This is a genomic window from Acinetobacter sp. V115_6 (assembly GCF_031799025.1).
In the GTDB taxonomy this organism is placed as follows: domain Bacteria; phylum Pseudomonadota; class Gammaproteobacteria; order Pseudomonadales; family Moraxellaceae; genus Acinetobacter; species Acinetobacter pittii.
Genome location: NZ_JAVQNO010000019.1, coordinates 1 through 115,343 on the forward strand (window position 1 = coordinate 1; position 115,343 = coordinate 115,343).

At 39.1% G+C, this 115,343-nt stretch carries 105 protein-coding genes, 3 tRNA genes and 3 pseudogenes; 68 read left to right on the forward strand and 43 right to left on the reverse strand.

The features are described 5' to 3' along the window. Position 1: 1 nt before the first annotated feature. The 7 genes from RMA94_RS06740 to RMA94_RS06770 form a co-directional block, all read right to left on the reverse strand. Positions 2 to 74, reverse strand: a tRNA-Glu gene (locus tag RMA94_RS06740). 121 nt (positions 75 to 195) lie between these two features. Continuing rightward, a complete protein-coding gene (locus tag RMA94_RS06745) occupies positions 196 to 1,095 on the reverse strand; it encodes a hypothetical protein (RefSeq protein WP_202724359.1) in 900 nt (299 codons plus the stop codon). Between the two features lie 120 nt (positions 1,096 to 1,215). Beyond that, on the reverse strand, positions 1,216 to 2,637 hold the full coding sequence (locus tag RMA94_RS06750; protein ID WP_086264786.1) for an amino acid permease: 1,422 nt from the start codon (positions 2,635 to 2,637) through the stop codon (positions 1,216 to 1,218). Positions 2,638 to 2,765: 128 nt separating this feature from the next. Then, positions 2,766 to 2,841: transfer RNA gene (locus RMA94_RS06755), tRNA-Glu, on the reverse strand. 25 nt (positions 2,842 to 2,866) lie between these two features. Continuing rightward, positions 2,867 to 2,942, reverse strand: a tRNA-Ala gene (locus tag RMA94_RS06760). 57 nt (positions 2,943 to 2,999) lie between these two features. After that, positions 3,000 to 4,508 (reverse strand): glutamate--tRNA ligase, encoded by a 1,509-nt coding sequence (gene gltX / locus RMA94_RS06765; protein WP_151302261.1) that lies wholly within the window; start codon positions 4,506 to 4,508, stop codon positions 3,000 to 3,002. A 116-nt stretch (positions 4,509 to 4,624) separates the two neighbouring features. After that, the gene (locus tag RMA94_RS06770) at positions 4,625 to 4,924 is read right to left on the reverse strand and encodes a hypothetical protein (protein ID WP_016142869.1); all 300 of its coding nucleotides are present in this window, start codon (positions 4,922 to 4,924) and stop codon (positions 4,625 to 4,627) included. Positions 4,925 to 5,323: 399 nt separating this feature from the next. Between RMA94_RS06770 and RMA94_RS06775 the strand changes: the two genes are divergently transcribed. Next, a complete protein-coding gene (locus RMA94_RS06775) occupies positions 5,324 to 6,325 on the forward strand; it encodes a sulfate ABC transporter substrate-binding protein (protein ID WP_202724358.1) in 1,002 nt (333 codons plus the stop codon). A gap of 81 nt (positions 6,326 to 6,406) precedes the next feature. On the opposite strand, the gene RMA94_RS06780 is transcribed toward RMA94_RS06775, so the two are convergent. Continuing rightward, a complete protein-coding gene (locus RMA94_RS06780) occupies positions 6,407 to 7,006 on the reverse strand; it encodes a TetR/AcrR family transcriptional regulator (protein WP_130173039.1) in 600 nt (199 codons plus the stop codon). 122 nt (positions 7,007 to 7,128) lie between these two features. Here RMA94_RS06780 and RMA94_RS06785 point away from each other — a divergent pair, with 122 nt between their 5' ends. The 9 genes from RMA94_RS06785 (at position 7,129) to RMA94_RS06825 (ending at position 16,341) form a co-directional block, all read left to right on the forward strand. After that, positions 7,129 to 7,734 (forward strand): NAD(P)H-dependent oxidoreductase, encoded by a 606-nt coding sequence (locus tag RMA94_RS06785; RefSeq protein WP_130173038.1) that lies wholly within the window; start codon positions 7,129 to 7,131, stop codon positions 7,732 to 7,734. 257 nt (positions 7,735 to 7,991) lie between these two features. Next, positions 7,992 to 8,915: a 16S rRNA (cytosine(1402)-N(4))-methyltransferase RsmH gene (rsmH, locus tag RMA94_RS06790; protein ID WP_033848923.1), complete on the forward strand. Its 924-nt coding sequence runs from the start codon at positions 7,992 to 7,994 to the stop codon at positions 8,913 to 8,915. Then, positions 8,915 to 9,247: a cell division protein FtsL gene (gene ftsL, locus RMA94_RS06795; RefSeq protein ID WP_002116847.1), complete on the forward strand. Its 333-nt coding sequence runs from the start codon at positions 8,915 to 8,917 to the stop codon at positions 9,245 to 9,247. The genes rsmH and ftsL overlap by 1 nt, the downstream gene beginning before the upstream one ends. An 11-nt stretch (positions 9,248 to 9,258) precedes the next feature. Beyond that, complete coding sequence (ftsI, locus tag RMA94_RS06800) at positions 9,259 to 11,091, forward strand: penicillin-binding protein PBP3 (RefSeq protein WP_002117016.1); 1,833 nt, start codon at positions 9,259 to 9,261, stop codon at positions 11,089 to 11,091. Between the two features lie 3 nt (positions 11,092 to 11,094). Further along, complete coding sequence (locus tag RMA94_RS06805; RefSeq protein ID WP_311082323.1) at positions 11,095 to 12,594, forward strand: UDP-N-acetylmuramoyl-L-alanyl-D-glutamate--2,6-diaminopimelate ligase; 1,500 nt, start codon at positions 11,095 to 11,097, stop codon at positions 12,592 to 12,594. 8 nt (positions 12,595 to 12,602) lie between these two features. Further along, positions 12,603 to 14,003: a UDP-N-acetylmuramoyl-tripeptide--D-alanyl-D-alanine ligase gene (gene murF, locus RMA94_RS06810; protein ID WP_311082325.1), complete on the forward strand. Its 1,401-nt coding sequence runs from the start codon at positions 12,603 to 12,605 to the stop codon at positions 14,001 to 14,003. Beyond that, entirely contained in the window at positions 14,004 to 15,122 is a 1,119-nt protein-coding gene (mraY, locus tag RMA94_RS06815; RefSeq protein ID WP_002116751.1) for a phospho-N-acetylmuramoyl-pentapeptide-transferase, read from the forward strand. Positions 15,123 to 15,181: 59 nt separating this feature from the next. Then, positions 15,182 to 15,514, forward strand: a complete 333-nt coding sequence (locus tag RMA94_RS06820) for a hypothetical protein (protein WP_002116981.1) — start codon at positions 15,182 to 15,184, stop codon at positions 15,512 to 15,514. A 2-nt stretch (positions 15,515 to 15,516) separates the two neighbouring features. Beyond that, positions 15,517 to 16,341, forward strand: a complete 825-nt coding sequence (locus RMA94_RS06825) for a putative RNA methyltransferase (RefSeq protein ID WP_311082327.1) — start codon at positions 15,517 to 15,519, stop codon at positions 16,339 to 16,341. Between the two features lie 54 nt (positions 16,342 to 16,395). On the opposite strand, the gene ponA is transcribed toward RMA94_RS06825, so the two are convergent. Beyond that, complete coding sequence (ponA, locus tag RMA94_RS06830) at positions 16,396 to 18,957, reverse strand: penicillin-binding protein PBP1a (protein WP_311082328.1); 2,562 nt, start codon at positions 18,955 to 18,957, stop codon at positions 16,396 to 16,398. A 161-nt stretch (positions 18,958 to 19,118) separates the two neighbouring features. Between ponA and RMA94_RS06835 the strand changes: the two genes are divergently transcribed. From RMA94_RS06835 to RMA94_RS06910, 16 genes are all read left to right on the forward strand, one after another. Further along, positions 19,119 to 20,177 (forward strand): pilus assembly protein PilM, encoded by a 1,059-nt coding sequence (locus tag RMA94_RS06835; RefSeq protein WP_199964076.1) that lies wholly within the window; start codon positions 19,119 to 19,121, stop codon positions 20,175 to 20,177. Further along, positions 20,177 to 20,818, forward strand: a complete 642-nt coding sequence (locus tag RMA94_RS06840) for a PilN domain-containing protein (RefSeq protein WP_199977017.1) — start codon at positions 20,177 to 20,179, stop codon at positions 20,816 to 20,818. The genes RMA94_RS06835 and RMA94_RS06840 overlap by 1 nt, the downstream gene beginning before the upstream one ends. Then, positions 20,815 to 21,567 carry a type 4a pilus biogenesis protein PilO gene (locus RMA94_RS06845; RefSeq protein ID WP_017387054.1) on the forward strand — a complete coding sequence of 251 codons (753 nt, stop codon included), beginning with the start codon at positions 20,815 to 20,817 and terminating at the stop codon, positions 21,565 to 21,567. Before RMA94_RS06840 ends, RMA94_RS06845 begins: the two co-directional genes overlap by 4 nt. Before the next feature lie 10 nt (positions 21,568 to 21,577). Continuing rightward, complete coding sequence (locus RMA94_RS06850; protein ID WP_068563956.1) at positions 21,578 to 22,105, forward strand: pilus assembly protein PilP; 528 nt, start codon at positions 21,578 to 21,580, stop codon at positions 22,103 to 22,105. A gap of 62 nt (positions 22,106 to 22,167) precedes the next feature. Next, a complete protein-coding gene (pilQ, locus tag RMA94_RS06855; RefSeq protein WP_304594769.1) occupies positions 22,168 to 24,318 on the forward strand; it encodes a type IV pilus secretin PilQ in 2,151 nt (716 codons plus the stop codon). Positions 24,319 to 24,329: 11 nt separating this feature from the next. Continuing rightward, on the forward strand, positions 24,330 to 24,899 hold the full coding sequence (aroK, locus tag RMA94_RS06860; RefSeq protein WP_002116987.1) for a shikimate kinase AroK: 570 nt from the start codon (positions 24,330 to 24,332) through the stop codon (positions 24,897 to 24,899). 28 nt (positions 24,900 to 24,927) lie between these two features. Continuing rightward, on the forward strand, positions 24,928 to 26,010 hold the full coding sequence (gene aroB, locus RMA94_RS06865; RefSeq protein WP_311082332.1) for a 3-dehydroquinate synthase: 1,083 nt from the start codon (positions 24,928 to 24,930) through the stop codon (positions 26,008 to 26,010). Between the two features lie 16 nt (positions 26,011 to 26,026). Then, complete coding sequence (locus tag RMA94_RS06870; protein ID WP_206218632.1) at positions 26,027 to 26,896, forward strand: hypothetical protein; 870 nt, start codon at positions 26,027 to 26,029, stop codon at positions 26,894 to 26,896. A gap of 461 nt (positions 26,897 to 27,357) precedes the next feature. Beyond that, the gene (gene gltB / locus RMA94_RS06875; RefSeq protein ID WP_213689808.1) at positions 27,358 to 31,833 is read left to right on the forward strand and encodes a glutamate synthase large subunit; all 4,476 of its coding nucleotides are present in this window, start codon (positions 27,358 to 27,360) and stop codon (positions 31,831 to 31,833) included. Positions 31,834 to 31,902: 69 nt separating this feature from the next. Continuing rightward, on the forward strand, positions 31,903 to 33,324 hold the full coding sequence (locus RMA94_RS06880; protein ID WP_002117101.1) for a glutamate synthase subunit beta: 1,422 nt from the start codon (positions 31,903 to 31,905) through the stop codon (positions 33,322 to 33,324). A gap of 172 nt (positions 33,325 to 33,496) precedes the next feature. Continuing rightward, entirely contained in the window at positions 33,497 to 34,384 is an 888-nt protein-coding gene (locus RMA94_RS06885; protein ID WP_311082334.1) for a metal-dependent hydrolase, read from the forward strand. A 131-nt stretch (positions 34,385 to 34,515) separates the two neighbouring features. Next, a complete protein-coding gene (locus RMA94_RS06890) occupies positions 34,516 to 35,106 on the forward strand; it encodes a LemA family protein (RefSeq protein WP_002117090.1) in 591 nt (196 codons plus the stop codon). Positions 35,107 to 35,132: 26 nt separating this feature from the next. Next, on the forward strand, positions 35,133 to 36,215 hold the full coding sequence (locus tag RMA94_RS06895) for a TPM domain-containing protein (protein ID WP_311082336.1): 1,083 nt from the start codon (positions 35,133 to 35,135) through the stop codon (positions 36,213 to 36,215). Continuing rightward, positions 36,209 to 36,769, forward strand: coding sequence for a TPM domain-containing protein (locus RMA94_RS06900; protein WP_130173027.1), 561 nt, complete (start codon positions 36,209 to 36,211; stop codon positions 36,767 to 36,769). The genes RMA94_RS06895 and RMA94_RS06900 overlap by 7 nt, the downstream gene beginning before the upstream one ends. A gap of 347 nt (positions 36,770 to 37,116) precedes the next feature. Continuing rightward, positions 37,117 to 37,626: a pilin gene (locus RMA94_RS06905; RefSeq protein ID WP_000993727.1), complete on the forward strand. Its 510-nt coding sequence runs from the start codon at positions 37,117 to 37,119 to the stop codon at positions 37,624 to 37,626. A 290-nt stretch (positions 37,627 to 37,916) separates the two neighbouring features. Next, a complete protein-coding gene (locus RMA94_RS06910) occupies positions 37,917 to 39,545 on the forward strand; it encodes a Wzy polymerase domain-containing protein (protein WP_311082340.1) in 1,629 nt (542 codons plus the stop codon). A gap of 42 nt (positions 39,546 to 39,587) precedes the next feature. Here RMA94_RS06910 and bfr read toward each other — a convergent pair whose 3' ends face one another. Both bfr and RMA94_RS06920 read right to left on the reverse strand, forming a co-directional pair. Next, positions 39,588 to 40,052 carry a bacterioferritin gene (bfr, locus tag RMA94_RS06915; RefSeq protein WP_130173025.1) on the reverse strand — a complete coding sequence of 155 codons (465 nt, stop codon included), beginning with the start codon at positions 40,050 to 40,052 and terminating at the stop codon, positions 39,588 to 39,590. A 243-nt stretch (positions 40,053 to 40,295) separates the two neighbouring features. Further along, the gene (locus tag RMA94_RS06920) at positions 40,296 to 40,490 is read right to left on the reverse strand and encodes a bacterioferritin-associated ferredoxin (RefSeq protein ID WP_000289091.1); all 195 of its coding nucleotides are present in this window, start codon (positions 40,488 to 40,490) and stop codon (positions 40,296 to 40,298) included. Between the two features lie 102 nt (positions 40,491 to 40,592). Here RMA94_RS06920 and RMA94_RS06925 point away from each other — a divergent pair. Beyond that, positions 40,593 to 40,670 (forward strand): annotated as a pseudogene (locus RMA94_RS06925) (hypothetical protein); the annotation flags it as partial. 39 nt (positions 40,671 to 40,709) lie between these two features. Here the strand turns inward: RMA94_RS06925 and RMA94_RS06930 are convergent. From RMA94_RS06930 to gmk, 5 genes are all read right to left on the reverse strand, one after another. Beyond that, a complete protein-coding gene (locus RMA94_RS06930) occupies positions 40,710 to 41,093 on the reverse strand; it encodes a RidA family protein (RefSeq protein ID WP_002116996.1) in 384 nt (127 codons plus the stop codon). A gap of 144 nt (positions 41,094 to 41,237) precedes the next feature. Beyond that, on the reverse strand, positions 41,238 to 43,343 hold the full coding sequence (locus tag RMA94_RS06935) for a bifunctional (p)ppGpp synthetase/guanosine-3',5'-bis(diphosphate) 3'-pyrophosphohydrolase (RefSeq protein WP_002116807.1): 2,106 nt from the start codon (positions 43,341 to 43,343) through the stop codon (positions 41,238 to 41,240). Between the two features lie 15 nt (positions 43,344 to 43,358). Further along, positions 43,359 to 43,514, reverse strand: coding sequence for a hypothetical protein (locus tag RMA94_RS06940; protein WP_014207816.1), 156 nt, complete (start codon positions 43,512 to 43,514; stop codon positions 43,359 to 43,361). Positions 43,515 to 43,552: 38 nt separating this feature from the next. Continuing rightward, a complete protein-coding gene (gene rpoZ, locus RMA94_RS06945) occupies positions 43,553 to 43,831 on the reverse strand; it encodes a DNA-directed RNA polymerase subunit omega (protein ID WP_002116990.1) in 279 nt (92 codons plus the stop codon). A gap of 72 nt (positions 43,832 to 43,903) precedes the next feature. Continuing rightward, positions 43,904 to 44,533, reverse strand: a complete 630-nt coding sequence (gmk, locus tag RMA94_RS06950) for a guanylate kinase (protein ID WP_002116973.1) — start codon at positions 44,531 to 44,533, stop codon at positions 43,904 to 43,906. A gap of 122 nt (positions 44,534 to 44,655) precedes the next feature. On the opposite strand from gmk, the gene ispH reads away from it, so the two are divergent. The 12 genes and pseudogenes from ispH (at position 44,656) to rplS (ending at position 56,038) form a co-directional block, all read left to right on the forward strand. Further along, entirely contained in the window at positions 44,656 to 45,606 is a 951-nt protein-coding gene (gene ispH / locus RMA94_RS06955) for a 4-hydroxy-3-methylbut-2-enyl diphosphate reductase (RefSeq protein ID WP_002116992.1), read from the forward strand. 169 nt (positions 45,607 to 45,775) lie between these two features. Continuing rightward, positions 45,776 to 46,249, forward strand: a complete 474-nt coding sequence (locus tag RMA94_RS06960; protein WP_069037140.1) for a Tfp pilus assembly protein FimT/FimU — start codon at positions 45,776 to 45,778, stop codon at positions 46,247 to 46,249. After that, the gene (pilV, locus tag RMA94_RS06965; protein ID WP_081313918.1) at positions 46,243 to 46,803 is read left to right on the forward strand and encodes a type IV pilus modification protein PilV; all 561 of its coding nucleotides are present in this window, start codon (positions 46,243 to 46,245) and stop codon (positions 46,801 to 46,803) included. Before RMA94_RS06960 ends, pilV begins: the two co-directional genes overlap by 7 nt. Next, complete coding sequence (locus tag RMA94_RS06970) at positions 46,803 to 47,804, forward strand: PilW family protein (RefSeq protein WP_161282715.1); 1,002 nt, start codon at positions 46,803 to 46,805, stop codon at positions 47,802 to 47,804. Before pilV ends, RMA94_RS06970 begins: the two co-directional genes overlap by 1 nt. Beyond that, positions 47,801 to 48,610, forward strand: coding sequence for a PilX N-terminal domain-containing pilus assembly protein (locus RMA94_RS06975; protein WP_068526925.1), 810 nt, complete (start codon positions 47,801 to 47,803; stop codon positions 48,608 to 48,610). Before RMA94_RS06970 ends, RMA94_RS06975 begins: the two co-directional genes overlap by 4 nt. 89 nt (positions 48,611 to 48,699) lie before the next feature. Next, a pseudogene (locus RMA94_RS06980) lies at positions 48,700 to 52,770 on the forward strand (PilC/PilY family type IV pilus protein); the annotation flags it as partial. A 10-nt stretch (positions 52,771 to 52,780) separates the two neighbouring features. After that, positions 52,781 to 53,263: a type IV pilin protein gene (locus RMA94_RS06985; protein WP_017387038.1), complete on the forward strand. Its 483-nt coding sequence runs from the start codon at positions 52,781 to 52,783 to the stop codon at positions 53,261 to 53,263. After that, positions 53,260 to 53,685: a type IV pilin protein gene (locus tag RMA94_RS06990; protein WP_014207809.1), complete on the forward strand. Its 426-nt coding sequence runs from the start codon at positions 53,260 to 53,262 to the stop codon at positions 53,683 to 53,685. Before RMA94_RS06985 ends, RMA94_RS06990 begins: the two co-directional genes overlap by 4 nt. A gap of 147 nt (positions 53,686 to 53,832) precedes the next feature. Beyond that, on the forward strand, positions 53,833 to 54,084 hold the full coding sequence (gene rpsP, locus RMA94_RS06995; RefSeq protein ID WP_000260334.1) for a 30S ribosomal protein S16: 252 nt from the start codon (positions 53,833 to 53,835) through the stop codon (positions 54,082 to 54,084). Positions 54,085 to 54,103: 19 nt separating this feature from the next. Further along, positions 54,104 to 54,652 (forward strand): ribosome maturation factor RimM, encoded by a 549-nt coding sequence (gene rimM / locus RMA94_RS07000; RefSeq protein ID WP_002116736.1) that lies wholly within the window; start codon positions 54,104 to 54,106, stop codon positions 54,650 to 54,652. Positions 54,653 to 54,694: 42 nt separating this feature from the next. Next, the gene (gene trmD / locus RMA94_RS07005; protein WP_086265002.1) at positions 54,695 to 55,450 is read left to right on the forward strand and encodes a tRNA (guanosine(37)-N1)-methyltransferase TrmD; all 756 of its coding nucleotides are present in this window, start codon (positions 54,695 to 54,697) and stop codon (positions 55,448 to 55,450) included. A gap of 219 nt (positions 55,451 to 55,669) precedes the next feature. Continuing rightward, positions 55,670 to 56,038, forward strand: a complete 369-nt coding sequence (gene rplS / locus RMA94_RS07010) for a 50S ribosomal protein L19 (protein WP_002116654.1) — start codon at positions 55,670 to 55,672, stop codon at positions 56,036 to 56,038. A gap of 52 nt (positions 56,039 to 56,090) precedes the next feature. Here rplS and RMA94_RS07015 read toward each other — a convergent pair whose 3' ends face one another. Both RMA94_RS07015 and RMA94_RS07020 read right to left on the reverse strand, forming a co-directional pair. After that, complete coding sequence (locus RMA94_RS07015; protein ID WP_080547739.1) at positions 56,091 to 57,032, reverse strand: triacylglycerol lipase; 942 nt, start codon at positions 57,030 to 57,032, stop codon at positions 56,091 to 56,093. 117 nt (positions 57,033 to 57,149) lie between these two features. Beyond that, a complete protein-coding gene (locus tag RMA94_RS07020; protein WP_311082348.1) occupies positions 57,150 to 58,181 on the reverse strand; it encodes a lipase secretion chaperone in 1,032 nt (343 codons plus the stop codon). Positions 58,182 to 58,334: 153 nt separating this feature from the next. Here RMA94_RS07020 and truB point away from each other — a divergent pair, with 153 nt between their 5' ends. From truB to RMA94_RS07035, 3 genes are all read left to right on the forward strand, one after another. Beyond that, positions 58,335 to 59,240, forward strand: coding sequence for a tRNA pseudouridine(55) synthase TruB (truB, locus tag RMA94_RS07025; protein ID WP_311082349.1), 906 nt, complete (start codon positions 58,335 to 58,337; stop codon positions 59,238 to 59,240). A gap of 19 nt (positions 59,241 to 59,259) precedes the next feature. Then, complete coding sequence (locus RMA94_RS07030) at positions 59,260 to 60,036, forward strand: TSUP family transporter (protein WP_000525218.1); 777 nt, start codon at positions 59,260 to 59,262, stop codon at positions 60,034 to 60,036. 211 nt (positions 60,037 to 60,247) lie between these two features. Continuing rightward, positions 60,248 to 60,691, forward strand: a complete 444-nt coding sequence (locus RMA94_RS07035) for a hemerythrin domain-containing protein (protein WP_001019905.1) — start codon at positions 60,248 to 60,250, stop codon at positions 60,689 to 60,691. Between the two features lie 7 nt (positions 60,692 to 60,698). On the opposite strand, the gene RMA94_RS07040 is transcribed toward RMA94_RS07035, so the two are convergent. The 3 genes from RMA94_RS07040 to serA all read right to left on the reverse strand — a co-directional run bounded on the left by RMA94_RS07040 (position 60,699) and on the right by serA (position 63,868). After that, complete coding sequence (locus RMA94_RS07040) at positions 60,699 to 61,562, reverse strand: DMT family transporter (protein WP_141314799.1); 864 nt, start codon at positions 61,560 to 61,562, stop codon at positions 60,699 to 60,701. Between the two features lie 90 nt (positions 61,563 to 61,652). After that, entirely contained in the window at positions 61,653 to 62,537 is an 885-nt protein-coding gene (locus RMA94_RS07045) for a DMT family transporter (protein ID WP_032036643.1), read from the reverse strand. 98 nt (positions 62,538 to 62,635) lie between these two features. Further along, positions 62,636 to 63,868: a phosphoglycerate dehydrogenase gene (serA, locus tag RMA94_RS07050; protein WP_002116919.1), complete on the reverse strand. Its 1,233-nt coding sequence runs from the start codon at positions 63,866 to 63,868 to the stop codon at positions 62,636 to 62,638. Positions 63,869 to 64,247: 379 nt separating this feature from the next. On the opposite strand from serA, the gene RMA94_RS07055 reads away from it, so the two are divergent. Beyond that, positions 64,248 to 65,657: an FAD-binding oxidoreductase gene (locus RMA94_RS07055; RefSeq protein WP_311082350.1), complete on the forward strand. Its 1,410-nt coding sequence runs from the start codon at positions 64,248 to 64,250 to the stop codon at positions 65,655 to 65,657. 94 nt (positions 65,658 to 65,751) lie between these two features. Further along, positions 65,752 to 66,120, forward strand: coding sequence for a hypothetical protein (locus RMA94_RS07060; RefSeq protein ID WP_032004861.1), 369 nt, complete (start codon positions 65,752 to 65,754; stop codon positions 66,118 to 66,120). A 46-nt stretch (positions 66,121 to 66,166) separates the two neighbouring features. On the opposite strand, the gene RMA94_RS07065 is transcribed toward RMA94_RS07060, so the two are convergent. Together RMA94_RS07065 and RMA94_RS07070 are read right to left on the reverse strand one after the other, a co-directional pair. Beyond that, positions 66,167 to 66,481, reverse strand: a complete 315-nt coding sequence (locus RMA94_RS07065; RefSeq protein WP_311082351.1) for a putative quinol monooxygenase — start codon at positions 66,479 to 66,481, stop codon at positions 66,167 to 66,169. Between the two features lie 13 nt (positions 66,482 to 66,494). Beyond that, positions 66,495 to 67,082 (reverse strand): NAD(P)H-dependent oxidoreductase, encoded by a 588-nt coding sequence (locus RMA94_RS07070; protein ID WP_014207799.1) that lies wholly within the window; start codon positions 67,080 to 67,082, stop codon positions 66,495 to 66,497. Between the two features lie 237 nt (positions 67,083 to 67,319). Here RMA94_RS07070 and RMA94_RS07075 point away from each other — a divergent pair, with 237 nt between their 5' ends. Both RMA94_RS07075 and RMA94_RS07080 read left to right on the forward strand, forming a co-directional pair. Next, on the forward strand, positions 67,320 to 67,688 hold the full coding sequence (locus tag RMA94_RS07075) for a hypothetical protein (protein WP_014207798.1): 369 nt from the start codon (positions 67,320 to 67,322) through the stop codon (positions 67,686 to 67,688). A gap of 368 nt (positions 67,689 to 68,056) precedes the next feature. Beyond that, a complete protein-coding gene (locus tag RMA94_RS07080) occupies positions 68,057 to 69,286 on the forward strand; it encodes an MFS transporter (RefSeq protein WP_311082352.1) in 1,230 nt (409 codons plus the stop codon). Positions 69,287 to 69,327: 41 nt separating this feature from the next. Here RMA94_RS07080 and yccS read toward each other — a convergent pair whose 3' ends face one another. The 4 genes from yccS to RMA94_RS07100 all read right to left on the reverse strand — a co-directional run bounded on the left by yccS (position 69,328) and on the right by RMA94_RS07100 (position 74,264). After that, a complete protein-coding gene (gene yccS / locus RMA94_RS07085; RefSeq protein ID WP_311082353.1) occupies positions 69,328 to 71,478 on the reverse strand; it encodes a YccS family putative transporter in 2,151 nt (716 codons plus the stop codon). Between the two features lie 203 nt (positions 71,479 to 71,681). Further along, positions 71,682 to 72,251, reverse strand: a complete 570-nt coding sequence (gene sodC, locus RMA94_RS07090; protein WP_075383285.1) for a superoxide dismutase family protein — start codon at positions 72,249 to 72,251, stop codon at positions 71,682 to 71,684. Between the two features lie 125 nt (positions 72,252 to 72,376). Beyond that, positions 72,377 to 73,495, reverse strand: a complete 1,119-nt coding sequence (locus RMA94_RS07095; RefSeq protein WP_005067168.1) for an AI-2E family transporter — start codon at positions 73,493 to 73,495, stop codon at positions 72,377 to 72,379. Between the two features lie 124 nt (positions 73,496 to 73,619). Further along, positions 73,620 to 74,264, reverse strand: coding sequence for a ParA family protein (locus RMA94_RS07100; RefSeq protein ID WP_005804567.1), 645 nt, complete (start codon positions 74,262 to 74,264; stop codon positions 73,620 to 73,622). Positions 74,265 to 74,422: 158 nt separating this feature from the next. Between RMA94_RS07100 and RMA94_RS07105 the strand changes: the two genes are divergently transcribed. Both RMA94_RS07105 and RMA94_RS07110 read left to right on the forward strand, forming a co-directional pair. Further along, positions 74,423 to 74,890, forward strand: a complete 468-nt coding sequence (locus tag RMA94_RS07105) for a Holliday junction resolvase-like protein (RefSeq protein WP_311082354.1) — start codon at positions 74,423 to 74,425, stop codon at positions 74,888 to 74,890. Between the two features lie 139 nt (positions 74,891 to 75,029). After that, positions 75,030 to 75,593, forward strand: a complete 564-nt coding sequence (locus tag RMA94_RS07110; RefSeq protein ID WP_032006330.1) for a hypothetical protein — start codon at positions 75,030 to 75,032, stop codon at positions 75,591 to 75,593. A 52-nt stretch (positions 75,594 to 75,645) separates the two neighbouring features. On the opposite strand, the gene RMA94_RS07115 is transcribed toward RMA94_RS07110, so the two are convergent. Both RMA94_RS07115 and RMA94_RS07120 read right to left on the reverse strand, forming a co-directional pair. Further along, complete coding sequence (locus RMA94_RS07115; protein ID WP_311082357.1) at positions 75,646 to 76,176, reverse strand: hypothetical protein; 531 nt, start codon at positions 76,174 to 76,176, stop codon at positions 75,646 to 75,648. A 26-nt stretch (positions 76,177 to 76,202) separates the two neighbouring features. Next, complete coding sequence (locus RMA94_RS07120; RefSeq protein WP_017481701.1) at positions 76,203 to 76,991, reverse strand: class I SAM-dependent methyltransferase; 789 nt, start codon at positions 76,989 to 76,991, stop codon at positions 76,203 to 76,205. 127 nt (positions 76,992 to 77,118) lie between these two features. Here RMA94_RS07120 and RMA94_RS07125 point away from each other — a divergent pair, with 127 nt between their 5' ends. The 8 genes from RMA94_RS07125 to astE all read left to right on the forward strand — a co-directional run bounded on the left by RMA94_RS07125 (position 77,119) and on the right by astE (position 88,768). Next, positions 77,119 to 78,396 carry a hypothetical protein gene (locus RMA94_RS07125; protein ID WP_262448450.1) on the forward strand — a complete coding sequence of 426 codons (1,278 nt, stop codon included), beginning with the start codon at positions 77,119 to 77,121 and terminating at the stop codon, positions 78,394 to 78,396. A gap of 413 nt (positions 78,397 to 78,809) precedes the next feature. Continuing rightward, entirely contained in the window at positions 78,810 to 80,243 is a 1,434-nt protein-coding gene (locus RMA94_RS07130) for an amino acid permease (RefSeq protein ID WP_017481699.1), read from the forward strand. A gap of 1,035 nt (positions 80,244 to 81,278) precedes the next feature. Further along, positions 81,279 to 82,550, forward strand: coding sequence for a Glu/Leu/Phe/Val dehydrogenase (locus RMA94_RS07135; RefSeq protein WP_017481698.1), 1,272 nt, complete (start codon positions 81,279 to 81,281; stop codon positions 82,548 to 82,550). Positions 82,551 to 82,685: 135 nt separating this feature from the next. Beyond that, entirely contained in the window at positions 82,686 to 83,900 is a 1,215-nt protein-coding gene (locus RMA94_RS07140; protein ID WP_311082361.1) for an aspartate aminotransferase family protein, read from the forward strand. Between the two features lie 18 nt (positions 83,901 to 83,918). Continuing rightward, positions 83,919 to 84,950, forward strand: coding sequence for an arginine N-succinyltransferase (gene astA / locus RMA94_RS07145; protein WP_311082363.1), 1,032 nt, complete (start codon positions 83,919 to 83,921; stop codon positions 84,948 to 84,950). Then, positions 84,950 to 86,419 (forward strand): succinylglutamate-semialdehyde dehydrogenase, encoded by a 1,470-nt coding sequence (astD, locus tag RMA94_RS07150; protein ID WP_086399341.1) that lies wholly within the window; start codon positions 84,950 to 84,952, stop codon positions 86,417 to 86,419. Before astA ends, astD begins: the two co-directional genes overlap by 1 nt. A gap of 18 nt (positions 86,420 to 86,437) precedes the next feature. Beyond that, complete coding sequence (gene astB / locus RMA94_RS07155; protein ID WP_002116805.1) at positions 86,438 to 87,781, forward strand: N-succinylarginine dihydrolase; 1,344 nt, start codon at positions 86,438 to 86,440, stop codon at positions 87,779 to 87,781. A 12-nt stretch (positions 87,782 to 87,793) separates the two neighbouring features. Beyond that, positions 87,794 to 88,768 (forward strand): succinylglutamate desuccinylase, encoded by a 975-nt coding sequence (gene astE, locus RMA94_RS07160; RefSeq protein WP_311082366.1) that lies wholly within the window; start codon positions 87,794 to 87,796, stop codon positions 88,766 to 88,768. Between the two features lie 59 nt (positions 88,769 to 88,827). Here the strand turns inward: astE and RMA94_RS07165 are convergent, their stop codons facing one another. After that, on the reverse strand, positions 88,828 to 89,628 hold the full coding sequence (locus RMA94_RS07165; protein ID WP_311082368.1) for a hypothetical protein: 801 nt from the start codon (positions 89,626 to 89,628) through the stop codon (positions 88,828 to 88,830). Between the two features lie 586 nt (positions 89,629 to 90,214). Between RMA94_RS07165 and RMA94_RS07170 the strand changes: the two genes are divergently transcribed. After that, positions 90,215 to 90,523, forward strand: a complete 309-nt coding sequence (locus RMA94_RS07170; RefSeq protein WP_017481693.1) for a hypothetical protein — start codon at positions 90,215 to 90,217, stop codon at positions 90,521 to 90,523. Between the two features lie 35 nt (positions 90,524 to 90,558). Continuing rightward, positions 90,559 to 91,914, forward strand: coding sequence for a S8 family serine peptidase (locus tag RMA94_RS07175; protein WP_311082370.1), 1,356 nt, complete (start codon positions 90,559 to 90,561; stop codon positions 91,912 to 91,914). A 100-nt stretch (positions 91,915 to 92,014) separates the two neighbouring features. Here RMA94_RS07175 and RMA94_RS07180 read toward each other — a convergent pair whose 3' ends face one another. The 3 genes from RMA94_RS07180 to RMA94_RS07190 form a co-directional block, all read right to left on the reverse strand. Next, positions 92,015 to 92,449, reverse strand: coding sequence for a hypothetical protein (locus tag RMA94_RS07180; protein ID WP_068530122.1), 435 nt, complete (start codon positions 92,447 to 92,449; stop codon positions 92,015 to 92,017). 95 nt (positions 92,450 to 92,544) lie between these two features. Then, entirely contained in the window at positions 92,545 to 92,964 is a 420-nt protein-coding gene (locus tag RMA94_RS07185) for a hypothetical protein (RefSeq protein ID WP_017481690.1), read from the reverse strand. Between the two features lie 147 nt (positions 92,965 to 93,111). After that, the gene (locus tag RMA94_RS07190) at positions 93,112 to 93,978 is read right to left on the reverse strand and encodes a LysR family transcriptional regulator (RefSeq protein WP_199978350.1); all 867 of its coding nucleotides are present in this window, start codon (positions 93,976 to 93,978) and stop codon (positions 93,112 to 93,114) included. 108 nt (positions 93,979 to 94,086) lie between these two features. On the opposite strand from RMA94_RS07190, the gene RMA94_RS07195 reads away from it, so the two are divergent. Both RMA94_RS07195 and RMA94_RS07200 read left to right on the forward strand, forming a co-directional pair. After that, positions 94,087 to 94,989 (forward strand): DMT family transporter, encoded by a 903-nt coding sequence (locus RMA94_RS07195; protein ID WP_311082371.1) that lies wholly within the window; start codon positions 94,087 to 94,089, stop codon positions 94,987 to 94,989. Positions 94,990 to 95,056: 67 nt separating this feature from the next. Then, positions 95,057 to 95,341: a YciI family protein gene (locus tag RMA94_RS07200; RefSeq protein ID WP_311082373.1), complete on the forward strand. Its 285-nt coding sequence runs from the start codon at positions 95,057 to 95,059 to the stop codon at positions 95,339 to 95,341. A 52-nt stretch (positions 95,342 to 95,393) separates the two neighbouring features. Here the strand turns inward: RMA94_RS07200 and RMA94_RS07205 are convergent. From RMA94_RS07205 to RMA94_RS07225, 5 genes and pseudogenes are all read right to left on the reverse strand, one after another. After that, positions 95,394 to 95,531, reverse strand: a pseudogene (locus tag RMA94_RS07205) (hypothetical protein); the annotation flags it as partial. 41 nt (positions 95,532 to 95,572) lie between these two features. Beyond that, entirely contained in the window at positions 95,573 to 96,046 is a 474-nt protein-coding gene (locus tag RMA94_RS07210; RefSeq protein WP_311082377.1) for a hypothetical protein, read from the reverse strand. Between the two features lie 85 nt (positions 96,047 to 96,131). Beyond that, positions 96,132 to 98,201, reverse strand: a complete 2,070-nt coding sequence (glyS, locus tag RMA94_RS07215; protein WP_311082379.1) for a glycine--tRNA ligase subunit beta — start codon at positions 98,199 to 98,201, stop codon at positions 96,132 to 96,134. After that, entirely contained in the window at positions 98,201 to 99,178 is a 978-nt protein-coding gene (gene glyQ / locus RMA94_RS07220) for a glycine--tRNA ligase subunit alpha (RefSeq protein WP_002044989.1), read from the reverse strand. Before glyQ ends, glyS begins: the two co-directional genes overlap by 1 nt. Before the next feature lie 89 nt (positions 99,179 to 99,267). Then, the gene (locus tag RMA94_RS07225) at positions 99,268 to 99,693 is read right to left on the reverse strand and encodes a hypothetical protein (RefSeq protein WP_057086353.1); all 426 of its coding nucleotides are present in this window, start codon (positions 99,691 to 99,693) and stop codon (positions 99,268 to 99,270) included. Between the two features lie 29 nt (positions 99,694 to 99,722). Here RMA94_RS07225 and RMA94_RS07230 point away from each other — a divergent pair, with 29 nt between their 5' ends. The 4 genes from RMA94_RS07230 (at position 99,723) to RMA94_RS07245 (ending at position 103,544) form a co-directional block, all read left to right on the forward strand. Then, positions 99,723 to 100,139, forward strand: a complete 417-nt coding sequence (locus RMA94_RS07230) for a lysozyme inhibitor LprI family protein (RefSeq protein WP_069122002.1) — start codon at positions 99,723 to 99,725, stop codon at positions 100,137 to 100,139. Positions 100,140 to 100,248: 109 nt separating this feature from the next. Beyond that, positions 100,249 to 101,511 (forward strand): putative DNA modification/repair radical SAM protein, encoded by a 1,263-nt coding sequence (locus tag RMA94_RS07235; protein ID WP_001283765.1) that lies wholly within the window; start codon positions 100,249 to 100,251, stop codon positions 101,509 to 101,511. 2 nt (positions 101,512 to 101,513) lie between these two features. Next, positions 101,514 to 102,311, forward strand: a complete 798-nt coding sequence (locus tag RMA94_RS07240; RefSeq protein WP_311082381.1) for a TIGR03915 family putative DNA repair protein — start codon at positions 101,514 to 101,516, stop codon at positions 102,309 to 102,311. A gap of 132 nt (positions 102,312 to 102,443) precedes the next feature. After that, positions 102,444 to 103,544: an HPP family protein gene (locus RMA94_RS07245; protein WP_311082382.1), complete on the forward strand. Its 1,101-nt coding sequence runs from the start codon at positions 102,444 to 102,446 to the stop codon at positions 103,542 to 103,544. Positions 103,545 to 103,607: 63 nt separating this feature from the next. Here RMA94_RS07245 and RMA94_RS07250 read toward each other — a convergent pair whose 3' ends face one another. Further along, on the reverse strand, positions 103,608 to 103,862 hold the full coding sequence (locus RMA94_RS07250; RefSeq protein WP_002116779.1) for a PspC domain-containing protein: 255 nt from the start codon (positions 103,860 to 103,862) through the stop codon (positions 103,608 to 103,610). Positions 103,863 to 104,110: 248 nt separating this feature from the next. Between RMA94_RS07250 and RMA94_RS07255 the strand changes: the two genes are divergently transcribed. Then, the gene (locus RMA94_RS07255) at positions 104,111 to 104,758 is read left to right on the forward strand and encodes a hypothetical protein (protein ID WP_311082383.1); all 648 of its coding nucleotides are present in this window, start codon (positions 104,111 to 104,113) and stop codon (positions 104,756 to 104,758) included. A 69-nt stretch (positions 104,759 to 104,827) separates the two neighbouring features. Here RMA94_RS07255 and RMA94_RS07260 read toward each other — a convergent pair whose 3' ends face one another. Then, positions 104,828 to 106,651, reverse strand: coding sequence for an acyl-CoA dehydrogenase C-terminal domain-containing protein (locus RMA94_RS07260; RefSeq protein ID WP_002116803.1), 1,824 nt, complete (start codon positions 106,649 to 106,651; stop codon positions 104,828 to 104,830). Positions 106,652 to 106,908: 257 nt separating this feature from the next. Here RMA94_RS07260 and RMA94_RS07265 point away from each other — a divergent pair, with 257 nt between their 5' ends. Next, on the forward strand, positions 106,909 to 109,257 hold the full coding sequence (locus tag RMA94_RS07265) for a hypothetical protein (protein ID WP_311082386.1): 2,349 nt from the start codon (positions 106,909 to 106,911) through the stop codon (positions 109,255 to 109,257). A 47-nt stretch (positions 109,258 to 109,304) separates the two neighbouring features. Here the strand turns inward: RMA94_RS07265 and aroE are convergent, their stop codons facing one another. The 3 genes from aroE to ribA form a co-directional block, all read right to left on the reverse strand. Continuing rightward, positions 109,305 to 110,093 (reverse strand): shikimate dehydrogenase, encoded by a 789-nt coding sequence (aroE, locus tag RMA94_RS07270; RefSeq protein ID WP_311082388.1) that lies wholly within the window; start codon positions 110,091 to 110,093, stop codon positions 109,305 to 109,307. 179 nt (positions 110,094 to 110,272) lie between these two features. Continuing rightward, complete coding sequence (hemF, locus tag RMA94_RS07275; protein WP_311082390.1) at positions 110,273 to 111,223, reverse strand: oxygen-dependent coproporphyrinogen oxidase; 951 nt, start codon at positions 111,221 to 111,223, stop codon at positions 110,273 to 110,275. Positions 111,224 to 111,351: 128 nt separating this feature from the next. After that, positions 111,352 to 111,954 (reverse strand): GTP cyclohydrolase II, encoded by a 603-nt coding sequence (gene ribA / locus RMA94_RS07280; RefSeq protein WP_002116908.1) that lies wholly within the window; start codon positions 111,952 to 111,954, stop codon positions 111,352 to 111,354. A 303-nt stretch (positions 111,955 to 112,257) separates the two neighbouring features. On the opposite strand from ribA, the gene dxs reads away from it, so the two are divergent. Then, the gene (dxs, locus tag RMA94_RS07285; RefSeq protein WP_311082392.1) at positions 112,258 to 114,162 is read left to right on the forward strand and encodes a 1-deoxy-D-xylulose-5-phosphate synthase; all 1,905 of its coding nucleotides are present in this window, start codon (positions 112,258 to 112,260) and stop codon (positions 114,160 to 114,162) included. A gap of 121 nt (positions 114,163 to 114,283) precedes the next feature. Beyond that, positions 114,284 to 115,114 (forward strand): inositol monophosphatase family protein, encoded by an 831-nt coding sequence (locus RMA94_RS07290; RefSeq protein ID WP_005078362.1) that lies wholly within the window; start codon positions 114,284 to 114,286, stop codon positions 115,112 to 115,114. Positions 115,115 to 115,343: the final 229 nt, after the last annotated feature.

Consider the following 115,343-nt stretch of genomic DNA (forward strand, 5'->3'; position numbering starts at 1 on the left):
GCGTCCCTACGGGGATTCGAACCCCGGTTACCGCCGTGAAAGGGCGATGTCCTAGGCCTCTAGACGATAGGGACGTTTCAGAGGTGGGCGTATATTAGGTCGATTTAATAAAAGTGTCAAATAGTTTTCTGAAGAAATATTAAAAAAAACAATCAAGCGATTAAAAATAACTCAAATTGTAGAAAATATATACATTTAGCCCTCATTTTTCTGAAAAGGTTCAATAATTGCCTTTATGACCGACGGATGTTGTAAATATCCTAAAATTTCATGCGGTTGGTTGGCAAAGGTATAAATTTTCTGATTGATAATGGCACGATCAAAATTAAATGGGGCCTCGCATAAGGGAAAAGCGGTCAAAAAATCGTCTTGAGAGTAAAAATTAAACCAATCACCGTAAATACATGGCGGTCTAGAAATTGGACTCGGGAGCTTACTTTGAATCACGCGAAAAGCTAAAGGGGAAGCTAGGGTAATAAAACGCCTAACTGAGAATTGATAAGATGGATCTGATAATAATTGGAAAGCGATAACTGAACCAAGAGAGTGTCCCACCACAATATAATCTTCTTCTTCTCGCATTTTCTTTAAAATTCTTTGATGTACTTCCTGCATGAACTCTGGATTAGATAAATACATATAGGTTTCGATAAGGAATTGTTGAATCAAACTTTCATGCAGTTTAGGAAAGTTATTTAATAGAACAACTAGTTCTTTCAGTACGCGATCTTTAACTAATTGAGAAGTGAGATAAAGTCGTTCTGAGAAGCTTTGCTCAGCTTGATCGGTTGAGGGACGTAACAACGGAACAAATGGAGTGTGCTCTTTAGGTGGGGGATTACTTGGGTGTACGTTAATAGGGAAATAATTATTAAAAAATGATTTAGGTAACAACGTGTTAAGGTCTAATTGATTGCTTAATTGGTATTTGGTCATTAAGTCGCCATAAAATGGCATGTGAATATGAAGATCACGGATATTAACTCTGCAAGGCATTTGTTTTAGGCCGAGCTTAAACACTTTTAACCAATGCTCTTTCAAGCGATGTGCTGTGTAGTTTTGTTGATTCATCCCGTGGATAAATATAATTTTCATTCTATACAAAGAATTGTTTTTAATATAAATTTTAATCTACCGTGGTCTGATATATAAAACCAGTATGTAGGCAAAAAAAAGTGTAGCTTTTTGCTACACTTTAATTGAATAACGACAGTCTTAGTCTTTATTACGATAAAAAATGAAATAACTGGCATAGCATAAAGCTGTGAAAATGAGACAGCCTACAAAACCAGCACGCATTTCAGGGTCTGCTGCCATACTTAAACAAGTAATAAAACAGAAAATAAAACCTAAAATTGGCACAATAGGAAATAAAGGCGCAGCATATTGTAAGTCTTTAACAGTATGGCCTGATTTATACCATTGGCGGCGGAAATTGAACTGGCTTAAACAAATGCTCATCCATACAATCACCATGGTAAAAGCCGCTACGCCAAGCAGATTCTTAAAAATAGTCTCTGGTGCAAATTGCTCTGATAGCAAACCTGGAATTGCTCCAAACATGGTTACAACTAGAGCAACGATTGGTGTTCCACTTTTTGATAAAGTCGCAAACACACTAGGTAGTAATTTTTGTTCTGACAGAGACCACATCATACGTGAAGCTGCATATAAGCCAGAATTTGCTGCTGAAAGTAGAGCAGTAATAATTACAAACCTAATAATGTCATCCGCATATGGAATGCCAATATAATTGAATACGGTCACGAAAGGACTGCTACTTACACCATCACCGCCTAGACCTGCGAGTTGGAATGGGAGTAAGGCGCTAATAACAATGATGGTACCTACAAAGAAAATAAGTAGGCGCCAGATCGCGGCATTAATCGCTTTTGGTACATTTTGAGCTGGATCTTTTGTTTCGCCAGCTGCTACACCAATTAATTCGGTTCCTGAGAAAGCAAAGTTAACAATTAGCATGGTCGTAAAAATAGGAATTAAACCATGAGGGAACCAGCCTTGAGCTGTAAGATTGCTAAATAGTGGAGCAGTCTGGGCACCATGGAATGGAATTAAACCAAAAATTGCTAATAAGCCAAGAACAATAAAAGCAATGACCGTGACGACTTTAACTAGGGCTAGCCAAAACTCAGACTCAGCAAAAATACGCGTTGAACTAATATTTAAGCCAAAAATAGTAACTGCAAAAATAATTGTCCAAATCCACATTGAAATCTGAGGGAACCATTCTTGCATGAGCAATGCTGCGGCTGTGAATTCTGTTCCAAGCGTTGCAGTCCAAGTTAACCAGTACATCCAAGAAATCATATAGCCTGTACTTGGACTAATGTATTTTTTGGCATAGGCACCAAAAGAACCTGAAACAGGCATGTGTACAGCGAGTTCTCCTAGGCAGAGCATGACCATGTAAGCGATCGCGCCACCAAGAATATAGGCAATAATTGCGCCAATAGCTCCAGTTTGTGAAATGACTTCCCCTGAACCTAAAAATAGACCAGTTCCGATCGCTCCGCCCAGTGATAACATCACAAGGTGGCGAGTACTCATGGCTCTTTTTAAAGGTGCAGTACTGTTCTGATGCTGATGAGCATCTAGTTGTTTGTCAGATGGCTGCATATTACACATTGAGAGAATTAAGAAAGACGCTATTTTAGATAAAATAGACAAATGTGCAATCTAGAAAGAGATAAAGAATAAACAGTAAGGTGACGATAGAGTCTTTTAATAATTTTTAAAGCAGAATATGGCGTCCCTACGGGGATTCGAACCCCGGTTACCGCCGTGAAAGGGCGATGTCCTAGGCCTCTAGACGATAGGGACTTGATGAGGCAAACACAAAGGAGCGTGGTGGAGTCAAGCGGGATCGAACCGCTGACCTCTACAATGCCATTGTAGCGCTCTACCAACTGAGCTATGACCCCAGTTTGTGTGAGCGCAATCTTAGGGTGAATGCGCTCACACGTCAACAAAAAAATGAATTAAACTTCGCTAGTTGCGTCATTTTTCGGCAATTTTAAGCTCTCATTGAGTTTTTCCCAATTTTTAACTTCTTTCTTGCTTGGTCCGCCTACAATTTCTAGGGCATGACGTAAGCGAGCGAAAGTTAAATCAGGTCCAAGCGTAACCATTGATTGCATCACTGGGGTCGAACTCATTGAACCGGCGATTGCAATAAAGAACGTTGGCATGAAATCACGTAATTTAATGCCCATCTGATTCGCAAGATCCATTAGGGTTTGGCTAACGGTGTCATTATTCCAAGTAAACTGACCTTCAAGACGCCAAATTGCAAATTGTAAACTTTGACGAACTTGCTCTTGAGTCAATTTTTTACTTTCAAACATTTCAGCAGTAATTTGTGGCATATGGTTAAAATAGAAACCAGCCCAATTTACAGCTTCTGAAAGTAAATTAATACGTGGTTGAATAGCGGCAGCAATATCTTCTAAAGTGTTGCGATCACTCTTCCATGTTAATAAACGGTCTAATAATTGGCCAGGTGTTAAACCTTTGATCCATTGACCGTTAAGCCAGTTCAATTTTTCAACGTCAAAAATTGGTCCACCTAGTGATACACGTTGAATATCAAAGTTATCCATCATGTCTTGTAATGTGAAAACTTCTCTTTCATCCGGCATTGACCAACCCATGCGGCCTAAATAATTTAATAAGGCTTCTGGTAATACACCGATATCGCGGTAGTAGTTAATTGATGTCGGGTTTTTACGTTTAGACAATTTTGATTTATCTGGGTTGCGCAACAATGGCATGTGGCAAAGAGTTGGCATTTCCCAACCAAAATATTGGTAAAGCAACTGATGCTTCGGTGCAGATGGAAGCCATTCCTCACCACGCAATACATGAGTGATTTCCATTAAATGGTCATCAACAACGTTAGCCAAGTGGTAAGTTGGTAAACCATCTGTTTTTAGAAGGACTTGCATATCGACTTGAGCCCAAGGAATTTCAACCTCTCCACGTAGCAAGTCGTTAAATTTACAAACACCTTCTTCAGGCACTTTCATACGAATGACATGAGGTTCACCTGCTTCAAGACGTCGAGTCACTTCTTCTTGAGAAAGTTTTAAACCGCGGCCGTCATATTTTGGTGTTTCGCCACGTGCCTGTTGTTCAGCACGCATTTGATCAAGTTCTTCTGCTGTTGCGAAACAGTAAAAAGCATGACCTTTTTCAACAAGTTCTAATGCGTATTGCTTATAAATTCCCATACGTTCAGATTGGCGATATGGCGCATGCGGGCCACCTACATCTGGACCTTCAGACCAATTTAAACCTAACCAACGTAATGAATCCAAAATCATTTTTTCAGATTCTGGTGTAGAACGAAGTTGGTCTGTATCTTCAATCCTTAAAATAAATTCTCCGCCATGTTGCTTCGCAAAACACATGTTAAATAAAGCAATGTAGGCTGTGCCAACATGAGGAAAACCGGTAGGGGAAGGTGCAATACGAGTACGAACTTTCATAGATAATGGGTCAGAATAAAGATTGAAACTATTATAACGAAAAAGCCCAGTATTCTGACGTTTTATTTAACGTCAGTCTGGGCTAAGACTGAAACGAAGAGGGGATGTTTCAGATTTTAAGAAGCATGCGGCTGAAAGATTGCCTGAACAAAACGTGAAAAACGTTCGTGTTGTGCAGCAAGAAAATTTTGGGTTGGAGTAACGCGAATAGTATTAAGAACCTTAAGCTCATCATTTGTAGAAGGTAACACGATAGGGTTACGTTTCTGCTGATCTAAAGCTTTTTCAATAAGCGAAGTTTGCTTATCTGAACCTGTTTTGTTTGGAGTGTCTTTAAGTACTGCTGCTGCAGAAAACTGTGATGCTAAACCCAGCACCAAACTTAAGCTCAAAGCTTTTCCATAATGAATTTTCATTGTTAATCATCCCCTCTGTTCATTACATTTCATCTATTTTTTGAGTTTAACAAAATGTAAAATTACGGTAATGCTACGATTTAAACATAAATATTAATAAAAAAGTGGAACTGTGTCACACTTTTTACAAAATTTACCTATATTTTAAACTGGCCGACTCAAATGTAGACCATATGTATCCTTTACGCTTCATTATTTAACAAATTAATGTGTAGATAAAGTGAAGGTCCTAAATAAGTTGTAAGAATAATTACAAAATTTTTCAAAAATGAAATAACTTAGACATTTTCAGCTATATATCTAAAAAAGATTAATAAAAAAGATATAAATATAAGTAATTGATTGTAAAAAATAAAATTAAAAATATAGTTAAACTAAAACGAATGATGGATTTTGTAAATGAAAAAAATATCAATAATAGCTGTCGCTTTATATGTGGGAATAGCGACAACAGCGGCTCAAGCAGCTACCTCTTTTTTAAATGTTTCTTATGATCCGACTCGAGAGTTCTATCAAGAATATAACCAAGCATTTGGTAAATTTTGGAAACAGCGAACAGGGCAAGATGTTGAATTTAAACAGTCACATGGTGGATCTGGCAAACAAGCCCGTGCTGTAGCCACAGGACTTGAAGCTGATGTCGTAACGTTAGCGTTAGCGAATGATATTGATGAGATTGTGAAAGCTGGGTTTATTCAGCCGAACTGGCAAAAAGAATTTCCAAATAATTCTGCCCCCTATACGTCAACTGTCGTGTTTCTAGTACGAAAAGGTAATCCGAAAAATATACGCGACTGGAATGATTTAACAAAACCAGGTGTGGAAATTATCACCCCTAACCCTAAAACAGGTGGTGCGCCGCGTTGGATTTATCTCTCTGCGTGGGGATATGCTTTAAAACAGCCGGGTGGGAATGATGCTAAGGCTCGAGAGTTGGTGAAAAAGCTTTATCACAATGTGAAAGTTCTAGATTCGGGAGCCCGTGGTTCACTTACGACATTTGCCGAACGTGGGATTGGTGATGTTTTATTGTCTTGGGAAAATGAAGCTTTGTTGGCGACGAAAGGACCTGATAAGGATAAATATCAAATTGTTTATCCATCAATTTCAATTTTGGCAGAACCATCTGTAGCGATTGTAGATAAAACCGTAGATAAAGATGGGAATCGTACCTTGGCAAAAGGTTATCTGAACTTTTTATATTCACCTTTAGGCCAAGAATTGGCTGCTAAACATTATTTCCGTCCGCGAAATGCTCAAGTGGCTGCGAAATATGCAGCGCAATTTCCAAAAATTAAATTATTTACCATTAATGATGTTTTTGGTGGCTGGGCTAAAGCCCAAAAAACACACTTTGCTAATGGGGCTGTCTTCGATCAAATTTACGATGGGAAGCAATAATTAATTAAGTTTTTGTTTAGAGCCGCTTATTGAATAATTGAGCGGCTCTTTGTATTTTTTAGATTTCATTTTTTGATTAATTTAAAAATTACCTAATCTTTTTACTAAAGTATTGATAAAGATATTAATGTAGTGATCTATATCATCTTTGAAAATCATATATTGTAAAGCTAGCCCATAACTTAATGATACAAGCTCTATGACAATAGAATCATAGTCATCAGGCTTAACCATGGGTACTAAAGAAAAAAAATGCTTCATTATCTTCGTTACTTCTTGCTGATGAGTTTTCCAAACCTTTTGATATTCTTCGGCGAAGGTAATATCACGTGCAGCAAATAGTTGTAGTTCTATTGATATTTTAAGCCATTCATCGTCTGTAAAAAAAACCGTTAGCCATTTGCGCAATGAATCGATTAATTGTTCCGTATTTGAAGGAGCACTGGTAAAGATTTCTTGTAGCTGTAAATTTTCTTTAGCGAATTGAAGTTGCATCAGCTCAAGTAAAAACTCTTCTTTACTGCTGAAATTCGAGTAGAAAGCACCTTGAGTATATCCTGCCTGTTTAGAAAGATTCCTGATTGATACCGCGTTATAACCATATTCAGAAATGAGTGCAAACCCAGCATCAATGAGATGCTGTCGAGTTTGTATCTGTTTTTCATTGCGAGAAAGAGTCATAAGAGTCAGCTAAAAGAATAGTTGAGATATCACTTGATATCTTATTTTTTATAAGATATTTTCGCTACTTATTTATTTCAGATATCAATTGATATCTGAATGAGCGACAATAAAGGCGATATATGTCTCAAGTCTCTAAACGTATTGTAGTTATCAATGGTCATCCATCCGATACTAGTTTTAATCATGCATTAGCTCATAACTATATGGAGCAGGCAAAAACATTAGGTGTTCAGGTAGATCTCATCGAGATTGCAAAGTTGGATTTCGAGCCTAATTTAAAATATGGCTATGAGAAACGAATGGAATTGGAACCTGATTTAATGAATGCACTGGAAAAAATTCAGGCTGCTGATCATTTGGTATGGTTCTTTCCAGTGTGGTGGGGAGGGCTTCCGGCTATCGCTAAAGGTTTTATTGACCGACTCTTTTTACCGAATCTTGTATTTAGTTACCGAGAAAACAGCAATCGTGTTATTGGTCACTTACAGTCAAAAACAGTACGACTGATTACGACTTTAGATCAGCCAGGTTGGTTTTATCGTTGGTACTATGGTGAGCCAAGTACTCGACAACTTAAAAAAGCGACTTTGCAATTTTGTGGTGTTAGTAAAGTCAAAGTTAATTATGTTGGAACAGTGCGGGGTGCAAGTTCAGACCAACGGCAAAAATGGTTAAATCAAATCGCTAAATATGCCAAAAAAGATTGCCGGTTCATCTCATCCTAAGGTAAATCCGCGAGTGTTTCTGACAAAATAAGCGTAAAGGAAATGAGAATTTTTGAGATAAAAAATTTAATAAAAAGTTTTATTAATTCGTATTTAACTCTAGAAAATTATTCTTACTTTCTTATTCTGCTTAAAAAGTGCTAACAAAACGGTTTTATCTATGAAAAATTAATATTTTCCTACAAAAAGCCGTTTGGCGTTGATCATAAACAAGGTGATAATGTGCAGTTACATTTTTACGCAATGATTTAACACCTATGTCGCATATTTCTGTCTTACTTTTTGAGACCGTTGAGAGCTTATTGGCAGATCGCACAACAGGGGTGTATATCGATGCAACCTTCGGACGAGGTGGGCATACACGTTTATTGCTCTCAAAACTTGATGAAAATGCACGAGTATATGCATTTGATAAAGACCCTCAAGCTTTGGAAGTTGCGGCTGCTTTGGCAAAAGAAGACCCAAGATTTACCATTATTCATGCCAGTTTTGCTGATATTAAAGAAAAAATGCAGGAAATTGGTGTGATGAGTGTTGATGGCATTATGGCTGACCTAGGAGTGTCATCTCCTCAACTCGACCAAGCTGAACGTGGTTTCAGTTTTATGCAGGATGGTCCTCTAGACATGCGAATGGATAATTCTAAGGGATTAACCGCAGCTGAGTGGTTACTTGAAATTGAAGAAGAACAATTAGCAAATATTATTTATCAATATGGCGAAGAACGTTATAGTCGGCGTATTGCAAAAGCGATTAAACAAGCTGGAAAATTAGACACAACAGCCCAATTGGCAGAACTTGTTAAAACAGCTCATCCAAAGTGGGAAAAACATAAGCATCCAGCAACACGTACATTTCAGGCAATTCGTATTGCTATTAATAAAGAACTAGATGATATTGAAGTATTTTTACCACAAGCTGTAGACTTACTAAAACCAAAAGGGCGTTTGTCTGTGATTAGCTTCCATTCTCTTGAAGATCGTTTAATCAAACAATTTATTCAAAAAGAATCGACTTTGGCAGAAGATATTGGCTGGGGAATGCCTCAGCAACAGGTAGATACAAGAAGGTTAAAGAAAATTTCACGGGTTCGTGCGAGTGAAGAAGAAGTAAAAGCGAACCCACGTTCACGTAGTGCATGGCTTCGGGTTGCTGAACGCTTGGAACAAAAAGGCGCGTAATGAAAAGCAGTGATGAAATTGAAACCACCGAAAATAAAGTGGTGAAAAAAGTTGTGGCATACACCGTATTAGTGGCGCTTGTTTTTATCAGTGCCATGATGGTGGTTTTTCAAGTGTTTGAATATCGTCATGATTATAGAGAGCTTAGCTCTTATATGCGTGAACGTGATGATCTCAATGCTGAATGGGGGCGTTTGCTTATTGAGCAACAAACCTTCGGTGCAACAGCACAGATTGGTACGCGTGCTGTAACCCAACTACGCATGTTTTCACCACCTGCTGCAGAAACGGTGGTAATTTCTTTACCCATGACCTCAGAGCAAAATAAGTAAGGCCTTGCTGTATGGTAGATAAGCGAACAAAGCAAACACGGAAAAAACAGCAGTCTATTTCGGAAAAGCCAACTCTTGCCTTCGATATGTGGCGGTTTTATCTGCTCTGGGCAACAGTACTGCTCTGTTTTGTTGTTTTAATAGCACGTGCATTTTATGTGCAAGTGATTAATAAAGACTTTTTGCAAAACAAGGCCAATGCCAATATTTTGCGTACTGAACGTATTGAGGCAATGCGTGGGGTTATTAGTGACCGTCATGGTGTGCCTTTGGCCATTAGTACGCCTATTATGAAAATTGTCATTGATCCACGTGATTACTTTGATACCAAGCATTTATATGACGAAATTACAGCCGAATTAAAAAAAGATCCAAATAATCGTAAGTTAAAACGACAATTACCAGATAAAAACCTAAACCTTGATGAGTTGGCGGATGTGGTTGGTTTAGATCGTGCAGATCTAAAAAAACAGATGAATGCACGTCCACGTTCTCGTTATTTGGTTTTGAAAAAAGAAGTTCCGCCGCAACAGGCAGATCTTATTACAAAGGGTAACTTCCAAGGCGTTTATGCCGAGAAAACATATAAACGTTATTATCCTCAACCGCAGCCAAATGCTCAGATTATTGGTTTAACCAATAGTGAAGGCCAAGGGATTGAAGGCTTGGAAATGCAGTTGAATAAACAACTCTCTGGGGTAGATGGCGAACAAAAAATTATTCGTGATAAGCGTGGTAACCGCTTAAAGGTTTCAGAGGTTATTCGTGAGGGTGAACCAGGCGAAAACATCACTTTAAGTATCGACTCTCGTTTGCAATATATTATGTACCGTGAGTTGACTGCTGCTGGTGTTGCAAATAACGCTCGTTCGGCGACAGCAATTGCTGTTGATGTTAAAACAGGCGAAATTCTGGCCATGACCAGTTGGCCATCTTATAACCCGAATGATAAAAACGGTTTATCTAATAAAGATGCCATGCGTAACCGCGGTGCGATTGATATGTTCGAGCCAGGTTCTACCATGAAGCCTTTTACAGTTTCTGCTGCACTCGAAACTGGACAATATACGCCAAATACTATTGTCAACACTTCGCCAGGTTCAATGCGTTTAGGCTGGCATACTATTCGTGATACGCATAATTATGGTGCTTTGACTGTCAGTGGCGTAATTATTAAGTCATCAAACGTGGGTTCAGCAAAAATTGCGTTGTCACTTCCTAAGGAAACATTACCAAGCTTCTTTAACCGTGCTGGCTTTGGTAAACGTTCTGCTGTGAAGTTCCCCGGTGAAAGCTCTGGTTTAGTACTTCCTGTAAGCAAATTAAACTCTTCCCAAATTGGTACCATGGCTTATGGTTATGGTCTAAATGCAACTATTCTTCAGTTGGCGCAAGGTTATGCAATGCTTGCAAATCATGGGGTAAAAATGCCTCTAAGCTTGCATAAACTCGATCAAGCTCCTAAAGGTGAGCAAGTTCTTGCTCCAAAAATTGCTGATCAGGTTTTGCTTATGCTTGAGCAAGTGACGATGCCAGGCGGTACTGCAAAGCAAGCTAATATTCCAGGTTATCGCGTTGGTGGTAAAACAGGTACGGCTCATAAACTTCGTGCAGACCGTAAAGGTTATTCTAATAATGAATATCGTGCTTTATTTGCAGGTGTAGCTCCGATTAGTGATCCTCGTTTAGCGGTTATTGTAGTTGTTGAAAATCCACAAGGCCGTTATTACGGTGGTTTGGTTGCGGCCCCTGTTTTTGCACGCATTATGCAAGAATCATTGCGCTTAATGAATGTACCGCTTGATAAGCCCCTTGATACTCCAGAAAATCCTATTCGCAGGTAAGCTATGTCTGTTTCTTTCCAAGAAATTAATCCAGTCGAGATCGATGCACAGTGGTCTAAACAGCCTTTTCAAGGCTTTAGTTTAGACAGCCGTAAGGTTGCGTTAGGCCAGATCTTTATCGCTTTGACCAGTTATAGCCAACCTGAAAAAACACGTGCTTTTGCTGAGTCAGCTTTAGCTAATGGTACTCTTGCCATTATTAGTGAGACTGAGTTGGGCGTAGCAAATGAGTGGGTATGTTCTGATGTACGTCAACGTATGGGTGAGTGGCAAGAACGTTATTTACAGCATATAGATCCCGTAGCACCAGTGCGTATTATTGCAGTGACTGGTACAAATGGTAAAACCACAATTTCGCGTCTAGTGGCTGAATTAATTAGCTCTCAACAACAACGCTGTGCTGTGATGGGTACTACAGGCAATGGTATTTTACCAGACTTAACCCCATCAACTCACACTACGCTTGATGCTTTACAACTGCAAAATGCATTACATGATTATGCAAAACAAGGTGCGACTTTTGCTTCTTTAGAAGCAAGCTCACATGGTTTAGAACAAGGTCGTTTAAATGGTTGTGCGATTGAGATTGCTGTTTATAGCAATTTGAGTCGTGACCATCTGGATTACCACGGCACTTTAGAGGCTTATGCAGAAGCGAAGGCTCTTTTATTTCGTTTTAGCTCTTTAAAAGTAGCTGTTATTAATTTAGATGATGAGCATGCTGCTTTCATGATCAATGCAGCAAAGCAAAATCCTGCTCAACCGAAAATTTTAACGTATTCACTTACTCAAAATACTGCTGATTATTATATTACTGACCTGAGTTATAGTTTAGCAGGGGCGACATTTAATTTAGTGAGCCCGCAAGGTTCTTTTGCTGTGCAAAGTCCATTGTTGGGGCATTTTAATGTCGAAAACTTGGTTGCAGCACTTATTGCTGCTGAGCAAGCAGGCTTTGATTTAAAAGCATTAGCTACTTTTATTCCTAAACTGATTGGTGCACCTGGCCGAATGCAAGTTATTCGTGATGGTGAGCGTTTATTTGTTGTTGATTATGCGCATACACCAGATGCATTAATTCAAGTGCTTAAAACATTAAAACGTCATGTTTCTAATCAACTTTGGGCTGTATTTGGGTGTGGCGGGGACCGTGATCGCGGTAAGCGTCCACTCATGACTCAAGCAGCTCTGGATGGCGCAAATCCAGTTATTTTGACGTCGGATAACCCTAGAACAGAAGACCCTGAACAAATTTTTGCTGACATGAAGCAAGGAATCGATTTTTCAGGGCACCGTATGCATGAAATTCATGACCGCCGTGAAGCAATTAAATTTGTTGCACAGCAGGCTCAGGCTGGTGATATTGTTGTGATTGCCGGTAAAGGACATGAAAATTATCAAGAAATTAATGGCGTACGTCACTGGTTTGATGATGTTGTTGAAGTGCGTTCTGCGATAGATGCACAACATCACACTGTAGACGCTGCTTACCCTGCACAATAGGATTATTTATGCATACTTCAACCACCAGTACCGTACCTTTGGAACCGTGGACAGCTCAACAATTACAACAGGCGACACAGGGCTACTGGCATAAAGACCAGATACCTCAAACTGAAATTAAACGTATTTTGACGGACTCTCGTCATGCGGAAACTGGGGATGCCTTTTTAGCACTAAAAGGTGAGCGTTTCGATGCGCATGATTTCGTTACACAAGTTGCTGCAAATGGTTGTCAAATAGCTATCGTTGAACGTCCGCTAGATGTAGATATTGCACAACTCGTTGTTGCAGATACCCGATTGGCTTTAGGGCAATTAGGAGCGTATCGCCGTGAGCAAAACTCACAATTAAAGGTAATTGCCTTAACGGGGAGTAGCGGTAAAACTACAACCAAAGAAATGCTGGGAAGTATATTGTCGCGCTTAGCACCGACACTAATCACCCGAGGCAATTTAAATAATGACCTTGGTGTACCAATGATGTTGCTCGAGCTTCGCAAGGAACATCAATATGCGGTGATGGAGTTGGGTGCAAGCCATCAAGGCGAGATTGATTACACATCACAACTCGTTCAGCCTCATGTTGCGGGCATATTAAATATTGGTACTGCTCATTTAGGCGAATTTGGTGGCCGTGAAGGTATTTGCCGCGCTAAATCGGAAATTTATCGTCATATTTTACCAAATGGCGTTGCAATCGTGCCAAAACAAGATGACTTCACTGCTGAGATTCTTGATGCTGCAAAAGCTCATCGTATTTCTACATTTGGTGTAGGTGGTGATGTCTATGCAACAGATGTGGAATTATTGCCTCAATCAACGAATTTTAACCTTCATACACCGCAAGGTAGCAGTGCAGTTAAGCTTCCTTTTGCGGGTGAGCATAACGTTCAAAATGCGACTGCAGCTGTAGCTTTTGCTTTAGCAATTGGTATTGGACTAGAAGATATTGTCCAAGGTTTAGAGCAAGCTCAGGGAGCCAAAGGTCGTCTTAACTTTATTCAAAAGTCACCTTACTTATTTATTGATGATACCTACAATGCCAATCCGACTTCTATGCGCGCTGCTGCACAAGTGTTGTTGCAGCAACAAGGCGTAAAAGTGATGGTCATGGGGGATATTGGTGAGTTAGGTGATAGCAGTTGGCAAGAGCATCATGATTTAGGTCGTGATCTTGCCGGACTTCCTTTAGATCATATTATTGCAGTTGGACAGTTCGCTCCAGCTGCTCTCGAGGGTGCAGACTCTCATTCTAATAAAGTGAAAGCATTTCAGACACAAGCTGAGGCGCTTCCATTTTTAATCAATCTAATCCAAACACATCAACCCCAGTCCATGAGTTTCCTGTTTAAAGGTTCTCGCTTTACTCATATGGAAACGTTGATGGCTGATTTGATGGAGAAACTTTAAATGCTGTTATGGTTGTTTGAACAACTTGCGGGCTATCACAGCTCGTTTCAGGTCGTTCGTTATTTAACATTACGTTCTTTACTCAGTGTATTAACTTCACTGACCATTGGTCTGGTCCTTGGGCCGATCATGATTCGTAAATTACAAGCGTTAAAATACGGTCAGGCAGTAAGTTCGTTTGCTCCTGAAAATCATGCTAAAAAAATGGGTACACCAACGATGGGCGGAATTTTAATTCTGCTTTCAATTGGTATTAGTACTTTACTATGGGCTGATTTATCTAACCCTTATGTCTGGATTGTGCTTGGTGTAATGGTTGTATTCGGTGCTGTAGGCTGGGCAGATGACTGGATTAAAATTCGCTATAAAGACAATGCAGGTTTACCTGCACGTAAGAAGTTTTTCTGGACTTCTGTTGCATCGCTGGGTGCTGGTATTGCGTTATATTTAATCGCAACTCAACAGTCCAATGCAGAACATACCGCAAACATGTTGGACTTATTGATTCCATTTTTTAAGAATCTTTCAATTCCACTCTCAATTGTTCCGTTAGGTTTGGCATTTATTGTATTTACCTATCTGGTGATTAATGGTGCTTCTAACGCTGTTAACTTAACAGATGGTTTAGATGGCTTGGCAATCATGCCGGTTGTCATGGTAGCTACAGGCTTAGGCGTATTTGCTTACTTATCTGGTGACATCCGTTTCGCTAACTATTTACATATTCCATATGTGAAATATACATCTGAACTCGTAGTAATCTGTTCTGCCATGATTGGTGCCGGTTTGGCATTCCTTTGGTATAACGCGCATCCTGCTCAAGTATTTATGGGTGATGTCGGTGCTTTAGCTTTAGGTGCGATGCTTGGAACAATTGCAGTTATGGTTCGTCAAGAAATCGTATTTGCAATTATGGGCGGTGTATTTGTAATGGAGGCGGTATCTGTATTCTTACAAATTGGCTCTTTGCGTATGCGTAATAAACGTGTGTTCTTAATGGCACCGCTGCATCATCACTATGAAAAGCAGGGCTGGAAAGAAACGCAAGTTGTGATCCGTTTTTGGATTATTACAATTATATTAGTAGTTTTAGGTCTAATGACTTTAAAATTGCGATAGATCTTATTTTAGTGTCAATATAAAGCCAGTTCTACTGGCTTTTTTTATTGGAGAGGTGAATGACAAAAGTTGCTGGTCTAGACCAATTATCTGTGATTAATCAAAAAGTAGTTGGAGAGGGCGAAGTATTACCTCAAGTTGTACTTAAAGATGGAAGTCAGGTGCAAACAGGAACTGTAGCGACAATGCTGCACAATATTGAATTATATAATGCAGGTCAAAGAGGACAAATTGAGGAAGAGCTAAAGATCGCAATTCCAACTTTAGTCAAAGTAGGTCTGTTTGATTTGTTTCAGGTAGATGAATGGATTAATGGTACAAATGCAGGTCGCACCTTTGTGGGACTGCACGCAAAGACTTATTTACAACAAAAAGAACAAGAGAATAATTAAAAGTGGCTAAGCAAATTTTAATGTGTCCTGTATGTCGTCAGCCTCTAAATGTAACTGAACGAACTTGGCGATGTGAGCAAGGACATAGTTATGATGTAGCTAAACAAGGCTATGTCAATTTACATGTGGTGCAACATAAACATAGTAAAAATCCAGGGGATACACCCGAGTCAGTAGATGCGCGACGAGCTTTTTTGCAAAGTGGTTATTATCAGCCTTTACAACAGGCTGTAGTCGCTTTATTAAAGCAACTAGATGTAAAAGCAATACTCGATATCGGATGTGGTGAGGGCTACTATACAAGTGCTATGCAACAAGTCGTTGAACAGTGTGTTGGAGTTGATATTGCAAAAAACGCGGTACAACGTGCGGCAAAACTCAACACTGAAGTAACTTGGGTGGTGGGAACAGGAGCAACTTTACCTGTGTTAGATCAGAGTATGGATGCTTGCACCAGTTTATTTAGCCCAATTCCGCAAGCAGAAATTGCACGTGTTTTAAAAGATGAGGGTTATTTAATTGTTGTCACGCCTGCTTCTGAACATTTGTATGCAATGCGTGAAGCTTTATTTGAGCAAGTGAACCCACATACACCAGAAAAGTTCGTAGAGCAGCTGCAAGATTTGTTTGAGCTAAAACAAGAGCAAATTATTGATACGCCTTTTGTGCTTGATCAACAGGCCTTAAAAAATCTGATTGCTATGACGCCTTATGCCTATAAGGCTTCTCCCGAGCGTCGTTTGCAGTTAGAGCAACAATCGCAATTAGAAGTAACGGCGTCTTTTCAAATTTATGTTTTTCAGAAACGCAATAAAAAAGCCATCTAATGATCTATTTTAAGAGCGCAAAAAAGAAGCCATCTGATGATGGCTTCTTTTTTGCTATTCAATCTGATTAATCAGATTTTCTAGTTCATCTTTTTCACGCTTAGGCACAGGCTCCTGTGAAGGTTTCATAGCAGGAGGTGCAGCTTTAGATGGAATAACAATTTCTTCACCTGGTAAATCGGAAAAGTCATTGTCATTGCTCAGTTTTGGTTGAGGCGGTGCTGGACGATAGAGCGGACGTGCCAGTGGTGGAGCCGCACGATAAGTTTTCTTATCGCCTACTTCAGTAACGGTTTGTTGTTTGTCACGGGAAATAGGGCCTTGAGCATCTTTATCTAAGCGAACCCAAGCTGCTGGCGTACCTTGCAATGCTTGCCCCATAAAGTTAATCCAGATTGGTAATGCAGCAATACCACCATATTCACGGCGACCAAGCGTAGTCGGTTGGTCAAATCCAACCCATGCTACAGTCACTAACTTGCCGTTGAAACCTGCAAACCATGCATCTTTTGCATCATTCGTAGTACCTGTTTTACCACCTAAATCACTACGGCCAATTTTAAGCGCAGCACGACCTGTACCATGCTCAATTACATCACGTAAGATGTTCGCCATATCGTAAGCAGAGCTTGATTTTAAAATACGTTGAGCTTGGCGATATTGACTGTTGTTTTTATCAGTCTGTTTAAGATTAAGCTGCTTAGCGGCCTTTTCGTTCTGCTCTACGTCTTTATTTGTAACTTCGATGACTTCATCATCGGTTGTTTTAGCCTTTTGCTCATCATCTGTTGTGTCAGGCGCGTTAATACATGGAATACATGCGTATTCTGGTTTAGCTTCATAAATGACTTTGCCATAAGCATCTTCAATACGTTGAATGAAATGCGGTTGAACACGGTAACCGCCATTTGCAAACGTTGCATAACCAGTTGCCATCTGAATTGGTAGTACTTGAGGAGTACCTAAGGCAATGGTGTAGTTACGTGGAATTTGGTCTTCCTGTAAACCAAAATCCATGAATAACTGACGAGTACGTTCAATACCCACTGTTTGTAGAAGTCTTACTGATACGGTATTACGAGACAAATACAAAGCACGACGTAATGGGATCATGCCTAAGTAACGGCCATCAGAGTTTCGCGGTGTCCATTTGCCAATCGTAATAGGGCTATCATTCACCATGCTATACGGTGTCATGCCTCTTTCTAATGCTAAAGCATAGAGGAATGGCTTGATCGTGGAACCTGGTTGGCGCCAGCCTTGTAAGGCGCGGTTAAATTTTGATTGGTAGAAGTTATAGCCACCTACAATTGCTTCAATTGACCCATCATTCGGGTTAATTGCAATGAGTTGACCTTGAACTTTTGGAACCTGAACTAAAGACCAAGCTGTTTTATTGTCATTTGGGCGTAAACGAACAATATCTTTAACTTTAACAATTTGAGATGCACGTGAAGGAGCGCCACCTACGCTATTTGCATTGCGATAGGGGCGTGCCCATGACATGCCTGACCACTGAACAGTAACAGTTGAGCCATCTTGCATTAATGCTTCAAAAGAGCTGCTATTTACCTTAGTAACTTGTGCAGGATAAGTGTTGGCATATGCTCTAAATTCACTTAATGGTTTGTCATGTGCTTCTGCACCACGCCAGCCATGACGACGGTCATAAGCTTCAAGGCCATCTTGCACAGCTTTTTCTGCAATAGCTTGGCGTTTAGCATTAATTGTTGTGTAGACTTTATAGCCAGAATCAATGGCTTGTTCACCAAAATGCTTTACAAGTTCTGAACGAACCATTTCACCAGCATAGGGATGAATATTATTTAAATCCCGATTGGGCATGTTTAGGTTAATCGGTTCTGCTACACCTTTTTGATATTCTGCTTGAGAAATATAACCCAGCTGTAACATACGGCCTAAAATCCAGTTGCGTCGTTCGAGAGCGCGTTCTGGATTAACTACAGGGTTATATTTGGAAGGTGCTTTTGGCAAACCAGCGATCATCGCCATTTGAGCAATGCTGAGCTCATTAATGCTTTTGTTGTAATAAATTTTGGCTGCTGCCGCGATACCATACGCATTTTTCCCTAAGAAGATTTTATTCACATAGAGGCTGAGAATTTCTTCTTTAGATAAATTTTGCTCAATTTTTCGAGCCAAAAAGATTTCGGTTATTTTACGTTTTAGGGTTCTTTCTGGACTCAAATAATAGTTCTTTGCAACTTGCATAGTGATTGTTGAACCACCAGTTTGCACATCTGAACCCGTCACACTTTCGCTCAAAGCACGACCTAAACCCTTAAAACTGATCCCGCTATGTTCAAAGAAAGAAGAGTCTTCTGCTGCTAAAAATGCATGAATAAAAGCAGGGGGAATTTGTTTGTATTCAACCGGAATAGAAAGCTTACCACCGTACTCGGCAATCAGTTGCTTGTCTGAAGTGTAGACCTGTAATGGTTTTAAAAGGGGAGCTTTTTTTAGTGAACTCATTTCTGGAAGCGATGGGGCGATATAGAGATACATGCCATAAAAGCCCATCGGAAGTGAGACTAAGATAATAATAATGATCAAAAAAATTGGACGCACGAAGCCCAAACTGGATAGCTTTTTCATGATAAGTAAGCTTTAATAAGATCGAATACAAACTAATTGTGGTCAGTATAGCCTTTAGACATGCGGATTGTTAGATGAGATATTGTATCCGTGTAAAAATAAAGACCGAGATTATTGGTTTGTAATTTTTTTTGGGGATAAAAAAATAATAGGACAATAGTGTGCTCAGGTTATATCGTAAACCGAATAAGGGGTTAATGGGCGTCGATATTAGTTCGACTTCTGTTAAGTTGTTAGAGCTCTCTGTTAAGAACGGTAAATATTGGGTAGAAAGCTATGCTTTGACGCCTTTACCTGAGAACAGTGTAGTTGAAAAAAATATCTTGAATCCAGAAGCAGTTGCAGAAGCTTTAGAACGGGCGATGAATTTAGCAAATCCCCACACCACTAACGCTGCAATTGCTGTTCCAACATCGACGGTTATCCATAAAACCATCGAAATGGATGCAGATATGAACGATGATGAACGTGAAGTTCAGATTCGATTAGATGCGGAGCAATATATACCGTTCCCTTTGGATGAGGTGAGCCTCGATTTTGAGGTTTTGCCAGATCGACTGCCGAATCCAAATCGTGTGAATGTACTTTTAGTCGCAACACGAACAGAAAATGTTGAAACACGTGTAGAAGTACTGGAGCTGGTTGATTTAACGCCTAAGCTTGCTGATGTTGAAAGTTATGCTGTCGAGCGTGCTTTTAGTGTGTTTGCTGATAGCTTACCCATGGGTGCAAATACCATTGGTATTTTAGATATCGGTCATACCATGACCACATTATCGGTTATGCAAAATGGCAAAATCATTTATACCCGAGAACAAGTCTTTGGTGGTAAACAGCTTACTTTGGAAATTCAAAGTCGTTATGGTTTGTCATTAGAAGAAGCGGGGCGTGCTAAAAAAGAACGTTCTTTGCCAGATGATTATGACATCGAAATCTTAGAACCATTTTTAGATGCTGTAGTGCAGCAAGCTGCTAGATCTCTACAATTTTTCTTCTCTTCATCGCAATTCAATGAAATTGACCATATTTTGCTAGCGGGTGGTAATGCCAACATTCCAGGGCTTGCTAAATTGTTGCAGCAAAAACTTGGTTACCGAGTCACTATTGCCAACCCGTTTTTACAAATGGGTTTCTCTCCTCAAGTCGACATTCAAAAAATTGAAAATGATGCTTCTTCATTAATGGTGGCATGTGGCTTGGCTTTAAGGAGTTTTGATTAATGGCAACAATTAATTTACTCCCTTGGCGAGATGGGCTTAGGGAGCAGCGTAAAAAACAATTTATTATTTTATGTCTTGGGGTCGTTGTTTTGGGGATAACCACTGTATTTTCAGGGTGGTTTTATTTGAATCAAAAATTAAATGATCAAGAACAAGCAAATCAGCTCATCATCAGTACAAACCAGAATCTAGATCAACAACTTAAAACCTTAAATGGCTTGCAAGAACAGCGTGACGCAATTATTGAGCGTATGAAGCTCATCCAAGGATTGCAAAGCCAGCGTCCAGTTGTTGTACGTTTAGTGGATGAATTGGTTCGTGTGACTCCTGCAGCCATGTATTTGACTAAATTTAGTCGAACTGGAGATAAATTCACCATCGAAGGTAAAGCGGAAAGTCCAAATACTGTTGCAGAGTTATTACGTAATCTCGAGGCATCACCATGGTATCGCAACGCATTTATGAATTCTTTTTTGGCGACCGAAGAGAAAAAAGATAAGGCTGTGAGTTCTTTGCTTCCTAGAGTTGAAGATAGCTATGGCAGTTTTGTTGTTACTGTTGATGTAGGGGAAATGGGGGTGACTACAACAGATGATACCGCCAATACGTCTGTAGGTACGGATAAGGAGGTAGCAAAATGAGTCCTGATGAACTTCATGAACTGTCTTTAGAACAAGCTCCATCTAAGAAAAAAAAGATCACCTTAGAAAAATTTCTTCAGCAATTTAACACGCTCGATATGAACAGTTATGGCAGCTGGCCATTATCTGTGAAAATTACGTGTTGGATTTTTATTTTCTTTGCTGTATTGGCTTTGGGGTATTTTGTTGCTATTCAACCAAAGCTACAAGCAATTGATAATGCTCAGGCACAAGAAAGTAATTTATTAAATGAGTTTCGAGAAAAAGACTCAAAATTACGCAACTTGCAGCAATACCAGCTTCAACTTCAAGAGATGCAAGCCAACTTCAATCAGCAGTTAGAACAATTGCCAAAAGAAACCGAAATTCCAAGTTTAGTTGAAGATATTAACTTAACGGGGGTGAATTCTGGTCTGAAGTTTAAAAATATCCGCTTAGAAGATGAAGTGAAGCAGGAAATTTTTATTGAACAGCCTATTACTATCGAAGCAACTGGGGATTATCACGCTTTCGGTGCTTTTGTTAGCAGTATTGCGGCGTTGCCACGTATTGTGACGATGCATGATTTTGTTGTTGAAGCTGCTCCTGTTAAGGATGGTAAATCAGATATTCCTGTTCTTAATTATTCTATCAAAGCAAAAACTTATCGCTATATGGGTGCTGTAGAAAATCCTGAGCATCAGGAAAAAAATGCTTCGGCTTCTTCGGTAGCCCCTGATTCTTCTACTGCTAACACACAGCCGAAATAGGAGAATTACGATGAAACTTAAACAATTTTCTCTTTCTATTTTGGCATGTTTAGCTTTAGCTGGATGCGACTCTAGAATCGATGCTGTAAATCAGCAAATGGCCGATATACGTAATCAGCCACCACAAGCCATAGAACCAGCGCCTGTTTTTACGCCTGTGCCACAATTTAATTATGCAGCCCATCAGTTAAAGAGCCCATTTTTACCAAGCTCACTTGCTGCTGAGCTCAAAATTATGGCGGGGAAACGAGTATATCCGAATTTCTCACGAGCACCACAGCCACTCGAAAGCTATGCATTAGAGTCCTTAAATATGAAAGGAAGTATGCGTAACAGCCGCGGGCAAGTCATGGCTCTGATCCAAACACCTGATCATCAAATTGAGCGAGTACAGGTAGGGAATTATATCGGGATGAATCAAGGTCGAATTACCCATATTGGTCCTACTCAGATTGATCTGGTGGAGATTGTCCCTGATGGGCGAGAAGGCTATGTGGAGAGACCAAGAACCTTAGTGTTAATTGGACCCGCACCCTAAAATTTAGGGAATAACAAAGAAAAAATTATTTTTAAAGATTATTTATTGGGGATGGTTAGACAATGAATCACGTATTCCGTCAGTTTTCTATGGGAGCTGTGGCGATTGCAATTATGCAGGTTGCATCTGCACAGGTCAGCATGACTAATATTGTACCGATGCAAATAACGGGTCAGGGAACAGAAATTCGAGTGATATTTAATGGCTTGCCACCGCAACCACAGGCCTATCAGCTTGAGAATCCTTCACGTTTGATTTTAGATTTTAATAAAGCGCAGCAGAATTTAATACAGTCAAAAGTAGCGATTAAAACGAATGAAGCGAGTTCGGTCGATGTAAGCTCCGATGATCAGCGTTCACGTTTAACTGTAAATTTGAAAGAGGCAGGTGCTTTTACTACTCGTATTGAAGGCAACACTTTTATTTTAAAGATTAATTCTGCGCAAGCTGTAGCTAAACCTGTATCAGCAAGTGCAATGCAAACCCAAGGTGTTTCAAACATCGGCTTCCAACGCGGTAGTCAAGGGGAAGGCCTTATCGTTATTGACTTGTTGGGAGGTAATACCCCTGTTGATGTGCAACAACAAGGTAGCAAAGTTGTAGTAAGAACGTTAGGCTCTAAAATTCCTACACATCTAGCTAAACGCTTAAATGTAAATGATTTTGCAACCCCTGTTTCGACAATTGAATCTTATAATGAAAAAGGCAATGGCGTTATTACGATTCAATCTACTGGTAGCTATGAATATATGGCTTATCAGGCAGAAAATAAATTGACCATTAGTCTCAAGCGTCCGCAGGACAAAAATGTAACCTCTTTATATAAGACGCCTAATTACTCTGGTAATAAGCTTTCTCTCGATTTTCAAGATATTGAAGTTCGTCGCGTTTTACAGTTACTTGCTGATTTTACTGGTATTAATATGGTCGCGGCTGATAGTGTGCAAGGTAATATCACTTTACGTTTAAAAGATGTACCATGGGACCAAGCACTTGATATTATTTTAAAAACTAAAAATTTAGATAAACGCAGAAATGGAAATGTAATTTGGATTGCTCCAGTTGCGGAACTGATCAAGGCTGAAGAAGAAGAAGCAAAAGCTGTTGCACAGAGCGTGAAATTAGCCCCATTACAAACTGAGTATATTCAACTTAAATATGCGCAAGCTCAGGATATTATGAGTTTAATTACTCAAGGCTCAAATAATAGCAATGGTATGCAGCGCACATCTGATGGTGGAAATTCTACATCTACTAATTTAAATACTGGTGTTGATAGTTTAGGTAATAATGTAGGAAGTTTATTGAGTCCCCGTGGAACAATTACTCAAGATGATCGTACCAATACCTTAATTATTAATGATACGGCTCAGTCGATTGATCAAATTCGTAAAATGATTGATCTGTTGGATGTACAAGTTAAACAGGTTATGGTTGAGGCGCGAATTGTAAGAGCATCTACTTCTTTTACTAAAGAGCTCGGCGTTAAATGGGGAATACTATCCCAAGGGGTAAACAGTAATAATAATTTGCTGGTGGGTGGTAGTGATACAACGCTTTGGAATTTAAGAGAACCGGATGACGACGGGAAATACACGATTGAACGTCCAGATAACTTAAATGTCGATTTAGGTGTAACCAATCCGGCTGGGAGTATTGCCTTTGGCTTGATTAGTATGTCTGATTTTATGCTTGATCTTGAACTTTCTGCATTACAAGCTGATGGCTATGGTGAGGTTATTTCTACCCCTAAAGTAATGACTGCAGATAAACAGCCTGCAAAAGTTGCAACAGGTCAACAGGTCCCATATCAAACCACAACTAATTCTGCTGCTGGTGCTACAGCAAGTACCTCTTTTAAAGATGCACTATTAAGCCTAGATGTTACCCCGAGCATTACGCCTGATGGTAAAATTCAAATGAAATTGGATATTTCAAAGGATTCGGTTTCGGGTGCGGCTCCTAATGGTGAATTGATCCTAAATAAAAATAATATCAAGACAAATGTGTTGGTGAATAATGGCGAAACGGTCATTCTTGGTGGTGTTTTTGAGCAGACAACCCTTAACTCTCAAACCAAGGTTCCTTTCTTTGGAGACATTCCTGTAGTGGGGCGTTTATTTAGAAAAGATGTGAAATCTGATGATAAGCAAGAGTTACTGATTTTCGTTACGCCACGAATTGTTAATGACACTTTGGTGAGAAATCATTAATATATTTTTTAATGAAAGCAATTGAAATAGGTGGCGCCTTGCCAAGCAAAGCGTTTGAAACCCTGCCAAATATTTATTTGGTAGGGCCCATGGGGGCAGGAAAAACAACCGTTGGACGTCATTTAGCCGAACTATTAGGGCGTGAATTTTTAGATAGTGATCATGAAATTGAACGCAAAACAGGTGCCACTATTCCCTGGATTTTTGAGAAAGAAGGGGAGTTTGGATTTCGTACTCGTGAAACAGTAGTGTTAAATGAGTTGACTTCCCGTAAAGCCTTAGTGTTGGCGACAGGTGGAGGTGCGATTACTCAAGCACCCAATCGCGAATTTCTAAAGCAACGTGGTATTGTTGTTTATCTTTACACTCCTGTAGAACTACAATTACAACGCACTTACCGCGATAAAAATAGACCTCTATTACAAGTTGAAAACCCTGAACAAAAATTACGTGATTTGTTGAAAATACGTGATCCTTTATATCGTGAAGTTGCGCATTACACGATTGAAACCAATCAGGGTGCTGCTCGTGATCTTGCTCAAAAGATTTTGCAACTTATTTTGTCCAACCCGCTAAAATAGCCAAACTTACTTGTGGTTTTATAAACTCATGCAAACTTTACATGTTGAATTAGGCGAACGCCGTTATCCTATTTTTATTGGCAGTCAACTTGATCCTAAGCAGTTGCTTGAGCCTTATATTCATGGTCAACAGGTCATGATCGTGAGTAATGAAACGGTCGCTCCTTTATATTTATCTCATTATCAAGAAGCTTTAAAAAGTTTAGGTAAAACTGTAGCGACTTGTATTTTGCCAGACGGTGAGAAATATAAAGATATTCAACATCTAAATTTAATTTTTGATGCTTTACTTGAAGCTGGTTTTAATCGTGATTGTACGGTTTTAGCTTTGGGTGGTGGTGTTATTGGGGATATGGCTGGTTTTGCGTCAGCATGTTTCCAACGTGGTGTTTATTTTGTGCAGATTCCGACTACACTTCTTTCACAAGTAGACTCAAGTGTGGGTGGTAAAACGGGGATTAATCATCCTCTTGGTAAGAACATGTTGGGCGCATTTCAGCAACCTCAAGTTGTTTTGGCTGATATGGCTCAACTCGATACTTTACCAGATCGAGAGTTATCTGCCGGATTATCAGAAGTCATTAAATATGCCTTGTTGGGTGACGCTGGTTTTCTTGTTTGGTTAGAGCAGAATATGGATGGGTTAATTGGGCGAGATGCTGAACTTTTAGCAGAAGCTGTTTATCGTTCATGTGCTCATAAAGCGCGTATTGTTGCTAACGATGAAAAAGAGCAAGGCGAACGAGCTTTACTCAACTTGGGTCATACTTTCGGTCATGCGATTGAATCTTACCTTGGCTATGGCACTTGGTTGCATGGTGAAGCAGTAGCGACAGGCATGGTGATGGCGGCTGATTTATCACAACGTTTAGGTTGGATTTCAAGCGATGATGTAGAGCGTACAAAAAAAATTATTCAACGCGCTAATTTGCCGATATCATGTCCAAAAATTCCATTGGATGAATTCCTTGGATATATGGCGCATGATAAAAAAGTTCTCAATGGTCAATTACGTTTAGTGTTGTTAAAACAACTTGGACAAGCAGTAATTACTAAAGACTTTGATGTTGAACTCATGAAACAAGCTATTTTAGCAAATCAACACGGATAATAAATTAAGGTAACACATGACTGTATCACGTACACTTTGGCAGAATGTTCAACAATATATCTGGTTGGTGGGTGGTATCGTCTGCTTGTTGCTCGCTTTTATTTTTTGGGTAATGACCGATAGTAAAAAGCTGGTTGAAGTTGAAAAATCAGCTGATTCGGATGCGCCAGTGCAAATTCAGCCAGAGAAGGTAGCAACAACTGCAAATTTAGGGGCACTAGCTGATGAGGTGAGGCCTCTTGATTTAACAACCCGTACGGTTGCGTCTGGTCAGCATGAGGCAGAGTTCCGCGGTACAAAGTTTATTAATGAAAACAAGAAACAATGGACGCTTGAGCTTTTCCGTGCGTCTGATGAAGATATTATTAAAAACTTTTTAAAAAATCGTCCAGAACGAAATAAATTTATCTACTTCCGTTTAAGCGGAGATAAGCAATCTGAACAATATGTTTTGACATATGGTGTATTTAAACGTTCTGAAGATGCAATTCAGCAGTTAACCCAACTTAATCTTGATTTACCTGAATCAATTAAACCCCAACCGCAACAATTTTCGACCTATGCGCCATTAGTCAATGATTTAGGGGCGGATGAAATGAAGGGTGGTATTAGCCAAACTTATGAAGTGCGGTTACGTCCAGCTGCTCTGCCTAAAATTGATGAGTCCTTACTCCTAGGGGGCGGCGTGGCTACACAACCTAAAGTGACGGCTCCAGCCACAAACTCTACAACTCGTACAACCATTATTCGTCGAGATGCTGAGGGGAATGTTGTGGATGTGCATCAGTCTAATTCGGCAGTTGATGTGGCTAAAAAGGCTCAACAGAATCGTACAACAGAACCTACAGCAAAAAATGCAACAAATGAGGGCACAAGAGGTAATTAATTATAAGGATGTATCGCACAAATATGGTGCAATAATAATAGTCATATATATTTTTTGATCACATGTGGTGCATATTTAGTCATTTATTAAAATGATAACGCGAATAAAATCGATCTATTTTCAACAATTATAAATACTTAATTGCAAAAAATAACATTGGCATAGTTTTTGCTTTATTCTTGTGCTTATTAATGTGCTGTAAACTATTTTAGCGCTCTAAAGAGTAAATTCTATGCAGGATCGAGGGGTCGAACTGCTTTAAAAGAGTGCGAAATAAGTCAAAACATTTTTCTAGCAAAAACCAGTGTACGTAAAAATGGAACAGCGTATATTGGCTTATCAGCCCAAAAATTTTTTTTGTGAAACATTGAGCTAACTGTCGTCCGTAGGCACTATCGCAAAAAGAAGTTGTTTGTTTGACGCTCGAAAGAGCCTTATTGAAAGAAGGGTACGCTATGCACATGCCATCGCCTAATACTGTAGCTCCCGCTCAAGGTTTATATCAACCTGATGAGTTTAAGGATAACTGTGGTTTTGGACTGATTGCCCATATGAAGGGTGAATCAAGTCATCATCTAGTTGAAACCGCGATTCACAGTTTAAGTTGCATGACGCACCGTGGTGGTATTGCCGCAGATGGCAAGACGGGAGATGGTTGCGGCTTATTATTGGCGATGCCAAAGCAATTTTTCCGTGATGAAGCAAAAAAACTGAGTGATATTACACTGAGTGAAATTTTTGCTGTGGGTACTGTATTTTTAAATACTGATCCGGCATTAGCGCAACATTCTAAAAATATTTTAACGAAAGAAATCGAGTCAGATGGCCTACGTGTACTGGCTTGGCGTGTTGTCCCTACAAATAACGATGCATTAGGTGAAATTGCGCTTCAATCTTTACCAGCTTTTGAACAGGTCATTGTGAACTGTCCAATGGGCGTAACTGAAGTTGAATTTAACCGTAAATTATTCTTGGCACGTCGTCGTGCAGAACAACAATTACAAAATGATCCGTCATTCTATGTGACTACGCTTTGTTCGACAGTAATCAGCTATAAAGGCTTGATGATGCCGGCTGCAATTGCTGAGTTCTATACAGACTTAGCAGATGAGCGCTTAAAATCACATATCGTGGTATTCCACCAACGCTTCTCTACTAATACATTACCGCGTTGGCCGTTGGCTCAACCATTCCGTTACCTTGCTCATAATGGTGAAATCAACACAATTACAGCAAACCGTAACTGGGCGTTGGCGCGTACTCCTAAATTTGAAAACCCATTATTACCAGGTCTTACTGAGCTTAACCCAATCGTTAACCGTACGGGTTCGGACTCTTCAAGCTTAGATAACATGCTTGAGATTTTAGTAGGTGGTGGTATGGATTTATTCCGTGCCTTACGTATGCTCGTACCACCAGCTTGGCAAAACGTAGAAACTTTAGATGCAGACTTACGCGCATTCTATGAGTTCAACTCTAAACATATGGAAGCTTGGGATGGCCCAGCAGGTCTTGTTATTCAAGATGGTCGTCATGCAATCTGTATGCTTGACCGTAACGGCTTGCGTCCTGCGCGTTGGGTAATTACTAAAAATGATTACATTACTTTGGCATCTGAAATCGGTGTTTGGGGTTATGAGCCTGAAGACGTAGTTTCTAAAGGTCGTGTAGGTCCTGGCCAAATTTTGGTAGTTGATACCTTAACAGGCAAAGTACTTGATACTAAAGATGTTAGTACACATTTGAAAAACATGCGTCCGTACCGTGAGTGGTTGCGTGATCATGCGATCCGTTTAAATGCAAACCCAGAACTTGAAGAGCAATTAGTCGATAAAGGCTTAACTGGCGACGCTTTAAAAGCGGCTCAAAAAATGTTTATGGTGACATTTGAAGAGCGCGACCAGTTGTTACGTCCAATTGCGGAAAGCGGACAAGAAGCTGTTGGTTCTATGGGTGATGATACGCCAATGGCTGTATTGTCTCGTCAAGTACGCCACGTAACAGATTACTTCCGTCAACAGTTTGCTCAAGTGACAAACCCGCCAATTGACCCGCTACGTGAGTCAATTGTAATGTCGCTTGAAACCTGTTTAGGTCGTGAACAAAACGTATTTGAGCAAGGCCCTGAGCATGCTGACCGTATCATCATCTCTAGCCCTGTATTGTCAAATTCAAAAATGCAGCAAATCCGTAGCATTGAGCGTCCGGGTTATGAAGCAGTTGATATCAATTTAAACTATGCTGAAGAAGAAGGCTTGCAAGCTGCGATCACGCGTATCTGTGAAGAAGCGGCGCAAGCGGTTCGTGATGGCAAAACTTTAATTGTTTTAACAGATAAAAATATCCGTCAAGGTTTACTGCCAGCAAACGCAGCACTTGCAACAGGTGCGGTACATCATTACCTCATCAAAACTGGTTTACGTACTGATGCAAATATCATGGTTGAAACTGGTTTTGCACGTGATCCGCATCAATTTGCAGTATTACTTGGTTTTGGTGCAACGGCTGTTTACCCATATCTTGCATATGACGTGATCAATGACTTGATCGCTAAAGGTGAGCTTTTAGGTGACCCAATCCATGCTCAAGCAAACTTCCGTAAAGGTATTGAGAAAGGCTTATTAAAAGTTCTTTCAAAAATGGGTATCTCTACAGTTGCTTCTTATCGTGGCGGTCAGCTATTTGAAGCAGTAGGTTTATCATCAGAAGTGGTAGATCAGTGTTTCTTAGGTGTTCCAAGCCGTATTCAGGGTGCAACATTTGCTGACCTTGAAAAAGACCAGAAAAAATTAGCAGCGACAGCTTGGTCAAATCGTAAGCCAATTGATCAGGGTGGTTTGCTCAAATTCGTATTTGATAAAGAATATCATGCGTTCAACCCAGATGTGATTAACGCATTACACAAAGCCGTTCGCTCTGGTAAATACGAAGACTTTAAAGAATATGCTGAGCTGGTGAATAACCGCCCAGTAGCGACTATTCGTGACCTATTTAAGTTAAAAACAACGAACTCAATTCCAGTTGAGCAAGTTGAATCAGTTGAAGATATCTTGCCTCGCTTTGACTCGGCAGGGATGTCTTTAGGTGCTCTTTCTCCAGAAGCACACGAAGCAATCGCAATCGCGATGAACACGATTGGTGGTCGTTCTAACTCTGGTGAAGGCGGTGAAGATCCTGTTCGTTACGGCACAATTCGTAACTCGAAAATCAAACAGATCGCATCTGGTCGTTTTGGTGTAACTCCTGCATACCTAACTTCTGCTGAAGTATTGCAAATTAAAGTTGCTCAGGGTGCGAAACCAGGTGAGGGTGGTCAGTTACCGGGTGGTAAAGTAAATGGCTTAATCGCACGTTTACGTTACTCGGTACCGGGTGTAACGCTAATTTCACCTCCTCCACACCACGACATTTACTCAATTGAAGATTTGTCTCAGTTAATTTTTGACTTGAAACAAGTTAACCCGAAAGCAATGGTATCGGTGAAATTGGTATCTGAGCCAGGTGTAGGTACGATTGCTGCTGGTGTTGCAAAAGCTTATGCAGACTTCATTACCATTTCAGGTTATGACGGCGGTACCGCAGCATCTCCACTTTCTTCAATTCACCATGCGGGTTCTCCATGGGAATTAGGTTTGAGTGAGGCGCATCAAGCACTTCGTGTAAACGACTTGCGTGGAAAAGTACGTGTACAAACTGATGGTGGTTTAAAAACAGGTCTTGATGTAATCAAGGCAGCAATTTTAGGTGCTGAAAGTTTCGGCTTTGGTTCAACACCAATGATCGCTCTAGGTTGTAAATACCTCCGTATTTGTCACTTAAATAACTGTGCAACCGGCGTTGCAACTCAACAAGATCATTTACGTCAAGAGCACTACATTGGCGAGCCAGAAATGCTCATCAACTTCTTCCACTTTATTGCGGAAGAAACTCGTGAATGGTTGGCTGCATTAGGTGTTGCTTCATTGAAAGACTTAATTGGTCGTGTTGATTTGCTTGAAGTATTACCGGGCGAGACTGAAAAACATGCTCACCTTGATTTAAGTGCTCTGTTAACTTCGCATCCTTCTGCTGAAGGTAAAGCACAATACTGTCAAGTAGAAGGTAATGCACCATTTGATAAAGGTGTATTGGCTGAGAGAATGGTCGCTGAAATGCTTCCTGCAATTGAGTCAAGCGCTGGTGGTCAGTTCAACTTCAACGTCGTGAACTGTGACCGCTCAATCGGTGCTCGTGTTTCGGGTGAAATTGCTCGTCGCTACGGCAACTTGGGTATGGAAGCACATCCAGTTGTAATGAACTTAACTGGTACAGCTGGTCAGTCTCTTGGTGTTTGGAATGCTGGTGGTTTACACATCCGTCTTGAAGGTGATGCAAACGACTATGTAGGTAAAGGTATGGCGGGTGGTCGTATTTCGATTTTCCCACCACAAGGTTCGCCTTTCCAAACACAAAACACAGCAATTATTGGTAATACCTGTTTGTATGGTGCGACTGGCGGTAAGCTTTTTGCAGCAGGTACAGCGGGTGAGCGTTTTGCAGTTCGTAACTCTGGCGCATTTGCTGTAATTGAAGGTGCGGGTGATCACTGCTGTGAATACATGACAGGTGGTGTTGTGACTGTACTTGGTAAAGTAGGCCATAACTTTGGTGCGGGCATGACTGGTGGTTTTGCTTATGTACTTGACCTCGATAATGACTTCGTAGATTACTACAACCACGAATTGATTGATTTAAATCGTATCTCAACAGAATCTATGGAAGATCATAAAGAGTTCTTGTTGCGTATTATCGATGAGCATATCAAAGAAACTGGTAGTGCTTGGGCTTATAAAATCCGCAATGAGTTCGATTTCTACAGCCGTAAATTCTGGCTTGTGAAACCAAAAGCTGCTAATTTGCAAACGCTTTTGAAAACAACACAAGCTGACCCACAATAATTCCACGACTGCAAAGACATAGGCAGGTGCGGGCAACAAGGAAATCCGCGCCTACCCACGGAGAGAGACATGGCAGAACGCCTAAATAATGACTTTCAATTTCTGGATGTACCACGCCAAGATCCAGAGAAAAAAGATATTACTGTCCGCAAAGCAGAATTTGTGGAAATTTATAAACCTTTTACATCGGAAACTGTCACTAATCAGACTCACCGTTGTTTAGGCTGTGGTAACCCATATTGCGAATGGAAATGTCCTGTACATAACTACATTCCAAACTGGTTAAAACTGATCGCTGAAGGCCAAATTTTCCAAGCTGCTGAGCTTTGTCATCAAACCAACACACTACCTGAGGTATGTGGTCGCGTATGCCCACAAGACCGTTTGTGTGAAGGTGCTTGTACCTTAAATGATGGTTTTGGTGCAGTAACCATTGGTAATGCTGAGAAATATATCAATGACACAGCTTTTGCTTTAGGCTGGCGTCCAGATATGTCAGGCGTAAAATGGACTGACAAAAAAGTTGCAATTATTGGTGCTGGTCCTGCTGGTTTAGGCTGTGCGGATATTCTAGCTCGTGGTGGTGTTAAACCAGTTGTATTTGATAAGCGTCCTGAAATTGGTGGCTTACTTACATTCGGTATTCCAGAATTTAAAATGGAAAAAGATGTCATGAAACGCCGCCGTGAAATTTTCACGGGTATGGGCATCGAATTCCGTTTGAATACTGAAATTGGTAAAGACATCACGATTGATGAATTACTTGCAGAATATGATGCAGTATTCATGGGTATGGGAACTTATACCTACATGAAAGGTGGTTTCCCGGGTGAAGATCTTGATGGTGTTTATGATGCACTTGATTTCTTAATCTCTAATGTGAATCGTTGTCAAGGTTGGGAAAAAGATCCAAGTGAATACATCAGCTTAGATGGGAAAAAGGTGATTGTTCTAGGTGGTGGGGATACCGCAATGGACTGTAACCGGACTTCATTGCGCCAAGGTGCTCACGATGTAACTTGTGCATACCGCCGTGATGAAAGCAACATGCCAGGTTCTGCGCGTGAAGTAAAAAATGCCTATGAAGAGGGTGTGAAATTCCTATTCAATCGCCAACCAGTCGAAATCGTTGGTGAAAATGGCAAGGTGACAGGCGTAAAAGTGGTAACGACACAAATGGGTGAACCAGATAGTCGTGGCCGTCGTAGCCCTGAGCCAATTCCGGGTTCTGAGGAAGTATTACCAGCTGATGCAGTTTTACTTGCTTTCGGTTTCCGCCCAAGCCCAGCAGACTGGTTTGGTAATGTGAATATTAATCTTGATGGTTCAGGCCGTGTTGTCGCAGCTGAAAAGCAAGAATTCAAATTCCAGACATCAAACCCGAAAATCTTTGCTGGTGGTGATATGGTACGTGGCTCAGACCTTGTCGTTACTGCGATCTGGGAAGGCCGTCAAGCTGCCGAAGGCATTTTGGATTATCTTGGTGTTTAATAAATTAATTTGTTAAAACACTCAAAAAGCCTACTTCAAGTAGGCTTTTTTATTGTCTACCATTAGTCACTTTGATGTTTTTGGCAAATATAATAAGCTTTTTTGCCCTTTTTAGCTTTTTAAGCTCGCGACATACTCAAAACTTCCTTCTTCAATACAGTAGGTGTTGAATATGAACATCGCAGATATGACGGCAGAAAAATCATATTTAAATCGTCGAAAAGCGTTGGGTATTACAGTACGTCGTCTTGAATTTAATCCAAAGGCGATCAAGCGCCACTATTTTGCAAATTCACCCCTCATGTCGCATTTTTTAACTGCACTCTCATCAACGTTTCCGGTGGGTGAGCAATTTTTTGTAAATAGCGTACGTAATGTGCGTAATAAAGTCTCAGATCCTCAGCTACAAGCACAAATTGCGGCGTTTATTGGACAAGAGGCCATGCATTCCAAAGCACATGGTGAGTTTAATGAAGCTTGGCGACGTGATGATTATAATCTGGACAATTTTCAAAATTGGCTAAATGAGCGCGATAAATATTTAAGAACAATTCCACCTAAGCTGCAATTGGCGTTGACGTGTGCATTTGAACATTTCACTGCTTTACTTGGGGGATATGTTTTACAACATCCAGAGTTATTAAAAACCCTAGATGAAGATGCGCTAAAACTTTGGGTATGGCATGCGATTGAAGAAATTGAACACCGTTCGGTCGCATTTGATGTTTATCAACATGTATATGGTGATGATCGTATCCGTCGTTTACTCATGCGTAGCGTCACTACAGGATTTGCGAGCCTCGCTTTTTATGGGACAACTCGTTTATTTTGGCAAGATAAATGGAATAGCTTACCTAAAATGGGGGGTAATTTATTTGGATTATATTTACTGATTAAGATGCTTATGCAGTTAATGCCTGAATACTTCGCATATTACAAAAAAGACTTTCATCCGAGTCAAAAGGATTATGGCAGGATGGTTAATTATTGGAAAAGCTCTTTAGCAGAAGAATATCAAATGGCAAGTTTTGAACAAGAAAAAGATCAGCGATTGAGCTAATAGATAACCGGATTTAAAAGTCCGGTTTTTTTAAAATCAATAAAATAAAAGCAACACAATAATGTCTAATTCATCATACAATCAGGTAAAGAGGTTAAAAATATAAAGAAAAACTTGAGGATAATGTGACGATGAAAACGTTGAAACAATTTGCGATCGCAACAACACTTGCCAGTACCTTACTGTTTTCGGGATGTGGCTATAACACTCTACAAGTAAAAGATGAGGCTGTAACAGCAGCGTGGTCTGAAGTACAAAACCAATATCAACGTCGTTCAGATTTGGTACCAAACCTTGTAAACGTCGTTAAAGGCTATGCTAAGCACGAAGAGCAAGTATTAACCGAAGTGACACAGGCACGTTCTAATGTGGCAGGTTTAAAAGTTGATAAAGAAGTTTTAGAAGATCCGGCTTTACTTGAAAAATATCAACAGGCTCAAAGTCAATTAACAGGGGCATTATCTCGACTCATTGCTGTTTCGGAAAATTACCCAGATTTGAAGGCCAATACTCAATTCCAAGAATTACAAGTTCAGCTTGAAGGTACGGAAAACCGTATTGCTGTTGCACGTAATCGTTACATTACAACAGTACAAGACTATAACTCATATGTGCGTCAGTTCCCTCAGGCAGTAACAGCAAAAGTAATTGGTATGCATCCAAAAGCCAATTTCTCTGCAGAAGCATCCGCACAACAGGCTCCAAAAGTTTCTTTTGATTAATTTTATAAATCAAAGGAGTGTGCCGTATGAGAAATACTCTATTGCTTCAATCAAAGCAAATTAAGGTCTTTATTTCGACCTTAATTTTGCTCTGTTGTGGTGTTCTTTTTCAGAATACGGCATGGAGTGAAAGTAATATTGCAACTGCTACCGATGAGGCAGACGCAATAGTTGCTGGCAAAATTATTCAAAAGCAACAAACTCAAGCTACTGCAACTAAACTAGAAGGGCAAGCTGCTTCAAGCCCTGCTCCTCAAGTCCAAGTTGCGAATGATATGGCTGATGGGGAATCAATTCGTGGTTTGCCAACTTTAAACCAGCCTGTTATTGATCAAGCCAATATCTTAAGCGAAGCTGAGAAGCAGCAACTTAATCAGAAAATTTTAAATTTATACCAGCAAGGTAAGGCGCAAATAGGCATTGTGATTGTACCGACTACGGGCCAAGAAGATATCTTTGATTATGCATTACGTGTTGGTGAAAAATGGCAATTGGGATCATCTAAACGTGATAATGGATTACTCATTGCAGTCGCTGTAAATGACCGCCGTATACAAATACTAACTGGCTATGGTTTAGAAGGTGTGTTGCCGGATATTGTGGCAAGTCGGATTATTCGAAACCAAATTACACCTTATTTTAAACAAACCCAATATGCACAAGGTTTGAGTGCAGGTATTGATGAAATCGGAAGAATTTTAAATTTAGATCCAGAAGTTGCTCAGCAAGCTGCGCAAGATTTAAAAGAACGTCAGCATCAAGCTGCAGAAGAACAGCAAGCCAAGCAGACAACGCTGACGATGGCTTTATTTATCCTTGTTGCTGGAATTGTGGGTTCGTTTATTGTTGGTCGTCCGCTTAGTGCATCTACAGCAGGGGTTGCTGCTGCGGTAGCAGGATTCGTAAATGGGGCAGGGCTAGTCACTAGCTTACTACTTGGTTTTGGTATTTTCTTTTTACTCATTACATCAATTGCCCAACTTATTTTACAGGCCATTTTAAGTGGTTCTGGCGGTGGCGGACGCGGAGGAGGCTTCGGCGGAGGTGGCGGAGGCTATGGTGGTGGCGGAGGTCGTTTTGGCGGTGGAGGTGCTTCAGGCTCATGGTAACAACATCAGAAACAACACAAATTATTACTCAACCAAAAATTGAGGAATCTGTAGAGCCCAGCATAAAACGTTGGTTTAAACATCTATGCTATTTACCTGCCAGTAGTCGTTATTTTTCAAAACAAGATAAGCAAGCTATTGCAGATGCTGTACAGCAAGCAGAACATGGGCATGTTGGAGAAATACAGGTTGTAATTGAAGGCCATATTCCAGTGTCACAAGCATATAGACAGAATACTCGTTTAAGAGCACAGCAATTATTTGCAGAACTAGGCGTTTGGGATACTGCATTAAATAGTGGCGTATTGTTATACCTAAATTTATGTGAACGAACAGTAGAAATTATATTTGACCGTGGTATTAGAAATGCGACTAAAGAGCAAGTCTGGCAACAGATTTGTGAAGTAATGGTACAAAAGCTTAAACAACAACAATATCAACAAGCTGTAGTGATTGGCGTACAACAAATTGGAGAGGTGTTGTCACGTTTTTATGATGAGAACATGCCAGATCAATCCAATGAATTGGGGAATGCTCCGATTATCCTTAATTAACTCGCTTTTTAATATTCCTATATTAGCTAATTTCATAATTTTACTTTTAAAGGTGACTGACAAAAAATGTCACCTACTTATTTATTTTTAAAGAGATTTTGTTCACATAAATAAACATAAAATTTGAATTGTGTAATTTATTTTTTTTAATGCGTGAAGTGTTTTCATAAAAATTTATATGACATTTTTTGTCAATTATTTACAGGAATTATATGTCTAACAATAATTAAATTCAATGTAAGTATTTGTTTTTAAATAGTAATAAAAGTTGGCATAGATACTGCAACATAGTTGATAGCTGAAAAAGCTTATATAAAAACATACATACAATCTTTGGGGAAAAGGCTATGAATGCACAAAAAGGTTTTACATTAATTGAACTTATGATCGTAGTTGCCATCATTGGTATTTTGGCTGCGATTGCAATTCCACAGTATCAAAATTATGTTGGTCGTTCAAATGTGGCAGCTGCAGTACAAACATTGACATCAAACAAAACTGGTTTAGAAAATTACGTAATGGAAAATGGCTTCTTCCCCGATGGAAAAACAGCAGAACAGGCAGAAGTGAAAACGAATGGGGTGGTTACAACACCATTCATCCCTGATCAGCGTTTAAAAGAAGGGATTGGTATTGTTCAGCCATCTTTCGGTACGATTGAGCTTCAACAGAAATCAACAACGGCTGGTACTGGTAACATTGTTATTACTTTCAATACAGGTAATCCGGGTATTAAAGGTAATAAAGTTCAATTGCATCGTGCAGAAGATGGTACATGGACTTGTGAAACAACAATTGATGCTAAATATGCAGCTAAGTCCTGTTCAAAGGTTTCAGCATTAACAGCTGCGTCATAAGTTACTTTTTAAGAAAAAATGCACTCAATTAGAGTGCATTTTTTTAATTAAAAAGATTATTAGATATTTTCTTATGTATTTTTTAGGACATAGATACTACTCCAAATTATATATTGAAATTTTATAAAATAAATACAATAGTAAAAATTTAAACCAATGATAAAAATTATTTAAGTTTATTGTCATATGAACAAGTTTCTAAATGGAACGGAAAGATATAAATGGAAACGAATTCTTCCTCCTCTCTTCCATGTATAATTCTTTCCAGTTTTGGTCTCTAACCTCTCACTATGCAAGTATTCTTTCTATTCCTCGCTGCAATCCTGTTAGGTTTTGCATGGTTGTCTCCATTTCACTATAGCCCTTGGGTTATGTTCTCAAGTGAAGTGAGTACTTTTGGGGCTGGGTTGTGTGTATTGGCTACTCTAGTTCAGCAAGATATTAAAATCCCTAGAGCACAGCTCTTATTGTTGCCATTTACTTTAATTCCTATTGTGCAGTGGGGCTTTGGTTTAGTTTTTGATTTAAGTACGGCTTTATTAAGTACATTTTACTTATTAGGTTTTTGGTTTATGGTCTTGGCTGGCTACAACCTATCTTTAGATCAAAAAAAGAGAGATCAAATTTTTTCAGGTTTTAGCTTATTAGTAATTATTACATCGCTATTAACTAGTCTTATAGCAATTTTTCAATGGTTGAATATTGAATCACATTTAATTTATACCCTTCATCTGATTGGTAACCGTCCTTACGGAAATTTTGGTCAACCCAACAACATGGCAACATTCCTAATTATTGGGTTATTAGGATGTTTGTATCTATATGAAAAAAATAAGGCAACCGTCTGGTTACTCCTGCCTTCAGCCCTCATTATTCTGTTTACGATCGCCTTGAGTCAGTCACGAACATCATGGATCGTTTTTCCATTTTTATTCATCTATTGGATAGTTAAACAATTTGGGAAACAAAAAAGATTTGGAGTTTTTCAAGGTTTTTTGTGGTGCGTCGGTTTTTTCGTAATGGCTGGTGTAATTCTACCATTTGCTACTAATTTAATTGAAGCATGGTCAAGTACTGATGTAACCGAAGCAAGTGGTTTGGTTGAAAGAGCAAGCTCTGGGTATTTGCGTTTTAATATCTGGTCACAAATGTTGCTTGCTGTACAGCAGCACCCTTGGTTAGGTTATGGTTGGAATCAAACCAGTGTGGCACAAATGACAGTTTACCATGCTTTCCCAACAGGAGAGTGGACTACCAGTGCACATAATGTACTGCTTGATTTAATTATCTGGAATGGTATTCCCTTGGGTGCTGTAATCATTACCTACTTTGCTTGCTGGTTTATTTGGTTAAATCAACAGGCTAAAAATACCATCTCGATTATAGCGATTATGATGGTCTGTACAGTGCTTATTCATGCCATGTTAGAGTTTCCACAGCGCTATGCTTATTTCTTACTTACTTGTGGATTCCTACTGGGTATTGTACAAGCACAAACTACTGTACTTAAGGGAATTATCCTCAACAAACATCTTTTTCGCTTATCATGGGTTGTAAGTTTATTGCTTATTATTGCAATTCTACGTGATTACAATGTCTATGTTCTGAATAGTAATTTGCTTTTTAATAATAAGCGTCCAAACGCTGAATTTATGGGAAGTGGTAAAATTTTTGTTTTAACACAGTTTGAGCAGCGTTTAAGTTGGATAGAACTTAATCCCCAAAATATTTTATCTGAAGGTGATTTGGTTGAATGGGAAAATTTTATAAAGAATAAACCTACTCCATATAACTTACGTAAATACGCAAAATTGCTCGCTTACAACGGGAAAGTAGAACAGGCACAGCAGCAAATATTTATTTTACAACATCTTTATAAGCAAAAAATAACGCTATCGGAATTACTAAAAGAGAAGTAATAAAAAATCCCCTTAAGTATAAGGGGATTTTTTTATGAGAAATTACATTTGGCTCTGGATATAATTTTCAATACCAACATTGCCAATAAGATCAATTTGAGTATCTAGCCAGTCCCAGTATTCTTCTTCTTTTCCTAGAATTTCTTGAACAAGGTCACGAGTGACATAATCTTGCTCTGTTTCAGCTAAAGCAACCGCTTTTTGAATTGCTTCTATATTCTCTTTTACTTTACGAATGTCACAGTGCAGAACTTCTTCTGTGTGTTGACCAATATAAAGCTTGCCTAAATGTTGAAGGTTAGGTAGTCCTTCTAAAAATAAAATACGTTCAATGATTTTATCTGCATGTTTCATTTGACGAATTGATTCTTTATATTCAGCAGAGCCAAGCTGCTCGACTCCCCAGTCATTAAACATGCGCGAATGTAAAAAGTATTGATTAATTGCAGTTAAATGATGATACAGCACTTGATTGAGCTGATTAATGACATCACGATTGCCTTTCATTGTAGCTACTCCAAAACAATTTCTGCCTCAAACTTAATTAAGGCAATCTATAAATCCATTTTAGTGAACAATCATGGAGATGGCGAGTAATTTATAGAACAGCAAATGAAAATCGCAATCAAAAACAACACAATATTAGAAAGGATGTTTTTATGTCAAAAAAAACCGCTTGAATGAGGAACTATAAAGGTTCCGCAAAAAGCGGTGGAGGAGTCAATAAATTTTGTTAGATATTAATTTTTATTATGCAGCCACAGAAATGCGAGCAGCGATTTCTGCTAATTCTTCGCTAATGATAGCGCGAGCTTCTGGTGCACAGCGTCCACAGCATGTACCAAGATCAAGCAAGTCGCGAATTTCACGATAGCTTTCAGCGCCATTTTCAATAGCGTCTTTAATATCCTGATCGGTAATGCCACGACACAAGCAAACGTACATGGGAGTGATCCCCAAATATAAATGCGATAATTGATATTATTGATAATTATTATCGTTTGTCAATGAAATTCATTTAAAATCTCATTTATCATTATTGGGATTTTGAATAAAAAAAGACCACCTAAGCGGAAATCTAAGAAGAATTTAGATTTTTATGCAAAGGTGGTTCGTGTTTTAAAAAACTAAATAGTGAAATTTAGATATTTTAATTTTTATATCTTATTGATTAATAATTACAATTCCGTCCATTTCCACTAATGCACCTTTTGGTAAGCTTGCTACACCAAGCGCTGCACGTGCAGGGTAGGGCTGAGCAAAATATTCACCCATAATTTGGTTTACGAGTTGGAAATTTGATAGATCAGTTAAAAAAATATTGAGCTTAGCAATATCTGCAAGTGAACCACCAGCAGCTTCACAAACTGCTTTTAAATTATCAAATACACGGCGAATTTGAGCTTCAATACCTTCTACAAGTTCCATACTGTATGGGTCTAAACCAATTTGCCCTGAAAGATATAGCGTATTGTCTACTAAAATAGCTTGAGAGTATGTGCCGATAGCAGCAGGGGCATTTTCAGTATGAATGACTTGGCGGGACATTTGGTTCTCCTTGATTAAATCTCTTTCCATCATAATCGATGATAGCTTTGGACAAAAGTATCATCGATTTAATTGATTAAGTGAATTTGGAAAGTTTGATTTTGTTAAGGGAACATAAATCTAGTCAATCGTCTCTATAGAAATTTAGCTTACTTTTGAAATTTCCATTTGCGGAGCAGGGGCATCTAAACGTTCAATCCGTGGGAAACCATAGTGCATGCGTAAATCACGAATGACTTTTGCAATATGCTTACGGTTATTCACTACAATATTCACAAAAGTTCTTTGCTCATTTGAGTGAACCATCTCTACACCAGCATTGTTTTTACGGCATTGATAAATCAGATCTGATACTTGTTCATCATTCATCGCCATATAAATAGCAAGGTAGGCTGTAAAACGGACATCATCTACATCATCTGCTTTCCATTGAAGTGGCATGATATTTTCAGGGTGTAGATGTTGTTCATGTAGTAAGTTATGACAGCGAATACGATGCACAATTAACCCGCGACGCGTTAAATGTCCTTGGATTGGATCGCCTAAAATTGGATTGCAACAATGTGCATATTTAACGTCAACTCCTTCAGTACTTTGAATAAGTCGATCTGAGTTTTCCACTTGCGGATGTTTATCATGAGCAAACAGGTGGTTTGCTACAAGTTGAGGTAGTAAATCGCCAACCGCAATTTGTTCAAACAATGTATTTTTATTATCGATATGGCGCCATTGCAATAGATCTAGCCAGTCAGCTTCAGAAAGATCATTGATTGAACGGTTAAAAAGTTTCAGTGCACGAGAAAGGGCTTGTGCACCAACTAGACGTTGTTCTTCGATATCTTGATCTTTAAGCACATGCTGTAATGCACGACGCGCTTTTTGCGTATTAATAAAGCTTAGCCAGTCTGGGTTTGGTGTTGCCAAAACATCCGTAATAATCTCGATAACCTGACCGCTAACTAATGGAGTAGAGAGTGGTTTAATCTCTCCATCGACTTTTGCACCAACCGCATGGTTACCTAAAAATAAGCTTGCTGAATAAGCAAAATCAACTACAGTAGCGCCTTGCGGTAGCTCATGCAGTTGACCGTGTGGTGTATATACCCAGATTTTTTCTTGATGTAGATAATCAAGTAAATCATTAAAAGTTGTTTTAGCACATTCACCGTCAATCAATGTATTTAAGTTCTGCATTGAAGCCTGAATGGCAGAGCGGCAAGTTTGCGGCGCATTTTCACCTAACACTACCCCAAAACGGGCAGCTTTACGCATGAGCTCGGTTTGAATGGTAAGAGATAGTGTTGTTTTTTCGCCTTTAAGCTTTATCAGTAAAGACTGATTACCGCCAGGTAGTGGGCGACGAATATGGTCTTGGTACTGGATAACCTGAAAATTTTCTCTTAATGCTTCTTCTAAGCGGTCACAGTCGGCAATGCTTTGTAGAACAATTTCAAAAGCATGACTATGAGTAAGCTCTTGGAGATCCATCTCGTTTTTAACGAAATGGCGTAATAATTCGATATTGTTATTTTTCTTTTTAATACGGCCTTGAATATGATAATTATGCAGAAGTTCAGCGAGGTTTTGTTCCCAAATACTTTGATATTTACAGCGTTCTGGCTTTGTCTGTAGCAGAGCATTCTGAACGTTATCAAACATATCAAGGTCAAGGTTTTGATAGCAGAGATTCTCTAGATTATCGCCCATTTCATTCATGCCGACTAATCTTGCCATCGGTACAAATATATCAAAAGTTTCTTGAGCGATACGGGCTCGTTTATCTGGGCGTAAAGCACCTAGAGTTGTCATATTATGATAGCGATCTGCTAATTTAATAATGATGACACGCGGATCTTGTAAGGTCGCTTGCAGAATTTTTCGGAATGAAGCTGCCTTATTATATTCTTTATCGCTTGATTGGCTAAGTTTGGTTACACCATCTACTAGCTCTGCAACGGTTAGGCCAAACTTCTCAATAATATCTTCTTTTGTATATTGAGTATCTTCAATAACATCATGCAAAAGTGCTGCCATTAAAGTTTCAGCATCTAAACGCATGTTTGCAAGAATACAGCTTACAGCAATCGGATGTAGAATATAGGGTTCGCCACTTTTACGCGTAATGCCAGTGTGCGCTAGATCGGCAAAATCGCAGGCAGCAAGCACTTTTTCGACTTCACTCACCGATAAGTAAGGGTCGATAATTAATTTGAGCTGTTGCTTGGCTTGGCTGACCTCTTCGCCTGGCATAAATCACCCTTTTTCCTATTGCTGAAAAACTAAATCTATCTGCTTCTTAATGAAAAGCATATTGCGGAACTTGTCAATTTTTTCATTTGAAAAAGTGTATTTTTTTTTCAATGAAAATAATTGCTTTTCCCAATATGTTTGAATATGGCGCAAAGCCAAATAAAAAACCATCGCAGAAAAACGATGGTTTTTTTATGAAACAGGGTGAATTAGAAAGAAAAACCTTCTAAATTCAAGCTGTTTGTAGAAAGGGCAAGATCAAGACTAGAAGTTTGGTAATCTTGCTCACGTTGTTTAAGAATTTCTTTCGTAACGTGCCCTGCCGCGATTTCGCGCAAAGAAACTACAGTCGGTTTGTCGTTATCCCATTCTACAGTTGGCTCCATGCCTTGACGTGCCAATTGACGAGCACGTTTACTTGCAACGAGCACAAGCTCAAAACGGTTGTCTACATGATCTAAACAATCTTCAACGGTGACGCGTGCCATAAAAGTTCTCGTTTTGGAATGGTGAATTTGAACAGACTAAATAGTATAAAAGGCTTTCGTTCTAGACTCAAGTTATTCCTGTTTTGGTTGAGGAGTAATCAAGTCTTGAATTAAAGTTTGGTGTCTTTTTGCTTGCTGAGATAGCACTAAACGGTTCGCTGTAATCACAGCTTCAAGCTCATGTAAGGCTTTATTAAAATCATCATTGATAATGATGTAGTCAAAGTTCGTATAATGCTGCATGTCTTCAACCGCACAGCTTAAACGATGTTCGATTACCTCAACAGAATCTGTACCGCGATTAGATAAACGCTGACGTAAATCGAATTGAGTAGGCGGTAAAATAAAGATTTGTTTAGATTCAGGAAACAACTTACGTACTTGCTCTGCACCTTGCCAATCAATTTCAAGTAAGACATCGTGTCCTTGAGCTAACTGTTGTTTTACCGTAGCTTGAGAAGTGCCATAGTAGTTACCAAATACTTCAGCGTATTCGATAAAGCCATCATGGTTGACTTGGTCTAGAAATTCATCTTTCGTAGTGAAGTGATAGTGAACACCATCTAACTCACCGGGACGTTGACCTCGGGTTGTATGTGAGACTGAAACATGTAAATTGCTCACACGGTCAAGCAGGGCTTTCACCAAGGATGTTTTGCCCGTTCCTGATGCAGCAGAAACGACAAACAATAGACCCGACATGATATTTTTCCTGATATGATAAAATATCTTCGCTATTGTAGTGTACCGTGCGTTTAAACTGAATAGTTTTAATTGCAAATATTCAAGAGAAATTCCCCTGTTTTATTAATTTTGAGGCTGTTATGGAAATTGTGTTAGCTAATCCGCGTGGTTTTTGTGCCGGTGTTGATCGAGCCATAGCAATCGTCAATCGGGCTTTAGAATGTTTCAATCCTCCTATTTATGTACGTCATGAAGTTGTACACAATAAATTTGTGGTAGATGACTTACGCCAAAGAGGGGCTGTTTTCGTTGATGAGCTGGACCAAGTGCCAGATGATTCTATTGTAATTTTCAGTGCGCACGGTGTTTCAAAAGCAGTTCAGCAAGAAGCAGAGCGTCGAGGCCTAAAAGTTTTTGATGCAACTTGTCCATTGGTGACTAAAGTACATATTGAAGTAACTAAATATGCTCGCGAAGGGACAGAAGCTATTTTAATTGGTCATGAAGGGCACCCAGAAGTTGAAGGCACAATGGGGCAATATGACAAATTAAAAGGCGGTGATATTTATCTGGTTGAAGATGAAGAAGATGTTGCTGCACTTACCGTACGACATCCTGAAAAACTTGCATTTGTGACTCAAACGACGCTTTCTATTGATGATACAGCTAAAGTTATTGATGCTTTGCGTGCTAAATTTCCGCATATTCAGGGTCCGCGTAAAGATGACATTTGCTATGCAACTCAAAACAGACAAGATGCTGTGCGTGATTTAGCTGAAAAGTGTGATGTGGTTTTAGTTGTAGGTTCACCTAACTCATCAAACTCAAATCGATTACGTGAGCTTGCAGAGCGTATGGGTAAAGCCGCTTACCTTGTAGATAATGCTGATCAGTTAGAGCAGTCATGGTTTAATGAGACGTGTAAAATTGGTGTTACTGCTGGTGCCTCTGCGCCAGAAATTTTGATTAAACAAGTGATTCAACGTTTACAAGATTGGGGTGCTCAAGCACCGAAAGAATTAGATGGACGTGAAGAGAACATAACCTTTAGCCTTCCTAAGGAATTACGTATTCATGTGACTCAAGCGTAAAGTGTGATGTATTTAACATACTGATTTTAAAAAGTTAAACAGATAATTGTTGATATGACAGTTATCTGTTTTTTTATACCCTTTATCTGCTTTGTATTTGTTTTGTAAACATAAGACGTAAAATTTAATTAATAAATAAAAAATTTTAAAGTTTATTTGGGGTGTGGGGATGAGGGGAATTATTCCGCAAGACGGGTTCACCTTGGTTGAGCTTATGGTGACGATTGCGGTTATGGCTATTATCGCGATGATGGCTGCACCATCTATGTCGAATTTATTAGAAAGCAAACGATTAGATGGAAACCAGCGAGATCTAATAAATACTTTATCGGAAGCAAAGAGCCAAGCCATACTTGGTCGACAGAACGTTTCTATTAATCTGAATTCAACAGCTTCAAATACTCCCACTTCCTTGAATTGGAAAGCTGATTCCAATAACAGTCTTGAGCTTAAAAATATCGCTGCTAACGGTACGCAGAGTTCGTTAACAGCGACGACTTTAACTTTTAATGCGAATGGGGTGATAACCAATATCACCCAAGACACACTTTTATCTATCTGTAATTCAAAAATAAATAAAAAGAAAATTCTTATTTTAACAAAGCTTGGCACATTAATTTTTAAAGCTGAGGAGACATGTTAATGCAGGGCTCTAAACAAAAAGCTCAAGTTGGAGTGGGTTTATTAGAGGTGTTGGTTGCCTTAATTTTAATTGCGATAGGGGTTTTAGGATATGTTGCCTTGCAAGTCCGGGCTATGGATGCTTCTTCAGAGGCATTAAGCAAATCTCAAGCGATTATGATCATGAGAGGATTAGCAGAAAACATTCGCATAAATAGTTCTCAAGCTAGTCAGTATCCCGCATTTGTCCGTAGTTATAGCAATTATTCATCTACTACCGCAGCTCCTACGTTGTGTTTCAATGCAGCTTGTACACCTTCTCAGCTTGCCCAATTTGATGCATATCAAGCAGCAAGAAATGCTGATCAACTTGGCATGAAAATTACAATGACAAATTGTCCAGGGGTTACAAGCACAATGGCCCAGCAGAGGCAATGTTTGTTTGTTTTTTGGGGAAAAACCGCTCCGGTAATTACAACAAATGAGGGAGTCACGAGCGCGGATGTGTCGAGCTGTATGAGTACAAATGGCGTTTATGTCAATAATTCGAACTGTTTAATGATGGAGGCATATTAATGGCTCACTCATTTGTATCATGGAAGCAGCGAGGCTTTACATTAATTGAGCTGATGGTTGCATTGGCTTTAGGTCTAATTTTAGTAGCCGCGGCGACTCAATTATTTATTGGTGGACTTCTATCAAGCCGTCTACAAAAAGCAAATGCTGAAATACAAGATAGCGGTATTTTTGGCTTGGAATATATTGCCCGTGATATACGCCTTCTAAATTATGGAAATGTAACCAACCCAATATTAACTGATACAACCCCTTGGGGCGGTGTTGTATTAACTGGCTCAACTGCAACCAATAACAACAATGTTAATTTTGTCCCTAACGTTGGAACAAATACTTATATTGCTGACACATTACTTAGTCGTGGTGCAGGGGATACGGTGAGTACTGTGAGTAATCACTGGAAAGGTCTTTCAAATATACAGAACAGTTCAGATGCTGCTGTGCAAAGTGATCAGCTGACTATCCAATTTATTGCACCTACGAATATGACCAATTGTGAAGGTGTAAATGTACTTGCAGGTGATTTAATTGTAGAGCGTTATTTTTTACGTCTGGATAGCAATGGTAGTTCCCAGCAAGATTATGCACTTGCATGTGATGCAAATACTCCCTCTGCTGTAGCCACAGCTCAACCGACCACTGTTGCTGGGTTAGGCGACGCTGGTCAAATTGTATTGCCGCGTATTGATCATTTCCATGTGCTGTTTGGTGCAAAAAATGCGGCTGGCAATTTTGCTTATTATACCATTCCCCAATATCGCGCTGCTGCACAGGCTGCCCGAGATGCCACACCATCTGTGATGCCGCCACGAATTCTTTCAATACAAATGTCTGTATTAGCGCGCTCTACTAATAATGCCCAAAGCAAAGCAATAGATCCTGAGCAATCTTTTTTTATGTTAGATCAAACCGTGCATGCTTCTGATAATACAACTCGATTCTTACGCCGCACTTATAACTTAACAATTGCTCTACGTAACGCGATGGGGGAAAGTCTATGACCCATTTAATTCATAAGAGTAGATCTAAGGAAAAAGGGGCAACCCTTATTGTTGTGCTTATTATTTTATTGATTGTTATTTCTGTAGGTGTTTTAGCAATAAGAGTGGCTATTGTTTCTTTAAAAGTTGCTACCAATAGTCAAGTGAGCCAATTAAATTTTCAGTCATCTGACACACCTTTAGAACTCATTGTGCAGATGAATCCTACCACCCTAACTAATATTACCAATGTGATTGGTGCCGCGCTTAAAGAGCATGAAAGTAATCCTGGTGCGGAATACAACTTTTGTTATAAGCCTGTTTCTACAGCAACAAATTTTGCTCAGACCAGAGGCGCAAGTTTACTTCGAGCAGGAAGTGCTAATAATGCGGTTGTTGAAGATGGCGGAGTGGCGGGTTTCTGCGATTTAACAAGTGACTATGGTAGTAATCGTCAAGCAGTGGTTACCCAAGTTGCTGTAAGTGTTCCAACAGATGCTGCTAGCGATATTCCTGGCTCAAATTTACCACGAGGAACAAACACCTCGGAAGGTACGCAACTACCTAAAAGCATGTTGTCTACACAACGTATTCGAGTGATTACAACTGCTTTTTTGCCAGCCTATGCTTCTACCTCTATTGAGACTTTACAAAGCGATTGCTTAAGCACAAGTTCGGCAAAAATTAGCGACAATTTTGATACCGCATTAACGGCTAAACAAACATTGGCGGAGTGTTTGGCAAATCATAACGTGCCTTTTAGTACTCAAGTTCAAGAATTTAACTATACCAATAAACTCACTCAAATTACGGCACCAGGTTCATAACGGGGAATATCGTGAAACTAAAATTGAAGAATTTTAAGCCAAATAATTTATGGTATGCCATCTGTTCGAGTTCGGTTGCTTTTACATGGCTAATGACAAGCTCCGTGGTGCAGGCGAGTGATTTACAAATTTATGCTTCACCTACAGCGGGTAAAAAAACCATTGTGATGATGTTGGATACCTCCGGTTCAATGGGGGTAAATAGTAGTAGTAATTCAATTAATGCAGATTATGGAGTGTGTTCAGATCGTACAACTGTGCAAACTGATAGTGGAGGGAGCGGGTCGTATACATATTCCAGAACGTACTGCTCGGTGGCTTATTCGACTTCAACTTCGTCGAATTATCAAAGATTAAAGGACAAGTGTTATAATCCTAATAAAAATGCTGATGGTAGTTATAGCGCTCGAACAGATTCCTTGAAATGCTATGATCGAATATCAAGGCTAAAGGATGGTATGTTTGCATTTTTGGATAGTAATAACTCCAGCTTAACAAATGTCCGGGTGGGATTGGGTCATTATTCCGTCAATGGGTCAGGAAATGCAGGAAAGATATTAGTACCAGCCGCTACTCTTGGTGCTACTAATTCAACCCAAAGGAATGCTATACGTACAGCTGTGATGGGGCTGACTGCAAGTGGAGGAACACCTACAGCCGCTGCATATGCTGAAGCAGCTGCATATTTGATGGGAACAACAACTAACGCACCAGTACAAATTGCAGTTGATGTTTATAGAAAGGAAGAAACAAGAAGTATAAGTAGTTATCAATGTCCTAGCAGCAGCTATCCTTATTTGAGAACCAATGTGGCACCGCCGCTTTGCTATGAAAGATATGAGTCTTGGAGATCTCAACCATATCGAGGTAATAGTACCGAAGCTATACCAGTATATGGTCCTATTATAACTACTTACTATAGATGTGATAGCTTGAATGCTACAGATTTTAGTAATGAAATACAGACTTGTCGTTTTAATGGTTGGGTTTCTTTAGGGGGAACGGCTCCATCTAATCTTGCTCAAGATGGTTATTATACTGACGGAAACAATACTATTTATTACAAACAGGAAATGCAACTAGGAGCTAACTCGTATAGTGGTTTTAGTAGTTCTATTTCTGACTCTAAAAAAGCAGACTTACTTAGTTACGCCTCACCACTGCCAGCGGCTGCTGATCGAGTAAGTTGTGATGGTCAAGGAGTTTATATTCTATCTGATGGTGAGCCGACAAATAAGACTGATTCGACCCTTAATTCTGTTATGAATGCTAGTCTGAGTAGTACGAATTTTGATTGCGCTGCATCAGGTGCACTAAGTAGTACTAACGATTGGCATTGTATGAGTAACTATGCGAAAAGACTTTTTAATGGTGGTGTAATCCAAAGCATAGTTGCTAATGCGACGAATCCTGTCAATGTTCCCATACAAACTGCTTTTGTGGGTTTTGGTAATGACTTTACAAGTTTAGGATCTAGTGATGTCGTTAATGCATGTAAATTGACATCCCGAACTCAAACAGATCGCGCAGGTGATGATGCTTGTTCGCCGAATCAAGGAACAAACGCAATTGCTAATCCTGGTTATGGTAATGGAGGGTTTTTTGCAACGCAAACACCACAAGGTGTGACTGATAGTGTTATCGCATTTATTAATAACTTGGGTGCAGCACCTTTAGCACCGTTAACAACAGGTGTGATCTCTGTTCCTTATGATGCACTAAATCCTAAAAATTTACAGGAATATGGTTACTTACGTGCTTTTGAGCCAAACCCGGCTAACACCTACTTAACATGGCGAGGAAATTTAAAGAAATATCATGTTGTTTTATCGGGAACAAATGCTGGTGCTTTTGAAGCTAATACTGGTGGGTTGGTTTATAACGCAACTGGGGCATTTAGAACGGGTACAAAAGATTATTGGAATAGCTCTACTTATAATGATGGAGGTAAAGTCTTTTTTGGCGGTTCATATGCAAAAGTTCCTTTACCAATTGCTGGACAAAATGAAACACGCGATGAAGAAGGAAATATCACAAAATATTATTACGCAGTACAAACTAAAATCCGCAACTTATTTACTGATGTTTCCGCCGTCGCATCAGATGGTAGCTTAACGAAGCTATCAACTTCTGGAACTAATTTGCTAAAAATTCCAGCTACCCCACCAGAAGGAACTAATCCTTTTGATAGTGTGGCTAATACAGCAAGTTATGTTTTAGGAAAATTTAATGCATCAACGGGACAAGATATTTTAAAAGCTTTCCCGATTAGCTTGAAATTAAAAATATTAAATTATCTAGGTTACTCAACTGATATTAGCGCTACGAATTTACCTTCGTCATTAGTTACATCGAATGAACCCTATTTATCGATGGGCGGTAGTATTCATTCTTTACCGGTACAGCTTACCTATAATGGAACATTAGATGAAAATGGGAATTTAACATCTGCGCGTGAACAATCCATTCTCTATGGAACGATGGAAGGTGGTCTGCATATTGTGGATGCCTCAACTGGTGTAGAACAAATGGCTTTCGTGCCCGCTGATATATTAAATGATCCAGTTGCATCAAAAGCTTTAGTTGTTGGCCAAAGTGATGCTACAGCTCCTGCTCACGGTATGGATGGAGCTTGGGTATCTGACCCTGCATATAGTATTACTACAACGGGAAGCGGTAGCTCGGCAGTATCAAAAGTAACTGCAAAGCAAATGAATATTTATGGTGGCATGCGAATGGGGGGCAGCAGCTATTATGGTTTAAATGTCTTAAATCCTGCCTCACCTAAGCTTCTCTTTAGAGTAGGAGCAGATCAAACTGATTATAGTCGCATGGGGCAGAGTTGGTCTAAACCTGTACTTGCAAATATACGTTATAACGGAGTTATTAAACGCGTTATGATTGTTGGTGGTGGCTACGACCAATGTTATGAAAACCCGAATATTACTTTGAGCAACTCTTGCTTCACGAATGGAAAAGCAAAAGGGAATGCTGTTTATATTATTGATGCTAAAACTGGGGAGCGCTTATGGTGGACTAGTGATACAGGCTCTAATATAGATAATTCTAATATGAAGCACAGTATTGTTAGTCGCATTAGTACCTTAGATCGAGATGCTGATGGTTTAGTCGACCATTTATATTTTGGTGATTTAGGCGGGCAAATTTTCCGTATCGATCTTAATAATAACCAGACAAAAACAAATTCAACTTATAGCAGTTTCGGTATTCGAGTTGTTCGATTAGCCAATTTAGCAACGAATGACTCAACTTATGATGCTTCGAATGATTATACCGCTGGGAATGCGCCGCGTTTTTATGAACCGCCAACAGTGACAATTCACGATAATGGTATCCACACTTTTATTACTGTAGGTATTGCTTCAGGTGACCGTAGTACACCTTTAGATGTTTATCCGCTTACAGGTCGTGAGGGGATGTCACCGAGCACGGCATTAAGCGGAAGACCTGTAAACAACGTCTATGGAATTATCGACAAAGACTTTATTAAAAAGAATTTAATGTCTTTGACTGATAGCCAGCTTGAAACAAAAGATATTACTCGATCGACGCTTCGAAAAAATCCACAAATTTTACGATCTGGGGAAACACGAGTAGCACAGATTTTCTTTCCAAACACTGGGGTGGGGCAAAGTGGTTGGTATCGCTCACTTTCTAGTATGAGCGATGGCACAGAGAAAGCTAATAATAGTTTCCGTATTAAAGGAGGTCTTAAAGCTTTTGAAGAGCCTATGGCAATTACAGGGACTTTAATTGTGCCTGTTTATGACCCGCAGGGAACAGGTATTGTAGCGGCAGACCCATGTTTACCCCGTGTAGTAGGTGAAACTGATCAGCAGACGTTCTGTTTACCATTTGGTGCCTGCCTTAATTCTGATGGGTCAATCGATCAAAATAAAGAGAATCACAGTGGGTTTGAAACACAAACGGGGAATACCTGCCCAGTAGGAGTTTCTGAATGTAATAAAAACGTTATTGGCTCCGGTATTCGTAGCGTAACATTTGTACCAACGGAGGATAACCCACCTGCGAATAATAGTTGTGGGAAATTAAAGCTGTCTGGTAATGAGCAAGGGACTGGACAGTGGCAATGTACGAGTCATTTAGTTCCTACGCGTTGGTATGAGCGTTATCGTTAAGGGATGACTTATGAATAAGTACTACATTTTACGGTTCAATCAGGGTGTTACCTTGATTGAGCTCATGGTTGTCATCGTGATTGTCGCTATTTTTGCTTCGATTGCTATCCCTTCATATCAAAGTTATAGCCGTAGAGCGACTGCATCTGCTGCTAAAGGTGAAATTCTAAAATTGGCAGAACAATTGGAACGGCATAAATCCAAGAACTTTACTTATAGAGGATTTACCACCACATCTGTAACTTTGCCACGGGGTGGTTATACGATTGAAATTAGTGATGATACGACGACAGGAAATTTATTGACGAATGCTGCTGCAAATGGGCAAACATGGGTCATTAAAGCGACAACTACAGATTCAAGAAATTTTAATTTTATTGCTAAGAATTCAGGTTTGCGTTGCCAAAGTTTAACAGCTACGGCTGTTGATAATGACTGTGGTGGAACAGTCACTTGCAATGTATGTGAAACAAATAGTGAGAATTGGCAATGAAGAATGGTTTTACTTTAATAGAACTCATGATTGTAGTAGCAATAATTGCAATTTTAGCAGCTATAGCGACACCTTCGTATTTGCAGTATTTACGCAAAGGGCATCGTACAGCTGTTCAATCTGAAATGATGAATATTGCCCAAACATTAGAATCAGAAAAAGTAGTTCACAATCGTTATCCGTCGAATGCGACGATTACATCGATTTATGGTTCTAGTGTCAGTCCTCAACAAGGCCAAGCCTTATATAACTTAGCTTTTTCTAGCATAACTGATTCAAGCTGGGTGTTAACTGCTACACCTATTGCTACTAGTTCTCAAGCTGGTGATGGGATCATTTGTCTTAATGATCAAGGGCAAAAATTCTGGGCAAAAGGTGCAACTGATTGTGCGTTATCTGCCACATCAAATTGGCTACAGTAATTTTAAATTCAAAACTGCGGATAACTCAAAAAATAATCTTTCTTTCAGGGCGAAAATCACGTAGAATGTCGCCCTCTATGAAAGGGGTTTGAAGTGTTGCCGATGGTCGGTGCAGGGATAATCCGTAAGAATTATAAGGCTTTTATCATGGTTGTTATTCGTTTAGCACGTGGCGGCGCAAAAAAACGTCCATTCTATCAAATCGTTGTGACTGACAGCCGCAATGCACGTGATGGTCGTTTCATCGAGCGTATCGGTTTCTTTAACCCGACTGCACAAGGTCAAGCAGAAAAACTTCGTTTAGACGCAGACCGTTTTGCTCACTGGGTTTCTCAAGGTGCTCAACCTTCTGAACGTGTTGCTTCTTTAGCTGCTCAAGCTAAAAAAGCTACTGCATAATTTTTGTAGTAGGTAGCCCATGACATCAACACAGAATGTTCCCGAAGATCGTATTCAGATTGGACAGTTACGTTCAGCTTATGGATTGAATGGGTGGCTCTGGGTGTATTCAAATACAGAACCTATGAGCAACATGTTTGACTACCTGCCTTGGTACATTGAGACCAAGGCCGGTTGGCAAACAATAGATGTAAAACGTTGGAAACCACATGGCAAAGGCCTAGTTGTTGCGTTGAAAGGTGTGAGTGATCGCACTGGGGCGGAAAGCTTGGTTGGCGCTAATATCTGGATTGCTAAGTCTCAACTGCCAAAAGCAGATGTAGATGAATACTACTGGTCAGATTTAAAGGGCTTAACTGTGTTAGGTCTTGATGAAGAAGAACAGGAAGTAAACTTAGGGAAAATTCATGAGTTGTTTGAAACTGGAGCTAATGATGTGATGGTGGTGCATGCTACCCCAGACAGCATTGATTCAGAAGAGCGAATGATTCCTTGGCATAAAGATGTAGTACAACGTGTTGATCTTGAAGCTGGTCGTATTTACGTCAATTGGGGCGTAGATTATTAATCCCTTTAGGATTAATACAGCAGGAAAATAGAGGAGTCTGTAATGTTTTTTGCAGTCATTACGCTTTTTCCTGAAATGTTTGAAGCGATTACAGCCTACGGCATCAGCGGACGTGCGGCAAAACGAGATATTGTACAAGTCACTTGTATTAATCCTCGTGATTTTGCTGAGGGAAACTACAGAAGAGTGGATGAACGTCCATTTGGTGGTGGCCCTGGTATGGTGATGATGGCTGAGCCTTTGGCGAAAGCAATTTCATATGCCAAACAGCTTGCCTCACAAGCAGGACATGTTAATGTCCCTGTGGTGTATATGTCCCCACAAGGCAAAACCTTAAATGAACAGGCAGTAAAGCAGTTTGTCGATTATGACGGCTTAATCGTACTGTGTGGACGTTATGAGGGAGTAGATGAACGTTTGATCCAGCATTATGTTGACCAAGAATGGTCAATTGGTGATTATGTTTTATCTGGTGGTGAACTGCCCGCTATGGTGTTACTTGACAGTATTATTCGCCGTTTGCCGAATGTAATGTCAGATGAACAATCAGCAGTACAAGATTCTTTTGTTGACGGTCTTTTAGATTGTCCGCAATATACAAAGCCTGACCATTTTGAAGGGCTGGATGTGCCAGAGGTATTAAAATCTGGACATCATGGCAATATTGAAAAATGGCGTTTTTTGCAGCGATATCAAAGAACTCTAGAGCGCCGACCAGAGTTGGTTGAAAACGTAGAGTTGACTAAGCAGCAAAAAAAATGGCTAAAAGATACGCAAGTGAATAACGGTAACTCTTAATCGTTATTCTCAAGAACGAAAGTTCTGCAACAAGACGAGAAGCAATGCTTCGAGTTAAAGCATAATTCTATTTAATGAATAGTTTTATGTAAATTTAAAGGCTCTTTATAGACATATTGTCGTAAAGGGAAAGATAAACGGGTTGATATGCGCTTTAGCCTCTATCCCCAGCGGAAATTCAGACCTCTTCTGACTCCGCATATATTGGAGATTCCCACAATGAGTGGTAAACATCCTTTAGTTCAAGCTGTTGAAAATGCACAGTTAAAATCTGATATCCCTGCTTTTGCTCCTGGTGACACTGTCATCGTTCAAGTAAAAGTAAAAGAGGGTGATCGTGAACGTCTTCAAGCATTTGAAGGTGTTGTAATCGCTAAGAAAAACCGTGGTTTGAACTCTGCGTTCACAGTACGTAAAATTTCTAGCGGTGTTGGTGTTGAGCGTGTATTCCAAACTCACTCGCCAGTTGTTGCTAAAATCGAAGTGAAACGTCGTGGTGACGTTCGTCGTGCTAAACTTTACTACCTCCGTGACTTGTCTGGTAAAGCTGCACGTATTCGTGAAAAATTACCAGCTCGTAAAGCGTAAGCTTATACCGAGTAAAAAAATGCGCCTTTTGGCGCATTTTTTTGTTTAAAAATTATAGTCCTTGAAGTTTTAATCGGTTTGCATGTTGACGGTAAACCGAAACAGGATCTGAAGCAAAAATAGAACGTATCCCAAGCACTTGGTTCACCTCATCTAAATGATTCCAGTTGTAATCATCACGAATGGTTTTACCAAATTTGGCGCTGCATCGGGAAACAAGCCCATCATTATCACCAAACGGATCGACTACTAGACTACTGCCTGTAAGGGCAATATCAAATGGATCTAATGGATTAGTCAGAGCTTTATTTCCTGAGAAAGAATACATATAAATGCCTTTGTCTTGATATGCCCCCTCACCGCAAGAAGTAGTTGGCATACCCATAGGAAATTGAGCATTAAACTGAGCTGAACCTTTAGTTGATAAACTATGAGCACCTGCTAAAGAGTCGTGCGGATAGCTTGTCGGATCTAGACCTCCTGCCCAAGTAATTGCTGCTGAAAACCAGTTTACTAGAGTTGCCACGCCTGCAAGAGGAGTACCCTCAACATTCAGGATGACATCTGCCATTGGTGATCCCTTATGAGGTGCGCCAATCGTTGTGAGTGATGCCACTTTTTCTGGCATGATACCAGCCACATAGCGAATTGTTGGCCCCCCGTGGCTATGACCGATTAAGTTGACTTTAGGTTTGCCAGTAATGGCAATAATCTCTTCAACTTGCTGTGCAAGTTGTTCTCCACGCACTTCTGTTGAGTTAAATGGTGAGACTCTTGTAGCCCAGACATTTCCTCCATTACGGGCAAGATCAGGAAGAATTTGGTACCAATAATCAAGACCAAGCGTATCTGTTCCAACTCGGCTAAAGCCTGCCATACCGTGGTTAAAAACCATTGGGTATTTTGTTTGAGCGTAAGATGAATATACGAACGAGCTTTTAACTTGTTCAGCATTTGTTGCATGGGCCGCTGAAATACTCAGTCCTGAGAGCATTGCAGCGCAGAAAAACATTAACTTCCTTTTCATTTTTTACTCACTATTTTTATTTTGTATGAAAAGCAGCTTCTTACTGCTAGTGAATGTTTAGCCAGTTCCCAAAAAAGGAAAGGCTTAGTAATTAAATGGCAGTTCACCTCCCTGATCATGGACCGTTTCAAAAGTTCGAAGTCTTAGTTGTTCTTGTGATGAATTGAATTGTTGTTGACGTAACTGCTGAATCGCTTGGTTTTTGGCGCTATCACTCATGTTACTTTTAATAATTTCATCTCGACCATCGAGGTAACTGGTGACTCTTTGTTGCCAAGCATTCCGTTGTGTATCTAAAGTTTCTAATCTTTGAGTCGCCTCAGCTCCAACAAGTGCTGTACGCATTTGCCGAAGTTCTTCTGCTGAACCATTGCGTGCTTTAATTTGTTTGGTCAGTGTATGTAAATCATCAAGTTTGGAGAGTTCTTGTAGGTTTTGTTGCCAGTCTTCTGGAAGTTCTTCAAAACGCTCTTTAAGCTTTCGTGCTTTTTCAATTTCGCTTAAAGAAGAGTCCTCAAGTATCTGCATTCGATCTAGTGTGTAGTTCTGATAGATATCTTCGCTCGAGAAAAGCCCTTCAATTTCAGAAGCAGAAAAGAAACGTTTTCTTATATCTTGGATCGAGTTAAAAATCTTTTGAAAATAATTTTTATCTTGTTGTTTTGCTGAAGGTGCTTGGATTTGAGCAAGCTGTTCACGATATTTTAAATAACGCGTCCATAAGTCCATAATCTGTGAGCGAGCTGGCTCTAGATATTGTCCTTGAATAAATTTCCCAAAGTGAATTTTGATTTGTTCTAAATCATTTTCCCCATATTGGGTAATAAAATATTCAAAGCAGTCACGGGTTTGACTATTCACGACCAAATGTTGGGAACTATCAATTTTTAATTGGCAGTTAACTTCTGTGTCTTGCTGACTTTTACTATGGTACGCATCTTCGTTTAGCGATGAATGATCTATATGAGGAGATGATGCTAAGTTTTGAGCTTTACTTTCACTCATCTGAGCTGATGTGTTTTTTGGGTCAGGACTTAACCAATATACACATGCAATGAGGCCCAAAATAAAAAATCCGAGCACACACCACAATACCTTCTTCTGCATCCCTTGCATAAAGATATCTTCCTTAAGTTTTAATTTGTTGTTTTTTTACTCGATTATTAATGTGCCATAAAATAAGTGAAAAGGCACCTAAATATTGTGAAAATATCTTGCCGAATTTGCTAACATGTCGGCACTTTTTTCTAGCTTTGTGTTCCAGTAAAAATGACGACAAAAAATCAAAAAATTTCTCGTCGCCATATCAGTGGTGTATTTCTATTAAATAAACCATTAGGGCTCAGCTCAAATGCGGCTTTGCAAAAAGTGCGTTGGTTATATCGCGCCCAAAAAGCAGGTCATACAGGAGCTTTAGATCCTTTGGCGACAGGGTTGCTTCCTATTTGTTTAGGAGAGGCTACCAAGTTCTCACATTATTTGCTGGACTCAACAAAGCGCTACCAAACCACTGTTCGGTTGGGGCAAACCACAACGACAGGTGATGTGGAAGGGGAGATTCTACAAGAACGCCCTATTCCTGTTCTGAACCGAGAGCTTATTGAACAAACCCTAGAAAAATTTAGAGGTGATATTCAACAAATTCCGCCAATGTACTCTGCTTTGAAAAAAGAAGGCAGACCGTTATATGAGCTTGCTAGAAAAGGTATCGAGATTGAGCGTGAAGCACGTCCAATCACGATTTATGCTTTAGAACTCATTGAATTTACCGAAAATAGTATCACTCTGGATGTAACTTGTTCTAAAGGAACATACATTCGTGTATTAGGTGAAGATATTGGCGAAGCTCTTGGTTGTGGTGGGCATTTAACGATGCTGAACCGGACTCAAACAGGACATTTTGAGCTTATTCCGAGTTATACCATTGAATATCTGGAAAGTCTGACAGAAGAGCAAAGAGAAGCTTTGTTACTTCCAGTTTATGCTCCGGTTGACCATTTCTTAAAAATTCAGGTTCCAGAAGGGCGTGAAAAATATTTTTGCAACGGTTTAGAAAGCAACATTGAACATTCTGCAGAAGCAGAAGTTTTGGTGTTTTCGGGTGAGCGCTGTTTAGGCTTAGCCAAGATTACCGATAAAAAACGGTTGGTACCTAAGCGTATCTTAAATTTGTAGTAGATGTAGAGTATAGAGCATGGGCATGGAATGGGACGTTATCCTTAGTTTGATCTTTTTTGCGTTTACTGCGGGAGCAATTGATGCTGCTGTGGGTGGCGGTGGACTCATCCAGATTCCCGGGATCATGAGCACTTTTCCTAACATGTCGACTGCTACGGTGATTGGTACCAATAAAGTCTCATCCATTTTTGGTACAGCGTCGGCGGCTTATACATTTGCTAAAAAAGTAAAGTTGCAATGGAAGCTTTTAGCCGTTATTGCCATTTGTGCCTTGATTAGTTCTTTTGCCGGCGCGGCATGCTTATCACTTATTCCTCAATCGGTATTGCGTCCTTTCGTTTTCGTAATGTTGATTGTGATTGCGATTTATACCCTAGTTAAAAAGAACTTCGGTCAAGTTCATACCGAGCAAAAAATTACCACGAAAATGTTAATTTTAGCTGGTATCGGTAGTTTGGCTATTGGTTTTTACGACGGTATTTTTGGGCCAGGTACAGGTAGTTTCTTTATTTTCTTCTTTATCCGTTTTTTACAAGTTGATTTCTTGCATGCTTCAGCTTTGTCAAAAATCGGTAATTTTATGACTAACTTAGCTGCGCTGAGTTTCCTCATCCCAACTGGTCACGCGATTTTACATATTGGTTTAATGATGGCGGCGGCTAACGTGCTAGGTTCTATTGTTGGGGTGCGTACTGCCCTTAAATATGGTAGTGGTTTTGTGCGAATTATCTTTTTAATCTTGGTGAGTATTCTGATTTGCCGTTTGGGCTATCAAATGTTTGTTACGGGTTAAATAAGATTGAAAGTATGAGCTGTCTCAAAAATGCAGTTCATACTTTTGTGTATCATTTACAGTTAGAAATATAAAAATCATTACAGAAATTTACTAGAAAGAAAACTGTGTAAAAAATAGTCTCATTTTAAGCTACTTAAACATTATAAATTTCAACGTATGATAAACCTTGAAATAAAAAAGATTTTTTAGCTAAAAAATGAGGAAGAGAATGAATATTTTCGAAGCATTAAGAGAAAGCCATGAAAATCAACGTAACCTTTCTGAACAACTTATTCAGACACATGGTTTAACTGAAGAACGAAAAGAACTATTTGATGCATTAAAAAATGAACTTTATGCCCATTCAGTTGCCGAAGATCGTTATTTATATATTCCTTTAATGTTTGACGATGTCGGTTTAGATATTACGAGACATGCTTTATCTGAGCATCATGAAATGGATGAGTTGGTTGAACAACTTGAAAAAACCGATATGAGTAGCCCGAGTTGGTTAGCAACCGCCAAACAGTTGAGTGAAAAAGTCCATCATCATTTAAAAGAAGAAGAGCATAAATTTTTCCAGCAAGCCGGAAAAATTCTTAAAGACAGCGAAAAAGAAACGCTGGGTAATAAATATTTAAAAGAATATAAAAAGTATAAAAAGCAGCAGTAGAGTAAACCTATGCAGCCTTTTTAGTACTTCTTAAAGTAACACCAATAGAGGCCAGCATTACGCAAGCCAAAGCCACCCATTGCAGCATGCTGATTTCTTCGTGAAGCAATAAGAAACCCGTTAATGCTGCCAATGCTGGTGCTAAACTCGTTAGAGTCCCATAAGTTAATTTATTGAGTTGTTTGAGAGCCATTAAGTCGAGTGCATATGGAATTGCAGTCGCTAACACCGCAATAAGTAAGGCTTTACCCCAGTACTGTGTTTCAAGTAATGCAGGAGCATTGTGCCAGACTCCAATTGGCAATAAGGCAAGTGCAGATACACCGATCCCAATCGTTAAGGCGTGCATCCCGATATTTTGGGTCACAACTTTATGACCGAAATAGATATAGAAGGCCCAGCAAAGTCCAGCACCTAGCGCACATGCTGCACCTACATACGAGAAATGGTGTTGAATAGGGTTTTGCCAAGGTACCATGAGTGCAATGCCTAACATGGCTAGTGCTACCCAAATGTAGTCACTCTTTTGTTTAATAGAAAGAAGCGCAAGGCCTAATGGACCAATAAACTCTAATCCAACAGCAATACCTTGGGGTAATTTTCCAAGTGAGGTATAAAATAGGATATTCATTAAGCCTAAAGATGCGCAGTACATCAATAAATCACGCCATTTTAAATAGGGTAAGCGTGACCAGATTTTCCAAGATCGGAACATAATTGCGACAATAACTGTTGCAAAACTCAGCCTTAAAACTGTAACGGTGAGAGGGTCTAATGTTGCAATGAGCTGTTTGGCAAATGAAGCGCTGATTTGATATGAGACCATCGACAAAATCATATACAGCACAGCAATAATTGGAAGATTTTGCATGGAAAATACTCTAGCGCTTCATCTGATGTCTAAAAATAATGGTGGACAATTATAACGAATACTATGTTTTAGCTGGCAGATTTGATTAAATTAACTTGCGGCTTTTTCACGTTCTTGGCGAGCTTTTTGGGTGGTTACGGTACAACCAACAGAGGCAGTGATAATGGTTGCAAGTGCTAGCCATTGATTCCATAAAAGATATTCACCCAAGAAGATAAATCCAGATAGTGCTGCAACTGCGGGCTCTAGGCTCATCAATGTTCCAAAGCTTAAAGGTGTCAAATTGCGCAGTGCTAACATTTCTAAGGAGAATGGAAGAGCACTGGCTAAAATGGCCAAACCAATGAAATAAAAAAGATAGGGAAGTTCAATCACTTGACCAATCGAGCCTGAAAAAAAGGTAATGGGTAATAAGATGCATGCACCTACACTCATTCCTAAACACACCGTATGATTACCAGAAATACCAGAAGGTTTTTGCCCAGCAATAATATAAAGCGCCCAACAAGCCCCTGCACTAATTGCAAATAAGACGCCGATCCAATCTAGACTATGCGCTTGATTAAAAGGGAAAAGTAAAATCAGCCCAATAATTGCGAAGCTCACCCAAACAAAATCATATTTTTGACGTGCGTGATATAACGCCACACTTAAAGGGCCAATAAATTCAAAAGCTACCGCAATTCCAATCGGTAAGCGTTCGATCGATAGATAAAATAAGGCGTTCATGCCTGCAAGCGCAAATCCATAAGCTAAGATTGCTTTCCAGCGGACCTGACTAAAATTAATTCGCCAAATTTGAAAAATAATCGCAAGAATAATTGCACCTAAACATAGCCGCATTGCAGAAACAGTGAGTACAGGAAAGTTCTGAAATAAAATTTTAGCTAAAGATGCGCTACTTTGAACGCTTAACATAGCGAGGATGAGAAAACCCAAAGCATGTAGCTGAGATTTCTGGTTTAAAGTGGACATTTTATTATTTGATCAATTGGTATACTTTTCACATGATAATGTAAATGCCCATAAAAAAGCCACAGACAATGCTGTGGCTTTTGAATTCACAGTTCGGATTAGAACAATACGCGCACGCGAATTGTACCTTCAACTTCATGCAACATATCTAAAGCTTCTTGAGAAGCAGAAGCGTCAACATCCATTACGAGGTAACCGATGTCACCTTTAGTCATAAGTGACTGACCAGAAATGTTGATGCCTTGTTCAGCAAACAAGTTGTTGATTTTAGACAATACACCTGGCACGTTTTTGTGGATATGCAATAAACGGTGTTGACCAGCTGTCAATGGTAATGCGATTTCCGGGAAGTTCACCGCAGAAAGTGTCATACCTTTGTCAGAGTAAGCAACAAATTTCTCTGCAACTTCTAAACCAATGTTTGCTTGCGCTTCCATGGTTGAACCACCAACGTGAGGAGTTAAAATCACGTTGTCTAAGCCGCGAAGTGGAGATTGGAATTCTTCACCATTTGCTTTTGGTTCTTTCGGGAATACGTCAACCGCTGCACCAGCAATATGACCAGACTTGATTGCATCAGCTAAATCTTCAATCACTACACATGTACCACGTGCAGCATTTAAGAAGATCGCGCCTTCTTTCATTTTCGCAAATTGTTCTTTAGTGAAGAAGTTACGTGTAGACGGAACATCTGGCACATGCAACGTTACAACATCTGCAGTTGCTAAAAGTTCATCTAAAGAACCAACTTGGCGAGCATTACCCATTGGTAATTTGGTTACTGCATCATAATAAATAACATGCATACCCATGCTTTCAGCAAGAACTGAAAGTTGAGAACCGATGGAACCGTAACCCACAATACCTAAAGTTTTGCCACGAGTTTCAAAAGAACCGACAGCAGACTTGTCCCAACCACCACGATGACAAGCCGCCGATTTTTCTGGAACACGGCGAAGAAGAAGAATTGTTTCAGCAAGTACAAGCTCTGCAACCGAACGCGTATTTGAATAAGGTGCGTTGAATACAGGAATACCACGTGCCATTGCTGCTTTAAGATCAACTTGGTTTGTTCCGATACAGAAACAGCCTACAGCGATCAATTTATTTGCAGCTTCGAAAACTTCTTCAGTCAATTGGGTACGCGAACGAATACCAATAAAGTGAGCATCTTTAATTGCTTCTTTAAGCGCTTCGCCTTCAAGAGCAGTTTTACGATAGTCAATATTGGTGTAACCCGCAGCGTTTAAAGTATCGACTGCGTTTTGGTGAACGCCTTCTAACAAAAGGAAACGGATTTTATCTTTAGGTAGTGAAAGATGTTGGCTCATTACGGCTCCGCTACAAAGGCCAAATTTGGTGGCGGTATAATAACATACTGGGCGGTGCTATAGATATTTCGTTTATACCATCGCCTTATGGCAATTTTATCTATGTCTAATCACTTCTGTTTATGGCTTGTCGAACATTTTAAAATATGCTTGGTAAGGGGGGTAAAAGTGATTTTTCTCTGAAAGCCCCATAGAAAGCATTTATTTACGTTAAACATGTTTTGTAGTGACAGTATCTCTATTCTGAACTTTATCGCTTGCGCGGATACATGTAGAATATAGGAGTTCCTTGAACATTATGGCTTTGCTCAGGTGAGAACCTTGAGAATTATGAGGTCATAGTCCCACCACAGTTTACTTCTTGCTAGGTCTGCAAACGATGAATGCTCCAGTCGCTTTAACACCTGAGTTACTCACCCAATTAACAGCAATCGTCGGTGAAAACCGTATTAAAACTGATGCTGATAGTCTCGAAAACTGGGGTAAAGATCATACCAAGCATTTTAATCCGAACCCATCGGTCATCGTTTTTCCGTCAACGACTGAACAAGTTCAGGAAGTTGTAAAGCTTGCGAACCAGTTTAATGTGGCGATTACACCGTCAGGTGGTCGTACTGGTCTCTCTGCTGGTGCGGTAGCAACCAATGGTGAAATTGTCATTAGCATGGACAAAATGAACCAAATTCTTGAGTTCTTCCCGGCAGATCGTATGGTGCGTGTTCAAGCTGGTGTTGTGACTGAGCAATTGCAGAATTATGCAGAAGAACAAGGCATGTATTACCCAGTGGACTTTGCTTCAGCGGGTTCTAGTCAGATTGGTGGTAATATCGGTACCAATGCTGGTGGTATTAAAGTTATTAAATATGGCATGACACGTAACTGGGTACTTGGTTTAACTGTAGTGACTGGTAAAGGTGACATCCTGCGTTTAAACAAAGGTATGGTTAAAAATGCAACTGGTTATGCATTACAGCATTTGTTTATTGGTGGTGAAGGCACACTAGGCTTAGTGACTGAAGCAGAAATTAAACTTGAGCGTCAACCACAAAACTTACAAGTTTTAGTTTTAGGTGTTCCTGACTTTGATGCAGTAATGCCTGTATTACATGCTTTCCAAAAAGACATCGACCTAACTGCATTTGAGTTCTTTGGTGAACTTGCAATGCAAAAAGTTTTAGATCATGGACATGTACAACGCCCATTTGAAACTCAGTGCCCGTTCTATGTATTACTTGAGTTTGAAGCACCATATGAGCCGATTCTCGATAAAGCAATGGAAATTTTTGAGCATTGTATGGAGCAGGGTTGGGTACTTGATGGTGTGATGAGCCAGAGCCTTGACCAAGTAGAAAGCTTATGGCGTTTACGTGAAGATATCTCTGAATCAATCGCGCCGTTTATTCCATATAAAAATGATATCTCAGTATTAATTACTCACGTACCTGCATTTATTCGTGAAATTGATGCGATTGTTCAAGAAAACTATCCAGATTTTGAAATTTGCTGGTTCGGCCATATTGGTGACGGTAACTTGCACTTAAATATTTTAAAACCTGAAAACTTAACCAAAGATGAGTTCTTTGCGAAATGTCAGGTGGTTAATAAATATGTGTTTGATACTGTTAAAAAATACGACGGTTCAATCTCTGCTGAACATGGTGTAGGCATGACGAAAAAGCCATATTTGGAATATTCACGTTCGCCTGAAGAAATTGAATATATGAAAGCTTTGAAAAAAGTATTTGACCCGAATGGTTTGATGAACCCAGGTAAATTGTTTGATCTTTAAATTAGATCTATTTTGTAGGACTACATAGTTTCTACAGAGTAACCGACAAAGCCATAGCATCATAAAGCTATGGCTTTTGTTTTGGGTGATAAAAATGCAACGTTTATTTTTAATTTCAGCGCTTTGTGCTGGGCTTTTCACTGGGTGTGCGACGACCAGTAAATTAATTCCTTTTGTGGGTTCGGAAACTCCGATGCAACAAGTACTTAAAGCCCAGCCTGAGATCGTAAAAGAGCATAACAATACCTCAGTTCAGCAAGTATTTAACCGAGTAGAATCTCCAACAGTTTCCCGTATTACCGTTATCCAAACAGGTTTAATGGATGATTCTGTTTCTGCAATCCGAACAGAATATTCATTTAAGCTGGTTGATGAAAAGTGGCAATTGCAAAATAAGCAAAAGAGCTATCAATGCGTGAGAGGGAAAGGGTCTAGAGGTTTTCAAACCCAGCTTTGCTCTTAAAAATAAAAAAGACGATAAATATATCGTCTTTTTTTTATAGTCTAAATTATACGCCGCTTTCTAAAATTTTAATTTTGACGTCAACGACATCATCTTTGACTGCTTCATGATGCGCTTGCATATGAGGCGTCGCTAAATGCGCTTCAAGATGGGCAACACTTTCCCATTTTTCCAACATCACAATAATGTCTGGGTCTTTGTTTTGGAAGCTTGCATTTGAGATGTGGTCAACTAAAGGTTTATAACCATGACAACCATCTTCTGCTAAAACAGTTGGAATGATTTTTTGAAAGGCATCCAATACGTTCTGGCGATGCTGTCCACCCGATTTAGTACGAATTTCCGCAATAATGGTTGGCATGGATTTCTCCTTATTAGGCTGCTGCAAATACAGTATTTAAGTGTGCTTTATATTCTTCAACATAACTATCAACGTCAGGCATTTTAATCACGTCATTTACAATAAATGTCGGAAGAGTGCTCATGCCTAAGAACTGATTGGCTTTATGAAATGGTAAATAAACGCCATCTACACCTACGCCGTGGAAGAATTGATCTGCATCTTCAAATGCTTCCATTGGAGCATTCCAAGTCAATGACAGCATATATTTTTTGTCATGAATTAAACCACCTGAACCATATTTTTTTGAGGCATCAGAACGGCTACGCCCATCACTTGCATAAAGTGAACCATGACCAGTGGTAAAGACATCATCAATGTACTTTTTGACTGTCCAAGGTGCGCCCATCCACCAGCCTGGCATTTGATAAATAACAACATCTGCCCATAAGTATTTTTCAACTTCACTTTCAGCATCATAATTGCTGTCTGCACGGGTGACTTGGACTTCATGGCCGAGTTCCGTGAGATGTGTGGTTGCTAGGGTGGTTAATGTGTCATTTAATTCACCGTTTGAGTGGGCAAATTGTTTAGCGCCATTAATCACTAAAATCTTACTCATGGAGGTTGCTCTCATTAAATTCCTGTATTTGACGCATACTCTATGAGATTTACTGTTGTAGAAAAATGCATGAATAGGAAAAATATTGTTGATAAAAAATCAATAATTATTGTGGATTTTTTATTGAAAATTAATCTATCTCATTAATATCAATAAATTTATACCTATTTACAAAGCTCAAAAGGAAAAAGTGGCCTATTATCTTTAGCATTAATTTTGAGTAAATAGAGGGGAATAGTGATGAAAAAGAATGGTTTGTTGATTATTTTCAGCCTAAGTATATTAACAGCTTGTGCTCCACCTCAAAATTCTTCTGCTCAACTTGCTGATAGTCCTATACAGGCTGTATTACTCGATCAACCAGATCTTTTAAATGATGCAAGCAATTTAGATATTTCACAGCAAATGAATGCTTCAGATGATCCTTCCAATGCGCAAGTTACTATTTTGCAAACAGAGCCTAGTCCAGATGCGGTGTCGAAAACACGTACTGAATATTTATTAAAACGAGATCAGCAAATCTGGAAAATTGTGAATAAAAAGCAAAGCTATCAATGTACAAAAGGAGAGGAAACTACAGATTTTCAAGTTAATCCTTGCCCATGATGCTTAATTTTTTATCGAATATGTGGATAACTTTGAGTTTGTGCACAACCATAATTTGCATGCCCTTTTGTGCAAAAAACTGAAATTTAAGCTTCTTGAAATTGCATGATTGCTGATCAATTTAAAAAGTGCTATTGTTGCGCTCGGCAATTGTGCCAATTGGTAAAAATTACCGAATCTCACGTCATATATTTTTTCTTGTTTTAGACACCTTGTGAATACGGTGTTTCACACTCTAAACATGCACTCTCACGGCATATAACAACTTAACTAAAGATTGATTGACCATACATGTCATCGTCATGACTACATCTTATTTTATAGATAGTCGTACAGACATATGGCCGCTATTTTGAAGTGTACAACTCATGAAAAATATTCAAACGACAACGTTGAACCGTACAACGTTGATGTTTCCTTTGGCCTTAGTGCTATTTGAATTTGCGGTTTATATTGGTAATGACCTGATTCAGCCCGCCATGTTGGCAATTACTGAGGACTTTGGTGTAAGTGCAACTTGGGCACCGTCTTCGATGTCATTTTATTTGTTAGGTGGCGCATCTGTCGCATGGTTACTTGGTCCTTTGTCGGACCGTCTCGGACGTAAAAAAGTACTATTAGCAGGAGTTTTATTCTTTGCTCTATGCTGTTTTTTAATTTTACTTACGACGCAAATCGAGCAATTTCTAGCTTTAAGATTTTTGCAGGGAATTGGCTTAACCGTAATTTCAGCAGTTGGATATGCGGCTATTCAAGAAAGTTTTGCTGAACGTGATGCGATTAAAGTCATGGCACTCATGGCAAATATCTCATTACTTGCACCCTTGCTAGGACCTGTACTTGGCGCTTTCTTAATTGATTATGTGTCATGGCACTGGGGCTTTGTCGCCATCGCTGTATTGGCATTACTCAGTTGGATCGGGTTGAAAAAACAGATGCCAAGCCAGCAAGTCAGTGTAACCAAGCAACCTTTTAGTTATCTTTTTGATGATTTTAAAAAGGTGTTTACCAACCGCCGTTTTTTAGGTTTAAGTCTCGCATTACCTTTAGTGGGTATGCCTTTAATGCTATGGATTGCTTTATCTCCAATCATTTTAGTAGATGAATTAAAGCTCACCAGTGTGCAATATGGCTTAGCTCAATTCCCTGTATTTTTGGGTTTAATCGTAGGCAACATTGTCTTAATCAAAATTATTGACCGTTTGCCTTTGGGTAAAACCGTCATGATGGGTTTGCCGATTATGCTCACTGGTACACTCATTTTAATATTAGGTGTGGTGTGGCAAACCTATCTCATACCTTGTTTGCTTATAGGGATGACGCTCATCTGTTTTGGTGAGGGAATTAGCTTTTCAGTCTTATATCGCTTTGCACTCATGTCATCTGAGGTCTCAAAAGGAACTGTTGCAGCGGCAGTTTCGATGTTACTGATGATGAGCTTCTTTGCAATGATTGAACTTGTACGTTATCTCTATACACAATTTCATTTATGGGCTTTTGCATTGTCTGCATTTACCTTTATTGCTCTTTGGTTTAGCCAACCGCGAAGTGCTTTGAAGCAGGAAATGCAAGAAAGACTGCAACAAGGTAACAATTAAATAAAAAAATACCGGAATTGATATTCCGGTATTTTTTTATTCTACTTAATCTCTTGTTCTAAAAGTTTGTCTTTAAGTGTTAATAATTCTGGCAAAGTTTCTAGCAATAAACTGATTTGTTTTAACACGAGTGTGTAGTTCTCTGAAAAGTGCTCATGAGTAGTTAGGCTTTGAATTTGTGCTAAGGTCTGCTCAAGGAAATTGAAATCAATATAAGCCGGATCAAATAAGCTCTGTTTAAGAATTTGCTGACAATCCAGTAAGAGTTGTAATACCTGTTGATCATCAATTTTTTGTCGTTGGCTTCCTAACGCTGCTACGTAACTCAGTTGGCTGTGGCTATAAACCAGATAACGAAAAGCATAATGGATGAGTTGAGGGTTCGGGTTCGGTTCAGCACTTAAGCTTGAAATCATGTTGGATAGCTCAATCTGAGCGTTATGTGCAGCACGGCGAATTCGGCGGTACTCTATATCCTGATTTTTGCCATATTGATATTGCTCAACAATCACATTCAAATAATCTAAGGTCGCTTTGCTGCTTTTATTAATATTATTGGGGATGTTCCGAAAGTTCCAGTCGGGCCAAATAAAGTTTACGGCGAGCCATGCAATAAAGCAGCCTAATAAGGTATCTATCAGTCGAGGCAAAATAATACTGTAGCCAGCGCCTTTTAAGTTGAAAATTAATAGCACCATAAGGGTGGCCATGAGCGTAGCCAAAGCATATTTCTTTTGACGTAAGTAAAAAAAGCAGACTCCACAAATAATTGTAATGATGAGCTGGCCTTCAATACTCGGTACAAAATATAAAATAGGTATTCCTAATAAAACACCAAGTAAGGTACCAATCGTTCTTAATTTAAGTCGGCTTTTAGTCGCAAAATAAGTAATCTGACAAACAAACAAACTGGTCAGTAAAATCCAGTAACCATGCTGCGCAAACGGTAATAATGAAATGGCATACCCTGCGGCAAAAACCACAGCAATCCGTATAGCATGCCTAAACAGCGCTGACTGTGGCGTAAGTTGTTGCCGAAGTTTTAGGATAAGATCTGAAAATCCTTGAATATCATCATCAAGTAAATTTAAGTGTTCTTGTCTTGTTTGAGTGCTATTTTCAGGAACAGGTTGGGCATATTGCAGTTGTTCAAACTGTTCATGCATTCCTTTTAAATTATCAAAAATAAGTTTTAAATTTTTAACTTCAAAATTTTGTGGATGTTGTTGTATCCAATCTTTTAAAGAACTTTCTAAATGTCCTAATACTTTCTGACTTTCTTGCGAAGGCTGATATGGCAGGTTATATAAAATACATTGAGCTAAGTCTTGGCATGCTTGTGCTTGTAGACGCAGGTTTTTTTGGAAACGGAAAATAAGATCACTACGGCTAAAATTCTGTTGAATATGTTCGTAATGTAAATAATTTGAAGTGGCTTGCTCGTGAATATCTCGTGCGAAAAAATATAGGTTTAGCCAATAGATACTTTTATTACTGACTCTGGAAGCTTTGAGTCGAGTAAGTAGTGAACTGCGTATTTGATTGAGACTTTGGGCAACTTGCGTATTTTGTAGAGATAACTCATATAAAAGCTGCTCAACATTCTCTTTATTGTCCGGATCAAACAAACGAGCTTTTGCTTGTAGTAGAACAGAAATTTCTTTAAAAATTTGTGAGAGCTTATCTTGTAAGGGAAGTGTCGGTTTAATAATAAAAAATAAAATGGAAGTTAAACCGTACCACAGAGCACCATAAACAAAATAAGTAGGTTGTTGATACCAATGTGCGTATTCGCCTAAACCGAACATACTATAAATAGAGAGCAGAATCGTGCCAAAAGAAATCGTGGCATAACGTTGCCCTAAGGCGCCTAGTAAAATAAAAAAAGCGCTTGAGATAGAGAGATATAAAATAAAGAAAATTTTGTAAGGTGCTAAAAAACCGAGAATGCTACTGACTGTAAAAAAGAGCAGGCAGACATAGACCAAGTTGCGTAATCGAATACTTAAACGATCATCAAAGTCTGTTAATGCTGCTGCAATTGCGCCTAAGGTCACGGGAACAATAAGTTGATTATAGCCCAGCCAAAGCAAACCTAAAGTTGTGCCAGTGAGTACAATCAGAATTTGCAGGCAATAAATTAAAATAGAGTTCGTCTTAAAGCTATTAAATATTTGGGTCAGATAATTCACGGCTTTTGTTCTAAATTAGAGAATACGTGAGAAAGCAGTATGTAACTTTAAATTTTTATTACTTTAAAAATATTATTCTTTTTATCTACAAAAGTCAGTCATTTTTTAAGATTTTATTAGACTTAAACCAAGTTGTAACGATCAATAAATTAACAGAATTGTGGATATCTTTTTAGATACCCACAATTTGTAAAATATATAAATTATTTAATCACACCACATGCAATTCGTGCTCCACCACCGCCAAGAGGTTGAGGTGAGTCTGAGTAATTGTCGCCACCCGCATGGATCATAATCGCTCGACCCTGAATATCAGCAAGTTTTAATCGAGGTGCGATTACGGCAGTTGTTGCAACACCTGTATTATCGACAACTAAAACAGGTAGATCGCCTAAATGGCCAGTGGTTGGAGTACCGTGATGAGGGGCTTGGTTCGGGTTGTAGTGGCTACCCGCAGCTAAAGCAGCCCCAGGTTTTCCATCTTTTACAGCAGGTGCGCAAGAAGCATTTTCATGAATATGGAAACCACGAGTACCACTTGGTAAGTCAGCAAGAGCAGGGGTAATAATTAAACCTTTGTCGCTATCTTGAAAGCTAATTGTACCTATTTTTTTTCCAATACCGTTAGCTGTCACTTCATTTACGTCGACCACTTTTTTAGTATGCATTGAGGTTAATGCTTGGGCAGTGTCAGATACAGTTTTAGTTACCGAACTACAGCCAACGGTAAAAAGGGCTGTAAGCGCACAGACTGCGCCAATTTTATTAAACATCTGCATGATTGGATGTCCTTATAAATATATATGATTATTTGATTCAAACAAACAGAGGTCTGACCTACAAGTTAATTTAAATAGTTAATTTGTATCTAGAAACATTTTTAAATTAAATAACTATGTCACTCTTTGTCATTGGAGGATTCACTCTCAGAATCATAAATCATGGTCGTTTTTGGCATAGGTTCAGGCTCAATCGTCTCATGTAACCATTCACGCCAAATTGCCAGTAAAATAGCCAAAATTACAGGACCAATAAATAATCCAACCAAGCCAAAACTCGCAATACCGCCTAATACACCAAACATAATTAATAAGAAGGGAATTTTGGTGGCACCAGAAATGACGAGTGGTCTAATCACATTATCTGAGCTACTGACAATCAGCACACCCCAAACCACAACACCAATTGCCTCCATGGTTTGTCCCTGAGAGAACAACCATAAGCCAACGCCTAAATAAGAAATTGGAGTACCAAATGGAATTAAAGCCAATAAGAAAGTAACAATCGTGAGTACCATAGGGTTTGGTACACCTGCTACGAAGTAACTTAATCCAGCTAAAACGGCTTGAGCAATTGCAGTTAAACCCACACCATAGACTACTGCACGAGTTGTTTCAGAAATTGTATCGAGATAATGATGAATACGAGGACCAATGACCATTTCTAAAGCTTTACTCACTTGAGATAAAATCATTTGTCCATCACGATAGAAGAAAAATAGGCTGAATACTGCAAAGCCAAGTTTGACAATATTTTTACTAATTTCACCGAGCAGTACACGGCCATAACTTAAATGGCTTTGTACCCAAGCTGCGATATTTTGAATCGTACTATTTGGATCGTTATTTAACTCATTGAGTGTACGAGAAATCTCTTTTCCTACAAAAGGAAGGTCTCGAATAAAATCTGGAACGCTTAAATGGCCCGAGAAAACCTGACGTTGTAAATCAAAATATAAGTTACGCCCTTCATGCTGCAAAATAAAAACCGCGCATGTAAAGGGGATACCAACTACCAAAATGACCAGACTAATCATCAGGGTTGCGTTTAAAGTATTACGTGATTCTCCAAAAAAACGCTGAATTCTTAAATAAATAGGCCAAGTCATATATGCAATGATGGCAGCCCAAAGTACAGGAACGATAAAATATTTCAGGATATTAAATCCTAAAAAAATCAAAATAAAAAACAGCCCAAACAATAAAACGCGCTGTAAATTAGGAGCGTATGGATGCACGAACAATATTTCTCTAATTTTCTACATAGAATAAAGTCATATTAACTGAAAAATAACCTGAGGCAAATTTTAAGGCCGTAATGTAAAGAACCTTATACATCCAGTTTTAAAGGCTAAAATTTCTTTAAAACCACTCAGCTTTATCTTCAATTAACTTGTTTAGAACAGGTTGCCATTGATTTTGGATACTAATAAAGTTCTTTTGCGGTTTATCAAAAATGCTTAAACCTTGCATTGCTAAGCTGCCATACGCAGTGCGTTCAGCAATCCATGCAACAGGTTCCTGTTCAATTTTTTCAAAGAACTGCTGGATATCTTTTGAGCTTGCGCTGTTTGGTTTTACACGGTTAGCAAGAAGCAAAATCTGTACTTTGCCTTTGCGAATACGTTTAATATCTTGTAAATGCTTCAAAAAGCGACGAGTACTATCTATGTCAAAAAATGATGGCTGAAGCGGAGTAATAATGGCATGAGCTTCACTAATAAGCTGTTCAGCATGCTCACCTGAAAGTGCACCAGGCGCATCAATAATTAAATAGTCCAGATTTTTGGGTGCGTCACCAATTGATTTCTCATGACGCCAGTCTAGGCTTTGAATCGTTGCAACGGTATCAGGGCGCTGTTTTAACCATTGTAAAGCCGATTTTTGATTGTCCGAATCTGCTAATGCTACTTTATATCCTTTTTGTGCCAATGCTGTTGCCAACGTAATGGCCGTCATGGTTTTTCCGCATCCGCCCTTTTGATTTGCAATAAGTATCGTTTTCATAAATCCAATTATTTTCAGCAGCACATTTGTTTATGTTTTATACCTTAGCATCTTTTTGTGAGAAGTAGATGACTGCATTTGACAAAAGTTTAAGCTGTTTCGTTATTTTAGATATGATTAGAGCTGTAATCTTAATTCGCGCTTTTTAAGGAAAATTTATGTCTGTATGGCTTGCCATGCTTATTGGTGCTGGCATTGGTATTATCATCACTACTATTATTTTATCAAATACACGTAATGGACGAATTAAGGCTGAATATGAGCAATATATTGCTGAACTTGAACTAGAGCATCAACAGGCGCTTACTCAAGCACAAAAGAGAAGTGTAAATACAAGTCGTGCGGTGTTGAAAGGAAAAATGGCAGAACAATTTGCTCCGGTTTTACCTGAATTTCAGTATTTACCAAGTGATGCAAAATTCATGGGCGATCCGGTGGATTATATTATTTTTGATGGATATACCGATTTTCGCGATGGCGATGGTGCGGCAGAAGACATCAATATTATTTTGCTTGATGTAAAAAGTGGTGGAGCTAGACTTACGAAAGGTCAACAAGCAATTGCCCAAGCTGTTCATCAAGGTAAGGTTCGTTTCGAAACGTTGAGAATAGATTTCGAAGATTAACAAGCTGTTTAATTCAGCACAAAAATAGACGAAATTGATCTGTATTGTTACTAAATTTCGATATTTTTTTCATTGCTTAAAGCTATTATAAATTGAAGATCTATTCACTTTGATCTAGCAATATTTGAGGTGTAACACGATGAAAAAACAAAGTTTGATGATGGGCTTACTCGCCGTGATTGGCATGAGTTCAACATTTGCATCGACCTCAGGTGAATATAATATTGCCAATGGTTTGAGCCCGATAGAAAAAGATCAATCTATTTCTGTATTACAACCTTTTCAAGGAAATTTCAGAATCTTGGGTTCAAAAGTTTATCAAAATGATGAACAAGCTAAGTTTTCTCCTATCGACTATGCAGTAAGTTGGGGATTGTTTGCAAAGCCTGAAATCGCACGTCATATTTCAGTGAAACAATATGACCGTTATTTAAACTGGAAAATTCCTAAATTACCTGTTCCAGCAGAGCAAGCGATGCAAATGGTGTCTAACATGCACATTATTCCTGCAAATCCTGAAATTGCTCAGCAGATTAAACAGGTTAAACGTGGTGATTTAGTTTATCTAAAAGGTGACCTTGTCGAGATTAAGGACAAAAACTTAGTCTGGAAATCCTCACTTACGCCGACTGATACGGGTGATGGTGCATGTGAGTTATTCCGCGTTCAGGCAATTCATTGGGTTGAAAAGCAAAATATATAATTTAAAAAAAGCCTTCATAAGTTTGAAGGCTTTTTTATAACCACTACATTGCTTATTTCTGTTGCGATGCTTTCCAATATTTTAATTGATTTTGCGCTTGTAAATAGTCGGCAAGATCATTGATCTGTTCATCTTTATTGGCTTGCTTATCACTCAAGTGTTTTTCTTGGTTTTCCCAATATTGATAAAGTAGACCCTGAATGTAACGACCTTGCTCAGTTTTTAAATCTAAATCTTTTAACATTGTCAGAGAAGAACGCACGTTATCGAGAGTACGCTGTTGCTCAAACTCTGTAGTGAGGGTTCCAGCTTCATGCATTTTTGCTAATTCACTTTCCATCTCGTCACTCATTTCTGTAAAGCGGCGGTCATAATCCTCTAACAGCGCAATATCGTGTGCATCATCAGCAGTGACAGGGAAGGTCTTAACAGGTCTTTCATTTAGTTTTTCTAAAACCTGATCGGTAGATGAGGTGGCAGAAGGTTGCTCCGTCTTAGCAGGCTCATCCGCTTTTTTACAAGCAGTCAGAAATAGGCTAGAGCAAAGCAAAGACATTAATATGATTTGAGGTGTTTTCTTCATAACTTTCAACCAAACCTATTCACTAATTATTTAACGGGTAACGTACTTTTCTGAAAGTGATATGCATATGTGACATATGGAAAATCAATCTGATCTAGAGGACCTAATCCCGTAAAATCATAAACAATTTTTTCAAACTGTGCTTTGAGTTGTAATTGATCTTTTTCAGTCATTGCAGCAATAAAGCTCGTAGAGAGTAAACGTTTGCTTACGACTTGTTCGACAGAACCGTGTTGTGACTGTGTGAATGTTTGTAGGCTATCAAATACGAATAAATCTTGTTGTTCAAATACGCGTTTCCACTTTTCACTATGATAACGAGGTGTGTCACCTTCAAGTGGAAGTAGGAAGTCAGCTAAAGCCTTGACCCAATCTGTACGTTCGTCTCGTTGATTCCAAACTAGCCCTAAATGTCCTTCTGGTTTTAATACTCTATGCATTTCTGTTAGGGTATCAAGGTTGTCAAACCAGTGAAAAGATTGCGCACAAATAATGGCATCAATTTTATGATCTTCTACAGGAATTGAATGGCTAAAAGCCTGTAATGTTTTGATATCAGGATAAACTTGTTGAAGCTGCTGTAACATCTCGCCAATTGGCTCAACTGCAATAACATCTGCATGCGTTTGTTTTAAGTAGGGTAAGAATTTGCCAGTACCCGATCCAAGATCAATAACAGTAGAGTTTTCCTGTATTTGTAGGCAATTTTGCAGCCAACTTACTATTTCTGCGGGATAATTGGGTCTAACTTGCTGATATAGTTCAGCAGCTGAACTGAAGCCTTTTTGAGCGGCAGGATGTAAGGATTGTGTCATATTTTGCGCTTTTTAATCTGACTGGCATCTATAAAATAAGATACTCCGCAATCATAAATTGGCAAAACACCTATTTTGTTTCATTTTTGACGTTGTATGTGGGAGTAAATTTTCTTTCGGTGTGAGCATGGATAAGCAAATTATTTTTGAAGACGAACACATTAGAGCCATTTTTTTACCAGGCGATTCTAATACATTAGTTCTCTCTTTTGGCGATTTGATTACCCGAGCGAGTGGCTTATCTATCAATGCTGAAAAGTCTCTAATTAAATACCAATATAATGTTATTGGGGTAATGCCAAAACAAAAATCATGGTTTCCTCAAGCAAGCATGATTGAGCTGGCACAAGCAATTTCGCCTATTCTAGAAGGCTTTAAAAATATTGTGGGTTATGGCGGTTCAATGGGCGGCTATGCCGCAATCAAGTATTCTAATTTATTGAATATGAACCGTGTGATTGCATTTGTGCCTCAATATTCAATTGATCCAGAGCATGTTGAAGACCGACGCTACGCTGAGTTTTTTGATGCTATAGCAAATAAAGACATGCAGATTCAGCAGCAAGATGTCGATGCAGCGCGTGAATACGTTATTGTTTATGACCCATATTTCTCGATTGACCGTGAACATTACTTAAAAATAAGAGAGCTGTTACCAAGCTTACATACGATTCATTTGCCATTTACCGGTCATGAAGCATTGTCAGTATTGGCTAGTTCAAGTTTATTACATGATTTTATTGAACATGATTTTGATGAAATCTATTTTTATCAGCAAGTTCGTAAGGTCAAAAAACAAAGTAAGTTTTACTTCCGTAATGTACTTGCGCATGTTCTTACTCAACATGATGAAATGTTGTTAAAAATATTGCGTCAAAATGATTTTCAGTTAGATGAACGTTATTTTGATAACCCCCTTAAACAGGCTATTACACGTAGTCTGATAAAAACAAATCAAGCAACTGAGTTGGACTTTCAAAAGCTCGGTATTAAAGTGCAGCGAATTCAAGAAGATGCAAATTATAGAGAAGGCTTGCAGACTAGCTTTGGTTTAATTTTGGTATTTAACCTCATCAATTCAAAGTTTGAAAGTTATACAGTAGATACTCTACTGGCGAATAAATCTTATTTGGTTCCAATTGTGGCTGAGCAAACTGGTGTAGTGCACATTGAATTAAATAATGAAATTTATTTGTTAGCGATGAATGATCGTAAGATTATTAAATTGTTCAAGCGTGAAGAGCCCTTAACATCGGATATGAGTCCGTTTGTAATCAAAAAATATTCGGATTCTTTAGCGATTAGCTATAAGCAATTAAATTTATCTTGTGATGAACAAGGGCTGTGTGAATTTACGGAAGGTTCAATTCAATCTACCGAACAGTTGAGCACCATCAGCTATTAAAGCTTTATAGTGTTTAAATAAAGCTCAGACCTTTAGGTTTGGGCTTTATTTTTTGCTTAAAAAATATTTTTTTATAAACTTATTTGTATATTATTTTAAAACTCATTATTTAAATAAATAGTAGGTTTGTTATATAGTGATCTGCTGTATTTAAAGTAGGCATAAGCAGTAATATATATAAATACTATATTTAAAGATAAATGGGTTTTTTTAATACATAAATTATGGAAATAATATAAGATTAATTAAAATACAGTTATAGCTATAAAAAAATATAACTAAATGTTTTTACTATATATTTTATTCTTACCTGAAGAGCATGGTTAAAATAAGTTCACTATTCAAAGATAATTGCATATTTATTTTTTTCTCCTAAAATGATTTTTTACTAAATTGTCGTTACAGTTTTTTATATGCAATCATTAAATTATCGGAATAATGATGCATCGCAACATGGAAGTTCTGCACCTTTGAAACGAGCAATGAGTACTCGACATTTGGTGATGATCTCCCTTGGCGGTGCCATAGGTACAGGTCTTTTTTTAGGGTCTGGTGATGTAATTTCCCAAGCAGGCCCAATTGGCGCAATTATTTCTTATTTTTTGGGCGGTTTAATTGCCTATACCGTGATGTTATGCCTTGGTGAACTTGCGGTTCATGTGCCGGAATCAGGTTCTTTTGGTGAATACGCACGTCGTTATATTGGTCCGGGTACGGGCTATATGATTACTTGGCTCTATTGGTTAACTTGGACTGCAACTTTGGGGACTGAGTTTACTGCAGCGGCTTTATTGGTGCAGGAGTGGTTTCCATCTACCTCGGTATGGGCTTGGACTCTTTTTTTTGGTGCCTTAGTTTTTTTCCTTAATATCAGTTCAACTCGATTATTTGCCGAATCTGAATTCTGGTTGGCACTCGTCAAAGTTATTACAATCATCTGTTTTATTGGTTTGGGTCTACTGGCAATTTTCGGTTTTATTCCTTATCACGGACATGAAACAGCGCCATTATTTAGTAACCTGACTGCCCATGGTTGGTTCCCAAACGGTCTCTTCCCAATTTTTGCCACTATGCTTATTGTTAACTTTGCTTTTTCGGGCACAGAATTAATTGGGGTAGCGGCGGGGGAAGCTGAGAATCCAGCACAGACAGTTCCTAAAGCAATCAATGCGGCTATTTGGCGGTTACTAATTTTCTTTGTTGGTACAATTGTGGTGATTAGTTCATTACTGCCGTTCCAACTTGCAGGCCTTAGTGCAAATGAAGTAAGTAATAGTCCTTTTGTGACGGTATTTAACTATATTGGTATTCCATATGCAGAAGATATTATCCGCTTTGTAATTATTACGGCTTTACTTTCTGCTGCAAATTCTGGTTTGTTTGCTGCTTCACGTATGATGTGGTCGCTTTCGGCGAAAAATCAATTACCAAAAATATTTTCTAAATTAACTCCTTCTGGAACACCGATTGTTGCCATTACTGTAACTATGTTTGGTGCAATTCCTGGATTGCTTTCAGAACAATTCGCACCAGAAACAATTTTTAAGAATCTATTGGGGGTTGCAGCTTTTACGATGGTTGTGGTTTGGATTGCGATTTGTATTTCGCAGTTTAACTTCCGTAGACAGTGGTATAAGTCAGGAAAAACAGCAAAAGATTTGCGTTTCGCGGCACCTCTTTTCCCTCTTACCCCAATTGTGGGTGGATTGTTCTGTCTCGTTACCTGCATCAGTATGGTCTTTGACCCATCCATGCAAGTTGGTTTTATCTGTTGTATTGTTTTTATACTTCTATGCTATGCAAGCTACTTCATTTTTTATCGAAAGAAAGATCTGGTGCAGAGCTGAGCTTTCTAAAGTCTAAAGAATGTCTTTTTAAAGGTCCCGTAAGGGGCCTTTTTTGTGTCTTACTGGAAGTTAAAAAAGAAGGAATTTATATATTTTTTTTAAAAATGAAGTTTTATTTTTGATCATGAAAACAAATATTGTTTTGTAAAATTACCATTTATCGGATTCTTATTAATATTTATTTATTATTAATATTTGATTAAGTCTATGTTTGGCTTGGTTATTTGATAAAGAGGTTTTTGGGATTTTATGAAATATGAATTAGAAATGGACTTATTATAGATTTAATGTAGAGAGGGTATAGTTTTTTGACAATTTTACGAAAGCGATTAATTTTTAAGTTATTGTTATTTATGATTTTAATTTTTTATATTTTTTTAAATTATGATTTTATGTTTCCTATAAAATTTTTTTATTAAAGTTAAGGTTTTTTTAATATTTGTTGTTTTTTTATTATAAGGATTAGTGCGATTTGATTATTTTTTCTCTGCTTATTTATTTTAAAATGTTCTAAATGAGTGTGCTCTATGCTATATTTATTGGAAGATTTTATAGCTATGTTCCGGCTTAATTTTAAGCGGTATGTGTAGAGATAATTAATCTGTAGCATTATTGAACAATGTTTATTTTTAAAAAGACTAATGGAGGGATCTATCGATTAGTCAAAATAATTTTTATGGACATATGATTTTTTTATAAATCATCGTTCTTTTTAACTCCCAAACGGTTATGCCATTTCTTTTGTATTTATATTTCAGCCGACTGGATTAAGTGGGTTGTGGTTAAACTTTGCTTTTATAAAGATAGCTTTATAAACAGTAAGTTAAATGAAAGAAAGCTTGTAAAAGATATCGATATATAAAAGTAGATCATACTTTTAGTATCAACAAATGGAATTTAAAAAACCTAATGCTTTAGAAGAGCAGAAGGTTTAGTAAATAAACTAAGACTTTGTTATTGCAAGGTTTTAGTTGCTGAATAATAAAGACTACGGATTTATCAAATCTGAGTCTATGAAGGTATATAGGAAAAAAGATGTCAGATCTTTCATACGTAAACGAACATAGCGATGCATGGCAAACTTACTTGGCACAAATTGACCGTGTAGCGCCATATTTAGAACACTTAGCTGATTATATTGATACTTTAAAACGTCCTAAGCGTGCGCTTATTGTTGACGTGCCAATCGTGATGGATGACGGTTCGATCCAGCACTTTGAAGGTTACCGTGTACAACACAACTTGTCTCGTGGTCCGGGTAAAGGCGGTGTTCGTTACCATCCAAATGTTGATTTGAATGAAGTAATGGCGTTGTCTGCATGGATGACAATTAAAACTGCTGTTTTGAACTTGCCATTTGGCGGTGCAAAAGGTGGTATCCGTGTTGATCCACGTAAATTATCAACTCGTGAATTAGAGCGTTTGACTCGTCGTTATACGACTGAAATTGGTCATATTATTGGGCCTCAAAAAGATATCCCTGCTCCAGACGTTGGTACTAATGCCAATATCATGGGTTGGATGATGGATACTTATTCTACTAGCCAAGGTCACACTGTAACTGGTGTTGTAACTGGTAAACCAGTTCACTTAGGCGGTTCTTTAGGTCGTGTGAAAGCAACTGGTCGTGGCGTATTCGTTACAGGTCGTGAAGTAGCAGCAAAAATTAATTTACCAATTGAAGGCGCGAAAGTTGCTATTCAAGGTTTTGGTAACGTAGGTAGTGAAGCAGCTTTCTTATTTGTTGAATCAAAAGCGAAAGTTACACACGTTCAAGACCACACTGGCACAATTTTCAATGCTGATGGTATTGATCTTGAAGCATTACGTGATCACGTAAATGCAAACCAAGGTGTTGGTGGCTTTGCTGGCGCGCAATCAATTGCTGACGAAGATTTCTGGACAGCTGAAGTTGACATTATTGTTCCAGCTGCACTAGAAGGCCAAATCACTGTTGAACGTGCTCAAAAACTTAAAGCTAAGTTGATTTTAGAGGGCGCAAACGGCCCGACATATCCTAAAGCTGAAGATGTATTAGTTGAGCGTGGCATTGTTGTAGTTCCTGACGTGGTATGTAACGCCGGCGGTGTAACTGTAAGTTACTTCGAATGGGTTCAAGACATGGCAAGCTACTTCTGGAGCGAAGAAGAAATCAACGAGCGTTTAGACAAGTTGATGGTTCAAGCTATGGATGACGTTTGGAATACAGCGAACAGCAACGCTTGTACTTTACGTACAGCAGCTTACATCTTGGCATGTGAGCGTATCTTAAAAGCTCGTAAAGAACGCGGTATTTTCCCAGGCTAATCTGCGGAAATTACTTTAGAAAAAGTGGTTTGAGCAAATATAAAGGATGTTATAGGGTTTATTTGCTCATTCCCTTTTTCTGAATTATTCAAATTTAAGTGTTATCGAATATATTAAATAAATACTGAGGTAAGCATGGAACAGCCAATTTCTGTAACTCGAAGCAACTTTAACGACTGGATGGTTCCAGTTTTTGCACCGGCAAATTTCATTCCAGTACGTGGCGAAGGTTCACGTATTTGGGATCAAGAAAATAAAGAATATATCGATTTTGCAGGCGGGATTGCAGTAAACGCATTAGGTCATGCGCATCCAGTGGCAGTAAATGCTTTAACAGAACAAGCAACAAAACTTTGGCACGTTGGTAACGGTTATACAAATGAACCGGTTCTACGCCTTGCAAAACAACTCACTGAAAATACATTTGCAGACAAGGTTTTCTTCTGTAACTCAGGTGCAGAAGCGAACGAAGCAGCATTAAAACTAGCTCGTAAAGTTGGACTAGACAGCGGTATTGCTGGCAAAAGCGGCATTGTGGCATTTAACAATGCTTTCCATGGCCGTACCTTATTTACCGTTTCGGCGGGTGGTCAACCTAAATATTCACAAGACTTTGCACCACTTCCAAATGGTATCAACCACGTTGCCTTTAATGATTTAGAAGCTGCAAAAGCGGTCATTAATGAACAAACTTGTGCCGTGATTGTTGAACCGATCCAAGGTGAAGGCGGGGTAATTCCAGCTGATATCGAGTTTTTAAAAGGCTTAAGAGCACTGTGTGATGAGTTTGGTGCCTTACTGATTTTTGATGAAGTGCAAACAGGTGTTGGCCGTACAGGTGCACTATATGCCTACATGAACTCTGGTGTTATTCCAGATGTGTTAACTACTGCAAAAGCACTAGGTGGTGGTTTTCCAGTAGGCGCAATGCTAACAACCGATAAGTTTGCTCTGCATTTTTCTGTCGGTACACATGGTACGACTTATGGTGGGAACCCGTTAGCGAGTGCGGTAGCAGGTGCAGTATTTGAGTTTATTAATACGCCTGAAGTACTTGAAGGTGTAAAATATCGTCATCAATATTTCCTAGACGCATTAAATAAATTGAATACTGAATACCCGATTTTTGAAGAAATTCGTGGTCAAGGCTTACTCATTGGTTGTGTATTAAAAGCTGAGTATGCAGGGAAAGCGAAAGACATTACGACTTGGGCGGGCGAAGAAGGTTTGCTTGCTTTAATCGCGGGACCAAACGTGGTTCGTTTTACACCGTCTCTAATTATTCCTGAACAAGATATTGATGAAGGGATTGCTCGTTTAAAACGCGCATTGGCAAAGTTGGCTAAATAAAAAAAAGGAAAGCTAGCCATGATGATCGTCCGTCATGCCGAGTTTCGAGACCTTGAAGATATTTATAAATTAGCAGGTAAGTCGGGTGTAGGCCTGACTTCCTTGCCACAAAATATGGATACACTTTCAGCTCGAATTTCACGTACTCGCAATACTTTAAATGGCAATGTCCATAAAAGTGAACAAGCCTATTTATTTGTTCTTGAAGATACAGAAGCTCAACGTGTTATTGGGTTAAGTGCAATTGAAGTTGCTGTGGGACTCATTGAACCTTGGTACAACTTTCATGTTGGTACTCAAGTACACGCTTCAAAAGCATTAAATGTTTATAAGTCATTACCTACTTTATTTTTAAGTAATGACAGAACAGGTAGTAGTGAACTCTGTACACTATTTTTAGATCCAGAGCGTCGTGAAAACCAAAACGGTAAATTCTTATCGAAGATCCGTTTTATGTTTATCGCTGCCTTTAAGCAATATTTCGAGAAAAAGTTAATTGCTGAAATGCGTGGTTTCTCAGACGAAAATGGATGTTCTCCATTTTGGGATGCGATTGGTCACCATTTCTTTAATATGGATTTTTCAACAGCAGACTATTTGAGTGGAATTGGGCAAAAAGTGTTTATTGCTGAGCTTATGCCACGTTTCCCAGTCTATGTAGATCTCTTGCCAAAAGATGCGCAAGAGGTAATTGGAAAAATGCATCCACAAACTTTGCCTGCTTATCATGTGCTTGAGTCGGAAGGCTTACGCTATCAAGGATATGTAGATATTTTTGATGCTGGTCCAACCATTGAAGCCAATATTGATGAATTGCGAGCAGTAAAAGAAAGTCAGTTACTAAACGTCAAAATTACAAGTGAAGCTGCGGTCGGTAAGACCCAATATCTCATTGCCAATGATAATTATCATGACTATAAGGCAATGCTGTTAAAGCTTGATCTTGTTGATAACACAATAAATTTAACACATGAACAAGCTGAAAAACTCGGTGTACAAGAAGGTCACGTTGTTCGTGTGTTATCACTAAATCCAATGGAAGTATCCTGATGTCAAACTCTTTATTTATAAACGGTGTCTGGTTACAAGGCAGCGGCGCAACATTTGAAAAAACAAATCCGGTTGATAACCAAACTGTATGGTCAGGTGCCGAGGCTACTGCTACTGATGTAGAGCAAGCTTGTCAGGCAGCGCGTACTGCGTTTCCAGCTTGGGCGCGTTTACCCCTTGCAGAGCGTGTAGCGATTGTTGAAAAATTTGCCGCTTTGCTTGAAGAAAATAAAAAGCATTTAGCAGAAGTCATTAGCCAAGAAACCAGTAAGCCATTTTGGGAAACGTTAACTGAAGTTCAATCAATGATTGGCAAAGTTGCGATTTCGATTCGCGCTTACCACCAGCGTACAGGCGAAAGCTCAACTGAAATGGCCGATGGTGTAGCATCTTTACGTCATCGTCCGCATGGTGTGCTTGCAGTTTTCGGTCCATATAACTTCCCGGGCCATCTACCAAATGGGCATATTGTTCCTGCATTGCTTGCTGGCAACACAGTTGTATTTAAACCAAGTGAATTAACGCCATGGACTGCTGAAGAAACTGTAAAACTTTGGCAGCAAGCTGGTCTGCCAAATGGTGTGATGAATTTGGTGCAAGGTGGACGCACCACGGGTGAAGCCTTGGCTGCCTCACATGAAATTGATGGTTTATTGTTTACCGGAAGTGCGAACACAGGTTATCACTTGCATAAGCAAATGGCGGGTGCACCTGAGAAAATTCTTGCGCTTGAAATGGGTGGCAATAATGCATTGATTATTGATGAAATTGTTGATGTCGATGCAGTAGTTAATCTTGCTATTCAATCTGCTTTTGTTTCGGCAGGTCAGCGTTGTACATGTGCGCGCCGCATCTTGGTAAAAAATGGTGCTGAAGGTGATGCATTTATTCAACGTTTTGTTGAAGTTGCTAAAAACCTAAAAGTTGGCCGTTGGAACGACGAACAACAACCATTTATGGGTGGTGTGATTTCATCAGTTGCTGCAACAAACATGATGCATGCTCAGCAAAAATTACTTGAGTTGGGTGCAAAAAGTTTATTAGCCATGACACGTCCTCAAGAAGACAGCTCATTACTTACTCCGGGTATTGTTGATGTCACAGGCGTGAAAGATATTCCAGATGAAGAATATTTTGGTCCGCTTACCACTATTCAACGTTATGACAACTTTGATGAAGCATTAAAAATTGCTAACGCAACTCGTTTTGGCTTGTCAGTTGGTTTGGTTTCACCAAAACGCGAACTGTTTGATGACTTACTCATTGAAGCACGTGCCGGTATTGTGAATTGGAACAAGCCATTAACTGGGGCTTCAAGTGCTGCACCATTTGGTGGTGTAGGGGCATCAGGTAATCACCGCGCGAGTGCTTTTTACGCTGCCGACTATTGTGCTTGGCCAATGGCATCACTTGAAAGTGACAGCCTAACCTTACCAGAAAAATTATCTCCAGGGATTGTGTTGCCTTAAACACTAGGGAAAGAAAAAATGAAAGGATATGAAGTAAATTTCGATGGTTTAGTGGGACCAACACATCACTACGCGGGTTTGTCGTTTGGTAATGAAGCATCGACAAAAAACCGTAATAATACCTCGAATCCAAAATTAGCAGCTAAACAAGGTTTGCTAAAGATGAAAGCTTTGGCTGACATGGGAATGAAACAAGGTGTACTTGCTCCGCATGAGCGTCCACATGTTCCAATGTTACGCCGTTTAGGTTTTACAGGTGATGACATTAGCGTTGTTGCTCAAGCAATGCGTCATTCACCTGAACTATTATCATCTTTAAGTTCAGCTTCTCCAATGTGGACTGCCAATGCGGCTACCGTTTCACCTTCGGCAGATAGTCAAGATGAGCGCGTGCATTTTACAGCAGCGAACTTGAACAATAAGTTTCACCGTTCAATTGAAGCTGAAACTACAAGCCAAGTTTTACAAGCAATTTTTAAAAATGAACGCCACTTTGTACACCACGAAGCATTGCCACAAGTAGCTTTGTTTGGTGACGAAGGTGCAGCCAATCACAATCGTTTAGGTGGTGATTATGCTAAGCGCGGTGTTCAGGTGTTTGTTTATGGTCAACAACATTTAAATAATGGCTTACCGGGACCAAAACGTTATCCAGCTCGTCAAACGCGTGAGGCAAGTGAAGCAATTGCACGTTTGCACCGTTTAGATGATGCACATACTGTTTTTGTTCAGCAAAATCCGGATGTAATTGATCAGGGCGTTTTCCATAATGATGTGATCGCGGTAAGTAACCAACAGGTTTTATTCCATCATCAACATGCCTTTTTAAATCAAGATCAGGCCTTTGCTGAAATTCGTCAAAAAATGGCAAGCATCGGTGAAGACTTTATTTCAATTGAAGTCCCTGAAAACCGTGTTACCGTTGACGATGCCGTAGCAACCTATTTATTTAATAGCCAAATTTTGACTCGTCCAGATGGTGGAATGACTATTGTTGTACCGGAAGAGTCTCGTCAAAATGCAGCAGTGTGGGGCTACTTAAATGACATGATTCAAATGGGCACACCAATTGATGCTATTCAGGTATATGACTTACGTGAAAGTATGCGTAACGGTGGTGGTCCAGCTTGTCTACGTTTACGTGTAGCTTTAAACGAAACTGAGTTAAATGCCGTAAATCCAAAAGTTCTGATGAATGATCAGTTGTTTGGCACACTCAATCAATGGGTTGATAAACATTATCGTGATCGTTTAGCACAAGAAGATTTGGCTGATCCGCATTTGTTAATGGAAAGCCGTATGGCACTTGACGAACTGACCAAAATTTTAGGTTTAGGTTCAGTTTATCCTTTCCAAAAATAATGAGGAGGTGACATGCAAGATTTTCTAGCACTAACCTTACAAGGTGAGCAGCCTACAACTCGCGAAGGAAAACAAAATAATTTTTCTTGGCGCTGGTTGGGTGAAGGACTTCTTGAATGTACGCCAAACGGACAGTACGACAAAGCTGTCGTACTGTCAGCTGGAGTGCATGGTAATGAAACAGCACCAATTGAATTATTATCTCATCTTTGCACGGATTTATTTGCAGGGCGTTTAAACCTTGCTGTGAGGTTGCTGCTTGTATTGGGTAACCCTTATGCAATGCGTCAAGGCAAACGCTATGTGCATGACGATGTAAATCGAATGTTTTGTGGTGGATATAAAACTCTAGGCGTGTCTGAAGAATCAAAGCGTGCTGAAGTTTTAGAGCAAGTTGTCACAAATTTCTTTCAAGAAAGTGCAAGTGATGCTAAACGCTATCACTATGATTTACACACAGCAATTCGTGCTTCATTGTTACCAACGTTTGCTTTATTTCCATATCAAACGCATGGCTATGATGCTGATTTAACAGCAAGTCTTGAAGCAGCCGATTTAGATGCTTTGGTTTATCACAATGCGGTAGGTAAAACGTTTACACATTTTACGAGTGAGAATTTTAAAGCGGCGAGCGCAACTTTAGAGTTAGGCAAAGCCTTGCCATTTGGACAAAATGACTTGAGCCAATTTGCTGCAATTGATGAAGTTATTCGTAATGTAGTTTCTGAGCAAGCCTTACCGCTACGCAATAAAACAAAAATTCGAGTCTTTAAAGTGTCTGATTCTTTAATTAAAAAAGATGAAGACTTCCAGATGAATTTATCTGCTGAAGCTCCGAATTTTTCGACTTTTACCAAAGGTGAAATCATTGCAACTCAACCTTCTGGTAATTATGTGGTTGAGCAAGATCAGGTCTGGATTTTATTTCCAAACCCAAATGTGAAGCTTGGTTTGCGTGCAGGCTTAGTTTTAACTGAAACGAGTTGAATACTTGATTTTGAGAAATAAAAAAGGGCAATTAATTGCCCTTTTTTATTTATAACGGATTAGTTATTACCGAAAAGACCTTTAATAAAAGATTTCTTTTCAGCTTTTTGTGTAGACGCTTGAGCGCCAGCATTTACATTTGCGTTTGTGTTAACTCCAACAGGACCAACATTAACACCAACATTTACACCAGTTTGAGCATTAATTGCATGTACTGGTTGAGCTGCATTTAACTTTGCTTGAGCATCTGCTTTTGTGTCAGCTACAAACTCTTTTTGCTCAGCTTGGTTTTGAGCTACACGAGTTTTTACAGCATCTACATGCGCTTGAGCATTAGCTTGTTTTTCAGCAGTAAATTCTTTTTGATCTGCTTGTTTTTCTGCAACTTTAGCTTTTACAGCATCAACACCTGCTTTTGTATCAGCTTTCGCTTCAACTGCTAGGTTTTTAGTGCCGTTTGCAGCTTTAGTCGCTACATTTTTAGTTCCTGTTACTGCTTCGGTAGCAAAATGTTTTGTACCAGTTGCGGCTTTAGTTGCTACATTTTTAGTACCTGTCGCAGCTTCGGCAGCAAAATGTTTTGTACCATTTGCAGCTTTAGAAGAAAGTTCAGTCACTTTTCCTGTTGTTTTTTTTGTTGCTTTAACTGTAGTGTCAGCCGCTACATGACCAGTATGCTTCGCTGAGCTACCTACATTATGAGCAGTATTTTTGACTGTATTGGCTATGCCACTAACAAGACCACCCGGTTGTACATTTACTTGAGCAGAAGCACCTGCATTAACACCCGCACTTTGTGCAAAAATAGAGGCAGAAGCAAGAACACTTGCAGTAACGATAGCTGTTTTCATCATTTTCATTGCGATATCCTTCAAAGAATATACCCTTTTAGTGAGGTATTTCATAAACGCAAACGAATCATAGCCAAGGGAATATAGTCTTGTGAACTGTCTTCATCAAAATGTTACAACAGTGTTACGTTGAGTAAACAGACTAGGGATAAATTGTGAAGATTAATAAAAATTAATAATAAAGTGAAAAAGAACATTTATTTGTTAGATATTCTAATTAAGCTCGCTTATCTTTCCTTTTTTAAAAAATATCCTTTAATTTTTTCTCTTTCGGTTTTTCTCGACTTGTCCTTTATATCTTTAAATGTGATGTGAATCTAATTATTTATTAGAGGAAACGGCATAATTATTGCTTATTATGAGAATAGAGTGTTTTTTTAGCACTTTTTTGAACCATATTCTGCCAGAAATATAAATGTATAGGGCAGAACTGTATTTTTGCTTATTCGGGAAAAAGTACTTTAGCTTTTCTCAGGTTGGTATATTTCATGAAATAGAAATTTCACATGAAATATATTTAAAGAAATAGCACTTTATTTCGAATAATCAAAAATAAAAATAGATATCTATAAACAAAAAAACAGAGATATGACAGATGAAAATTATTGCTTCCCTTCTTGTATTGGTCGGCTTGGTCGCCGTTGTTCTCTATCTTAAGCCAACAAGTGGTGCATCTGATGTGTTCAATTCTGCTTTACATGAGTCGAATTCGCCACAACCAGACACATCGTCCTTTCTTTCTAAACTTAAGGAGCCTACTCAACCTAAAAATCTATCTCAACATTCAACTTATCCTCAATCGGTATCAGCTGATACTGTTCCTTTTTATGACACAAAAAGTGATCTTTCTATTCAACCGATTGATCCAGAAAAAGATCCAGCAAATGAAATAAAAGCGAAATAAGCAAATTGTTAGTTGAAAAACTACGGAGAAAAATAATGCAAAGTAAAACGTTATTTCTATTAGGTCTATGTACGATATTAAGTACAACTGCATCCGCTCTTCCTTTAGATTCTCAAGGTGCTAAACAGCGGTTAAATCAAGCAGCAAAACAAAAAGTATTTCAGGGCAAAATCGATTTGGATGCCTTGGTCAATAATGATTCGAATGATTTAATCGTCGAATACAATATTCCTTCGGTGAGTGTGCCTTCCGGTTTAGAGCGGCGGAGTTATATTGCAACAAATAAAAAGAATATACAGGCAAGGTTTAACCGTGCTGGTGGTGTCCAAGTACTTCGGGACTACAATAATTTGCCTTTAGCTTTCTATCGAATTAGTAATCGCGAAGCTTTGGTGACTTTATTAAATGATCCAAATGTTAAAGCGGTTTATCCGAACCGTATTAACCAGACTACGACCAATGAAAGTTTACCTTTAATTAATCAACCACAAGCGAATACCAATGGTTTTACGGGTGAAGGCTCTAGTGTGGCAGTAATTGATACAGGTGTGAATTATCTTCATTCTGATTTTGGCTGTACGGCAGTAAATACACCATCAAGCACATGTCGAGTGGTTTATTCATTTGATAGTGCACCAGATGATGGCGCTTTAGATGATGATGGGCATGGTAGTAATGTTTCAGGGATCGTATCTAAGGTTGCTACCAAGACCAAAATTATAGGCATTGATGTCTTTAGAAAAGTGAGATCCCAAGGTAAATGGGTAAGCACAGCTTATGATAGTGATATCCTCGCAGGGATTAATTGGGCTGTAAATAATGCACAAACCTATAATATTAAAGCAGTTAATTTAAGCCTTGGCGTGCCGGGTGTTAAATATACCTCGGAGTGTAGCGACAGCAGTTATGGAACGGCATTTGCTAATGCACGAGCTGCTGGTGTGGTACCTGTAGTCGCTTCAGGCAATGATGCATTTTCAGATGGAATTTCATCTCCTGCCTGTGTTGCTAGTGCAGTAAGAGTTGGTGCTGTTTATGACAGTAATATTGGTGGTGTGTCATGGGGGAATCCAGTGAAATGTTCTGACCCAACCACAGCGGCAGATAAGGTAGCGTGCTTTAGTAATGGTGGTAGTCTTGTGACCTTATTGGCACCGGGAGCAATGATCACGGCGGGTGGTTACACCATGGGTGGTACATCTCAAGCGACACCACATGTGGCCGGTGCAATTGCTTTGTTACGAGCGAATAGTGTGAGTCCAACAGAAAGTATTGATCAAACCATCAGCCGTTTAAAAACGACAGGTAAACCAATTACTGACTCAAGAACGGGCTTGGTTTTCCCGCGTATTGATTTACTGGCAGCAACAAATGGTTTAACCATTAATTAATAGCTTATTTATAATTTTTAAATTAGGTCCAAGAAATTTATAAATGGCTATAACCCGTTGCAAAGGGTAACTTCTGCAACGGGCTTTTTATGTAAAAGTATTAATTACACTTTGCTAGATTTGCTGGATTAAAGTTGTTTTGGAGTTTCTTGAAATTATTCTGAATTTCTGGATCTTGAATATTAAATGTCGTTGAACTTTTGGTTGTAGAGTTGGTTGCCTGATTTAATATGCCTGATTCATCAGGATACTGCATAGTCGATGAGGTCGCTGAAATCAGACCATTATTATTAAAAGTCCAGTGCTCAGTTACATGTCCGCCCCCTAAATAGCCAGTAAATTCAATCATACAAGCCTGTTTATCTTGTTTAATGAGTTTGGCTACATTACCTGTGGTAGAGGGATAAGCCTCGATATTTGTATCTTGTTCTAAAACTTGTGCCTGAGAATAAGATGAAGAAGGAGGTGTAGAGGTCGCACATGCAGTTAATGCTAAGCAGCATAGTGTTGTAAAGAGGAGTTTTTGACTATTCATAAGGCAGATTCCCAACTTTCTTATAGTTAATGACATTATTTCTAGATGAATATCTGTGTTTATAAGAGCGCGAAGTTATCGCGCTATCCAAAAAATTAGTTAGCTGTTGTGCTCGATTTACTTAATTCACCTTGCTCGATCGGAATATTTTCACCATTTCGGCTACTGGTAATATTTTGTTTGGCCTGCTCTATTTTCTGTTCGGTAAATACTTTGGCGGTATCTGCTTTTTGTTGAACCACTTCTGCTTTTTCAGCAGTGAATTCTTTGGTATTTTGCCATTTCTCACTAATTTTATTCGATGTTTTTTCAGAAGCACCTTGAATAGAGTTTCCTAAATTTTGTATACCTTTGCCTGTTTTATACAACAGTACGCGCCCTAAGCTAGGATTGTCACCATAAGGTTGTGTTTTAGGTGTCGTTTCAACAACTTGCTGTGGCTGTGTTGTTTCTGCAAATAAGGTTGATGAAGCCAATATAGAACTTGCAACGCATAACACTTGTAAGGTTTTCATATGGATCAATCTCCCCAACCAGAATCAAAACATGAAGTGGTGATCTTACTGTTAAAAATAAAGCTTGTACTGCAATGAGATAAAACCCATACGATTTGATTACGATAAATCATCATTTAATAGCGCTAAACGAATCATTGCAATGATTCATAAACTAAATTCAGTCTTAATCAATTCTATAAACATGTCTCTGGCTTTATGGTTGCTCACATTTTTGTGCCAGAAAAAGTGATTTTGCATAAAGGCAAGATATTCAAATTTATAACTTTGGATATGAGCCAAATTCTTATATTGCTCATAAATACTTTTAGGCACTAAAGCTACCCCTGAGCCTGCACTGACACAGCCAATAATCGTGGCATAGCTGGTAATGCTGGTGATGGGAAGAGAGATATTCTTAAGTTTAAGCCATTCTTCGAGGGCTGCACGGTAAGGACAGCCTTCAGTCCACATAAAAATTTCTTTGCCAATCAAATCTTCTTGGCAATGAATTTCTCCCAAAGAGTGAGATGCGATTAAGACCATGTCTTCTTGGTAAATGTTGAGTTTATTGAGCATCGGAAACTCAATATTACCTGCGACAATTGCCCCATCAAGTTTGTGCTGAGAAATATCGACTAATAGCTGTTTCCATGTGCCGGTAATAATTTGAATGGAAACTTCCGGAAAACGTTGATGATATTTCGCAAGTAAATTGGGTAAACGTGTTGTGGCAGAAGATTCAATTGCTCCAATTTTTAATGGGCCAGAAGGTGGTGCATCTGGATGAATACTTCGTTTTGCCTCATCGCATAGCGCTAAAATTTTATGGCAATAATCTATAAAGATTTCTCCTGATGGAGTGAGTTTTAAAGCTTTACCTTCACGATAAAATAAAGGTGCACCAAGCTCTTCTTCGAGTTGTTTAATCCGTGTCGTAATGTTGGATGGTACACAATGCAGTTGCATTGATGCCTTTGCCATTGTTCCGCATTCAACCACGGTTTGGAACATCTTTAATTGAGAGATATCCATGTTTTATCATTCACTTTTAATGAATATTAAACTCAATATAAGTTAATTTTATTGAATTATCCATGCGCATATGATGAAAGAGTTCCATTTCATTAGTGCAGATTTAACATGGCAATTTCTCTTGCTGCCGAAACCCAGCCTCCCGCATTTAAGCTCTATTTGTGTATTGCTGTGACCGTCTTTTGTTGGGGCTATTCACCTATTGGTGTGCATAGCGCTTTGCATTCATATACCCCGCAGCACATTGCCTTACTTCGCTTTTTGATTGCATCGTTTTTTTTGCTGCTTTTGGTTATAAAAAGAGGCATTCAGCCTTTAAAGTGGAAAGATGCTCCTGCGCTTGGGGTGTTAGGATTTTTCTCTGTAACACTGCATCATTTGCTGATAAATACAGGGCAACAATATGTGACTGCGGTTGCCTCCAGCATTTTAAGTCAGTCTATTCCGTTATTTACCTTTATTATTTCAGCTTTAGTTTTTAAAGAGCAAATTCGGTTCAAACAGTGGCTATGTATTTTATTGGGGCTTTGCGGCGCCGTGTTGGTGGTTAGTGGAGATCATGGTTTTGGTGTACCGAGCCCTTATAGTTTATTAATTGTTTTAGCTGCAATTGCATGGGGGCTGTACTTTAATTTATATAAGAAATTTGCTTTAAATTATGATGCCTTGAGCATGATGTGCTACATCATTTGGTTCGGAACCATTCCTTTACTTTTTTATAGTGCTCATTTGCCTGATGAGATTTTACATGCTACTTGGCAAGCCAATATGTCGGTTGTCTTATTGGGTATTTTCCCAAGTGCGATGGCGTATGTACTTTGGGGCTATGTACTTAAAAATATGCCGTTAACGATTGCATCGAATTTTTTATATTGTTCGCCGATTGTCGCGATGAGTTTAGCCGTTGTTTTCTTAAATGAAAAACCATCAATGATGGTGCTGTTAGGTGGAGTGATTATTGTGGGGAGCTTGGTATGGATGAATTGGGGGAATAGGCGTACTATCGAATAAGCTATAGATAATTAAAGGATCTGTAGATTGATGTTATGTCATGTGCTGCTTACTTTAAGAGAATGAGATGATTGTTGTTACCCTGACTTATAAAAAACCATTAGCCGAAGTTGATGCTGTACTCAAAGAGCATATTGCTTTTTTAGATCATTACTATGAGCAGAAGAAATTTCTGGCATCGGGACGTCGAGAAAATAGAGTAGGCGGGGTAATTTTAGTTTTAAGCTCTTCGGTTCAAGAAGCTGAAGAAATCATGAAAAATGACCCATTTTATATTCATGATGTGGCCAATTATGATTTTATGTGGTTTGAACCATCGAAAAGTTTAGAAGAAATTAAAGCATTTGTTTAACTCAAATAATAAAGGGATCTGTAAAAGATCCCTCTATTTAATAATGAACTAATTAGCCTTGCAATACACTCACATCAGCAACAGCAGTAAAAAAGTTACGTAACTGAGCCAATAAACGTAAACGGTTTGCTTTTAGGTCAGCATCATCTGCTATCACTATTTCACCATCAAAGAAAGTATCGTTAGGTACACAAAGCATTACAAGCTCAGCAACTTTATTTAAACCATTTTCTAAAGCTCTGGCAAAAAGAAGAACAGCACAATAGCTCCAAAAATTCCGCTTAAGATCAGCCAGTCTTTTTTACGCATATCTGCAAGGCGAATCACCGAAAGATAAACACTGCTGAAAAAAACCAAAACAAAAACCAGTAAAACTAGCGGATTATTGAAGAAGAATTTGCTGATACCAAATAGCACGAAAATAATGGTACTAGAAATCCAATACAGCAGAGCCAAAATAAATTTGTTCACTGATAAATTACGAACAGAACGATCTAAACGAGACAGAGTTACAGCTAGTATAATCAGCCCTGTAAAACCGCCTAGAATAGAGATAATCATAAAGAACAGGCCGCTCATATCTGGTTTGGTCTTTATATGAGGATATAGTTTCCATAGGCCATAACCGATTGCCAGTAAAAGGGTGTGGCAAAGAACAAGATAAGCATCTATACGATAAAAATTTTTAATTGAAGAGGTATTCATTATGATGACTGCGGATTTATTTTTAATATTAAAAAACCCCACTAATCTATAGAGGGGTTCTTATTAATTTACAACTAATAAAGGCTTAGCCCTGCAACACACTTACATCAGCAACAGCAGTAAACAAGTTACGTAACTGAGCCAATAAACGTAAACGGTTTGCCTTTAGATCAGCATCATCTGCCATTACCATTACACCATCAAAGAATGCATCAATTGGCGCGCGAAGTGCTGCAAGCTTAGAAAGGGCAGCAGTATAGTCTTTTGATGCAAGTAATGGTTCAACCACAGGAGTCACTGCTTGAAGCTCGGCAAATAATGCTTTTTCAGCATCTTCAACCAAGTTTGCTTCAACTACAGAACCTTCTGGTGCTGCTTCTTTCGCAAGAATGTTAGCAACACGTTTATTTGCAGCAGCAAGTGCAGCAGCTTCAGGTAATGTGCGGAAGTGGTTAACAGCATTTACACGCTTGTCAAAATCAAGTGGAGATTTTGGTGCAAGAGCTTGAACGGCTTGAAGTACGTCAACGGCAACGCCTTGGTCTTCGTACTTAGCACGGTAACGACCTTCCAAGAACGCAACCGCGTCAGCACGAGTTTTGTCGTGGTCTTTAACGATATCGCCATAACCTTGAAGTGCAAGATTCACTAATTCTTCAATCGTTACATCTAATTCATTTTCAATGATTAAACGTAAGATACCAATTGCTGAACGGCGAAGAGCAAATGGGTCTTTAGAGCCTGTAGGCGCTTGTCCAATACCGAAAATACCAACAAGCGTATCTAAACGGTCAGCAAGGGCAATGGTTGTACCTGTTTTGGTTTTTGGTAAAACATCACCCGCAAATTTTGGTAAATATTGCTCACCTAAAGCTTCTGAAACTTCAGTGTTTTCGCCTTCAATACGTGCGTAGTAAGTACCCGCAATACCTTGAAGTTCTGGGAATTCAACAACAAGCTCAGAGGTTAAGTCGCATTTAGCAAGTAATGCAGCTTTTTCAGCATCGGCTGGGGTTGCACCAGTGATTGAAGATAATGCAACAGCAAGTTTTGCAATACGTGTTGATTTGTCCCAAAGCGTACCAAGCTGTGCTTGGAATACCATGTTTGCTAATTTTTCTTTACGAGATGCAAGCGGTTGCTTTTGATCTTGTAAGAAGAAGAACTCAGCATCAGACAAACGAGGACGAACAACTTTTTCGTTACCTTCAATAATTTGAGTTGGGTCTTTAGACTCAATGTTTGAAACAGTAATGAAATAAGGCTGTAATTTACCTTCTGCATTGATCAAGCAGAAATACTTCTGGTTGTCTTGCATTGTCGTAATAAGAGCTTCTTGCGGAACAGCTAAGTAGCGCTCTTCAAAAGTTGCACGTAACGCCACAGGCCATTCAACGAGGCTTGTTACTTCATCAAGTAAGTCAGTTGGAACAATCGCAGTCGCGTTAACTTCATCAGCTAACTTTTTCACTTGTTCTTGAATGGTTGCTTGACGTTTTTCAAAGTTCGCAACAACGTAAGCTTTTTCTAAAGCAGCTAAATAGTCATTTGCATGCGCTAAAGTCATTGCTTCTGGTGCGTGGAAACGGTGACCATAAGTCACATTGCCAGCTTTATGATCTTGAATAGTCGCGTCAACAATTTGGTCATCTTTGAGTAAAAGAACCCATTTCACTGGACGTACAAATTCGGTACGGCTTGCCGCAGAACGCATACGCTTAGCAATTGGTAAATTGTCTAATGCAGTTTGTAAAATCTGTGGAAGTAAAGCATCAAGGCTTTGACCTTTCACATCTTTTAAATAGCAAACTTTTTCAACTTTACCTGCTTGGAAAGTAGAAAGCTGATCAACTGTAATGCCTTGGCCACGCATAAAGCCTTCAAGTGCTTTAGTTGGTTTGCCTTCCGCATCGTAAGCCGCTTGAACAGCAGGGCCATCAAAGCGTTTTTGTGTATCAGCTTGTGCAGCATCGATATCAACAATTTTAAGGGCTAAGCGACGTGGCGCTGCATAAGCTTCAATTGATGCGAAGTTTAAGCCCGCATCTTTTAAGCCTTTTACCGTTTCTGCCTGTAAAGCATCACGTAAAGTTTTCAAGCTTTTTGGTGGAAGCTCTTCACAGCCAAGTTCGAATAAAACAGTATGTTTGCTCATTAGTTTTTCTCCGCCTTTGCTGCTTCACTTTCAGCTTGTGCTTTTAACTGTGCCAATACTTCATCACGTAAGTGTGGTTCTGCCATTGGGAAGCCAAGCTCTGCACGTGCTTGTACATAACTTTGTGCAATTGCACGAGCCAAAGTACGTACACGTAAAATATAACGTTGACGCTCAGTCACAGAAATTGCGCCACGTGCATCAAGCAAGTTAAAGGTATGAGACGCTTTAACGACTTGCTCATAAGCAGGAAGAGAAAGTTTTGCTTCAATTAAACGGTTTGCTTCTGATTCGTAAAAATCAAATAGTTCAAATAGTTTTTCAACTGGAGCGTATTCAAAGTTATAAGTCGATTGTTCAACTTCATTTTGATGGAATACGTCGCCGTAAGTTACAGTACCAAATTGGCCTTTGGTCCAAACAAGGTCATAAACCGAGTCAACACCTTGAAGGTACATTGCAAGACGTTCTAAACCGTAAGTGATTTCGCCTGTTACTGGGTAACATTCAACACCACCGACTTGTTGGAAGTAAGTGAACTGAGTTACTTCCATACCGTTAAGCCAAACTTCCCAACCTAAGCCCCAAGCCCCAAGCGTCGGAGATTCCCAGTTGTCTTCTACGAAGCGAATATCGTGAGTAAGCGTATCAATCCCGATTGCTTTTAAAGAATCAAGATAGAGCTGTTGGATATTGTCTGGATTTGGCTTAAGTACCACTTGGAACTGATAGTAGTGTTGCAAACGGTTCGGGTTTTCACCATAGCGGCCATCTTTTGGACGACGTGAAGGTTGAACGTATGCAGCATTCCAAGTTTCAGGCCCTAAAGCACGTAAGAATGTTGCGGTGTGGAATGTTCCAGCGCCCATTTCCATGTCGTAAGGTTGTAATACGACGCAGCCTTGTTCGGCCCAATAGTTTTGTAGGGCAAGAATTAAGCCCTGAAATGTATCAATGTGCGAGATGGCGCGACTCATGTAGCATCCACGAATTTATGAGAAAAATTGCCACTAAGTATAAGGATTTTGTGGGGGAGTGGCAAAGGCTTAATCACAGGAATATGTGTTTAGCCTATTTGTTTTCGCCTCAGCCATTCCAAGCCTAGCCAGTAGCAAAAGCTGGTAAATAAAATCATAAGATAAAAACTATAGATCTTATAAATATGCCACCAAGGAGAAGGGAATGAACCGACAAAAATTAAGCGTGTAATAGGGCTAATCAAAATCCAGATGACAGTTGTGCAGATAAAAATACTCATCAGATTTAAACGATTTTTACGGGCGAGAAAATATGAAGTGATATATGCGAAAGGAATAACCAGAAGGCCATAAAAAAGTAAATAAAATAAGAAATGGGCTAGAAAAATAACTCCAATCGAATAAAGGCTAAATTCCGCGTTGAAGATAATTACTCCTAAGGCAGATATATTTAATAAAGGGATGGGTGCAAGCGCAAGTGCGCGAATAATCATTTTTTTGTTATATTGCAGCATATTAAAAATTATAGAATCGAGAATAAATTATGCTGAAATTTTGCTGCAAACTCATTGTTTTATCCAGCCTTTTTTGTAGTCCATGGTTGTATGCGCAGACCGGTGCTGACGAGCAAGATGAATATAAGCAATGTGTAGAGCAGACCATTAAAGAAATGAAGCTTGAGAGTATTAACAATATGGTTGTGCATAGTTGTTCTGAACAAGCTAAAAAGATTTATGAGGAAAAAATAGTTGCTCTGATTGATCAAATTCGCACACAAAGCGAAGAATACAAACAGCCAGAGCGTTACCAAGATATTTTAAAATCTCAGCGGCTTTGGAAAGCTTATGTAGATCAGGAATGTAGTAATGCAGGCTCATACATTGGCTCACCGATGTATTCTTATTGCCCAATGCAAGAGTATGCCGAGCGTGTAAAGCAACTAGAAGAATACGTTAATTAAGACGGATTATTTTAAACGTCACCTCATGACGCCGAGCGTACTTCACTGGATTAAATTTAAGAATGCAAAATGATATTTTTTAAACGATGCCATAAATGAGTCGTTTGATATGTCTGATCGCATTCGAGAAAAACTACAGATTCTTGCCGATGCTGCTAAATATGATGTGTCTTGTTCATCAAGTGGCAGTGACCGTAAAAACAAAGATAAAGGTCTAGGTGATGCCAGCCATTCGGGTATTTGCCATAGCTATACCGAAGATGGCCGCTGTGTATCTCTCTTAAAAATTCTATTTAGTAATGTATGTATTTTTGATTGCGCCTATTGTGTTTCACGCCGTTCTAATGATGTCCAGCGTGCAGCATTTACGGTGCAAGAGGTTGTAGATTTAACCATTAATTTTTACCGACGTAATTATATCGAAGGCTTATTTTTAAGCTCAGGCATTTTTAAATCGGCGGATCATACGATGGAGCGTATGCTTCAAGTCGTGAAAAAATTGCGTCTTGAAGAAAACTTTAATGGCTATATTCACCTAAAAACGATTCCGGGAGCATCGCCTGAACTGATTCATGAAGCAGGTTTATATGCTGACCGCATGAGTATTAATTTAGAGATGCCGACCGAAATTGGGTTAAAAACTTTTGCCCCAGAAAAATCACATCAGGAAGTGCAAAAAGATTTAGGATTAGTGCGTGACAGGCTGATTCAGCTTAAAGATGAGCGACAAATCATTAAGCATGTACCGAAATATGTGCCAGCAGGGCAGACCACACAAATGGTAGTGGGGGCCCATCAAGAGTCAGACCAAGATGTCTTGTTTATGGCAGACAAGCACTACAAAGAATTTAAACTCAAACGTGTCTATTTTTCGGGCTATATCCCAATTAATACTGAAAATAATTATTTACCAGCAGTGGGTTCTGCACCGCCATTACTACGGGAAAACCGACTCTATCAAAGCGATTGGCTGATGCGTTTTTATGGTTTTGAAGTCAATGAAATCGTCAATGAAAAACACCCAAACTTAGACCTTGATGTAGACCCGAAATTAAGTTGGGCATTAAGGCATCCTGAACAGTTTCCAGTAGATTTAAATCGTGCTGATTATCAAATGATTTTGCGTGTGCCGGGTATTGGGGTGAAATCAGCTAAGAAAATTGTACAGGCACGCCGTTTTGGAAAAATCCATATCGATTTACTTAAAAAACTCGGCGTGGCTTACCAGCGTGCAAAATTCTTTATTCGCTGTGAAGATAGTCCGAAATTCCAAAAAGAGTTATCTTCAAGTTTTATTCGGCAGCAGATTTTAACGCAGGGTTCTTCGAAATATGTGCAGCAACTCTCGCCACAATTAAGCCTTGGGTTTTAGCCATGTTTAATGATGAAGTGGCTTACTATTTTGATGGTTCAATGGTTGGGCTGCTGAGCTGTGTTTTTCGTGCATTTCAATTTAAAGAATTGCAGGTCAGGCTCTGTTTAAATGATGCAGCTCAACATGGCTTATTTGCCGATAAAATTGAGGTTGCAAATAACGAGCAGCATGCTGAGCGTGTGTGGTCTGCGCTACAAAAAAAGCTTTCATCTTCTTCGTTAAAACAATTTTATTTTGCATCTTTATCTGAATCTTTAGATGCCTATCAGCATTTATTTAATTATTGTATCTATGTGTTTACTAACCATGTTTCTATAGAAAAAGATTATTCAAATCCAAGTGTTTTAGCGATTGCACAGTGGTCGAAAAAGGTCGGGCGAGAGAAGCATCGGATGGAAGCTTTTATTCGGTTTAAGAAAACCAAGGATGAACTTTTTTTAAGTTTAGTGCGTCCTGATTTTAATGTTTTACCGCTTATTCAGCCACATTTTAAACGGCGCTATCAAGATCAGCGTTGGCTTATTTATGACGAGCAACGCAAGTTCGGGCTTTATTATGATTTATGTGAAATACATGAAGTTTCACTCGAAGCCTCTGAGGTTGACCGCAATTTAAAAAATGGGATGAGTCAAAGCTTTCAGCTTGAGCTTGATGAGCAGGAAGTTTTATATGATCAGCTTTGGAAGGATTATTTTAACAGTGTAAATATTACTGAACGCCAGAATATAAAACTTCATGTGCAATATTTGCCGAAGCGGTATTGGCGTTATTTAAATGAAAAATTGATGGAATATTAAAGTTTTAAAATCATAAAGAATAATTCAGCCAGTTTTCTTATTGTTGAAAGGTATAATTTAAATGCACTTTATGTGGCTTTGGGCGTATACTTTTGCCCGTTATAAATGACGGCATATCCCCTAAGGTGTACTGTGAGTGTTATACAGCGAGAATGGTTACAGATTTTAAAGCCAAATTTTAAGGTTTTACCCTTAAAAGAACGGTTACTTTGCGGTATTGGAGCGTTGTGTGGTTTAGCAATTTCCTCCTTAATTAGCTGGTATGTTCTCGGGGGAATTAATGCATGGTACATCGCCCCAATGGGTGCCTCATCTGTTCTTCTTTTTGCTGTGCCGACCAGTCCTTTGGCCCAACCATGGAATGTAATTGTTGGTAATACCTTAGCCGGCATAATTGGCGTTGCCTGTGCACAGTGGATTCCTGATTTAACTACAGCTTTTAGTGTGGCTGTGGGTTTTGCTATATTTTTAATGATGACTACCGACTCTTTGCACCCACCGAGTGGTGCAGTCGCAATTACGGCTGTGTTGGGCGGTGCTGCAATTCATAAATTAGGCTTTTATTTTATTTTTTATCCAGTTTTACTCAATTCGTTCCTTTTACTTGGGTTTGCTGTTTTCTTTAATCGATTGATTGGGCGACATTATCCGGTTACCGCGCATTTAAATGAACGTAGTAAAGACCCAACGCCAACTCAAAAAGTATCAATTCAGCCGAAAGATATTGAGTATGCATTAGGGCATCACACTGAACTTTTAGATATTAGCCAATACGACTTAGAAAAAATCATTTTAGAAGCTCAGGAACATGCCAATGAGCGTATGGTAAATCAATATATCTGTCAGGATATTATGAGCCGTGATGTGATTAAACTACATGAAGATGATGATATTCATCAGGCACTCGATAAGTTTAAACAAGTGAACTTAATGAGCCTACCTGTAGTAAATGCAGAAAACCATTTGGTCGGAACTTTAGCGTTATATGAAGTCGTAGAGTGGTTTAAAGGTGCAGCCGACCCAAGAAATTCTTGGCAGCATTATGTAAAACAAATCATGAGCCGTAGAGTGGTTACCGTACTGCCAACTCAACCTATTCAAGATTTGGCGCCATACTTTGTTGAAAAGTCTTTTAATTACATTCCTGTTGTTGAAGATCGTAAGCTTATAGGAATGATTAGCCGTGCAGATATGATTGCTGCATTACAGCAACAGTTAAAACGAAAGCTATAATTTTTAGAATAAAAAAAGCTACGGTTGATTAGGGGATGCAACCGTAGCGACCAAAGTTATGAATTAACGTACTTGTTCTTCATTTACTGTTCGGACGGATTGTCGATAGCCTTCAATATGTTCTGGCTGTTTTTTCGGAATCACTAACCATAAAACCAGATAAACTAAAATTCCTGGAAAGGCAGCACTCATAATTGAGATCAAAACAAAAATGACACGTAGTAAAGTTACGTTCCAACCAAAACGTTCAGCAATACCACCCATTACACCGGCGATCATGCTGTGTCGGTTCGAGCGATATAAACCAGAACTGGCCATCTAATTCTCCTTAAAGATAAAAGTTACAAGAAGCTATTGCTCTTGCTTAATAAAAATATGGAGACGAAATAACGGGTTTAAAGTCCTTTAAAAAGTAAAATAGTTAAAATATGTAAAGGATTGAAAGGAACGAAACCAACATCTACTAAAATGCACCCTTTCAGGGCTTAAGAGTTTAAAGCGGCAATCAGCTAATACTTGATTTGAAGTGTAAATAGAGCTGTTGCTGTTATCTGTGAATAATGTATATGTCTTTGAAGTGGTCTCGTTTTTCAGTTAAGCATGTGGTTGTAGTGGTTGCACTGTGCATGACACTGACTGCTTGCGATATAAACCATACCAATTCAAAAGATCACTCGACTACAAGTTCTAGTTCTAATCATGAAGAAAACTTAATAAAAAGTAGTACATCTATAAAAACATTGGATTATGTCGCTGGACGAACTTTCTTACCTGAAGATACCTCAGATCAAACCCAAAAATTAAACGCAGCCTCATTGCAATATGTAGGGCGATATCATACTCGTATTTCATGCGAGGATGCTTTTGCTGATTGTGAATCAGGCGAAGCAGAGTACATTTTAAATTTATTACCAAATGGGTCGGCTTATTGGAATGTTGTTCATTTTGGTCGTGTGGGAAGTAAAGACGGGGCGAAAAGTGCCGCTGTAAATCAATTATGTCCTACTCTAAATTGGAAAGTGGATGAAAAAGAGCGTGAGTTAACGATTCAATGTCCATTATCTAAAGTTAATTTTTATTTTAATATTGATTCAAATAAAAGATTGGTCACAAATTTAGAAAAATTACTTTATAGCGACTATGGAAAAAATCGTGAATTTTTAGAGCAAAACTATTTTGTTCCAAATCAGGCTTATGTTTTAACTAAAGAATAGATATCCGATAAATATACAAAAGAGCGCAATATTAAATTGCGCTCTTTTTATTTTATGACTTAAAAATCTTTAGTAGTCGAAGCTAAAGTGTTCAACTGGTAATGATGTTAGTGTGCGAGATGTAGTCACCATCGATTCTGCATGACCTTGAGCGCGTGGCAATAAACGGTCAAAGTAGAAATCAGCAACTTTGATTTTTGCTTTATAGAACTCAGCAGTTTCTTGGCCGTTACCTGCTTCTAATTTTTCAGAAGCAACCACAGCTTGTTGAGCCCAGAAATAAGCCATCATCACGTAGCCTGAGAACATCAAGAAATCTACAGAAGCAGAAGATACGATGTCGCGGTCTTTACGTGCAGCAAGCATGATACGAACTGTTAAAGTGTTCCACTGAGCACAAAGCTTAGTTAAGTCCCAAGCAAAACGACGTAAATATTTATTACGTGCATGTGCAGCACAGAATTTTAAGATTTCAGCAGTGTATTCACGAACTACTTTACCTTTTGAACTTAACAACACTTTACGACCAATTAAGTCGAGTGCTTGAACACCAGTTGTTCCTTCATACAAAGTCGCAATACGTGCATCACGTGCGATTTGCTCCATACCCCATTCTTTAATGTAGCCATGGCCACCGTAAACTTGCATACCGTGGTTAGCAGCTTCTAAACCAAGTTCAGTTAAGAAACCTTTTAAAATTGGTGTATAGAAACCAAGTTTATCATCGTAGTCTTCAAAAGCAGCTTGATCACCACGCGCTAAAGCATCTGTCATTTTGTCAGCGATTTGAGCAGCGTAGTAAATCATAGAGCGACCGCCTTCAGCGATTGCTTTTTGAGTTAACAGCATACGGCGTACGTCTGCATGGTGAATGATTGCATCAGCAACTTTATCTGGATCTTTTTTACCAGAAAGCGCACGCATTGACATACGATCTTTGGCATATGGTAATGCGCCTTGGAAAGATAACTCAGCGTGTGCAATACCTTGAACAGCAGTACCAATACGTGCTGTATTCATGAAGGTAAACATTGCATGTAGGCCTTTGTTCACTTCACCGATTAAATAACCAGTTGCATTATCAAAGTTGAGTACCGCAGTTGCAGATGCACGGATCCCCATTTTGTGTTCGATTGAACCACAAGCGACTGTATTACGCTCACCAACACCGCCATCAGCTGTAGGCATGAATTTTGGTACGATGAATAATGAGATACCGCGAGTACCAGCAGGTGCATCTGGAAGGCGTGCAAGTACGATGTGAATGATGTTTTCAGTTAAATCATGTTCACCAGCAGAAATGAAGATTTTTGTACCGGTGATTTTGTAACTACCGTCTGCTTGAGGTTCAGCTTTAGTTTTTACCTGTCCTAAGTCTGTACCACATTGAGGTTCGGTTAAGCACATTGTGCCGCTCCAAGTGCCTTCAACAAGCTTAGGCATGTATGTTTGTTTTTGCTCATCAGTACCGAATTGCAAAATAGTGTTCATACAACCAGAACTTAAACCTGGGTACATGGTAAATGACCAGTTTGCAGTACCCATCATCTCTGATTTAATCAGGTTTAAAGACATTGGAAGGCCTTGACCACCAAATTCTTCTGGGTAAGAAAGACCTTGCCAACCGCCCATTACGAATTGGTCATAAGCTTCTTTAAAGCCTTTAGGCGTAGTTACTTCGCCGTTGTCAAAATGGCAACCTTCTTCATCACCAGATTGGTTAAGTGGCGATAATACGTTTTCACAATAATCTGCCGCACCTTCAAGAATCATATCAACAGTATCTGGATCAGCATTTTCACCATTTGATAAAGTTTTATAGTGAGCAGGGTAATCTAGTACTTCATTCATTAAGAAGCGGATATCGTGTAGCGGAGCTTTATATGCTGGCATGGCTTTAATCCTAATTTTGAATCATTGTGGGATTATCTGTATCGATGATTTGATTATTCACTCGCATGATAAAAATACAATGTTAATCGCACCCGAAAGAAATGTCAGAAAAGCGAATTTTGTCGAAAATAAATACACCTGAAATTATAATTTCTGCTACATTCAGGACTTATACTTTTATGTGAAAAAACAACTAATTTTCTTATTTTTAGCAAGTTTTGTTAAAAAGATAAAGCGATAAGGTTTTAAAAAAGGTTATGCATTTAAAATATCTCAGTTTATGTTTATTTAGTTTGGGTTTGACCGCTTGTGCGCAGCATAACCTACGTCCATCGGTAGCATCTACTCAGTTAGATCAAAAAGTCATTCAGGGTATGAATGCAATATATGAATACCCAAGCTATGACTATCGTGGGCATTTTAAAGTTAATGTTGATCCAAATCAGTCAAAAAAAATAAATAATGTAGAAAAAACAGTGCAGCTAGATGCTGCAGTGCAAAAAAAAGTAGATCAATATTTACGTGAACAAAAAATTAATTTGAATAAAAAACAGAAGCAGGCACTGTATGCCGCAATTGCAAATGAGCAAGCGGACTCGGGCATTTCTGGTGAATCACGCTCAGAAAAAGTAAACGCCGTATTAATTAATTTATTAAATGATCTTCAATTTAGTTACGATGGTTCGGTTCATTATCGTCAAAAAATGGGGTCGTTAAATCTCACTGCAAGATATGAGAAACCAACCTTACTGGTACAGGCAAAATTGCCAATGGTACTTGATCTGAAGGATTATAAATTTTACGTTAATTATTTCGGATTAATGCCTTATCTGGTCAATAAAGATAATCAAAATAATTTGGCATATGTCGATTTTTCAAAGTATAAAAATCTGTTTACCAATGTCGATATGAAGAAATTCGTTGAATATGCGAAAGCTTCTGGCGCTGTATCTTATCGTTTGGCTGAATCACAAAATTTACAGCGTTTATCAGTTAGTGAAGCTGAGCGTAAAGCGGGGGTTGTAGAAAAAATTCGTTTAAAAGATACGGTTGAAGCGTTATTGCTACAATCGGAGCTCTATAGTCAGGTCAATGCTAAATATCTGCAAAAAAATGTTTTCGGTTTTGATGAAGAAAAGATTGCCGAAACTATAGCAACTGAATTAGCTGCTTCGGAAGCGAAGAGTAAAGAGGGTAATGCTGATGGGCAAAAAGTTTCTTCTGAAGATGCAGCCGCAGTTAGCCAGCAACTTTATTCACTTATTAATGCTCATTTTGGTAATGCCTTAGATTCTGAGCATGATGAAGACCGATCAAGTGCAGCTCAAGATGGGGCAGACGAAGAGGAAGCTTCTGATACGGCCCAAGCCGAACAAGCCGAAGATATTGCTGTAGCAGATGCTGAAGAAGTCACACAAGATGAAGAAGTGGCTTCACTTACAGAAGATCAGTGTGTTGAATTACAGTCTCAAAAAATTCCCGTTGCCTTAGGTGATATTAATTACTGTCAAATTTACGGTATTGATGTGCTTGATCGGAGTGCTGTAAATACCGAAAAAACTCAGATTAAAGCTCGTCAAGCTGCATTGAAACAAACTTTTGCTGCTTATGATCAAAGCCAGTTTGTTGATGATGAAGCATTCAAAGCTCTATGGAACAAGCATAAGGCAGAAATTGAACAAGCTTTACCAAAACAAAGAAATCCGGTTGCGATTGATGTCGGACTGGATGAAAAGGGCCGTTTAGTCAACGCGGATTATGATATTGCGTATACACCAGCTGAATTTAACCATCGCTTTAATATTAAAGCAGACATGCAAATCCTCAATTATGGTAAAGCGACCCCAATTAATCAGCAGCAGCTTAAACAGGCTAAATCAGTTGCAGAAGCAAGCAAAGGTTCTTTATTTGAAAACTTCATAAAAGGGTTTAGTGAAAAACTTGGGCAGAGTGATGTTTCTGAGCATCCAGTTGGCGCTCATAGCGATGTACAAGATTTAGATTCGAGTCTGGCGCTGTTGGCTAACCAAACTTATGATGCAACACATGCTTATGACAAGACGTATAAGGCTGTGTTTATTGCAAAATTGACTGCCGAAAAACCGTCATATATTCATTATTATTCAGTTCAACAGTTGCAAGAAATTGCCGAGGTCTATGCTTATTGGTTTTCTGAAGAGGAAACTTATAATCCTCAAGGTAAAGCTTTAGAACGTATTGAGGCGTTGCAGAAAAAACATCATCTTGAGCAAGAAGACCAATTTGATAATGACTTAGGCCGAGCTGTGGACCATATTGTGATCACAACCATACAAGGTAAAGCTGGGCGTGAAGCATGGCAAAAACTACAGAAACAATATAAGCAACCTGAACAGCTTTTCTCAAAACAGTATCAATTAGAGTTTGAAAAACAAAATGGTAGTGCTGATGAAGAAAAACACTTGTTGTCAGAAACAGCTGATATTTTAGGTAAAGTTTATGTCGCTGCTCGCAAACAGCAACTTACGGGAAAAACAATTCAGAATTTAAAACCTGAACATAATGAATTTATTGATTATGAGATTTTCCGAGATGTTTATAAGCAGATGGTTACAGCTAAAAAATAATAGATGAAATAAAAAAGAACCTACTTCGTGTAGGTTCTTTTTTTGATTTATAGAAAATCTTTTAATTCTGGCTTTACGCCATTCCAGATATAGAAGGCTTCAATGGCTTGGCCAACTAGCATGCCAAAACCTTCTGCATAAGGCACATTGCGTTGTTTCGCTTGATCAAGGAAGCTAGATGGCTTGCCATAGGCCATCTCATAGGCATATTTGAACTCTAAATTTTCTGGTAGTTGTAATGCATCACCAGACAGACTTGCAGAAGTTGCATTAATTACAATATCAAATTTCCCTTCTAGCTCATTTAGAGAAACTGCTTGTAATTGAGCTTGCGGAACTGATGCTTTTAGGTCATCTACAAGTTGTTCAGCACGAGCAAGAGTCCGGTTTGCAATCACAATCTTTTTAGCACCAGCCTGCACAAGCGGGTAAATAACACCGCGAGTTGCACCACCAGCCCCTAAAATTAAAATAGCTGTATTTTCTAAGTTCCAATCTAAAGCTTGAATTGCGGCAACTAAGCCTTGGCCATCTGTATTGTCACCATGCAATTTGCCATCTTCCATCCAAAGTGTATTTACAGCTTTGGCAATTTGAGCACGTTCAGTCAGCACATCACACAAAGCAAATGCCTGTTCTTTAAACGGCACGGTAACATTCATGCCACTCCCGCCATTTTCAAAGAAACTACGCATACTCGGCTCGAAACCATCAAGAGGGGCGAGACGTTTTTGGTAGTCTAGGTCAACACCTGTTTTTTGAGCGAAAGCATGATGCAATTCAGGAGAGCGTGATTGTTCGATGGGGTTGCCAATTACTGCAAACTGTTTGGTCATTCTTATATCCAAAATTTTAAAATGGCATGAGGCAGATAAAGTCTGTACTGAATTTTCAGCAGGCCTCACTATAAGCCAAATTTTAATAAGAAAAAATATTTGAATGAAACTCAGAAAATTGGAAATAAAAAAGGAGATTCTTTAGGGTGGAAGCCAAAGAATCTCCGAAAAGCAAAAAATTAAGCAACTTTTTCTTTTAGGTTTAACCAGTCACGAGGTTTTAAGTAATAGTCGGTTAAACGTTTCTCTGGTGAGTCTTCATCCCATTCTGGACGATACGACCAACCTGCAAGGTTAGGGAGGCTGACTAAAATAGACTCAATACGTCCACCTGTTTGTAAGCCAAACAATGTTCCGCGGTCATAGACTAAATTATATTCGACATAGCGACCACGACGGTACAGCTGGAACTCTCGTTGAGCTTCGGTATAAGGCTGTTCACGATGTTTTTCAAAAATTGGCAAAATGGCATTTAAATAACCATTACCTACAGCTTGAATATATTTAAAGCAGGTTTCGAAATCCCAGCAATTTAAATCATCAAAGAATAAACCACCGACACCACGCTGTTCATCTCTATGTTTTAGATAGAAATAGTCATCACACCATTTTTTATGTTCAGCGTAGACATTGTCACCAAAAGGCTGGCATAGGTCATATGCGGCTTGATGCCAGTCGATAACATCCTGTTCATCTGGATAGAACGGTGTTAAGTCAAAACCACCGCCAAACCACCAAATTGGATCTTGTCCTTCAGGCTCTGCAACGAATAAACGTACATTGGCATGGGAGGTTGGAATGTTTGGGTTTTTAGGGTGAATGACTAATGACACACCAAGCGCTTGTGCTTTAGCACCAGCAATTTGAGGATGTCTTTCTGTAGCAGAAGCGGGCAGTTTATTAATGTTGATGTGAGAAAACATCACACCACCTTTTTCAATCACGGTGCCATGTTGTAAAACTCGTGAACGACCACCACCACCTTCTGGACGTTCCCAATCATCAATAATGAATTCACCCGTACCACCGCCAGCTTTTTCTTGTTGTTCTAAACCAGCACAAATACGGGCTTGTAAATCGAGGAGAAATTCGCGGACACGTTGAATATCTGTTGAAGTCGGATGTTGCATAGTGACCCTCAAAGATGATTGAGATAGGAGATAGATACATCAAAACACAAAACCATAAAAAAAGTAAGGGATTTTTAAGAAATGTCTTAAAAATCCCTTCCAATTATTTTTAAGTTTATAATTTTGTTTTAGAAATCATCTTTTTGATAAAGGTGATCCATGCGTTCACGTTTAGTTTTTAAATATTGTTCATTAAAAGGATTACGTCCAACCGTTAAAGGAACACGACCAACCACATTAATACCTTGATCCTTGAGTGCCTGAATTTTCAAAGGATTGTTAGTAATTAACTTAACTTCTTTTACTTTTAAGTGATCGAGCATAATGCTACACATGTCATAACGGCGCGCATCAGCTGGCAAATTTAAAAGTAAATTTGCATCTACCGTGTCATGACCTTGATCTTGTAAGGCATACGCACGAATTTTATTCGTAAGCCCAATACCACGGCCTTCTTGGCGTAAATATAAAATAACGCCTTGACCTGCTTCGTTAATGAGCTTTTGAGTTGCCTGTAATTGAGGGCCGCAGTCACATTTTAATGACGCAAAAGCATCACCTGTTAAGCATTCTGAATGAACACGTACTAAAACAGGGCCTGTGGGTGGATTTTCTAACCCTTTAGACAGTGCCACATGTTCTTCACCTGATACTGGATCTTGAAACACAGAAATATTGAATTCACCAAAAGCAGTCGGGAGTTTTGATGTTGCAATGAACTCTATAGGCACAGATTAACTCATCTTTTAACCGAAAACGGTTTAAAGTATAGCGTAATGCTGGGAGATTGGTCGAATTGTCATAATCATTTTGAGCACTAAGGTTTTCTTTTTTGTATAAAGAAGACGATAATAGTTGATAAATAGTCAGATTATTCAGGATAATCTGCCAACCATACCCATACTGTATGAGAGACTGCTTTGCATGACCTCGTTCGCAAATGTGGCTGATTGAAGGTGACTTCATTCGATTGTATGATCGACCCATTTTGACCCAGCTTAGGATTTGCCAGGCTTATAAAGGCTTTGCCACATATGTTGTATACCGAAATTCCAACTCAACGCCCTGTTACGCCATTGTTAGATGCAATTGATCATCCTCAACAATTACGTCAGCTCGAGCATAGCCAATTGGTTCAAGTGGCTGATGAGTTGCGTCAATATATTTTATATGCAGCAGGCCAGAGTGGTGGCCATTTCGGTGCTAACCTCGGCGTGGTTGAGCTGACGGTTGCGCTGCATTATTGCTTTAATACTCCAAATGACCGATTAGTTTGGGATGTAGGACATCAGGCGTACCCCCATAAAGTCTTGACTGGTCGCCGTGAGCAAATGACAACAATCCGTGCTAAAAACGGTTTAGCAGCATTTCCAGCTAGAGAAGAATCAGTTTTTGATACTTTTGGTGTAGGACATTCATCAACTGCAATTTCAGCAGGTTTGGGAATGTCTTTAGCACGTCGCTATCAAAATGACCCATGTGAAGTCGTTTGTATTGTGGGTGATGGCGCAATGACAGCAGGTATGGCATTTGAAGCCATGAACGATGCTGTGGCACACGATGCCGATTTAATTGTTGTACTTAATGACAATGACATGTCGATTTCTTGCAGTACAGGTGGTTTTGCTAAGCATTTAGCTGCAATTTGGGAAAAAGGCCATTTAGTTAATGTCGATGAACATGGTGAGGCGTATGTACAGCCACATCCGAAATGGACGTACAACTCTCGTTTACATCAATCGGCAACAGATGCGGCCGATAATTTATTTAAAGCGATTGGTTTCGATTACTTTGGTCCTTTCGATGGACATGATGTAAATCAACTCGTTCAAGTATTTAACGCATTAAAGAAACGTAAAGGTCCACGCTTAGTCCACGTTTACACTAAAAAAGGTAAAGGTTTTACTCCGGCAGAAGCTGACCCAATTACCTATCATGCAATTAGCAAAATTAATACGGCTTCAGCGGGTAAAACACCACCAAAATATTCAGATGTATTTGGTCAATGGTTGTGTGACGAAGCTGCACAAGATGAGCGTTTATTAGCGATTACCCCAGCCATGTGCGAAGGCTCGGGCATGGTTAAGTTTGCTAAAGAATTTCCAAAACGTTTCTTCGATGTTGCAATTGCTGAACAGCATGCAGTAACACTTGCAGCAGGCATGGCTTGTGAAGGTTTAAAACCTGTTGTTGCGATCTATTCAACATTCTTGCAGCGTGGTTACGACCAACTTATTCATGATGTTGCATTACAAAATCTTGATGTAACTTTCGGCATTGACCGTGCTGGTTTGGTGGGTGAGGATGGACCAACTCACGCAGGTGCATATGATTATGCATATATGCGTACAGTACCAAACATAGTCATCATGGCGCCAAAAGATGAAAATGAATGCCGTCAAATGCTACATACTGCCTATGCCTATAATGGTCCAGCGGCAGTACGTTACCCACGTGGTGCTGGAGTAGGCGTTGAAATTCAGCAAGAGCTAACTGCTATTGAATTAGGTAAAGCTGAAGTAGTTGCTGAAATTAAACCTGCTTGTGATGAGCAGATTACAATTTTAGCGTTTGGTAGCCGCGTTATGGTTGCCATAGAAGCTGCTGAGCAGTTTGCACAGAAACACGATGTCGGCGTACGTGTTGTAAATATGCGTTTTGTGAAACCACTTGATGAAAAAATTATTCGTGATTTGGCTGAACATACACAATTATTTGTAACTGTTGAAGAACACGCAATTATGGGTGGCGCAGGCAGTGCAGTAAATGAGTTCATGGCACAAGAACAAATTGTTAAACCTATCATTAATTTAGGTCTGCCAGATTTGTTCTTACAACAGGCATCACATGGTCAAATGCTACAAGATTGTGGGTTAGATGCTAAAGGTATTTTAAACTCAATTGAGCGAGCTTGGCTTAAGCTAAATCAGGTGGTTTAAGCCTTTAATAAAATTTTTGAAACATTTTTTCCCCTAAAGCGCATTCATTTGCTAAAATGTATGCGCTTTTATGCATTATTCTTTGTCAAAATCTTCAAATTTGTATTGTAGTGGGTGTTCAATGGAACCTATGGTGGTTATGGCTGCGCGTGCGGCTCAAACAGTTGGTCAAGAGCTTTTAAAAGCGCATCAAAATCGTCATAAACTCGATTTGCAAGTTGAAGAGAAAGGCATTGATGGCCCAGTAACACGTGTAGATCGTTATTTGGAACAATTGACGATTGATACATTACGTAAAAGTTATAAAAACCATAGCTTCTTAGGTGAAGAGTTCGGTTTGCAAGAAGGCAAAGGCCACGATGCAGACTGGTGCTGGGTAATCGACCCGCTTGATGGCACACAAAACTTTATTAATGGTTTCCCTCATTTCTGTATCTCTATTGCAGTTCAGCATAAAGGCGTTACTCAGCACGGCGTAATCTACGACCCAGTACGTGACGAATTATTCTCTGCAAGTCGCGGTCGCGGTGCGGTTATGAACCAACGCCGTATTCGTGTAAATGTAAAAGATACTTTAGAAAATACATTCTTGGCAGTGGGCCATCCTTACCGTGCTAAACGTGCTGGTGAGATCGTATCTTATGCAGAACAACACTTTGCTTCATTATTAGCGGTTACTCAAGCAGGCGCACAAATTCGTCGTGGTGGTTCAGCTGCCCTAGATTTAGCATATGTTGCTGCTGGTCGTTTTGATGGTTTCTTTGAGCTTGGTTTAAAACCATGGGATATCGCTGCTGGTGAGCTTATTATTAAAGAAGCAGGCGGTGTAGTGGTTGATGCACGCGGTGGTAATGAATCTCTTGAAAATGGTCAAGTGCTTGCAAGTTCACTAAAAATGCTAAAACCTTTAATGCAAACTGTAGTTCCAGCTTGGGCTCAAGCCGCAAAATAATTTAATTATTTATAAATAAAACCCTCTATTATCAGAGGGTTTTATTTTTTTAGCCATGGGTAAATGTTACTGAGTTCAATAAATATGAAGAAAGTTGATTAAAACACATGACTTTTGATTTCTTTCTGCTATAATCCGCCCACGCACTTAAATTTCCGTTCATTACCTGAACATTCTGTTCTATTCATTGTAAGCGCACGCTGTCCATAGAGAGGACCATTTCTTGCGC

Excerpts from the sequence above, each read along its gene's own strand:
- RMA94_RS06940 (WP_014207816.1), bottom strand. The coding sequence starts at position 43,514 with ATGGTTTTTTATTTGGCTTTGCGCCATATTCAAACATATTGGGAAAAG.
- gmk (WP_002116973.1), bottom strand. The coding sequence starts at position 44,533 with ATGTCGGGTCTATTGTTTGTCGTTTCTGCTGCATCAGGAACGGGCAAA.
- RMA94_RS06780 (WP_130173039.1), bottom strand. The coding sequence starts at position 7,006 with ATGACTCTTTCTCGCAATGAAAAACAGATACAAACTCGACAGCATCTC.
- RMA94_RS07260 (WP_002116803.1), bottom strand. The coding sequence starts at position 106,651 with ATGCCAGCATATAAAGCTCCGCTACACGATATCCGCTTCTTAATGAAT.
- RMA94_RS06770 (WP_016142869.1), bottom strand. The coding sequence starts at position 4,924 with ATGAAAATTCATTATGGAAAAGCTTTGAGCTTAAGTTTGGTGCTGGGT.
- RMA94_RS07235 (WP_001283765.1), top strand. The coding sequence starts at position 100,249 with ATGTCTGATCGCATTCGAGAAAAACTACAGATTCTTGCCGATGCTGCT.
- astE (WP_311082366.1), top strand. The coding sequence starts at position 87,794 with ATGCAAGATTTTCTAGCACTAACCTTACAAGGTGAGCAGCCTACAACT.
- RMA94_RS06970 (WP_161282715.1), top strand. The coding sequence starts at position 46,803 with ATGGCTCACTCATTTGTATCATGGAAGCAGCGAGGCTTTACATTAATT.
- pilQ (WP_304594769.1), top strand. The coding sequence starts at position 22,168 with ATGAATCACGTATTCCGTCAGTTTTCTATGGGAGCTGTGGCGATTGCA.
- mraY (WP_002116751.1), top strand. The coding sequence starts at position 14,004 with ATGCTGTTATGGTTGTTTGAACAACTTGCGGGCTATCACAGCTCGTTT.
- RMA94_RS06880 (WP_002117101.1), top strand. The coding sequence starts at position 31,903 with ATGGCAGAACGCCTAAATAATGACTTTCAATTTCTGGATGTACCACGC.
- RMA94_RS07200 (WP_311082373.1), top strand. The coding sequence starts at position 95,057 with ATGATTGTTGTTACCCTGACTTATAAAAAACCATTAGCCGAAGTTGAT.
- serA (WP_002116919.1), bottom strand. The coding sequence starts at position 63,868 with ATGAGCCAACATCTTTCACTACCTAAAGATAAAATCCGTTTCCTTTTG.
- RMA94_RS07020 (WP_311082348.1), bottom strand. The coding sequence starts at position 58,181 with ATGCAAGGGATGCAGAAGAAGGTATTGTGGTGTGTGCTCGGATTTTTT.
- ftsL (WP_002116847.1), top strand. The coding sequence starts at position 8,915 with ATGAAAAGCAGTGATGAAATTGAAACCACCGAAAATAAAGTGGTGAAA.
- RMA94_RS07060 (WP_032004861.1), top strand. The coding sequence starts at position 65,752 with ATGCAACGTTTATTTTTAATTTCAGCGCTTTGTGCTGGGCTTTTCACT.
- RMA94_RS07140 (WP_311082361.1), top strand. The coding sequence starts at position 82,686 with ATGGAACAGCCAATTTCTGTAACTCGAAGCAACTTTAACGACTGGATG.
- RMA94_RS06960 (WP_069037140.1), top strand. The coding sequence starts at position 45,776 with ATGAGGGGAATTATTCCGCAAGACGGGTTCACCTTGGTTGAGCTTATG.
- RMA94_RS06840 (WP_199977017.1), top strand. The coding sequence starts at position 20,177 with ATGGCAACAATTAATTTACTCCCTTGGCGAGATGGGCTTAGGGAGCAG.
- astD (WP_086399341.1), top strand. The coding sequence starts at position 84,950 with ATGTCAAACTCTTTATTTATAAACGGTGTCTGGTTACAAGGCAGCGGC.
- ftsI (WP_002117016.1), top strand. The coding sequence starts at position 9,259 with ATGGTAGATAAGCGAACAAAGCAAACACGGAAAAAACAGCAGTCTATT.
- RMA94_RS06885 (WP_311082334.1), top strand. The coding sequence starts at position 33,497 with ATGAACATCGCAGATATGACGGCAGAAAAATCATATTTAAATCGTCGA.
- RMA94_RS07110 (WP_032006330.1), top strand. The coding sequence starts at position 75,030 with ATGAAAAAACAAAGTTTGATGATGGGCTTACTCGCCGTGATTGGCATG.
- RMA94_RS06745 (WP_202724359.1), bottom strand. The coding sequence starts at position 1,095 with ATGAAAATTATATTTATCCACGGGATGAATCAACAAAACTACACAGCA.
- RMA94_RS07015 (WP_080547739.1), bottom strand. The coding sequence starts at position 57,032 with ATGCTCTCAGGACTGAGTATTTCAGCGGCCCATGCAACAAATGCTGAA.
- aroE (WP_311082388.1), bottom strand. The coding sequence starts at position 110,093 with ATGACCAAACAGTTTGCAGTAATTGGCAACCCCATCGAACAATCACGC.
- rplS (WP_002116654.1), top strand. The coding sequence starts at position 55,670 with ATGAGTGGTAAACATCCTTTAGTTCAAGCTGTTGAAAATGCACAGTTA.
- RMA94_RS06850 (WP_068563956.1), top strand. The coding sequence starts at position 21,578 with ATGAAACTTAAACAATTTTCTCTTTCTATTTTGGCATGTTTAGCTTTA.
- RMA94_RS07180 (WP_068530122.1), bottom strand. The coding sequence starts at position 92,449 with ATGAATAGTCAAAAACTCCTCTTTACAACACTATGCTGCTTAGCATTA.
- aroB (WP_311082332.1), top strand. The coding sequence starts at position 24,928 with ATGCAAACTTTACATGTTGAATTAGGCGAACGCCGTTATCCTATTTTT.
- RMA94_RS06910 (WP_311082340.1), top strand. The coding sequence starts at position 37,917 with ATGCAAGTATTCTTTCTATTCCTCGCTGCAATCCTGTTAGGTTTTGCA.
- RMA94_RS07255 (WP_311082383.1), top strand. The coding sequence starts at position 104,111 with ATGTCTTTGAAGTGGTCTCGTTTTTCAGTTAAGCATGTGGTTGTAGTG.
- RMA94_RS06775 (WP_202724358.1), top strand. The coding sequence starts at position 5,324 with ATGAAAAAAATATCAATAATAGCTGTCGCTTTATATGTGGGAATAGCG.
- RMA94_RS07250 (WP_002116779.1), bottom strand. The coding sequence starts at position 103,862 with ATGGCCAGTTCTGGTTTATATCGCTCGAACCGACACAGCATGATCGCC.
- bfr (WP_130173025.1), bottom strand. The coding sequence starts at position 40,052 with ATGAAAGGCAATCGTGATGTCATTAATCAGCTCAATCAAGTGCTGTAT.
- RMA94_RS06920 (WP_000289091.1), bottom strand. The coding sequence starts at position 40,490 with ATGTACGTTTGCTTGTGTCGTGGCATTACCGATCAGGATATTAAAGAC.
- RMA94_RS07230 (WP_069122002.1), top strand. The coding sequence starts at position 99,723 with ATGCTGAAATTTTGCTGCAAACTCATTGTTTTATCCAGCCTTTTTTGT.
- rpoZ (WP_002116990.1), bottom strand. The coding sequence starts at position 43,831 with ATGGCACGCGTCACCGTTGAAGATTGTTTAGATCATGTAGACAACCGT.
- RMA94_RS06870 (WP_206218632.1), top strand. The coding sequence starts at position 26,027 with ATGACTGTATCACGTACACTTTGGCAGAATGTTCAACAATATATCTGG.
- trmD (WP_086265002.1), top strand. The coding sequence starts at position 54,695 with ATGTTTTTTGCAGTCATTACGCTTTTTCCTGAAATGTTTGAAGCGATT.
- RMA94_RS06890 (WP_002117090.1), top strand. The coding sequence starts at position 34,516 with ATGAAAACGTTGAAACAATTTGCGATCGCAACAACACTTGCCAGTACC.
- RMA94_RS06895 (WP_311082336.1), top strand. The coding sequence starts at position 35,133 with ATGAGAAATACTCTATTGCTTCAATCAAAGCAAATTAAGGTCTTTATT.
- truB (WP_311082349.1), top strand. The coding sequence starts at position 58,335 with ATGACGACAAAAAATCAAAAAATTTCTCGTCGCCATATCAGTGGTGTA.
- glyS (WP_311082379.1), bottom strand. The coding sequence starts at position 98,201 with ATGAGCAAACATACTGTTTTATTCGAACTTGGCTGTGAAGAGCTTCCA.
- RMA94_RS06930 (WP_002116996.1), bottom strand. The coding sequence starts at position 41,093 with ATGTCCCGCCAAGTCATTCATACTGAAAATGCCCCTGCTGCTATCGGC.
- ponA (WP_311082328.1), bottom strand. The coding sequence starts at position 18,957 with ATGAAAAAGCTATCCAGTTTGGGCTTCGTGCGTCCAATTTTTTTGATC.
- RMA94_RS06905 (WP_000993727.1), top strand. The coding sequence starts at position 37,117 with ATGAATGCACAAAAAGGTTTTACATTAATTGAACTTATGATCGTAGTT.
- gltX (WP_151302261.1), bottom strand. The coding sequence starts at position 4,508 with ATGAAAGTTCGTACTCGTATTGCACCTTCCCCTACCGGTTTTCCTCAT.
- aroK (WP_002116987.1), top strand. The coding sequence starts at position 24,330 with ATGAAAGCAATTGAAATAGGTGGCGCCTTGCCAAGCAAAGCGTTTGAA.
- RMA94_RS07100 (WP_005804567.1), bottom strand. The coding sequence starts at position 74,264 with ATGAAAACGATACTTATTGCAAATCAAAAGGGCGGATGCGGAAAAACC.
- RMA94_RS07175 (WP_311082370.1), top strand. The coding sequence starts at position 90,559 with ATGCAAAGTAAAACGTTATTTCTATTAGGTCTATGTACGATATTAAGT.
- rpsP (WP_000260334.1), top strand. The coding sequence starts at position 53,833 with ATGGTTGTTATTCGTTTAGCACGTGGCGGCGCAAAAAAACGTCCATTC.
- RMA94_RS07120 (WP_017481701.1), bottom strand. The coding sequence starts at position 76,991 with ATGACACAATCCTTACATCCTGCCGCTCAAAAAGGCTTCAGTTCAGCT.
- RMA94_RS06975 (WP_068526925.1), top strand. The coding sequence starts at position 47,801 with ATGACCCATTTAATTCATAAGAGTAGATCTAAGGAAAAAGGGGCAACC.
- RMA94_RS07055 (WP_311082350.1), top strand. The coding sequence starts at position 64,248 with ATGAATGCTCCAGTCGCTTTAACACCTGAGTTACTCACCCAATTAACA.
- RMA94_RS06805 (WP_311082323.1), top strand. The coding sequence starts at position 11,095 with ATGTCTGTTTCTTTCCAAGAAATTAATCCAGTCGAGATCGATGCACAG.
- RMA94_RS07080 (WP_311082352.1), top strand. The coding sequence starts at position 68,057 with ATGAAAAATATTCAAACGACAACGTTGAACCGTACAACGTTGATGTTT.
- RMA94_RS06990 (WP_014207809.1), top strand. The coding sequence starts at position 53,260 with ATGAAGAATGGTTTTACTTTAATAGAACTCATGATTGTAGTAGCAATA.
- astA (WP_311082363.1), top strand. The coding sequence starts at position 83,919 with ATGATGATCGTCCGTCATGCCGAGTTTCGAGACCTTGAAGATATTTAT.
- RMA94_RS07190 (WP_199978350.1), bottom strand. The coding sequence starts at position 93,978 with ATGGATATCTCTCAATTAAAGATGTTCCAAACCGTGGTTGAATGCGGA.
- RMA94_RS07035 (WP_001019905.1), top strand. The coding sequence starts at position 60,248 with ATGAATATTTTCGAAGCATTAAGAGAAAGCCATGAAAATCAACGTAAC.
- RMA94_RS07070 (WP_014207799.1), bottom strand. The coding sequence starts at position 67,082 with ATGAGTAAGATTTTAGTGATTAATGGCGCTAAACAATTTGCCCACTCA.
- RMA94_RS06750 (WP_086264786.1), bottom strand. The coding sequence starts at position 2,637 with ATGCAGCCATCTGACAAACAACTAGATGCTCATCAGCATCAGAACAGT.
- RMA94_RS06900 (WP_130173027.1), top strand. The coding sequence starts at position 36,209 with ATGGTAACAACATCAGAAACAACACAAATTATTACTCAACCAAAAATT.
- RMA94_RS07045 (WP_032036643.1), bottom strand. The coding sequence starts at position 62,537 with ATGTCCACTTTAAACCAGAAATCTCAGCTACATGCTTTGGGTTTTCTC.
- RMA94_RS07065 (WP_311082351.1), bottom strand. The coding sequence starts at position 66,481 with ATGCCAACCATTATTGCGGAAATTCGTACTAAATCGGGTGGACAGCAT.
- RMA94_RS07185 (WP_017481690.1), bottom strand. The coding sequence starts at position 92,964 with ATGAAAACCTTACAAGTGTTATGCGTTGCAAGTTCTATATTGGCTTCA.
- RMA94_RS07225 (WP_057086353.1), bottom strand. The coding sequence starts at position 99,693 with ATGCTGCAATATAACAAAAAAATGATTATTCGCGCACTTGCGCTTGCA.
- ispH (WP_002116992.1), top strand. The coding sequence starts at position 44,656 with ATGGAAATTGTGTTAGCTAATCCGCGTGGTTTTTGTGCCGGTGTTGAT.
- RMA94_RS06935 (WP_002116807.1), bottom strand. The coding sequence starts at position 43,343 with ATGCCAGGCGAAGAGGTCAGCCAAGCCAAGCAACAGCTCAAATTAATT.
- sodC (WP_075383285.1), bottom strand. The coding sequence starts at position 72,251 with ATGTTTAATAAAATTGGCGCAGTCTGTGCGCTTACAGCCCTTTTTACC.
- RMA94_RS07135 (WP_017481698.1), top strand. The coding sequence starts at position 81,279 with ATGTCAGATCTTTCATACGTAAACGAACATAGCGATGCATGGCAAACT.
- RMA94_RS07240 (WP_311082381.1), top strand. The coding sequence starts at position 101,514 with ATGTTTAATGATGAAGTGGCTTACTATTTTGATGGTTCAATGGTTGGG.
- gltB (WP_213689808.1), top strand. The coding sequence starts at position 27,358 with ATGCCATCGCCTAATACTGTAGCTCCCGCTCAAGGTTTATATCAACCT.
- RMA94_RS07265 (WP_311082386.1), top strand. The coding sequence starts at position 106,909 with ATGCATTTAAAATATCTCAGTTTATGTTTATTTAGTTTGGGTTTGACC.
- RMA94_RS06845 (WP_017387054.1), top strand. The coding sequence starts at position 20,815 with ATGAGTCCTGATGAACTTCATGAACTGTCTTTAGAACAAGCTCCATCT.
- glyQ (WP_002044989.1), bottom strand. The coding sequence starts at position 99,178 with ATGAGTCGCGCCATCTCGCACATTGATACATTTCAGGGCTTAATTCTT.
- RMA94_RS07030 (WP_000525218.1), top strand. The coding sequence starts at position 59,260 with ATGGGCATGGAATGGGACGTTATCCTTAGTTTGATCTTTTTTGCGTTT.
- murF (WP_311082325.1), top strand. The coding sequence starts at position 12,603 with ATGCATACTTCAACCACCAGTACCGTACCTTTGGAACCGTGGACAGCT.
- RMA94_RS07125 (WP_262448450.1), top strand. The coding sequence starts at position 77,119 with ATGGATAAGCAAATTATTTTTGAAGACGAACACATTAGAGCCATTTTT.
- RMA94_RS07195 (WP_311082371.1), top strand. The coding sequence starts at position 94,087 with ATGGCAATTTCTCTTGCTGCCGAAACCCAGCCTCCCGCATTTAAGCTC.
- pilV (WP_081313918.1), top strand. The coding sequence starts at position 46,243 with ATGTTAATGCAGGGCTCTAAACAAAAAGCTCAAGTTGGAGTGGGTTTA.
- RMA94_RS07130 (WP_017481699.1), top strand. The coding sequence starts at position 78,810 with ATGCAATCATTAAATTATCGGAATAATGATGCATCGCAACATGGAAGT.
- RMA94_RS07290 (WP_005078362.1), top strand. The coding sequence starts at position 114,284 with ATGGAACCTATGGTGGTTATGGCTGCGCGTGCGGCTCAAACAGTTGGT.
- RMA94_RS07165 (WP_311082368.1), bottom strand. The coding sequence starts at position 89,628 with ATGAAAATGATGAAAACAGCTATCGTTACTGCAAGTGTTCTTGCTTCT.
- RMA94_RS06820 (WP_002116981.1), top strand. The coding sequence starts at position 15,182 with ATGACAAAAGTTGCTGGTCTAGACCAATTATCTGTGATTAATCAAAAA.
- RMA94_RS07105 (WP_311082354.1), top strand. The coding sequence starts at position 74,423 with ATGTCTGTATGGCTTGCCATGCTTATTGGTGCTGGCATTGGTATTATC.
- hemF (WP_311082390.1), bottom strand. The coding sequence starts at position 111,223 with ATGCAACATCCGACTTCAACAGATATTCAACGTGTCCGCGAATTTCTC.
- RMA94_RS06785 (WP_130173038.1), top strand. The coding sequence starts at position 7,129 with ATGTCTCAAGTCTCTAAACGTATTGTAGTTATCAATGGTCATCCATCC.
- RMA94_RS07115 (WP_311082357.1), bottom strand. The coding sequence starts at position 76,176 with ATGAAGAAAACACCTCAAATCATATTAATGTCTTTGCTTTGCTCTAGC.
- RMA94_RS07170 (WP_017481693.1), top strand. The coding sequence starts at position 90,215 with ATGAAAATTATTGCTTCCCTTCTTGTATTGGTCGGCTTGGTCGCCGTT.
- dxs (WP_311082392.1), top strand. The coding sequence starts at position 112,258 with ATGTTGTATACCGAAATTCCAACTCAACGCCCTGTTACGCCATTGTTA.
- astB (WP_002116805.1), top strand. The coding sequence starts at position 86,438 with ATGAAAGGATATGAAGTAAATTTCGATGGTTTAGTGGGACCAACACAT.
- rsmH (WP_033848923.1), top strand. The coding sequence starts at position 7,992 with ATGTCGCATATTTCTGTCTTACTTTTTGAGACCGTTGAGAGCTTATTG.
- RMA94_RS07040 (WP_141314799.1), bottom strand. The coding sequence starts at position 61,562 with ATGCAAAATCTTCCAATTATTGCTGTGCTGTATATGATTTTGTCGATG.
- RMA94_RS07210 (WP_311082377.1), bottom strand. The coding sequence starts at position 96,046 with ATGAATACCTCTTCAATTAAAAATTTTTATCGTATAGATGCTTATCTT.
- RMA94_RS06985 (WP_017387038.1), top strand. The coding sequence starts at position 52,781 with ATGAATAAGTACTACATTTTACGGTTCAATCAGGGTGTTACCTTGATT.
- rimM (WP_002116736.1), top strand. The coding sequence starts at position 54,104 with ATGACATCAACACAGAATGTTCCCGAAGATCGTATTCAGATTGGACAG.